We start from the raw sequence: 115,343 nt of genomic DNA on the forward strand, positions 1-115,343 counted from the left end.
CCTCCGGGGGGGGGGGGCCCCCCGGGGGGGGGGGGCGGGGGCGCCCCCCCCCCCCCCCCCGCCCGCGTCGCGCACCCGGAGCTGGAACTCCAGGCGGGCGACGGCCTCGCGGGCCGCGGAGACGGCCTCGTCGGCGTGTGCGCCGAGGGCACGCGCGTACGCAACCCGTGAATCGGACGAGGTGAGACCGCCGACCTCGGTGCCCGCGCGGGCGCTCACCCGGACCTCGGTCACACCGGGCACGGCACGCGCCTCCTCCAGCCCGGCCACCTCCCCCAGCAGCCCGCGCGCGCCGAGCGCCGCGAACCAGATCGCCGAGGCGCGCGGCTCCCGGGGCGCGGCGAGCGCCGCCCGCACGTCCGGCAGCACCCGCTCCCCCAGCACCTGCCGCAGTGCGCACACGTCGAGGTCCACGCCGGTGGCGTCCAGCGTGAGGGCCGGGATCTCGTCGCCGCCCATCCGTACGTGCGTCTCGATCACCCGCGGCCCGGCCGGTCCCAGCACCACCTCGGTGTGGGTGACGCCGAACGTCACGCCGAGGGCGTCCAGAACACCCGCGACACAGGCGTGGAGCTGCTGCCGCCGGTCCTCGGGCAGGTCGGCGGGCGAGACGTGGCCGAGCTCGACGAAGCTCGCCGGGTCGGAGTACTTGGCGGTGATCGCGACCATCTGGTGCTCGCCGCTTTCGGAGACCGCCTCGACGCTGAACTGGGGGCCCTCGATGAACTCCTCCACCAGCACACCCGGGTTGACCAGCCCGAGGTAGCTGCCGCCCGCCCGGTCGAAGACCTCGGCGAGGTCGCTGTCGGCCGTCACCCGGGCCACCCCGGCGCTGCCCGCCCCCGACACCGGCTTGACCACGCAGGTCCCGTGCTCGCGGACGAACGCCCGCAGCGCGTCGGCATCGGCGACCCGGGCATGCGCGGTGGTGTCGAGGCCGGCCTCGGCCAGCCGGTCGCGCATGGCCTCCTTGTCGTGGACCAGGGACACCGTCCGCACACTGTGGCAGGCCAGCCCGAGGGCCTCGCCGATCGCGGCGTAGCGGTCCTGGTCCCGTTCGCCGAAGGTGGCGATCCGGGTGAAGGGGTGCCGGGCGTGCGCGGCGGCGGCCAGGGCGATCCACTCCTCGTCGGGGGCGTCGCCGCGCACCCCGATCACCCGCGCGTTGCCGCCCGGTTCACGGACCTTGTGGAGGTAGTCCAGGTGGACGATCACCGAGGTCGCGGTACCGGGCCGGGCGGCGCGCAGCCGGGCCGGGAAGTCGCGGCCGGTCCCGACGACGAGTACATGCTCAGACATGACAGCTCTTTTCGGTTCTTCTCGGTACTTTCCGGTGGGTCATCGAGACGGTGCCGGGGCGTCCGGGACCCAGTCGGCGGCGGTGCTCCACCACTGGGCGATCTCCTCCTGGTACGCGTGCACCCGCGCCGCGGTGTCCGCCGTGACCAGGGCGTCGGCGGCCGACTGCGTGAGGTGCTCCACCCCGCGCCCCACGGTGCCCGGGGCCAGTCGCACGGTGAGGTCCGCCGCGGCCACCGGGCACGGCTGCGTGGGCGGCACGAAGGCGCCGCGGCCCGGGGGGAGGAGGATCCAGCCGGAGACGGAGGCGGGCGGGGGCGGCTGCTCGGTCAGGGCCATCGCGCTGCCGCACTGGGCCCGCAGCCCCTCCTTGGCCAGGTGCACGCCGAAGACCCGCTCGTACGCCTCCGCGATCAGCGCGCCGCCCGCCCGGCTGGCGATCTCGCACAGCACCGGCTCGCCGTCGTCCCCGATCCACGCCTCCAGGTGGAAGGCGAGCGGGACGGAGGAGCCCGGCAGGGCGGCGAGCACGTCGTGCGTCAGCGCGGTCAGCGCCGTGCGGCGCGGATCGTCGGCGGCGAGCATGACGCTGCTCAGGTGCGAGTGGTCCTGGAGCCGCCCGGCGATCCCCTCCGTGCCGTACCGGGACGGCCAGCAGTGCACGGCCCGCCCGTCCCGCATGATGCCGTCCACGTGGAAGAAGTCGCCGTGGACGAAGCGCTCCGCCATCCACTGCCCGGGCAGATGGGGCACGTCGGGCGTGCTCCGGGCCAGGAAGTCGGTGACGTCCCGCGGACCGCGCAGCACGCAGACCCCCTCCGAGCCCGCGCCGAACCGGGGCTTGACCACGGCCGGGAAGCCCACGGCGTCGAGGAAGTCGAGCAGGTCCGCCGGGGCGTCGACCGCGGCGAACTCCGGGACCCGGATACCGGCCTCGCGGGCGATCCGCTTCATGGCGACCTTGTCGCGGTAGGCGGTGGCCGAGGCGGGGTCCTGGCCCGGCAGCCCGAGCCGGGCGCGCAGCCGGGCGGCCCGCAGGACGTCGCTCTCGCTGGTACTGGCGACCAGGTCCACCCCGTGGGCGCGGGCGGCCTCCTCCGCGATCGCCTCGGTGGCCCACGAGTGGTAGTCGGACACCAGGCGGTGCATCGGGAAATGTTCGGCGAGGACGTCCTCGGCCCCCCGGACGGCCTTGGGCGTGGTGATCAGGACGACCCTGTCGGCGGTGTCGTCGAGCCAGGTGTGCAGCGGTCGGCCGGTGAGCGGCTGACGGGAGAACAGCAGGACTTTCGGCATGGGTTCAGATCCTTGCGATGGAGGAGGTCACGGGGTGCAGCCGTCCGTGGTGGTGCACGAGGCCGTCCCCGGGCTCCCCCTCGCGCACGTGCTCGACGGAGGCCACCACGAGGTGGTGGTCGCCGACCCGCTGCCGGTGCCGGGGTGCGCACACCAGCCAGCCGAGGCAACCGTCGAGCAGCGGCACCCCGTGCGGGCCCCGGTGCCAGCCGGTGGGCGGGGCGAACCGGTCGGCGCCCCGTTTCGCGAACCGCTCGGCCAGCTCCGTCTGGTGCGCACCCAGCAGCTGGATGCCGAACCATTCCGCGTCCCCGACCTGCGCCCAGGTGCTGGAGCTGTCGGCCAGCGCGAAGGAGACCAGGGCGGGACGGGTGCTGAGCGAGGCGAACGACGTGATGGTCACACCGGCCGGTCCGTCGGGCCCCTGGGCGGTCAGCGCCGCGACCCCGGAGGGGTGCGGGCGCAGCACCGCGCGCAGGGCCGTCTCCTCGACGGTCATGTGGCGGCCCTCCCGGCGGAACGGAACTCCGGCCGGTGCAGGCCGAGGTTCTCCCGGAGGGTGGTGCCCTCGTACGCGGTGCGCATCAGTCCGCGGCGCTGGAGTTCGGGCACCAGCAGTTCGACGATGGCGTCGAGGCCGTCGGGCAGGTAGTCGGGCATGATGTTGAAGCCGTCGGCGGCCTCGTTCACGAACCAGTCCTCCAGCTCGTCGGCGATGGTCTCCGGCGTGCCGAGCAGGAAGCGGTGGCCGCGCCCGGCCGCCACGGACAGATACAGCTCGCGGATGGTCAGGCCCTCCCGGCGGGCCTTCTCGTAGATCAGCTGCTGCTTGCTGGTCGAGCCCTCGGTGGGCGGCAGTTCGGGCAGCGGGCCGTCCAGCGGGTGGCCGGAGATGTCGACCATGCCGAGCTGGTACGACAGCATGCCGAGGCCGACGACCGGGTCGACGAGCTCCTGGAGGGTGGCGTACTTGTCCTCGGCCTCCGCCCGGGTCCGGCCCACGACGATGAACGCGCCGGGCAGGATCTTCACCTGGTCGGGGTCGCGGCCGTGGTCGGCGACCTGCTTCTTCAGCCCGCGGTAGTAGTTCTGCGCACCGTCCAGGGTCTGCTGGACGGTGAAGACGACCTCGGCCCAGCGGGCGGCGAAGTCCTGCCCGTCGGGCGACGATCCGGCCTGCACGATCACCGGGTAGCCCTGGGGCGGGCGGGCAACGTTCAGCGGGCCGCGCACCTTGAAGTGCTCCCCCTCGTGCCCCAGGACGTGCAGCTTCTCCGGATCGAAGAACCGCCCCGACTCCTTGTCGTACAGGAACGCGTCGTCCTCCCAGCTGTCCCAGAGCCCGGTCACCACCTCCATGAACTCCCGCGCCCGGTGATAACGCGACGCATGGTCCGCCTGCCGGTCCAGATTGAAGTTCCGCGCCTCCGCGTCGGTGGCCGAGGTGACGACGTTCCACCCCGCGCGCCCCGCACTGAGATGGTCCAGCGACGCGAACTTCCGCGCCAGGTTGAACGGCTCGTTGTACGACGTCGACGCCGTCGCCGCCAACCCGATGTGCGTCGTGTGCACCGCAAGCGCCGACAGCAGCGTCAACGGCTCGAAGTGGACCATGCGGCCCTGCCGGCTCAGCTCGTCGGCGTCCCGGTACTTGGTGCGCACCCCGGCTCCGTCGGAGAGGAACACCATGTCGAACAGGCCGCGTTCGGCGGTCCGCACGAGCGAGCGGTAGTAGTCGAAGTCGAGTCCGCCGTCGGGTCGGGCGTGCGGATGCCGCCAGGCGGCTACGTGGTGGCCCGGCGCGGGCAGGAAGGCGCCGAGCTTCATCGTGCGGCGTTGCGAGCTCACGTGGATCTCCAAGGGACGGTGGACACGGACTTCGAGGGACTGCCGCGGCCGGCCGGGGGCCGGCCGCGGCATCCGGTCAGCCGAGGCGGCGTACCGGTTCGCCCGCCAGGAACGCCTGGATGTCCTCCACGGCGTGGCCGTAGTACGTCGCGTAGTTGGACTGCGAGACGTAGCCGAGGTGCGGGGTGGCGAGCAGGCGGGGGGCGGTGCGCATCGGGTGGTCGGCGGGGAGCGGTTCGATGTCGAAGACGTCGACTCCGGCGCCTGCGATGCGGCCTTCGTGCAGGGCGGCGAGCAGCGCGTCCTGGTCGACGATGGCGGCCCGGGAGGTGTTGATCAGGTAGGCGGTGGGCTTGAGGAGGGCGAGTTCGTCCGCGCCGAGCAGGCCGCGGGAGCGTTCGCCGAGCGCGAGGTGGATCGAGACGAAGTCGCTGCCGCGCAACAACTCCTCCTTGCTCGCGGCGAGTTCGACGCCGACCTCGTCGGCGCGTTCCTTGGTGAGGTGCCGGCTCCAGGCACTGACCTCCATGCCGAAGGCGAGCCCGACCTGCGCGACCCGGCTGCCGATCTTGCCCAGGCCGAGCAGCCCGAGGCGGCGGCCGTGCAGGTCGGCGCCGACGGTGGACTGCCAGGGACCGCCCTCGCGCAGCGCGTTGTGCTCGGTCACCAGGCCGCGGGCGAGTCCGAGCAGCAGCGCCCAGGTCAGCTCCACGGGCGGGGTGGAGGAGCTGGCCGTGCCGCAGACGGTCACTCCGTTGCGCTCCGCGGCGGCGAAGTCGATGACGGAGTTGCGCATGCCGGAGGCGACGAGCAGCTTCAGCCGCGGCAGCCGGTCCAGCAGCGAGGCCGGGAACGGCACCCGTTCGCGCAGGGTGACGACGATGTCGAAGTCCGCAAGGACGGCGGCGAGTTCGCCCTCGTCGACGAGGTGTTCACGGAAGGCGACGACCTCGATCCGGTCCTGGAGCGGCGTCCAGTCGGCGGATCGCAGCGCGGCGTCCTGGAAGTCGTCGAGCACGGCACAGCGCAGTCGCATGTCAGTTCTCTCCGTTTTTCGTGCTGGTCGTGGTGGCGCCGAGGCCGGGGGCCGTCGGCAGACCGATCACACCACGGTCGACCTCGGCTCCGGTATAAGGGTCGCCGACGAGGCCGAGGTGGCCGTCCAGGTCCAGTTCGTCGGCGAGCGGCGCCAGTTGGGCCATGGCGGTGACCCCGAGAGAGCTCTCCAGCTTGCAGCCGAGCATGACGCGCAGCCCGGCGCGCCGGGCGAGTACGACGGTTTCGCGGGCGGCGAGGAGCCCGCCGCAGGTGACCAGCTTGACGTTGATCCCGGCGACCCGGCCGACCAGTCGCGGCACGTCCTCGGGCCCGGCGCAGTCCTCGTCGGCGTAGACCGGCAGGGGCGCGTTCTCGTGGACGTACCGCAGCGCCACCGGATCGCCGGGCGCCACCGGCTGTTCGAGGAGTTCGACGCCGTGGCGGTGCAGGGTGCGGGCGACCCGCAGTGCCCGGTCGGGGTCCCAGGAGCCGTTGCCGTCGACCCGGATGCGCCCGCCGTACACCGAGCGCAGCAGTCCGGCGCGGCTGCCGTCGTCGTCGGGGGTGAACTTCAGCTTCAGCACCGGCCAGCCGGCCAGGGCGCGTCCCCGGGCGAGGAGTTCGTCGTCCGGACAGGTGCCGATGGACAGGGCCGTCGGCGCGACGGGCAGCCCGGCCAGGCCCAGCAGCCGGTGCAGCGGCTGTCCGCATGCCTTGCCGAGCAGGTCGTGCAGCGCCATGTCCGCGGCCGACCGGGCCGCGGGGCCGATCCCGGCGTCGGTGAGCCGCGCGAGCACCCGGCGCAGTTCGAAGGGCGACGGCGCGTCCGTGAGCACGGGCGCGCAGGCGTCGACCTCTTCGGGGTCCGCGCCGCGAGCGGTGCCGTGGCCGGTCAGACCCTGCCAGGTCAGCTCGACGACGCTCTGTTGCACCTCGGTGGTGACGGCCGTGTTGCTGGCGAAGGGCTCCTTGAGCGCGATCCGCGCGGTGCGGTGGACGAACCTCATCCGAGCACCTCCTCGAACGCCGCGACCACCCCGCATGCCTGCCGGAAGGTCAGCTCCCGGAACCCCTCCGGCTCGACGGGAACGGCCGCGCCGCGCGCCTCGCCGTCGGCGGGCACGCCGCTGCCGCCGACGAAGCGGCCGTGCAGATAGGGCGACAGCCGCTCGCCGTGCGTCGCGAGCCAGGTCAGTGCCCGTGCGTGGGAACCGTCGGGCCCGGCCGCCCGCACGTCCGTGAAGAGTTGCGCCAGCAGTTCGGCGTCGGCGGTCTCCGTGCTGGGCGGGCAGAGCATGAAGACCTGGGCCGGCAGCAGCACGAAGGCCACCGGGGCGGCCTCGTCGAAGTGGCGTGTCAGGGGGGTGGCGATCGCCCGCAGCGAGCGGACGGTGGACCTGCGCGCCAGGTAGCCGCCGCGGCGCGGCGGGCAGCCCGCCATGGCCCGCGCGCCCCAGTGCAGGTGGGTGATGAAGGGGCTCTCCGGGGTGCCGGGCGCCCGGTCCGGGCGGTGCGTGCCGAGCAGGGCGAACAGCACATTGGTCAGCTGGAGCGACATCACCGGGAGCACCGGCGGCAGTTCCGGCAGCCGGTCGAAGAACGCGGCGGGTTCGACGAGGGCGCGCACGAGTGCCATGGCCGCCTCGGCGAGCGCGCGGGCCGAGGGGTAGCGGTGTCCGTCCAGGACGTAGCCCTCACCGTCCCGTGCCGCATCGCAGCGGTCCACCTCGCCGGCCGGCCGTGCCGCGTGGCTGATCAGCTCGGACAGCCGGGTGCCCTGTTTCGCGGTGGCGTCCGCCTGTTCGATCAGCAGGGTCAGCATGTCGGTGACCAGGGGCGCGTTGTCGGTGAGGACGCTCGCCCACTGGGTGAAGCGGAAGCCGGGTATCTCCCGCATCCGCCGCCAGTGCAGGTCGACGAGCGGGACGAGTTCGCCGTCCACCTCGGCCCGGGTCAGCGGGCAGAACAGGGGGCGGGAGCGGTCGCGGCGGACGAAGCGCCGACCGTCCCAGGTGTGCAGGGCCAGGGTGTCCCGTTTGCCCTGGTCGATGAGGGAACCCGGCTGGTACGCCTCGTCGCCGCCCTCGCTCTCGGCCTCGGTGCGGGTGAAGCCGTAGATCAGCGGGTAGCCGTGGCCGCCGCCGCAGATCGCGGTGTTGAAGTCCATCGGCCCGGATCTGCCGCGCGCGATGTCCTCCCAGTTGCCCAGGTGTCCGGTGCGCGGCGGCAGCAGCTGCTCGTCGCGGTGGATCAGGTCGAGCACCGTGCCGATGCCCACGTCATGGGTGCCGACGTGCACCGGGGCGAACGCCTTGGTCCCGGCGGCGAGGGCGTCGGCCGACGCGGCGGAACGCAGCCCGAGTTCGCCGAGGAGGTCCGCGTTCACCGCGCCTCCCCGTCCCGCAGCCGGGCCAGCAGGTGGGGCAGGGTGCCGCCGGCGAGCAGCACGTCCCACTCCCCCGCCGACCGGACGTCGGCACGCAGCTCGAACGGGGTGCCGTCGGCCTCGGCCCGTACCGTGCCGTTCTCCCGCGCACCGTCGAGTTCCAGGCGGAACGTCTCCCGGCCGGTCAGACCGAGATCCTCCGGGTCCTGCGGCAGCAGCAGCGGCAGGATGCCCATGGCACACAGGTTGGCGCGGTGGATGCGCTCGAAGCTCCGGGCGAGGACCGCCCTCACCCCCAGCAGCCACGGCCCCTTGGCCGCCCAGTCCCGGGAGGAGCCCATGCCGTAGGAGTGGCCGGCGAGCACGATCAGCGGGGTGTCCTCGGCGGCGTAGCGGCGGGCGGCCTCGTACACCGGCAGCCGCTCGCCGCTCGGCAGGTGCAGGGTGGTGCCGCCGCTGTCGCCGTCGCCGACGAGTCGGTTGCGCAGGCGGGGGTTGCTGAAGGTGCCGCGGGCCATCACCTCGTGGTTGCCGCGGCGCGAGCCGTAGGAGTTGAAGTCGCGCACCCCGAGCGCGTCCAGGTGGCGGCCCGCCGGTGAGTCGGCGGGGATCGCACCGACCGGGGAGATGTGGTCGGTGCTGACGTCGTCGCCGAGCACGAGCAGCGCGCGGGCGCCGGTCAGCGGGCCGCTGCGGGGGCGGGCGTCGACGTAGGCCGGGGGGCGGATGTAGGTGGAGTCCTGGTCCCAGGCGAAGGTCTCGGTGTCCGGGGCGGTGAGGGCGGCCCAGCCCTCCTGCTCCCCGGGCTCCTCCGCGAAGACCTCCGGCGTCACGAACTCCGCCTCCAGCGCGCGCAGTTCGGCGTCCTCGGGCCACAGCTCGCGGAGCATCACCGGGGTGCCGTCGGCGGCGGTGGCGAGGGGTTCGCGGTCCAGGTCGGCACGGACGTGGCCGACCAGGGCGAGGGCGACGACCAGGGCGGGCGAGGCGAGGTATCCGGCCCGGACCTGGGCGTGGACCCGGGCCTCGAAGTTGCGGTTGCCGCTGAGCACGGCGGCGACGGTGAGCCCGGCGCGCTCGACGGCCGCGCCGACGCCGTCGTTCAGCGGGCCGCTGCCGCCGTTGCAGGTCATGCAGCCGTACCCGGCGACGTGGAAGCCGAGCCGCTCCAGGTCGTCGAGGAGCCCGGCCTCCCGCAGGTAGCGGGTGACGGCCCGGGAGCCGGGCGCGAGGCTGGTCCTGACGTGGGCGGGCACGCTCAGGCCGCGCTGCACGGCCCGCCGGGCGAGCAGTCCGGCGGCCAGCATCGATGTCGGGTTCGAGGTGCTGGTGCACGAGGTGATGGAGGCGATGACGAGGTCGCCGTCGGTGACGCCGTCCGCGGTCCGGGGCGCGGCGGGGTGCAGGGCGGCGAAGGAACCGGGCAGTTCGCCGAGCCCGATCCGCTGGTCGGGGCGGCTCGGTCCGGCGAGGTTCGGCCCGACCTCGCCCAGGTCGAACTCGATCACCCTGCCGAACCGGGGCTCGGCGTCCTCGCGCAGCAGGCGCTGCCGCCGGCAGTACTCGGCCACCAGGGCCGTGTCCCGCTCGCTGCGGCCGGTGGTCCGCAGGTAGTCCAGGGTCTCGTCGTCCACCGGGAAGAAGGCGGACATCGCACCGTACTCGGGCGCCATGTTGGCGATGGTGCAGCGGTCGGGGGCCGACAGGGCCGCCACGGACGGGCCGGTGAACTCCAGCATCAGCCCGCGTACGTTCTCCCGCCGCAGCCGCTCGGTGAGCGCGAGCACCACGTCGGTCGACGAGGTGCCCGGCCGCACCGCACCGGTCAGACGCACCCCGGCCACGGGCGGGATACCGATCGGCCGGGCGAGGCCCAGCAGGTGGGCCTCCGCCTCCAGGCCGCCGACGCCCCAGCCGAGGACGCCGAGGCCATTGACCATGGTGGTGTGACTGTCGGTGCCGATCACGGTGTCCGGGTGGAGCAGGTCGCCGGGTCCGTGCGCGACGACGGTCGCCAGCCGTTCCAGGTTGATCTGGTGCACGATGCCGCTGCCCGGCGGGATGACCCGCAGCCCGTCGAAGGCCCCCTCGGCCCACTTCAGGAACGTGTACCGCTCCCGGTTGCGGCGCATCTCCAGCGCCTCGTTGCGGGCGAGCGCGTCCGGCCGCCCCGCCACATCGGTCTGGACGGAGTGGTCGACGACCACGTCGACCGGGAGCGCGGGGTTGACGCGCCCCGGCTCGGCCACCCGGTCGCGCAGCGCCGCGAGGTCCACCAGGAGCGGGATGCCGGTGTAGTCCTGGACGAGGATGCGGGCGGGCCGGAACGGCATCTCCAGGCCGGGGTCCTCCCCGGCCGCCAGCCGTTTGCCGAGCGCGGCGGCCGCCGCGGCGTCGCCCGCCCTGAGCAGGGACTCCATCAGCACACGGCCGGTGTACGGGACGGCCCCGAGGTCGAAGCCGCTCGCCCCGGCGCACTCCGGCAGGCCGTACAGTTCGGCCGGACGCCCGGCGAGCCGGGTCCTGATCGGCGAGGTCATCGGACGTCCGCCTCCCGTGTCGCGGGGAACTCCCGGCCGCACGGGCCGACGTAGTCCAGCAGCGGCCGGATCAGGACGTTGTCCGCCTGCTGCTCCAGTGCCTGCGCCACCCAGCCGGCGGTGCGACCGATGACGAACAGGGGCACCGCGAGGTCGTCGGGCAGGCCCAGCAGCCGGTAGGCGAGGCCCGCGTAGAGGTCCACGTTGGCGGCGAGGCCGTGCCGCCCGTAGGGGCGCATGGCCTCGGCCACGGCGTCGAGGATGTCGAGACCGCGGCGGTCGCCGCGCTCCCGGCTCAACTCGACGACGGTGGCCCGCAGATGGCGTACCCGCGGGTCCTCGGTGCGGTACACCCGGTGGCCGAAGCCCATCACCGGCTCGCCCCGGCCCCGCAGTTCGGCCACGTACGCACCGGCCCGCTCGGGCGAGCCCACCTCGTCCAGCAGCCGCATGACGCGTTCGGCGGCGCCGCCGTGCACCGATCCGGCGAAGGTGGCGACGGCGGCGGTGACCGACGCCGTCATCCCGGCCCGGGAGCCGGTGGCGACGCGGGCGGCGAACGCCGAGGCGTTGGAGCTGTGGTCGGCGTGGACGATGAGGCCCTTGTCGAGGAAGCGCACCGCGGCCGGTGTGGGCCGCTCGCCGAGCAGGACGGTGAGGAACGCCTCCGCGTAGGACGTCTCCTCGTCCGGGACGCACGGTTCGCGGCCGTCCCGGAAGGCGTGGTGGGCGGCGACCAGCATCGGGATCCGGGCGATCAGCGCGATGCCGGTGTCGCGGGCCTGCTCGTACGTCTCGTCGGTGGCCGCGTCGCGCCGGGGGCCGTACGCGCCGAGCGCGGAGACCGCGGTGCGCAGCGCGTCCATGGGGTGGGCGTGGGCCAGCGAGCGGACCAGGTCGAGAACCGGTCCGGGCAGCCACCGCGCCGCGCGCAACTCCTTCTCGAAGGCCGACAGGGCGGTGGCGTCCGGCAGTTCGCCGTGCACGAGCAGGTGGGCCACCTCCTCGAAGGAGGCGCGCTCGGTGAGGTCGTGGATGCTGTAGCCGCGGTACTCCAGGATTCCCTCGGCACCGTCGATGCGGGTGATGGTGGTCCGGTCGAAGCTGACGCCGTCCAGGCCGCGGTGCACGGTGTCGCGTCGCGCGTCGACCGGCGCCGCGGCCGGGGCACGGCCCTCGGCGAACGCGCGGATCGCCGCCACCGAGCGCAGGGCGAGCGTGAGTTCGTCGTCGACCGTCACGCCGTAGGCCCCTTCGAGGGCCACCATCAGCGAGACGTGGCCGAGTGAGTCCCACTCCCGGATCGACTGGTATTCGAGAACGTCGGTGACCCGGTCCTCGGCGATGCCCAGGGTGCGGGCGACGAGGGCGTCGACGCTGCTCATGGTTCCCCTCCTGAGATTGGTCGTGCGCGGTGTCGTGGGTCGGGCGTCGTCATGGGCCGGGCGCGGGGCCGTGGCCGGGGGCGGTGCCGTGAGCCCGGGGCGGTGCCGTGGGGCGGGGGTCAGCGCGGTCCGGGCGCGGCTTCCTGCACCGGTCGCGCACGCGGGCCGGTCCCGGCGTCCCGGGCCCGCTGCTCCGGCGATCCGGAGCCGGTCTCCTCCAGCCATCGGAGCAGAGCCGGGCGGTCCACCTTGCCGTTGGCGTTGACGGGCATCTCGTCGATGACCCGCACCGTCCTCGGCACCATGTAGGCGGGCAGGCCGTCCGCGCAGGCGTCGGCGAGGACGGTGGGATCGGCGGTGCCGGACACCACGGCGGTGACCGTCTGGGCGTCGGGCCACTGGAAGGCGACCGCCTCCGGGGCCCCGGCCCGGCGCAGGGCGCCCTCGATCTCGCCGAGTTCGACGCGGTGTCCGCCGATCTTGACCTGCTGGTCGTTGCGGCCGAGGCTGACGTACTGGCCGTTCAGGTACCGCACGAGGTCCCCGGTCCGGTAGTAGCGCAGGCCGTCGCGCTCGAAGTACCGCCCGGCCGTCAGTCCGGGGTCCCGCCAGTAGCCCGGCGTGGTCTGCGGACCGGCCACGCACAGCTCCCCCGGTTCGCCGTCCGGCACGTCGGCGAGCAACTCGTCGACGACCACGGCGTCGAGCCCCGGATAGGGCCGTCCGATCGGCACGTTGTCGTGGACGCATTCGGCGGGGCCGGTCACCGGGTCCCAGCGGTAGGCGGTGCAGGCGATGGTGAGTTCGGTCGGCCCGTACAGGTTCTCCACGGTGGAGTGCGGCGCCGCCGCCTGCCATGCCTCGGCGGTGGCCCGCGGCAGGGCCTCCCCGCAGAACAGGCTCCAGCGCAGCGTCGGCATCGTGCCCGGTCGCAGCACCCCGCGACGGCGCAGCACGGCGGCGACGGACGGCACCGAGAACCAGACCGTGATGCCGTTGCGCTCCAGGTACCCGAAGGGGGCGAGCAGTTCGATGGGGGCCATGGAGCACACCCGGGCGCCGTTCTCCCAGGCCATGAACAGGTCGAAGACCGACAGATCGAAGGTCTGGTCGAAGGTCTGGGTGAGCCGGTCGTCCGGGGTGAGCCGGTAGCGGTCCCGGTTGGCGTCGAGGAAGGCGCACACGTTGGCGTGGGTGACCGGCACCCCCTTGGGCAGGCCGGTGCTGCCCGAGGTGAACAGGAGGTAGGCCAGGTCGTCGGGGCCGGGTCCGGGAAGCTGTGCCAGCGGCACGAACCGCGCGAGGTCGGCGGCGTCCAGCACCCGGTACCCGTCGAGTCCGGGCACATCGGCCCGTGCCGCGTCGGGCAGCAGCACGACGGGACGTGGGGCGAGCCCCTTCAGGAGTTCCGGGAGCCGGACGGCCGAGGCGGCATCGGCGAGGACGGCGTCGACCTCGGCGCGTGCCAGCATGGAACGGGTCCGCGCGGCCGGGAACTTCCGGTTGAGCGGGACGAAGGCGGCGCCCGCGAACAGCGCGGCGGCCACGCCCAGATAGGAGACCTCGCTGCGGTCGGCGAGCACCCCGATCCGGCGGGGCCGGCCGTCGGTCGCCTCGACGAGGGCGGCGGCCCAGCGCCGCGCGGTGGTCGCTGTCTCCTGGTACGTGTAGTCGCGACGCCCGATGGTCAGGGCGACGTGGTCGGGAAGGACGCTCGCGTGATGGAGCAGGCCGGCGCCCAGGCTTCGGTCGAGTGCTGTGGTCATGTCGGTCCGAACTCCGTTGACGGGAAGCCAGTGTCGTGACCGGTCGTGTCCGCCCGCGTCGGGGCGGGGGCTGCCGGGACGGGCACGGGCCGACGCTAGCCGCAGGCGGGGCGGGCCGTTCCCTTGAGACCGCACTTCTCCTTAAACGAGTAAATCCCCTTCTGCTCATACGTCTCGTACTGTGCGTCCGCGGCTCAACGAGCAGAACGGGATTTTCGCGCTCAATTCCTTTTGTGGGCGCAAGCATCGGCGGTTCCGGCGGTGACCTAGCCTCGCCGGGAGAGAAGAGCGGGGAGAGAAGAGCGAGGAGCGTCATCGGAATGAAATCCCTCCTGCCTCCGCCCGGACCCGCACGCCTCCTCACCGTCATCACCATGGTGATGACGCTCGGCCAGGGGCTGTGGATGGCCCTCAGTTCGATCTACGCCGTGACCGTCCTGCATCTGACGATCGGTCAGCTCGGCATCAGCGTGAGCGTGGCCGCCGCGATCGTGCTGCTGTGCAGCATCCCGCTCGGGCATCTGGCCGACCGGGCCGGGCCGCGCACCGTGCAGATCTGGTCGTTCCTGGTGCTGGCCGTGCTCACCTGCGCGCTGCTGTTCGCCACCGACTTCTGGCCGTACATGGTCATCATCTCCGTGCAGGGCATCGCCTACCGGTCCGGCCGCTCCGCGCGCAAGGCCATGATCGCGGGGCTCATCCCCTCGGCGGACCGGGTGACCGTGCTCGCCCAGGTGCGTGCGGCCTCCAACGCGAGCGTCGCGGTCGGGGCGTGCCTCGCCGGTCTGGTGCTCGCGGCGGGTTCGCGCGTGGCGTTCCAGGGCGCGGTGGGCTTCATCGCCCTCACCTTCCTTGTCACCGGGCTGCTCACGTTCAAGGAACCGCCCGTGCCGCCGGTCCCGGCGTCGGCGGGTCCGGCGCTCGCCGTGCTGCGGGACGGGCCGTACCTCGCCTTCGCCGCCCTGGACGGGCTGCTGACCACCCACGCCATCCTGCTCGACGTGGTGCTGCCGCTGTGGGTGCTCCAGCACACGGGGGCGCCCCGCTGGGCGAGCGCGGCCATCCTGCTGCTGAACACCGTCCTGGTGGTGGCCGTCCAGACCCGGGCCGCCCGCGGCGCGGACCACCCGGCGGCCGCCGCGCGGGCGAGTCTCCAGGGCGCGGGCTGCGTCGCGGCCGCCTGCCTGGTGTTCGCGCTGAGCGACGGGGTCTCCCTCGCCCCGGCCTGCCTGCTCCTGGCGGTGGGCGCCGTCGCCCACGCCCTCGGCGAGGTGCGCCAGGCGGCGGGCAGTTGGGGCATCGCCTTCGACCTGGCCCCCGACCACGCCCAGGGCCAGTACCAGGCCACGCACGCCATGGGCGCCGACATCGGCAAGATGATCGCCCCCGCGGTCTTCACCTGGCTCGTACTCGACCACGGCGCGCTGGGATGGGTGGTCCTGGCCGCGGTATTCGCCCTGCTGGGCTCGGCGATGCCGGCCATAGTCGCCCGCGGGCTGCGCGCCCGGTCGGCGTCCGCCGACGAGCTGCCCACGACCGGCTGACCGGTTCCCTCTCCCCCACCCGCTCACCGGCCACCGTGTCCTCCACCCCCCGCCCCACTCCCATCCCACTCCCGTCCCGAGCATCACCACGCACGGGCTTCGCAAGGGCTACGGCTACGGCTACGACCACGGCCTCCGCCCGCGACCGTTACAGGAGTTCACCATGACCACGTGGAACGTCGCGCCGCGCAGTGTGAACCTCCAGGGCATCTGCCTGGTGGACGAGGCGCACGGCTGGGCCGTCGGGGACGGCGGCATGATCCTCGCGACGCGCGACGGCGGCGTCGGCTGGTCGCCCCAGGGCAGTACGGACAAGGACCTGCGCGCGGTGTCCTTCGTCGACACGCGACGGGGCTGGGCCGCGGGCCGCGACGGGGTCCTGCTGCGCACCGAGGACGGCGGCAGGCACTGGTCCCGACAGGACTCCGGCACCGAACGCAACCTCTACGGCGTCTCGTTCGACCCGTCCGGCCGGACCGGCTGGGCCGTCGGGGACGGCGGCACCGTGCTCGCCTCGCACGACGGCGGCAAGAGCTGGCAGCCCCGGCGAACCGGTTCCGAGGCGCACTTCACCCGATGCTTCGCGCTGGACGAGCGGGTGGCCTGGATCGTGGGCAGGAAGGGCGTGATCCTCGCGACGACGGACGCCGGGGCGACCTGGACGGTCCACGACGGCGGCACCGGGAACGATCTGCGCGGCGTCCTCGCCGTCTCCCCCGGCCGCTGCTGGGTCGTCGGGCGCGGCGGCACCGTGCTGCGCACCGAGGACGGCGGCGCCACCTGGGCCCGGTCCGACAGCGGCACCGAACTGGACGTCTACGGGGTGTGGGCGGCGCCGGACGGGCGCACCGTGTGGATATCGGGCGACGACGGAATGATCCGCGTCTCCGCCGACGGGGGCCGCACCTTCTCACCCCTGCCCAGCGGCACCGGCAAGGACGTGGTCACGCTCGCCTTCGCACCCGACGGACTGCGCGGCCGGGCGGCCGGCGACGACGGCATGATCCTGGCCACCGAGGACGGGGGCCGCACCTGGCATCCCCAACTCAACGGTGTGCACAAGGACTTCGTGAGCGTGCACGGCGACGGGCCGGTCCGCTGGGTCGTGGGGCAGGACGGCGCCGTGGCCGTGACCACCGACGGCGGAGACACCTGGCGTGGCAGCGGCACCCCGGGCACCACCCTGTTGTGGGCGGTGCACTGCCCGGACGACGGGGTGCACGCCTGGGCGGCGGGCGACGACGGCACCGTCCTCGCCACCACCGACGGCGGCACCACCTGGCACCACCGGACCACCCCCACCACCGAGGACCTGCACGCCCTGCACCTGACGGCGTCACGCGGCTGGGCCGTCGGCACCGCCGCGACCGTGCTCGCCACGGCCGACGGCGGCACCACCTGGCACCGGCAGGACGTCCCGGCCGCCGAACACCTGCACGCCGTGCACGGCCCGGGAGACGGGCTGCACGCCTGGGCGGCAGGCGAGGACGGCACCGTCCTCGCCACCACCGACGGCGGCACCACCTGGCACCGTCAGACCACCCCCACCACCGCCTGCCTGACGGCGCTGCACGCCGTCGACACCCGCACGGTGTGGGCGGTCGGCCGCACCGGCACGATCCTGGTCACCCGGGACGGCGGCACCACCTGGTCCCTCCGGGACAGCGGCACGGACGCCGCGCTGTGGGGCGTCGCCCTCACCGCGACGGGCGAACTCGGCTGGGCCGTCGGGGACTTCGGCACGATCCTGAACACCTCGGACGCGGGGACCCGGTGGCGCCGCCAGAACGCCGCCACCACCAGCAACCTCAAGGGCGTATGGGTCTCGCCCGACGGCAAGGGTCTGAGCGCCACCGGCGACGGCGGCCTGATCCTCGGCAGCGAGGACACCGGGGAGACCTGGCGCACGCACGTCTCCGGCACCGGCAAGAACCTCTACGGCGTGCACATCCTCCCGGACGCCGACGGCGGCTGGGTGGTCGGCGACGGCGGCACCGTCCTCGCCTCACGAGCCGGGGGACGGTGGAGCCCGCGTCCCATAGGCACCGCCACGAACCTGTACGGAGTCGCGGCACCGGACGCCGACACCGCCTGGGTGGCGGGCCGGGGCGGGACCGTCATGGCCACCCGCGACGGCGGCGCCACCTGGCAGGCCCAGGAGACCGGCACCGACGCCGACCTGCTCTCGGTGCACCTGCGTCCCGACCGGCGCACCGGCTGGGCCGTGGGCGACCGGGGCACGATCCTCGCCACCGACGACGGCGGGGCGACCTGGTTCCCGCGGTCCGGCGCACCGATCGGGACCGCGCTGTGGACGGTGGCGTTCGCGGACGACCGGACCGGCTGGGCCGTGGGCACCGGCGGCACCGTCCTGAACTCCCGTGACGGCGGCGCCACCTGGCGACCCCAGAACCCCGGCGGCACGGACGACCTGGTCGGCCTGCACGTCGTCGATGCCCGCAGGTGCTGGACCGTGGGCGACGACGGCACGGTCCTCGGCAGCGACGACGGGGGCGCCACCTGGCACCGCGCCGCCGTCGGCACCACCCAGAGCCTCAACGCCGTCCACTTCGCCCCCGACGGCCGCGTCGGCTGCGCCGTCGGCCGCAGCGACACCGTGCTCACCACCCGGGACGGCGGGGTCAACTGGCGTGTGGGCTCGACCGGTTCGGGCATGTCCCTGTGGGCCGTGCACGTCGCCTCGGACCGGTGTTGGTGGATCGTGGGCGATGAGGGAACCGTGGTGTCGACGCAGGACGGTGGCACCACCTGGACGTCGCATTCCTACAGCCCCGAGAAGGACGCGCCGCCGCGCCCCCGCCCCCACGACCACAACCCCGAAGAAACAGGAACCCCATGACAAACACCCCCACCACCCACGCCTCCACCCCCACATCCGCATTCGCGGACATCCCGACCACCACCCTGGCCGACGTCCTGGGCCGCGCGCAGGTGATGGGCACCGGCGTCCGCCCGCTGTGGTCGCCGGTCCCCCGCGTCGCCGGACCGGCGTTCACCGTGCGGTGCCCTCCCGGTGACAACCTCATGCTGCACGCCGCGATCCACCGCGCCGAACCGGGAGCCGTCATCGTCGTCGAGTCGGGCGACCCCGACTACGCGCTGGCCGGCGGAAACGTCTGCGCCGTCGCACAGCGCCGGGGCGTGGCGGCCTTCGTCGCCGACGGACTGATCCGCGACCTCGCCGAGGTCCGCGAGATGGCCTTCCCGGTCTTCGCCCGCGGAGTGATCCCGTTTCCCGGCGGCAAGAAGGTCGTCACGCCGCTCAACACCGAAGTCCACTGCGCCGGCGTCGCGGTGAACGCCGGTGACATCGTCGTCGCCGACGAGGAGGGCATCGTCGTCGTCCCCGCCGCCCGCGCCGAGGAAACCCTGGCCGCCGCCCGGACCAAGCTGGCCAAGGAGGCCGACGAAACCCTCGACGCCTGGGAGGACGCCCACCGCACCCGCATCGACAAGATCCTGCGCGACCAGGGCTTCGAGGACTGACACCCGCACACGGGGCTCGCCCCGGGCCGCCACACCCGACCCCGCCCCGACACGCGGGCGGGGGCCACCACACACAAAGTGGCGCCCCCGCCCGCCGAGCCGGAAACCCCCGCGACCCACGCACCCCGCAGGGGCAACCGAACGCATCATGCGCTCCCGCCCCTGCGCCTGGAGAGGCACGTGATCGTTGAGCTGGGGCTTTACTGAGGGAAGTGGCCATTCTCATTCAGTTGCTTCTGACTCACACCAGCCTCACAAGCCCCCGCACCAGCCCCGACACCATCCTCCCTGAAACGGGCAGGTCCATCACAACCACGCGCGGCATCAGACGAACGGCGAGTGGCCGATACACGCCCCACACCAACCCCCGCCCAAACCTCCAGCGCGCCTCCCCCAGCGACGAACCACCAGAGTCCACACCAGCAAAGAGAGACCACGACAGACGAGCGGGTGGGACCGCCACCCGCCGCTCCCACCGCCGCATCACCACAAAAGCCCAGGTCACAGCCGCCCGAAGGGCCGTCTCGACACACCCGGACCCGCATCCGCCGCACCGCCGCGCAGCATCCGCTGCACACCAAAGACGTCCGAAAAACGCATTTCCCCAGGTCAGAACGATTCTGCCTGGGGACACTCGGTGGGGCGGGTGGGACTCGAACCCACGGCCGACGGATTATGAGTCCGCTGCTCTAACCGGCTGAGCTACCGCCCCTTTTCGGCGTGGCGCGTACATGTGTGCGCGCCGTCTGCCGCAGCATAGCCGGTCATACGATCTCTCGCTCCGGATGGTCGGCTTCGCATGACCATGAAGACCACGCTGCCCCCTGCGCGGTTCCGGATGAGGCGAAGTACACCCGAAGGAGTCACAGGTCCGCCACCCACGGCGTGGCGGCGGACCTCGGCAGCACCCGGTCTGCGGACACACGAAAAAGGACCCCGCAGGGCCCTCTTCCGATCTGCTCCCCCGACTGGACTCGAACCAGTAACCCTCCGGTTAACAGCCGAATGCTCTGCCAATTGAGCTACAGGGGATCGCGCTCCCCCGACTGGACTCGAACCAGTAACCTGCCGGTTAACAGCCGGCTGCTCTGCCAATTGAGCTACAGGGGATTGCTGCGTCTGCACCGAACCCCCGCCCACCTGGCTGCTGCCGGGCGGCGCGCGTTCGCTGCGACACATACATTAGCGCAAGCAGGGGGGTGCTTTGCCAATCGGTATCGCCCGGGGTGATCTCGGGTGCCCGCGGGTAAGCGGGAGCACACGTCGCACCGCGCGGCGCACGGAGCTAGGAAGGGTGGCAACCATGCGGTACCGGCTCACGTTCATCGCCGGACTGGCCCTCGGATACGTGATCGGGACACGGGCCGGGCGCGAGCGTTACGAGCAGCTGAAGAAGTCCGCGCGCCAGTTCGCCCAGAATCCGGCCGTGCGCAACACCGCGGAGTCGGCGGCGCAGAGCGGCCGCGACCTGGCGGGCAGGGCATACCACACGGTGAGCGTCAAGATCGGCGAGAAGGTGCCCGCCCGGGTGCGTTCGCTGCGCGAGCGCGGGCGGAACGGCGAGGACGACTGGGGCACTTCCAACACGTAATCCGCGCCCGGCCCCGGCGCCCCTCACCGCGCCGACACTGCCGCACCACCGGTACGGAAACGCTCCGGTGGTGCGGCAGAATCGTGTGCATGGGGATAGTCGCCGGCTTGGACAGCTCTTCCGCCTTCACGCACATCGTCGTCTGCGACGCGGACACGGGCGCCGTACTGCGCCGCGGCTACGCCGCGCACCCGGTCGAGGCGAAGGCCACCGAGGTCGACCCGCAGGCATGGCTGCTCTCGCTCGGCGAGGCCGCCGACGGCGGGCTGCTCGAAGGCGTGCAGGCCATCGGCGTCTCCGCGCAGCAGCACGGCATGGTGCCGCTGGACCAGCAGGGCAACCTGGTACGCCCGGCGCTGCTCGGCAACGACAAGCGGGCGCAGGTCGCGGCGGCCGATCTGGTCGACGGGCTGGGCGGACGGCAGGCGTGGGTCGAGGCCGTCGGCTCGGTGCCGCAGGCCGCGCAGCCGGTGGCGAAGCTGCGCTGGCTGGCACGGACCGAACCGGAGGCGGCCCGGCGGGTGGCCGCGGTGCTCCAGCCGCACGACTGGCTGGTGTGGCAGCTGCTGGGCCGGCCGGTCCGGCGGACCACCGACCGGGGTGCCGCGTCCGGCAGCGGCTACTGGTCGGCGGGCACCGGTTCCTACCGGCCCGACCTGGTGGAACTCGCGCTCGGGCACCAGGCGGCGCTGCCCGAGGTGCTCGGCCCCTGCGACACGGCCGGCACGACCCCCGAGGGCCTGCTGATCTCCGCGGGCACGGGCGAGACGATGGCGGCGGCGTTCGGGCTCGGGGTCGGGGTGGGCGACGCGGTGGTGTCGCTGGGGGCCTCGGGCTCGGTCATGGCGGTGCACCACGAGGCGCTGTCCGACCCACGCGGAATGATCACCTCGCTCGCGGACGCGACCGGCATGCACCTGCCGGTGGTGTACACGTCGAACGCGGTACGGGCCCTGCGCGGGACCGCCGAGATGCTGGGCGCGGAGGGGCTGGAGGAGTTGTCCGCGCTGGCACTGAAGTCGACGCCGGGCGCTTCCGGACTGGTGCTCCTGCCCTATCTGGAGGGCGAGCGCACCCCGCACCTGCCGCACACGGCGGGGACGCTGTGCGGACTGCGACGCGAATCCATGAAGCCGGAGCACCTGGCGCGGGCGGCGTTCGAGGGGATGCTGTGCTCGCTGGCCGACGCGCTCGACGTGCTGCGCGGCCGCGGGGTCGAGGTGCGGCGGGTGTTCCTGCTGGGGGCGGCGGCCGAGCTGACCGCCGTACGAGCGATCGCACCGGCACTGCTCGGCACGCAGGTGGTCGTGCCGCAGCCGGCCGAGTACGCGGCGCTGGGCGCGGCCCGGCAGGCGGCCTGGGCGCTCGGGGTCTCGCAGGGAACGGCGGACCCGCACACTCCCCCGGCCTGGCAGGGCGCCGGTGCGCAGGTGCTGGAGCCGGGCGAGGAGCTGGCCGTCGGCCAGGCGGTGCGCCAGCAGTACACGGTGACGCGCGACCAGATTCACCCGGGGGCCTTCGACCCGGCGTTCTGACCCACCCCGCAGCACGCGCCGGCCGGTACCGACGCCCCGACCGCACGCCGTCGCGCGTCAACCGGCACCGACGTCCTGATCCGCACCGTCGCGCGTGAACCGGCACCGGCGCGATACCTGCCCCGCACCGTTGCGCGTCGGCCGGTACCGGCGCCCCGCATCGCGGAGTTGCGCGTCAGCCGGCTCCGACGCCCCCGCCCCCGTCCCTACCCCCCCCCCACCACCGAAGGTCAAGCGGCACCGCCACCCTGCCCCGGCCCGCGCCGCGCGCCGACCGGGACCGTCATCGGTACCTGGGCCACCGGCCCCCGCACCGTGCCGCGCGTGGACCGGCCGTGGTGCGTCCAGGGCGCGACCGAGGCACGGTCGGGGTGCGTCCGGGGAGGCACCTCGGCCACACGTGTACTCAGTCCGTTTTTTTACCCGGCCTTGAATAAAAACATTCGCGGCCGCCATACGGGGTACCGGAAAATGGGTCGTCTCCCGACCTCTGACGACTCCGAGAGACACGCGTGCTCATAAAACTCCTGCGGGCCCGTCTCGGTCCGTACAAGAAACCCATCCTGCTCCTCGTCCTCCTCCAGCTCCTGCAGACCTGCGCCACGCTCTATCTGCCCACCCTGAACGCCGACATCATCGACAACGGCGTCGTGAAGGGGGACACGGGCTACATCCTGGAGTTCGGCGGCATCATGCTCGTCGTCAGCGTCGTCCAGGTGGCGTGCAACATCGGGGCCGTCTTCTACGGCTCCCGCACGGCGTCCGCCCTCGGCCGCGACGTCCGGGCGGCGATCTTCGACCGGGTCCAGTCGTTCTCGGCACGCGAGGTGGGGCGGTTCGGCGCGCCCTCGCTGATCACACGTACGACCAACGACGTCCAGCAGATCCAGATGCTGGTGCTGATGACGTTCACGCTGATGGTCTCGGCGCCGATCATGTGTGTCGGCGGCGTGGTCCTGGCGCTCGGCCAGGACGTCCCGCTGTCGTCGGTGCTGCTCGCGGTGGTGCCGGTGCTCGGCATCGCGGTGAGCCTGATCGTCAAGCGGATGCGCCCGTTGTTCCGCACCATGCAGAGTCGGATCGACACCGTGAACCGGGTGCTGCGGGAGCAGATCACCGGCAACCGGGTCATCCGGGCCTTCGTCCGCGACGGCTACGAGAAGAAGCGCTTCGGTGGCGCCAACGACGAGCTGACCGCCGTGGCGCTGTCCACGGGCCGGCTGATGGCGTTGATGTTTCCGACCGTGATGACGGTGGTGAACATCTCGTCGATCGCCGTGGTCTGGTTCGGCGCCCACCGCATCGACAGCGGCGGCATGGAGATCGGCGCGCTGACCGCGTTCCTCGCCTACCTGATGCAGATCGTCATGTCGGTGATGATGGCCACCTTCATGTTCATGATGGTGCCGCGCGCCGAGGTCTGCGCCGAGCGCGTCCAGGAGGTGCTGGAGACCGAGTCGAGCGTGGTCCCGCCGGTCGCGCCGGTCAGCGAGCTGCGCACCCACGGTCATCTGGAGGTCCGCGGCGCGGACTTCCGTTACCCGGGCGCCGAGGAACCGGTGCTGCGGTCGGTGGACCTGGTGGCCCGCCCCGGCGAGACCACCGCGATCATCGGGTCGACGGGCAGCGGGAAGTCGACACTGCTCGGACTCGTACCGCGACTGTTCGACGTGACGGACGGCCAGGTGCTCGTCGGCGGCACGGATGTGCGGATGCTGGATCCGTTGTTGCTGGCGGGGACCGTGGGGCTCGTCCCGCAGAAGCCGTATCTGTTCTCCGGAACGGTCGCGACGAACCTGCGGTACGGGAACCCGGACGCGACGGACGAGGAGCTGTGGCACGCCCTGGAGGTCGCGCAGGCCAAGGAGTTCGTCGAGGCGCTGGAACACGGCCTGGACGCGCCGATCGCACAGGGCGGCACCAATGTCTCGGGCGGACAGCGACAGCGTCTGGCGATCGCCAGGACGCTGGTGCAGCGGCCGGAGATCTACCTCTTCGACGACTCGTTCTCCGCTCTCGACTACGCGACCGATGCCGCGCTGCGCGGGGCGCTGGCCCGGGAGACCGCCGAGGCGACGGTGGTGATCGTGGCGCAGCGGGTGTCCACCATCCGCGACGCCGACCGGATCCTGGTGCTCGACGAGGGCCGGATCGTCGGCTCCGGCACCCATCACGAACTTATGGACGGCAATGAGACGTACCGGGAGATCGTGCTCTCCCAGCTGACGGAAGCGGAGGCCGCGTAATGGCCGGTCCCGGTGGACGCATGATGGCGGGCGGCGCTCCGACCGACCGTTCCATGGACTTCAAGGGCTCGGCGAAGCGGCTGCTGAGGCGCTTCGCCGCGGAGCGGGCCGCGCTGTACGCGATGCTGGCGGCCGGTGTGCTGAGCGTCGGCCTGTCGGTGGTCGGGCCGAAGATTCTCGGCCGGGCCACGGACCTGGTGTTCGCCGGGGTCATCGGCCGGCGGATGCCCGAGGGCACCACCAAGGAACAGGCGGTCGACGGCCTGCGCGCGTCGAAGAGCGGGCTCGCCGACATGCTCTCGGGGGTGGACTTCGTCCCCGGTCAGGGCATCGACTTCGGTGCCGTCGGTGATGTGCTGCTGGTGGCGCTGGTGGTGTACGTCGCGGCCGGGCTGCTGATGCTGGTGTCGTCCCGGCTGTCGATCCGGATCATCAACCGGGTCGTGTTCCGGCTGCGCGAGGACATCCAGGCGAAGCTGTCGCGGCTGCCGCTGTCGTACTTCGACCGGGCCAAGCGCGGCGAGGTGCTCAGCCGGGCGACGAACGACATCGACAACATCTCGCAGACGATGCAGCAGACGATGGGCCAGCTCATCAACTCCCTGCTCACCATCGTCGGCGTGCTGGTGATGATGTTCTGGATCTCGCCGCTGCTGGCCGTGGTCGCCCTGGTGACGGTGCCGCTCTCGGTGATCGTGGCGACGAAGGTCGGCAAGCGCTCGCAGCCGCAGTTCGTGCAGCAGTGGATGGTGACCGGCAAGCTCAACGCGCACATCGAGGAGATGTACACCGGGCACACCCTGGTGAAGGTGTTCGGGCGGCAGCAGGAGTCCGCGCGGGATTTCGCCGAGCAGAACGAGGCACTGTACGAGGCAGGCTTCAAGGCGCAGTTCAACAGCGGGATCATGCAGCCGCTGATGATGTTCGTATCGAACCTGAACTACGTGCTGATCGCCGTGGTCGGTGGTCTGCGGGTCGCCTCGGGCTCGTTGTCGATCGGTGACGTGCAGGCGTTCATCCAGTACTCGCGGCAGTTCTCGACGCCGCTGACCCAGGTCGCCTCGATGGCCAACCTCGTGCAGTCGGGCGTCGCCTCGGCCGAGCGGATCTTCGAGCTGCTGGACGCCGAGGAGCAGAGCGCCGACCCGGCGCCCGGCGAGGCCGAGCGCCCCGCGGAACTGCGGGGCAGCGTCTCGCTGGAGAAGGTGTCGTTCCGTTACGACCCGGAGAAGCCGCTCATCGAGAACCTGTCGCTGAACGTCGAACCGGGGCACACGATCGCGATCGTGGGCCCGACCGGCGCCGGGAAGACCACCCTGGTCAATCTGCTGATGCGGTTCTACGAGGTGACGGGCGGGCGGATCACGCTCGACGGCGTCGATGTGACGAAGATGTCGCGCGACGACCTGCGGGCGGGCATCGGCATGGTCCTCCAGGACACCTGGCTGTTCGGCGGGACGATAGCCGAGAACATCGCGTACGGCGCTTCGCGCGAGGTCGGCCGGGAAGAGATCGAGGAGGCGGCGAGGGCGGCCCACGCCGACCGCTTCATCCGCACCCTGCCGGACGGTTACGACACGGTGATCGACGACGAGGGCTCCGGTGTCAGCGCGGGCGAGAAGCAGCTGATCACCATCGCCCGGGCGTTCCTGTCCGACCCGGTGATCCTGGTGCTCGACGAGGCCACGAGCTCCGTGGACACCCGGACCGAGGTGCTGATCCAGAAGGCGATGGCGCGCCTGGCCCACGGGCGCACCAGCTTCGTGATCGCGCACCGGCTCTCCACCATCCGGGACGCCGACACGATCCTGGTGATGGAGAACGGCTCGATCGTCGAACAGGGCACGCACGAGGAGCTGCTGGCGGCCGGCGGTGCGTACGCCCGGCTGTACTCCGCGCAGTTCGCCCAGGCGATCGCGGAGGTGGACTGACCGCGTCGACGCATGCCGGGGCGGGCCCGTCGGGCCCGCCCCGGTGCGTTCAGTGCACCACGGGGGTCCGAGCCGCCGACCGGTGCACGGGCCCTCCTTCGCCGGGTCTGACCAGGCCGCTCTCGTAGGCGACGGTGACGACCTGGGCCCTGCTGTTCAACCCCAGCTTGACCATGGCCCGGTTGAGATGGGTCTTCACCGTCGCCTCGCTGATGGTCAGGACGTCCGCGATCCCACGGTTGGAGAGCCCCCGGCAGACCCTCCGCATGACCTCGACCTCACGCGGCGTCAGTGCGTCCAGCCCGTTCGCGGTCCCGGCGGGCGGGGCGTGGTCGGTGAGCGTGGCGAAGGCGTCGACCAGACGTCGGGTGATGCCCGGTGAGAAGAACATGTCGCCCTCCGCCACGGCCCGGACCGCCGCGATCAGCCGACTCGGCCCGACGTCCTTGTGCAGGAAGCCGTCGGCTCCGGCCCGTACCGCCGCGCACACGTCCTCGTCGCTGTCCGTCCCGGGGCCGGACAGCACGATCGTCCCGGGCGGCCGTACGGCGGTGTCCGGGGCCTGGCCCCGGTCCTGGTCCGGACCCCGGTCCTGGCCCGGGTCCGTGCTCGGTGCGGGTCGCAGCAGCGCCCGCGTCCTGATGCGTTCCATCGTGACGAGCCCGTCCTCGTCGTACGGCCGCAGTCCGATCAGGACGACGTCCGGCCGGGCGAGGCCCGACCGGGCCACCGCCTCCGCGCCGTCGGCTGCCTCGCCCACGACCACCAGCCCCGGCGCCCGGTCCAGCAGCGACTTGATGCCTTCCCGGATCAACGGCTGGGCGTCGACCACCAGTACGCGCGTCATGGCATGCATGATTCCCCCCTGTCCCCCGTACGTCCCCCGTCGCTCCCGCACCGCCCGTGTCGTGGTCGGCGACGGGCCGTCGTCCTGCCCTGCGCCATCGCCGCGAGGACCGGGCCGGTATCGGCCGAGGTCCGGGATGCCACGAATGTTGTACAGCCCCCCGACGGCTACCGCGAAGGTTTCGTCGGTGGCCGAACCGTCGTGGGACGGCGGCCGGCCGGACCCGCCCGCGGCTCTCCGGTGCCCGGCGGCAGGGCCGGATGAAGGACACCCCGTTCCCCGGCCGAGGCGCTGCGAAGCGGTGCCGAACCGGCCCGTCCACCGGCCGTGCCCGGCCCGCCACGGCCGATCCGGGCCGCCGGACTCTCAGTCGAGGTAGCCGCGGAGCTGGTCGGCGAAGGCGTGGTCCCGCAGCTTGCCGAGCGTCCTGGACTCGATCTGCCGGATGCGCTCGCGCGTCACCCCGAAGATCGCGCCGATCTCCTCAAGCGTGCGGGGCCGTCCGTCGACCAGCCCGTAGCGCAGTTGGACCACTCTCCGTTCGCGCTCGCCGAGCGTGGACAGGACCGCCTCCAGGTGCTCGCGCAGCAGCAGGAACGCTGCCGACTCCGCCGGGGAGGCGGCGTCGCCGTCCTCGATCAGGTCACCGAGGGCGACGTCCTCCTCGCCGACCGGGGCGTGCAGCGAGACGGGCTCCTGGGCGAGCCGCAGGACCTCGCCGACCCGCTCCGGGGTGAGGTCGAGCTGTTCGGCGATCTCCTCGGCCGTCGGCTCGCAGCCGCGTTCCTGGAGCATCCGGCGCTGGACCCGTACGACCCGGTTGATCACCTCGACGACGTGGACCGGCACTCTGATGGTGCGCGCCTGGTCGGCGAGGGCGCGGGACATGGCCTGGCGGATCCACCAGGTCGCGTAGGTGGAGAACTTGTAGCCCCGGGTGTAGTCGAACTTCTCGACCGCCCTGATCAGTCCGAGGTTTCCCTCCTGGACCAGGTCGAGCATGGTCAGCCCGCGGCCGATGTAGCGCTTGGCGACGGAGACGACGAGGCGGAGGTTGGCCTCGATGAGCCGACGCTTCGCCATCCGGCCCATCACGACCAGCCGGTCGAGGTCGACGGCCAGCCGGGTGTCCGGGTCCGGGGCGCTCGCGAGCCGTTCCTCGGCGAAGAGACCCGCCTCGACCCGCCGGGCGAGTTCCACCTCGTCGGCGGCCGTGAGCAGCGGTATCCGGCCGATCTCCCGCAGGTACTGGCGGAAGAGATCGGCGGACGGCCCCCCGGTCTCCGGACGGCCACCCGGCCCCGGGGGCTCGGGCATCCGGGGCGGCTCCGCCGCGAACGGCCCGCGCGACGCGAACGCACCTGTCGGCTCGAACGGTCCGTGCGGGTCGGGTGCCTCGGGCCGGTCGGCCGGCCGGTAGGGATCGGGCGGTGTCCGCTGCGTCTCCGCGGCCTCGGGATGACGTACCACCCGGTTCTGCGCGGGAATGGCCGACACATGCTCGGTTTCGGTCACGGTCCGGGGCTGCACGGGGGGCGACCTCCAGGTGATCGCTGCCGGACCGCGGGGCAGCCCACCGTCAGGTGGACCGGCCGCGCTCCGATGACTCAGGCACCGCCCCCAGTGTGGGGTACGGCACATCGCCGCCACGAGAGGTGTGCGGGGACTTTCTGAGTCCGGTCCGTGACCGGCCGGTTACGGCGCGGGACGGGAACGGCGGCCGGGGCGGGCCCGTCGGGGCCAAAAACGGCGGCCTCGGCAGGTTCGCAGCGGGGCGGGAGCGGTGCCCGGGGCGGGCTCGGAGGGGGCCGGGAGCGGTGCCCGGTCGGCCCGCAGTGGCTCGAAGAAGCCTGCGGAGGGTGCGAAGGGTCCGTCAGAGCGCGTCGGCGCCGCTGTTGCGCAGGGACGCGGCGTACTGCTGGAGGACCCAGACCTCGTTCTGCGCGGCCGCCAGCTGTTCCGGGGCGACGTTGCTGCCGAGGCGGGCCAGGCTGCCCTGGACCTCGCCGATCCGACGGTCGACGGCGCGCAGCCGGACCTGGACGAGCTGCATACCGGCGTAGGTCTCGTCGATGGTCTTGCCGTGGACGACCTCCACCGCCAGCTCCGTGACGAGGTTGCGCACCGTGTCGTCGGGGGCGGCCTCCAGGACCCGGACGAGGTAGTCGCGCGTATCGGTGACGCCCGCCTCGGCACCGCCCGCCTCGGCGATGCACTGCCGGACGGCGGCGTACGGCGGGGCGGTGAACTCGTCGGCCCCGTAGGCGTCGAAGGCGGGCGAGACCAGTTCGGGCCGCTGGAGGGCGAGCTTCAGCAGCTCGCGCTCGGTGCGGTGGGCGGGGCTGCGGAGATGGAGGGCGGGGCCGGCCGGGGCGGCGGGCGCCCGGACCTGTTCGTGCCGGGCGCCGCGGCCGGCCGCGGGGGCGGGACCTCGCCGGTCGCCCCGGTCGCCCCGTTCGCGGGCCCAGCGGGCGAGCTGGGCGACCCGCTTCACCACGAACTGGGTGTCCAGGATGCCGAGCATGCCGGCGAGTTGGACGGCGACCTCGTGCTGCGAGGAGCTGTTCTTGATCCGGGCGACGACGGGGGCCGCCTCGTCGAGCGCGGCGCCACGGCCCGCCGGGGTCTCCAGGTCGTACCTGCCGACGATCTGCCGCAGCGCGAACTCGAAGAGCGGGGTGCGGGGTTCGACGAGGTCGCGGACGGCCTCCTCGCCCTTGGCCAGGCGCAGATCGCACGGGTCCATGTTGTCCGGCGCGATCGCGATGTACGTCTCGGCGGCGAACTTCTGGTCGTCCTCGAAGGCGCGGAGCGCGGCCTTCTGCCCGGCCGCGTCGCCGTCGAAGGTGAAGATCACCCGGGCGCTGCCGTTGTCCATCAGCAGGCGGCGCAGGATCTTGATGTGGTCGCCGCCGAAGGCCGTGCCGCAGGTCGCGATGGCGGTGGTGATCCCGGCGAGATGGCAGGCCATGACGTCGGTGTATCCCTCGACGACGACGGCCCGGCTGGTCTTCGCGATCTCCTTCTTCGCCAGGTCGATGCCGTAGAGCACCTGGGACTTCTTGTAGATCGCGGTCTCGGGGGTGTTGAGGTATTTCGGTCCGTTGTCGTCGTCGCGCAGCTTGCGGGCGCCGAAGCCGACGATGTCGCCGGAGGTGTCGCTGATCGGCCACATGAGCCGGCCGCGGAAGCGGTCGATGGGGCCGCGCCTGCCGTCCTGGGAGAGGCCGGAGGTGATCAGCTCCTTGTCGCTGAAGCCCTTGCCGCGGAGGTAGCGGGTGAGGTGGTCCCAGCCCGCCGGGCTGTAGCCGATGCCGAAGTGGGCGGCCGCCGCCTGGTCGAAGCCGCGCTCGGCGAGGAACTTCCGGCCGATCTCGGCCTCGGCGCCGTTCAGCTGCTCCACGTAGAACTGGGCGGCGGCCTTGTGCGCCTCGACCAGCCGGATGCGTTCGCCGCGCTGGTGGGAGGGGTTGTAGCCGCCCTCCTCGTAGCGCAGGGTGATGCCCGCCTTGGCGGCGAGCCGCTCGACCGTCTCGGAGAACGAGAGGTGGTCGATCTTCATCACGAAGGCGATGGTGTCGCCGCCCTCCTGGCACCCGAAGCAGTGGAAGAGACCCTTGCTCGGGCTGACCTGGAAGGACGGGGACTTCTCGTCGTGGAACGGGCAGAGCCCCTTGAGGTTGCCGCCGCCGGCGTTGCGCAGTTGGAGGTACTCGGAAACGACGGCGTCGATCGGGACCGCGTCCCGTACCGCCTTCACGTCGTCGTCATTGATCCTGCCGGCCACGGGTGAATTCTACGGGCGGGGTACGACAGCCGTGCCCGCGCCACCGGTGTGACCCGGGGAACCCCCGCGGAAGGCCGTCGGGTACGGGACGAGGGGGCTCCCCGGGCCTGCCGGCCCACCTCAGCTCAGGGAGGCCAGCGGCACCGACGGATCGGCGAGGGCCTCCGGGTCGGTCTGGCGGCCGGACCGGATCAGTTCCTGCACGCTCTCGGTGACGTCCCACACGTTGACGTTCATCCCGGCCAGCACCCGCTGGTCCTTCAGCCAGAAGGCGATGAACTCGCGCTTTCCCGCGTCGCCGCGGACGACCACCTGGTCGTAGCTGCCCGGCGGCGCCCAGCCCGAGTATTCGAGACCGAGGTCGTACTGGTCGGAGAAGAAGTACGGCACCCGGTCGTAGCTCACGTCCTGGCCGAGCATGGCGCGGGCCGCGGCCGGGCCGCTGTTCAGCGCGTTCGCCCAGTGCTCCACGCGCAGCCGGGCGCCGAGCAGCGGATGGGCCACGTTGGCGACGTCCCCGGCGGCGAAGATGTGCGGGTCGCTGGTGCGCAGGGAGGCGTCCACGGCGATGCCGCCGCCGTCCCTGCGGGCGGCCATGGCGAGCCCGGCGGTCTCGGCGAGGGCCGTGCGCGGGGCGGCGCCGATCGCGGCGAGCACGTCGTGGGCGGGGTGCTCCTCGCCGTCGTCGGTGCGGACGGCGAGGACGACGCCGTCCTGGCCGATGATCTCGGTGAGGCGGACACCGAAGTGGAAGCGGACGCCGTGGTCCCGGTGCAGATCGGTGAAGAGCTGGCCGAGCTCGGGGCCGACGACCTGGTGCAGCGGGGTCGGCTCCGGTTCGACGACGGTGACCTCCGCACCGTAGCCGCGGGCCGCCGCCGCGACCTCCAGTCCGATCCAGCCGGCCCCGGCGATCACCAGGTGGCCGTTGTCGCGGCCAAGAGCGGTGAGTACGTTGCGGAGCCGGTCGGCGTGGGCGAGGCGGCGCAGGTGGTGGACGCCGGCCAGGTCGGTGCCCGGGATGGGGAGGCGACGCGGCTCGGCCCCGGTGGCGAGCAGCAGCTTGTCGTAGTGGACGACCGTGCCGTCGCCGAGCCGCACCGAGCGGTCCACCCGGTCGAGGGCCGTGACCGGCTGGCCGAGGTGGAGCTCGATGTCGGCACCCGCGTACCAGGCGGTCTCGTGGACGAAGACGCTGTCCCGCTCCTCCTTGCCGGAGAGGTAGCCCTTGGAGAGCGGAGGCCGTTCATACGGATGGTCGCGTTCGTCGCCGAGAAGGATCACCCGGCCGCTGAAACCCTCCGCCCGGAGCGTCTCGGCCGCCTTCGCTCCGGCCAGTCCTCCGCCGACGATGACGAAGGTCCGATGTGCGTCGACCACTGCATGCCTCCCGGTGCTTGCTGCGTGGGGCCCGACTGCGAGCGTCCCGCACGCAGCGTGATGGCGAAAGGGGGTGTACCCCGATCAGGTCACGCCCGGTTCATGACCGGGGCGGCGGATCCGGACGAAACACCGTTGCCCGGGGCGGGCGGGGTCTCCGCGAGCCCCGGCGGCGAGCGGCGCGGTCGCCCGGCCGGGCCGGGGTGCGTGGGCGATCGCGGGACGCTCGGCAGGCTCGGCGCGGCGCTGCGCCGTACGCATGCGGTCGTGGTCCAGCCGTACGCGGGCGCCGGTGGGGCAGCGGGACAGCCGGGTCAGCGGCCGGGGCCGGTGAGCGAGGCGTGCAGGGAGCGTGCCGAGGCGTCGGTCAGGGCGGCGATCTGGTCGACGAGGACCCGCTTGCGGGCCCGGTCGTCGGGGGCCGCGTCGAACAGCGCCCGGAACTGCGGTTCCAGTCCCACGGGGGCGCGCGCGGTGAGCGCGGCGGCGAGTTCGGCGATGACGACGCGCTGGTCGGCGCGGATCGCCTCCTGCTCGGCGCGTTGCATGACGTACCGGTTCGCGACCGCCTTGAGCACGGCACACTCGTTGCGCACCTCGCGCGGGACGACGAGTTCGGCCGCGTACCGGCCGAGCCTGCCCGAGCCGTGGGCGTGCCGGGTGGCACTCTCGGCGGCGAGACAGAACCGCCCGATCAGCTGGCTCGTGGCGTCCTTCAGCCGGGCCTGGGCGACGGCCGATCCGTCGTAGCCGTGCGGCCACCAGTCCTGGCCGACGAGCCGGTCCAGGGCCTCGGCCAGTTCGGCGGGTTCGGTGTCCGCCGGGACGTAGCGGCCGATGGCGACGGCCCAGATCTCGTCGCGCTCGGGCTCCGAGTCGAGGCAGTTGGGGTCGATGTGGCCGGCGTGGAGCCCGTCCTCGAAGTCGTGCACCGAGTACGCGACGTCGTCGGACCAGTCCATGACCTGGGCCTCGAAGCAGGTGCGGTTCGCGGGGGCGCCGCGGCGGGCCCACGCGAAGACGGGCAGATCGTCCTCGTACACCCCGAACTTCGGCGTGTCCGGGTCGTCGGGGCATCCGCCGCGCGGCCACGGGTACTTGGTGGCGGCGTCCAGGGCGGCACGGGTCAGGTTGAGTCCGACGCTGACGAGCTCCCCGGTCCGGGTGTCGGGCACGAAACGCTTCGGTTCGAGCCGGGTGAGCAGGCGCAGCGACTGGGCATTGCCCTCGAAACCGCCGCAGTCCGAGGCGAAGTCGTTGAGCGCCTGCTCGCCGTTGTGCCCGAACGGCGGGTGACCGAGGTCGTGGGCGAGACAGGCCGTCTCGACGAGGTCGGGGTCGCAGCCGAGCGCCGCCCCGAGTTCGCGACCGACCTGGGCGCATTCCAGCGAATGCGTGAGACGGGTCCGGGGGCTGGCGTCCCAGGCCCGGCTGCGGGTGCCCGGGGTGACGACCTGGGTCTTCCCGGCAAGCCGACGCAGCGCGGCGGAGTGCAGCACCCGGGCACGGTCGCGCTGGAACGCGGTACGGCCGGGCCGTTTGTCCGGCTCGGTGTCCCAGCGTTCGGTGTCGACCGCGCGGTAGGGGGGCGTTCCCCGGCCGCGCATGCCGTATCCGCCCTGCGCGTCCGGGAGTTCCCACATGTCGTCGGTGCAGTCCGTGCCGTCGGCGCAGTCCGCGCGGTTCGTACGGTCGGTGTCATCCGTTCGGTGGGTGTCGTCCGTTCGGTCGGTGGCCTCCGTACGGTCCGTGCCGTCGGTGCGGTTCACACCGTTCATATCGCCCATGCCGTTCATGTCGCCCATGCCGTCCATGCCGTCCATGGGTCCGACAGTAGACGGACGTGCCGACAGGAAGGGGGACGGTTCGGGATGTATGCGCGCCGATCGGACGGCCCGGGACTCCGGGAGGGCGGAGAAGGGCCGACGTTTGTCCGGCGGGAACAGGGGCTGTGACGGAATCGGCTGAATCCGCTGCTGGAGAACCCTTTCTCCTCATAGTTCGTCCAACCATGTGGGACGCCGTGGCCACGGGCACGGCCCCGGAACACGGACAGGCCGGAGCAGGAACGAGGGAGACACCGATGCGGGAGAGACAACCGGGACGAGCGGCCCGGTGGCCCGGGCGGCTCCGACGGCCGTGGCCGCGGTCGCGGCGGGGACAACGGCGGCTCGTGCAGGCGGTGATGATCGCCTGCGTGGCGGCACTGGCCCCCGCGACCTGGATGCACACCGTGGCCGATGCCCGGGTGAGGACCACCGCGGACGTGCCCGCGCGGCAGGTCGCCGTGGTGTTCGGGGCCGGGCTCATGAAGGGCAGGCCGTCGCCCTATCTGGCCAACCGGCTGAAGACCGCCGCCGAGCTGTACCGGAACGGGAAGATCGAGGTCGTGCTCGTGACCGGTGACAACGGCCGGGCGGACTACGACGAGCCGGACGCCATGCGCACGTACCTCAGGGAGCACGGCGTGCCGGACGAGCGGATCGTGAGCGACTTCGCCGGTTTCGACACCTGGGACTCGTGCGTCCGGGCCAAGAAGATTTTCGGCGTCGACCGTGCGGTGCTGGTGACCCAGGGGTTCCACATCCACCGGGCGATCGCGCTGTGCCGGACGGCAGGCATCGACGCGTACGGGGTCGGCGTCGACGCCGTACGCGACGCGACCTGGTACTACGGCGGGACGCGGGAGGTGTTCGCGGCCGGGAAGGCGGCGCTGGAGGCCGTGTTCAAACCCGACCCGCACTTCCTCGGCCCGCGGGAGAACGGGATCACGGAGGCCCTGGCGGCGGAGCGGCCTTGACCGGCCCCGGGCGGAGCCGGGCAGGGACCGGGCAGGTACCGGGCAGGGACCGGACGGGTACCGGGTGTCGGGGACGGACCGGCGGGTCCGGCGGTCCGGCAGATCCGCCCGGTCCAGCGGGTCCGGCAGATCTGGCGGGTCCAGCGGGTCCGACCGGGTCCGGCAGGTCCCACCGGTCCGGCAGGTCCGGCAGGTCCGGCAGGTCCGGCAGGTCCGGCAGGTCCGGCAGGTCCGGCAGGGTCCGGTGCCGGGCAGTTCCCGGTGGTGCCGGGCGCGGGCATCGCCCCGGTGGGAGGACGCCCGCGCGGACGGACCTGCCTACGGGGCGGTCTCGGCCGCGACCCAGTCGAGGTATCCGGCGCTGCCCCGTACCACCGGGACCGCGATGATCTCCGGTGTCCCGTAATCGTGCGCCGCCAGGAGATGAGCCTCCAGTTCGTCGTACCGCTCGGCCGTCGTCTTGAGCAGCAGTTGCCATTCCTCGGCCGTCTCGACGGCGCCCTGCCAGCGGTAGACCGAGGTGACGGGCGCGGAAATCTGCGCGCAGGCGGCGAGCCGCGCCTCCACCGCTCCCCGCGCCAGTGCCCGGGCCTTCTCCTCGCTGTCCGTCGTGGTCAGTACGGTCAGCCATGCCGACATCGTCACCCGCGGCCTCCTCGGTCTGTCGGTTGTGGACGGCTCTCGCGCCCCGCGTCGATTCTCGGGCACCGTCCGGCGCCGGCGCCGGACGAGGCAGACGGTCAGGCTCCGTACGGGCGGACGGCCTTGGCGTCGCGCAGGGCGCGGCCCCACCAGACCAGTTGATCGAGCAGGGACTTGGCCGCGGCATCGCAGGCGGAGGGGTCCCGATGCCTGCCCTCGTCGTCGAACAGGGCGCCCGCATAGGGGAAGGCGACCGTCTCACGGATGCCGACGGTGCGCAGTTCGGCGAAGACCTGCCTCAGGTGCTCGACGGCGCGCAGTCCGCCGGAGATACCTCCGTACGCCACGAAGGCGACGGGCTTGGCCTGCCATTCGTCGCGGTACCAGTCGATGAGGTTCTTCAACGGGGCCGGGTACGAGTGGTTGTACTCGGGGGTGACGACAACGAACGCGTCGGCCGCCGCCAACCGGGCGGACACGGCGTCCAGTCGGGATCGCGCCTCGTCGTCGGGCCGGAACGAGAGGGCGGTCGGGAGGTCGAGTTCGGCGACGTCGAGCAGGTCCGTCTCGATGTCGGGGCGTTCGGCGGTGTGCGCGAGGAACCAGCCGGAGACGACGGGCGCGAACCGTCCCTCCCGGTTGCTGGCGAGGATGACCGCGACCTTCAGGGGCGCGGCGGCGGTCGTGGACGCGGAGGGCGAGGCAGCTGTGGTGAGATCCATGCGAAGATGCTCGTAGCTCAACCATGCTTGAGGTCAAGCTTCTTACGCCTGCCGCCCCCTCCACCCTTCGACATGCGCCGGACCGCACCGGCATCCGGAACGCCTCGGCGCGGGTGCACGTCATGCCGCCGGACCACAGGGGCGACTGTCACGAACGTGCGGACGTCAGCCGCATTCGCATCCGGGAACCTCGGCCGGGGTTCCCGCGATCTCGCCATGAGGCCGAAACACCGTCGCAGCAGAACAGCCCGAACATGACGGAAGGCACCGAACGCGAGGTCCGCGTCACCCTCCCCACGGGGAACCGCCCCGCCGGTCCCAGCGGGACGAATCCGGTGGGCGGCGGGGCGGGGGCGGTCGAGTGCACCGTCCCGTGGGGGGTGTCTGACGTGTGCCCCGCCCCCCACAAGGTCATGCATGTGATGTGCATCACTTCACCGGGCGGTGGCGTCACCCGTTTGGCAGCAACTCCCCCGGGCCCCGGGCCCTCCTCGTCGATCAGGGCCACGACCTGCACGGATACGGGTTGGCAAGGGAGCCACGCCGAGCCGTCCGGGTGAGAGCTGACTCGGTGTCAGCAGGCATGGCGGGCGATCGGCCCGTTAGCTCGGAGTCAGGACACAGCCACTCGCGGCACAACTGTTCGCGGCTCGGCTGCTCGCGCACATCGCCGGAGGAACCCATGCGTCCTGCTCGCCCCATGACCGGTGCCGCCGCCTGCGCGGTCACCATGTCCGCGCTCGGCCTGTTCGCCATCGGACAGCCCGCGTACGCGGGTGAGGCGGGATCCGTGCGAAGCGGCCCGGTGGTCGCACCACCGGCCGCCCACGGCTTCCCCGAGGAACAGGGTGGGGACGAGGGCGGAGGAGGCGGGCGGACGTCGTCCGGGAGCGATGTCCCATTCGGATTCAACGTCCCTTCGCTGCTCGATTCCGTCGGCGGGCTCAACGCCTTCTCCGCACTCGACACGCCCTCCGGGGACGAGGGCTCGAACGAACGCGGGGACCGGAACCGGTCCGAGGGCGAGGACTCGTCCCGGCAGAACTCGTCGTCCGGCCGGGACAGTTCGTCCGATCGGGATCAGTCGTCCTCCGGACGTGACCAGTCCTCCGGTCGCGACAGTTCATCGTCCGGCCGGGACTCGTCCTCCGGGCGCGACGGCTCGTCCCGTCCCGACGGCCCCAGCGGGCACGTCAAAACAGGTGTCGGCGGCAGTGTCCGGTCCGACACCACCCAGATCGCGGCGGGTGCCGGCGTACTCGCCGGTGCCGCCGTGGGCGGGGCCTGGCTCCTGCGTCGTCGGGCGAGCGGCACGCAGGAAGCCGGCTGACGGAGACGGATTCACGTCTCCGTGCCGCCTGGCAGCCGTCCCGGTGGTCGCGCGCCACCGGGACGGGGCCGTTCCCCCCGCCCGTTCGTATCCGTCCCCGTCCCCCGTCCCACATCCCCCGTTCCCGTTCCCATTCCCGCCCCACTCCCATCCCCGTTCCCGTCCCCCACGTCCCGCACCGTCTCCGCTCCGTCATCCGAAGGACCGACCGTGTCCCAGAAGGGCAAGGGCTGGCTGCTTGCCATCGCGGCGTTGGCAGGCATCTGGCTGATCCGTCATGGCGCCGACACCCAGTTGGTGCCGCCGCAGCCGACCTCCGCGCAAGCGTTCGCCGCCGGCCCCGTACCGCAGCCTGGATCCCCCCTCGCCGAACCGCTGAAGCCCTCGCCACCGGTACGCATCCGGATTCCGAGCATCCGGGTCGACGCCCCGATGATGCGGCTGGGGCTCGACGCCGACGGCAGCCTCGGCGTCCCGCCGGCCGGGAACGACAACATCGTCGGCTGGTACGGGGACGGCACGACCCCCGGCGCCAAGGGCAGCGCGATCGTCGCCGGACACGTCGACGACGCGCGGGGGCCGTCGGTCTTCTACGCCCTGGGCACCCTGCAGAGGGGGAACGAGGTCGAGGTGGTCCGCCGGGACGGGCGCACCGCCGTCTTCTCGCTCGACGCGATCGAGGTCTACGAGAGCGACGACTTCCCCGACGAGCGCGTGTACGGGGCCTCGTCCTACGCCTCGCTCCGACTGATCACCTGCGGCGGCGGCTTCTCGAAGTCGACGGGCTACCGGGGCAACGTGGTGGCCTACGCACACCTCACCGCGGTGCGCTGAGGGCCGACGCGCCGCCCGCAACCTGGCCACGCCAGAACCTGGGCACGCCTGAAACGAGACACGGCCGAACCGGGGAGCATCCGGAACGGGATGGGCCGGGAGCCGTGGTGCGAACGGCCGCTCACGCCAGCCACTGGTCGTACGCCAGCTTCGCGACCAGCGAGAGCACCACGACGAGCAGCACCACGCGGACGAAGCCGCTGCCCCTGCTGAGCGCCATCCGGGCCCCGACCAGTCCGCCCGCGAGATTGAACACCGCCATCAGCGCGGCCAGCCACCACAGCACGTGCCCCTGGTGGGCGAACATCGCCAGCGCCCCGACATTGGTGCAGACGTTGACGATCTTGGCGTTGGCGGACGCCGTGACCAGATCGAGGTGGAGCACCGCGGTCAGGGCCAGCACCAGAAACGTTCCGGTGCCCGGCCCGAACAGCCCGTCGTAGAAGCCGATACCGCCACCGACCAGCACGATCGCGGTGACGGTCCGGGCGCGGCCGATCTCCTGCCGCGCACCGTCCCCTGCCGTCCTGCCGAACGATGGCCGCAGCACCACGAACGCCGCGACCACCAGCAGCACCACCATGATCACGGGCCGCAGCACCTCGCTGCCGATCCCGGCGGCGAAGAAGGCCCCGGTCATCGATCCGGCCAGCGCGGCGAGCCCGATCCGCAGAGCCGTCCCGACCTTCACCGGCGCCTTGCGCACATACGCCACGGCGGCTCCGGACGTGCCGACGATCGCCACCGCCTTGTTGGTACCGAGTACGTGCGCGGCCGGCACCTGCGGGAGGCCCAGCAACAGGGCGGGCAGCAGAAGCAGCCCGCCGCCGCCGACCACCGCGTCGATCCAGCCCGCCGCGGCCGCGGCGAGGCAGAGGACGACCAGGGTGGTGAGTGCTATGTCGGGCATGATCGCGACTCTATGGACGCGATGCGTGCCTGGTCCAACCACTTCGGCCCGTTCACGGAAAAGCTGAGCCGGATCTGAGCTTCCGGGCCCTCGGAACCGCCCGCCGACGGCTGCCGACCGCTGCCGACCGCTGCCGACCGCTGCCGACCGACCGTCCCCCATCGGCCGGCCGGCACCCGTCGCGCACTGCCCGCTGCCGGTCACCCCCACGCGGCTGCCGACCTCCGTGGCCCGTCACGCGAACCGTCCCCCCACCCGGTCCGCGGCGGCACTCGGTCCGCAGCGCCCCCGGAAGTCACCGTCCCCGGGGCCCGCGTCCCCACCGTCCGGGCCCACCGGCACCCCCGCTCCCGGGGAGGCCGCTCAGCCGCCCTTCCCTGAGCGCCCCTCCCCGGCCCCGCTCCCCCGTCGGTCGGTCCGGCTCAGCACTGGTGCGACTCGACGGCGGCCGGGTCCATCCACATGACCTCCCAGATGTGACCGTCCGGGTCCTGGAAGGAACGGCCGTACATGTGACCGAAGTCCACCGGCTCCTTGACCGGCGATCCGCCGGAGGCGAGCGCCGTGTCCGCCACCTCGTCCACCTTCTCCCGGCTCTCCGCGCTCAGTGCGAGGATCACCTCGCTGGTCTTCGAGGAGTCGGCAACCTCCCTGCCGGTGAACTCCTTGAACCGGGACTCGGTGAGGAGCATGGCGAAAATGGTCTCGCTGATGACGAGGCAGGCGGTGTTCTCGTCACTGAACTGCGGATTGCACTGGTAGCCGAGCTTGCCGAAGAACGCCTTGGTCGTTTCGAGGTCCTTGACCGGCAGGTTCACGAAGATCAGCTGAGACATGGCCGTTCCGTTCTTTCTGGTGTTCGAGCGTCGTACGAGGGGTAGACGGCACAGCCGCACGGAACTCATCGCTCCCACCGAAAGAATTTTCGCGCGCTGTCAGGACATGGCGAGCGGGGCGCCGCCCCGGAGCAGCGATCCGCCCAGCGGGGTCAACGTGTGCAGGACCGAACTGCCGTGCCGCAGCGTGTGGATCAGGCCGGCCTCGCGCAGCACACCGGCGTGCTGGCTCGCCGAGGCGAGCGATATACCGGCCCGGAGGGCGAGTTCGCTGGTCGTGCAGCCGTTGCCGATGGCTCTCAGCACCGTCGAGCGGGTGTTGCCGAGGAGCCGTCCGAGCCAGGGACCCGGTTCGGCGTGGACCGGGGCGCGGGAATGGGTGACGGGGTAGACGAGCACGGGCGGGAGTTCCGGATCCCGGTAGACGACCGGGGTGACGCGGCAGAAGAAGGACGGCTGGAGCAATAAGCCCCTGCCGTTCAGATGGACGTCGCGGTCGAAGGGGTAGTCCGCCTCCAGCACGGGCGGCCGCCAACGGATCGTCGGCGGGAGGGAGGCAAGCAGTTCCTCGGCCCCGCCGTCCAGGAGAGCGCGTCCGCGGACGGCGCGGTCGGCCTCGATGCTGGACCTGATGTGCGACCAGTACGGCTCGATCGCGGCGCGATGGTAACCGCGCAGGGCGTCGACGAGCCGGCCGAGCGGCTCGACCCGCCCGTGGGGGCCGCGGCCCGGGTCGCGGCGTTCGATGCCCAGCAGGGCGAGTTCGGCATGGATCCGCCGGGGCGGGGTGTCGCGCACCGCCGCCATCGCGGCCTCAATACCGTAGGGCTCGCTGCCCTCCTGAGAAGGCGTCAGAAAGTCGGGGAAATAGCCGCGGGGTGGAATCACCGTGGCGAGCAGACGTACTTCACCGTTCAACCGTGGTCGAGTTTCCGTGCGCCATTCCCCGAACACCGCGGACCCGCGCCGGTCGCGCAGCCGATGAAAACTCAGAACGGTTTCCCACAGGGCATCCGGCCGGGTGGCCATCCGCACCTTGGATAGGTCCACTCCGGACATGTGGATACGCAGCACCGGACCCCCACCTGTTGCACCTGCAATTGCCCCCATCCCAGGGTAGGTGATCCGTAACAGCACGTCACCACGGGGTTTCGGCCAGAGGTGAAACGTCTCGCCTCCGCAGGCCGGACCGGAAAGGCTGTACGGCGTCGGGTGCGTATCCGGAGCCACCGGAAGAGCGGGTGAAGGCCGTGGGGGGTTTTGCTCGTTCGGCGGCGGTCGGCAACGGTGCGGCTCCGCACCCGACGGGGGTAAGCCGGGTGCGGTCCATGGGTGGGGATCCATGGACCGCATCCCGGTCCGTCACCGACCATGTCTTTGCGCATTGAACGAATTTTGCTTAATGAACTACGGAAATGGCTCGGCGTCGCACAGCCATTTCACGGGTCCCAAAGCCGGAACGAAGCCGGAACGAAGCCGGAACGAAGCGGGAACGAAGCGGGAACGAAGCGGGAACGGAGCCGGAACGAAGCGGGAACGGAGCCGGAGCCGCGCCGGCCGCACAGCCTGAACGGCGGGGCGGCGAAGACGGAGAAAACGAGGCGGCGGACCCCCGCACGGGTACCGCCGCCTCCAAATTTCCGGAGGCGGCCGCCGAGCCGACGGGAGTCCGACGGGCCGACGGCCGCTCCGGGAGGGGAATGGGGTGCCGCGTCAGCGGCTGTCGCTGCCCGTCGATTCCGCCGCCGCGCGTCCCGCTTCGAGGCGGGCGACGGGGATGCGGAACGGGGAGCAGGACACGTAGTCCAGACCCACCTCGTGGAAGAAGTGCACCGAATCCGGGTCGCCGCCGTGCTCGCCGCAGACGCCCAGCTTCAGGTCCGGGCGGGTGGCCCGGCCGGCCTCGACGGCGCTGCGGACCAGCGAGCCGACGCCGTCCTTGTCGATCGTCTCGAACGGTGACACTCCGAAGATGCCCTTCTCCAGGTACGCGGTGAAGAACGATGCCTCCACGTCGTCCCGGGAGAAGCCCCACACCGTCTGGGTGAGGTCGTTCGTGCCGAACGAGAAGAACTGGGCGGCCTCGGCGATCTGCCCGGCGGTCAGCGCGGCGCGCGGCAGCTCGATCATCGTGCCGATCGTCAGCTTCAGCCGGGTTCCGGTGGCGGCCTCGACCTCGGCGATGACCCGGTCGGCCTCCTCGCGGACGATCTCCAGCTCCTGGACCGTGCCGACGAGCGGGATCATGATCTCGGCGCGCGGGTCGCCCTTGGCGTTCTTGCGCTCGGCCGCGGCCTCGGCGATCGCCCGTACCTGCATGGCGAACAGGCCGGGGATGACGAGCCCGAGCCGGACCCCGCGCAGACCGAGCATCGGGTTCTGCTCGTGCAGCTTGTGCACCGCCTGGAGCAGCCGCAGGTCGTTCTCGTTGGCGTCCTCGCGGGCCTCGGCGAGCGCGACCCGCACCGACAGCTCGGTGATGTCGGGCAGGAACTCGTGCAGCGGCGGATCGAGCAGCCGGACGGTGACGGGCAGACCGTCCATCGCCTCGAACAGCTCGATGAAGTCGGCCTTCTGGAGCGGGAGCAGTTCCTCCAGCGCGGTCTCGCGCTCGGCGTCGGTGTCCGCGAGGATCAGCTTCTCGACCATGCCACGCCGCTCGCCGAGGAACATGTGCTCGGTGCGGCAGAGCCCGATGCCCTGGGCACCGAAGCGGCGGGCGCGCAGCGCGTCCTCGGCGTTGTCGGCGTTGGCCCGCACCCGCAGTCGGCGCACCCGGTCCGCGTAGGCCATGATCCGGTGCACGGCGGCGACCAGCTCGTCGGCGTCGTCGGCGCCCGCGTGCATCCGGCCCTCGAAGTACTCGACCACCGGGGACGGCACGACGGGAACCTCGCCGAGGTACACCTTGCCGGTGGAGCCGTCGATGGAGACGACGTCCCCCTCCTCGACGATCCGGCCGCCCACCGTCATCCGGCGCCGCTTGGTGTCGACCTCCAGCTCCTCGGCGCCGCAGACGCAGGTCTTGCCCATGCCGCGGGCGACGACGGCGGCGTGCGAGGTCTTGCCGCCGCGCGAGGTGAGGATGCCCTCGGCCGCGATCATGCCGTCGAGGTCGTCGGGGTTGGTCTCGCGGCGGATCAGGATGACCTTCTCACCGGACCGGGACCACTTCACCGCGGTGTACGAGTCGAAGACGGCCTTGCCGACGGCGGCACCGGGCGAGGCGGCGATGCCCCGGCCCAGCAGCTCGGTCACGGCCTCGTCGTCGAAGCGCGGGAACATCAGCTGCGCCAGCTGCGCCCCGTTGACCCGCTGGAGTGCCTCGGCCTCGTCGATCAGCCCCTGGTCGACGAGCTGGGTGGCGATCCGGAAGGCGGCACCGGCGGTGCGCTTGCCGACCCGGGTCTGGAGCATCCACAGCCGGCCGCGCTCGATGGTGAACTCGATGTCGCACAGGTCCTTGTAGTGCGTTTCGAGGGTTTCCATGATCGTCATGAGCTGGTCGTACGACTTCTTGTCGATCGACTCCAGCTCGGCGAGCGGCACGGTGTTGCGGATTCCGGCGACGACGTCCTCGCCCTGCGCGTTCTGCAGGTAGTCGCCGTAGACGCCCTGGTGGCCGCTGGCCGGGTCGCGGGTGAACGCGACACCCGTGCCGGAGTCGGGGCCGAGGTTGCCGAAGACCATGGAGCAGACGTTGACGGCCGTGCCGAGGTCGCCGGGGATGCGCTCCTGGCGGCGGTAGAGCTTGGCCCGGTCGGTGTTCCACGAATCGAAGACGGCCCTTATCGCCAGGTCCATCTGCTCGCGCGGGTCCTGCGGGAAGTCGCGTCCGGCGTCCCGCGAGACGATCTTCTTGAACTGCTTGACCAGCTTCTTCAGGTCGGCCGCGTCGAGGTCGACGTCGACCGTGACGCCCTTGGCCTCCTTCGCCGCCTCCAGCGCCTCCTCGAAGAGGTCGCCGTCGACACCGAGCACGGTCTTGCCGAACATCTGGATGAGGCGCCGGTAGGAGTCCCACGCGAACCGCTCGTCGCCCGCCTGCGTGGCGAGACCCGCCACGGAGTCGTCGGAGAGACCGATGTTGAGGACCGTGTCCATCATGCCGGGCATGGAGAACTTCGCGCCGGAGCGGACCGAGACCAGCAGCGGGTCGTCCGACTGACCGAGCTTCTTGCCCATCCGCGTCTCCAGCGCGTCGAGATGCGCGCTGACCTCGTTCCGCAGCTCCGTCGGCTCCTCGCCGCTGTCGAGGTAGACCTTGCACGCCTCGGTGGTAATCGTGAAGCCGGGGGGCACGGGGAGCCCGAGGTTGGTCATCTCGGCGAGGTTGGCACCCTTCCCGCCGAGGAGCTCCTTCAGATCCTTGTTGCCCTCGGTGAAGTCGTAGACGAACTTCTGCTCCCGGGACTCCGAGGATTCCCGGGACTCGTGGGACTCCTGGGTGGATACGTGGGGATCTTTGTTTTCCGACACGGGTCTCGACTCCTCGAAGACGCGGTGGCTGCCCTGACGGCGAGGAACATACCCAGATCGAAGGTTTCTGGGTACGTCCACTTGCGCGTCATGGGGCCTCAACCACCCATCCGCCAGCAGATCGAAAGTGATGCGACCTCGCTCCTGGGGAAGAAAATGCGTTCACCTCTTGAACGAATAACCACCTGCCGTCATCGATGGTGACCCAATCGGACACTCACCGCAACGGAAGCGTCGATCGATCAAAGCAGACACCTGTGGCACGGAGTGCCATCATTTGAGAAATACACCCCTCAAAATTGCGCTCGTTTGAGCGACCAGACTCTCAGGGTGGCGAGAATCACTCTACGGTCCGCGCTCAGATGTCACCATTCGGACAGGCAAGCGGCGCCCCAAGGTCACTCCTTGATCATGGATCTGATGCCGAGCGTGAGGGGAAAGGGCTCGCGCGACCGCGAACACACCCTTCCGGGTCCCCTCATGGCCGGATACTGCCGAATCTGGCCAAATATTTCGCTCAGATGAGCACGTGAACGCGTGCGGCACGCGGTGCCTACGTGCGCCTCGTGGCGCCCCTGCCCCGCGCGGCGCGCGGACCGCGCGGCGGACACGTCCCGCACGGCGGACACGTCCCGCACGGCGGACAGAATCACGCGACGCACACGGCCCGCACGGGCTGGCGCGGACGAGCACGGACGGGCACGGGCGGGCACGGGCGGGCATCCGCCGCAGGACGACGCGGGCCGCGCGGCGGACGCGCAAAGGCCCCGGCCGAAAGAGGCCGGGGCCGTGTCACGACACCACCGGGACGCGCACACATCCCACGTCACCGCACCGCGGGAAGCGCCCGCACCGCGGGAAGCGCCCGCGCCGCCACCACACGCCGGAACCGTCGTCGGGGCCGTCGCCGGAACACCGCCGGGACATCCCGTCCGCGCCGGGCGGCCTCAGCCGCCAGAGGTGTCCAGCTCCGCGTCCGCGCTCACGCCCGCACAGTCGTACGGGTCCTTCAGCCAGCCGTCCGGCAGCACCACGCGGTTGTTGCCCGAGGTGCGCCCGCGCGGCCCGTCGGCACCGTCCGGCCACGGCTGGTCCAGGTCCAGTTCGTGCAACTGCCCGGCCAGCTCGTCCAGCGAGGAAGTGATCGCCAGCTTCTTGCGCATCTCCGAGCCGACCGAGAAACCCTTGAGGTACCAGGCGACGTGCTTGCGGAAATCGATCACGCCGCGGGCCTCGTCGCCGATCCACTCCCCCAGCAGCGTCGCGTGCCGCAGCATCACGTCCGCCACCTCGCGCAGCTGAGGCGCCCGCGTCGTCCCGGTGCCCTCGAAGGTGCTCACCAGGTCGCCGAAGAGCCAGGGGCGGCCCAGGCAGCCGCGCCCCACGACCACGCCGTCGCAGCCGGTCTCGCGCATCATCCGCAACGCGTCGTCCGCACACCAGATGTCGCCGTTGCCGAGGACGGGGATCTCCGGGACGTGGTCCTTGAGCCGGGCGATGGCGTCCCAGTCGGCGGTGCCGCCGTAGTGCTGGGCGGCCGTCCTGCCGTGCAGGGCGACGGCGGTGACGCCCTCCTCGACGGCGATCCGGCCCGCGTCGAGGTACGTGATGTGGTCGTCGTCGATGCCCTTGCGCATCTTGATGGTGACCGGCAGGTCACCCGCGTTCGAGACCGCCTGGTTGAGGATCGCGCGCAGCAGCGGCCGCTTGTACGGGAGCGCGGAGCCACCGCCCTTGCGGGTCACCTTGGGGACCGGGCAGCCGAAGTTCAGGTCGATGTGGTCGGCCAGGTCCTCGTCGACGATCATGCGCACGGCCTTGCCGACGGTGACCGGGTCCACTCCGTACAGCTGGATCGAGCGCGGGGTCTCGCTCGCGTCGAAGTGGATGAGCTGCATGGTCTTCTCGTTGCGCTCGACCAGCGCCCGGGTGGTGATCATCTCGCTCACGAACAGCCCCTTGCCGCCGGAGAACTCCCGGCACAGGGTGCGGAACGGGGCGTTGGTGATGCCGGCCATGGGGGCGAGCACCACCGGCGGCTGCACCATGTGCGGGCCGATCCGGAGCTGAGGGAGGGCGGGGGCGAGCGTGGTCATTGCTCCATTGTCCCGTACGGCGCGCCGGGGTCGTCCCCGCCCGCCGCTCCGTACCCCCACGGGCCGACCGTTCCGCACGACACCGCCCGCACGGCACCGGGACGCACCACACAGCACCGAGCAACACACCGGGAGCACCACACCGGGACGCACCACACGGCACCGGGACGGACGGCTCCTCGGCGGAACCCGGGGCGCCCTCTCGGCGAAATTCATTAGTTAACCGTACTATCGATGTATGCCCGAACCGAGTCCCCGCCGACGGCAGTTGGTGCTGGCCATCTGCTGCATGAGCCTGCTGATCGTCAGCCTCGACAACACCGTCCTCAACGTGGCCCTGCCGTCCATGCAGAAGGAACTGCACGCCACCGTGGCCGGCATGCAGTGGACCATCGACGCCTACACCCTCGTCCTCGCCTCACTGCTGATGCTCGCGGGCTCCACGGCCGACCGGATCGGGCGCCGGAGAGTCTTCCAGACCGGACTTGTCCTCTTCGTCCTCGGCTCGTTGCTCTGCTCGCTGGCGCCGAACCTGGAGTCGCTGGTGGCGTTCCGGATGGTGCAGGCGGTGGGCGGTTCGATGCTCAACCCGGTCGCCATGTCGATCATCACCAACACCTTCACCGACCCGCGCGAGCGGGCCCGCGCCATCGGGGTGTGGGGCGGCGTGGTCGGCATCTCGATGGCGGCCGGCCCGCTGGTCGGCGGCCTGCTGGTGGACTCGGTCGGCTGGCGGTCGATCTTCTGGATCAATCTGCCGGTCGGGCTCGCGGCGCTGCTGCTCACCTGGCGCTACGTGCCCGAGTCCCGCGCTCCGAAGCCGCGCCGACCCGACCCGGTGGGCCAACTGCTGGTGATCGCGCTGCTCGGCTCGCTGACATACGTGATCATCGAGACGCCGTCGGCGGGCTGGACGTCACCGCGCATCCTGACGCTCGCCGTCCTCGCCGTCTGTGCCCTCGCCGGACTGCTCCTCTACGAGCCCCGGCGCGAAGAACCCCTCATCGACCTGCGGTTCTTCCGTAGTGCCCCGTTCAGCGGCGCCACCGCCATCGCGGTCTCGGCCTTCGCCGCGCTGAGCGGGTTCCTCTTCCTCAACACGCTGTACCTCCAGAACGTGCGGGGGCTCAGTGCTCTGCACGCCGGGCTCTACATGCTGCCGATGGCGGCCCTGACCTTCATCTGCGCCCCGCTGTCCGGACGGCTGGTCGGCAACCGGGGGCCGCGGCTGCCGCTGCTGGTGGCCGGGGTGGCCATGACGGCCTGCGGGCTGATGTTCGCCGTGTTCGGTGCCGAGACGAACGACGTCCTGCTGTTCACCGGCTATGTGCTGTTCGGCCTCGGCTTCGGCATGGTGAACGCGCCGATCACCAACACGGCGGTCTCCGGGATGCCGCGCTCCCAGGCCGGAGTGGCGGCGGCGGTCGCCTCGACCAGCCGACAGGTCGGCGGAACGCTCGGGGTCGCCGTGATCGGTGCGGTGCTCGCGGCGGGCGTGGCCGGGACGGGGGCGCCGCGCGGGGCCGCGTACGCCTCCGCCTTCGTGGACGCGGCAAGGCCCGCCTGGTGGATCCTCACCGGCTGCGGGGTGTCCGTCCTGCTGGTGGGCGCGCTGACCAGCGGACGCTGGGCACGGGAGACGGCGTTCCGGACCGCCCGGCGCCTGGAGAAGCAGTCCGGCGCCCCGGCCGACGACCGCCCCGCGGCCGGCTCCCTGACCCCCTGACGACGCGCGGCTGCCGCGCGGGCTCCGCGCACGCGCCTCAGCAGGGCATCCACCGCGTCGGGGCACGTGCGGCGCCTCCTGACAGGCGCTGCCCAGAAGTGCCGGACAGGGCTGTGGGCCCGGATCACGGGGTGATCCGGGCCCACAGTCACGTTCGGGTCTGCGTCAGCTCTGCGCGGGGGCGTCCTGCGCGTCGTCCGCCTGGGACGCGGGGGCCTCCGGGGCCTCCGGCTCGGCGGAGGTCTGGGCGCGCTCGCGCATCCGGCGCAGCAGCTCCTGCTTCTGGTCGGCGGCCGCCTTGCGGTCGGCCTGGCGTACGGGGCCGGTGCCCTGCTGGTCGGCGCGGGACAGCTTCTTGCGCTGTCCGCCCACACCGAGGAGGTTATTGCGGCTCTTGGCCACGGCGTTCTCCCATTCGTGGTGAGAAGTGAGGTCTGGGGCGACCTTTGGTCCTTGATCGGTCCGGTGGGCGGCGGGTGCTCGGACCCGCCGCGCTCTCACTCGTAGATCTGGAAGAACGAAGACATGGCAGAACCGTACCGGGGTGCCGTCGGCGACCGCACCCCGTTTTCCCCGCACCTCGTTTTCCCCGCACGCCGTTTTCCCCGCACGCCGTTTTCCCCGCACGCCGAGGTCGGCCGACGCGCACGGAAACGCCGGAGCCCCCGGTCCCTCCGTACGCGGTACGGGGGATCGGGGGCTCCGGCGGGGCGTGCCGTGCGGGGCGGTGCGTCAGCAGCCGAGCAGTCGGGCGCCGAGGTACGCCTGGATCTGGTCCAGCGAGACGCGCTCCTGCTTCATGGTGTCGCGCTCGCGCACGGTCACCGCGTTGTCGTCAAGGGTGTCGAAGTCGACGGTGACGCAGAACGGGGTGCCGATCTCGTCCTGGCGACGGTAGCGGCGGCCGATGGCGCCCGCGTCGTCGAACTCGATGTTCCAGTTCTGCCGCAGGTCGGCGGCGAGGCCCTTGGCCTTCGGCGACAGCTGCGGGTTGCGGGACAGCGGGAGGACGGCCACCTTGACCGGTGCGAGGCGCGGGTCGAGGCGCATCACGGTGCGCTTCTCCATGACGCCCTTGGCGTTGGGCGCCTCGTCCTCGATGTAGGCGTCGAGGAGGAAGGCGAGCATCGCGCGGCCGACACCGGCTGCCGGCTCGATGACGTACGGGGTCCAGCGCTCGCCGGCCTCCTGGTCGTAGTACGCCAGGTCGGTGCCGGACGCCTTGGAGTGCGCCTTGAGGTCGTAGTCGGTGCGGTTGGCGACGCCCTCCAGCTCGCCCCACTCGCCGCCGCCGAAGCGGAAGCGGTACTCGATGTCAGCGGTGCGCTTGGAGTAGTGCGAGAGCTTCTCCGCGGGGTGCTCGTACCACCGCATGTTCTCCTCGCGCAGGCCCAGGCCGGTGTACCAGTTCCAGCGCTGCTCCATCCAGTACTCGTGCCACTTCTCGTCCTCGCCCGGCTTGACGAAGAACTCCATCTCCATCTGCTCGAACTCGCGGGTACGGAAGATGAAGTTGCCCGGAGTGATCTCGTTCCGGAAGGACTTGCCCATCTGGGCGATGCCGAACGGCGGCTTCTTGCGCGAGGTCTGCTGCACCTGGCCGAAGTTGGTGAAGATGCCCTGGGCGGTCTCGGGGCGCAGGTAGGCGACCGAGCCGGAGTCCTGGGTCGGGCCGAGGTGGGTGGAGAGCAGGCCGGAGAACTGCTTGGGCTCGGTGAACGTGCCCTTGTTGCCGCAGTTGGGGCAGTTGAGGTCGGTCAGGCCGTTCGCGGGCGCGTGGCCGTGCTTCTCCTCGTACGCCTCCTCCAGGTGGTCGGCGCGGAAACGCTTGTGGCAGGAGGTGCACTCGGTCAGCGGGTCGGTGAACGTGGCGATGTGACCGGAGGCGGCCCACACCTCGGAGGCCAGGATGACCGAAGAGTCGAGGCCGACCACGTCCTCGCGCGAGGTGACCATGTAGCGCCACCACTGGCGCTTGAGGTTCTCCTTCAGCTCGACGCCCAGCGGTCCGTAGTCCCAGGCGGCGCGCTGGCCGCCATAGATCTCGCTGCAGGGGTAAACAAAGCCACGGCGCTTGCTCAGGCTGACGATGGAGTCGATCTTGTCGGCGGCCACGGTGCTCTCTTCATTACGACGACGAAAACGGACAGGGGCGGCGCGTAGCGCCTCGGTGGGGCGAGACGGGTGGGCGAATGCTTCAGGTTACCGGCGGGGCCTCCCCCTGGATCAAATCGGTAGGGGCCCGGTCGGCCCCGCGGTCATCTCATCAGCCTTGTTGACAATCGTTTCCAGCTTTGTTGAAAATGACTGTCATGAACGTCAGCCGCCTCATACCCACCGCCGCCGTTGCCGGAGCCGCCGTCCTCGGCCTCACCGCCCTCACGGCCTGCTCCGCCTCGGACACCGCCGACCGCAAGAACGGCGACGGGCTGAACGTGGTGGCCTCGTTCTATCCGATGCAGTTCCTGGCCGAGCGGATCGGCGGGAAGCACGTCTCCGTCACCACACTGACCAAGCCGGGCGTGGAGCCGCACGACCTGGAGCTCAGCCCGCGGCAGATCGGCGGACTCGCGGATGCCGACTTCGTCCTCTACCTCAAGGGCATCCAGCCCGCCGTCGACGACGCCATCAAGCAGTCCGGTGTCAAGAACGTCGTCGACGCCTCGACGCTCACGAAGCTGGAGACCCACAGCACCGAGACCGGCCCCGATGACCACGACCACGACGAGCACGGGCACGGCGAGCACGGGCACGGCGACGAGGCCGGCGCCGACCCCCACATCTGGCTCGATCCGGTGAAGTACGCCGAGGTCGCCAAGGGCGTCGGGAAGTCCCTGGAGAAGTCCGACCCGGACCACGCCGCGGACTACCGCAAGAACACCGAAGCGCTGGTCACCGAGCTGAACAGCCTGAACAGCGCATACGTGAGCGGTCTGCGGAACACCGCCACCAAGACCTTCGTCACCACCCACTCCGCCTTCGGGTACCTCGCCGAGCGCTACGGCCTCACCCAGGAGGGCATCGCCGGCGTCGACCCCGAGGCCGAGCCCAGCCCCGCCCGGATCAAGGAGATCCACACCGTCGCGAAGAAGGACGGGGCCACCACCGTGTTCTTCGAGACGCTCGCCAGCGACAGGACGGCGAAGACCCTCGCCCGGGACACCGGCCTCCGGACCGACGTCCTCGACCCGCTGGAGGGGATCACGGACAAGTCGAAGGGCACCGACTACATCGAGGTCATGCGGTCCAATCTCGCCGCCCTCCAGAAGGCGCTCGGCGCCAAGTGACCCGCGCGACACCCGCCACAGCAGCATCGGAGGCGTTCATGCCCGAAACCGGGAACACCACAGCCGACCCCGTCATAGCCCTGCGCGGCGCCACGGCCACGCTCGGAGCGCGTCCGGTGCTGCGCGGCGTCGATCTCGCCGTCCACCGCGGCGAGGTCGTCGCCCTGCTCGGGGCCAACGGCTCGGGCAAGTCGACCGCCGTCCGCTCGGTCATCGGCCAGGTCCCGCTCACCGGCGGCTCCGTCGAACTGTTCGGCGCCCCGCTGCGCCGCTTCCGCGCCTGGTCCCGCATCGGCTACGTGCCGCAGCGCACCACCGCGTCGGGCGGCGTTCCCGCCACCATCCGCGAGGTCGTCTCCTCCGGGCGGCTCTCCCGCACGAGGCTCGGCCCGCTGCGCAGGGCCGACCGGGCCGCCGTCGACCGGGCCATCGAACTCGTCGGCCTCGCCGACCGGGCCAGGGACTCGGTGAACGCGCTCTCCGGCGGCCAGCACCAGCGGGTGCTGATCGCCCGGGCGCTGGCCGCCGAACCGGAGGTGCTGATCATGGATGAGCCGATGGCCGGGGTCGACCTGGCCAGCCAGGAGATCCTCGCCTCCACCCTCCGCGAACAGGTCGCGGGCGGTGCCACGGTGCTGCTGGTACTGCACGAGCTCGGCCCGCTGGAGCCGCTGATCGACCGCGCGATCGTGCTGCGCGACGGCTGTGTGATGCACGACGGGCCGCCCCCGAAGGCGCTGGGCCAGCACGCTCTGCCCGGACACGACCACGTACACCCCCACGCGGCCCTGGAGCCCGTCCGGACCGGACTGCTGAGCTGACCATGGAAATCCTCGACCTCCCCTTCATGCAGCGGGCCCTGCTCGCCGCCGTGCTCGTCGGCGTCATCGCCCCCTCCGTCGGCATCTACCTCGTCCAGCGCCGCCAGGCGCTGATGGGCGACGGCATCGGCCACATCGCGATGACCGGTGTCGGCCTCGGCTTCCTGCTCTCCACCAGCCCGGTGTGGATGGCCACGGCGGTCGCCGTCGCCGGTGCCGTCGTGATGGAGCTGATCCGCTGGTACGGGCGCACTCGCGGCGACATCGCGCTGGCCATGCTGTTCTACGGCGGCATGGCGGGCGGTGTGCTGCTGATCAGCCTCTCCGACGCCGGTTCCAACGCCAACCTCACCTCGTACCTCTTCGGCTCCCTCGCCACGGTCTCCAGCGAGGACGTCACCGCGATCTGCCTGCTGGCCGCCTTCGTGCTGCTGGTGACGCTGGGGCTGCGGCGGCAGCTGTTCGCGGTCAGCCAGGACGAGGAGTTCGCCCGGGTCACCGGTCTGCCGGTGCGCGCCCTGAACCTGCTGATCGCCGTGACGGCGGCCGTGACGGTCACCGTGGCGATGCGGGTCGTCGGGTTGCTGCTGGTCAGCGCACTGATGGTGGTGCCGGTCGCCGCCGCGCAGCAGATCTCCCGGTCCTTCAGGCTGACGTTCGTCCTGTCCGTCGCCATCGGTACGGCGGTGACTCTGACCGGCACCGTGACCTCGTACTACCAGGACGTTCCGCCCGGCGCGACGATCGTGCTGCTGGCCATCGTCGTCTTCGTCGCCCTGACCGCCCTCGCGACCCCGCTGGCCAGAAGGCGCGCCCGGCTCGGCGGGACCACGCCCGGGGAGTGCACCCTTGAAGTACCGGCGGCTGACGTACCGGCGGCCCGCCCGACCACGGACGATCTCCCGATACGGCCGTGACACCCGGGCGGGCTGGCACAATGGCCCGACACAGTACGGGCGACACGAGGAGGCGGCTGTGGCGACGGCGCCGATCAGTGGAACGAATGCAGCCCCGGTGCGCGGCCGGTCGACCCGGCAGCGGGCGGCGGTGGCGGCGGCGCTCGACGAGGTGGACGAGTTCCGCAGTGCGCAGGAACTGCACGACGTGCTCAGGCACCGCGGCGACTCGGTCGGCCTGACCACCGTCTACCGCACCCTCCAGTCCCTCGCCGACGCCGGCGAGGTCGACGTGCTGCGCACCACGGATGGCGAGTCCGTGTACCGGCGCTGCTCGACCGGGGAACACCACCATCACCTGGTGTGCCGGATGTGCGGCAAGGCCGTGGAGGTCGAGGGGCCCGCGGTGGAGCAGTGGGCGGAGTCGATCGCCTCGCAGCACGGATACGTGAACGTGGCCCACACCGTGGAGATCTTCGGGACCTGCGCGGAGTGCGCGAAGTCCGCGGAATCCACGGGCAAGGCGGACCGGAAGGGCTGACGCCCGGAGAAGGACCGACGCTTCCGGAAACGGGGGCCGGTGGCGATGCCACCGGCCCCCGTTTCCGTTTCCCGGGCCCTGCGTCGGCCCGTTCCCGTTTCCCGGGGCGGGCCGTTCGGCCGTCGTGTCAGCCCTTCGTCTCCGGGGCCGTCTCCATCGCGCCACCGAAACGCCGGTCCCGCTGGGCGTACTCCAGGCACGCCCGCCACAGGTCACGGCGGTCGAAGTCCGGCCACAGCACGTCCTGGAAGACCATCTCGGCGTAGGCGCTCTGCCAGATCAGGTAGTTCGAGGTGCGCTGCTCGCCGCTGGGGCGGACGAAGAGGTCCACATCCGGCATGTCCGGGTAGTAGATGTACTTCGCGAACGTCTTCTCGTTGACCTTGGACGGGTCCAGCTTCCCGGCCGCGACGTCCTGCGCGATGCGCTGCGCGGCGTCGGCGATCTCGGCCCTGCCGCCGTAGTTGACGCAGAAGTACAGCGTCATCCTGTCGTTGCCCTTGGTCTGCTCCTGCGCGACCTGGAGCTCCTGGACGACGGACTTCCACAGCTTCGGCATGCGCCCCACCCAGCGGATGCGGATGCCCAACTCGTCCATCTCGTCCCGGCGGCGGCGGATGACGTCCCGGTTGAAGTTCATCAGGAACTTCACCTCCTCCGGGGAACGCTTCCAGTTCTCGGTGGAGAACGCGTACAGGGAGAGGTTCTTGACGCCCATCTCGATGCAGCCCTTGAGGACGTCCATGACGACGCCCTCGCCGACCTTGTGGCCCTCGGTGCGCGGGAGGCCGCGCTCCTTGGCCCAGCGGCCGTTGCCGTCCATCACGACGGCGATGTGCTTGGGCACCAGTTCGCCGGGGATCTTCGGGGGCGTGGCACCGGAGGGGTGCGGTTCCGGGGTCTTGTAGTCGCGCCGGTTACGGCCGCCGAGCATCCCGCGTACTGCCATGAACTGTCTCGCTCCCTGTACCTGATCCGCCTGTGTCACTTCTCTACGTACCGCAGTGAGCGCAGCCCGCGCTCCAGATGCCAGTGCAGGTAGGCGGACACCAGTCCGCTCCCCTCCCTGACGTGACGCGCCTCGCACGCGTCCGCCGTCGCCCAGTCGCCGGTGAGCAGGGCACTCAGCAGACCGACGGCCTCGGTCGAGGGTACGACGCTGCCGGGCACCCGGCAGTCGCCGCATATGACGCCCCCGGAGGCGACGGAGAAGAACCGGTTCGGCCCGGGCATCCCGCACTTCGCGCAGTCCTCGAAGCTGGGCGCGTAGCCGTTGACGGCGAGCGAACGCAGCAGGAAGGCGTCGAGGACGAGGTGCGGCTCGTGCTCGCCGCGGGCGAGGGTGCGCAGCCCGCCGACGAGCAGCAGGTACTGCTGGACCGCGGGCTCGCCCTCGTGGTCGGTGAACCGCTCGGCCGTCTCCAGCATCGCGGTGCCCGCGGTGTAGCGGGCGTAGTCGGTGACGATCCCACCGCCGTACGGGGCGATCGTCTCGCCCTGGGTGCAGAGCGGCAGACCGCGGCCGACCAGTTCGCTGCCCCGGGCGAAGAACTGCACGTCGACGTGGGAGAAAGGTTCCAGCCGCGCACCGAACTTGGACTTGGTGCGCCGCACCCCGCGCGCCACGGCCCGCACCCGGCCGTGGCCGCGGGTGAGGATCGTGATGATCCGGTCGGCCTCGCCCAGCTTCTGCGTACGCAGCACCACACCGTCGTCCCGGAACAAACTCATGCGTCCATTGTCCGGTACGGGAACGGCTCGCCCGACCCGTGCTCCCGGCGGCGCGGGCCGCGGGGCCGGGCAGGGGATCAGGAGGGGGTGCGGGCCGCCGCGGCCAGCAGCCGGGCGGTGTCCTCGGCGCAGATCCGCAGCGCGCCGCCGACGGTGGTCAGCACCTCGCGCTCGGAGGGGCCGTACGGACCGTCGGCGAGGGCGATCCGGGCGCCCTGGAGCAGGATCGCCTCGCGCCCGGCGGGGGCCAGGTGCGGGGCGAGGGGTTCCAGCGCCTCGTGCAGTTCGATGGCGAGGGCGGCCCCGCACGCCTCGGCGGCGGGGTCGAAGGCGGAACCGTGGCCAATGTCGGCGGCGAGGACCTCGACGACGGTGGAGAGCTGCTCCTCGGTGCAGTCGTCGAAGCCGGCGCCGCGCACGGTGGCCGCCGCGGTCCGCAGCACTGTGCGGGAGCTGGTGCCGCCGGCCGCCAGGACGCCGAGCGTGACGGTGTGGACGGCATCCCGGAGCATTGCGGAGAGCCGAGTGGTGGTGGGGTGGTCGAGCACGTCCGTGCCGAAGTGCTCCCGGCAGGCGGCGCACTCGACGACGGGACCGGTGGTGCCGCGGCGCAGCATCGGCACGCCGAGCACGGTGAAGCGGCGCCGGCCGGTGAGACGGCGGTAATTGCGGTCGCCGCCGCAACCGGGGCAGAAGAACTCCCCGTCACCGACGACGTCCCAGACGGTGCGGATGCCGCAGATGCGCAGCTTCATGGCGCGTTGTCCCAGGGCCGACCGCACGTCGCACACCTCCGTAACTCCCCCGTGGCCCCAAGGGCACGGGAGGTGCCCCCTCCGGCAGCATTGCCGTGTGGGACGTGATGTTAACCACAGTCACGAGGCGGCGTCAGTACCCCGATCGCCACAACTGCGGAGATGGCCGAACCCCGCCCCCGGGCTGGAGCGGGGGCGGGGTCCTCGGCCGTGCGGCTGCGGGCCCCTGCGGGCCCGCCGGGTCAGCGGGTGGCGCGGTTGACGGCGGAGACGACCGCCTTCAGCGAGGCGCGCGTGGTGTTGGCGTCGATGCCGATGCCCCACAGGACCTTTCCGTCGATGGCGCACTCGATGTAGGAGGCGGCCTGGGAGCTGGCGCCCTCGCTCATGGTGTGCTCGGTGTAGTCCAGGAGACGGGCGTCGATGCCGATGGCCTGCAGCGCCTCGAAGAACGCGGAGATCGGGCCGTTTCCGGTGCCGGTCAGCACGGTGTCGGCGCCGTCCACGGTCGCCTCGACGGTGATCGAGTCCCGGCCGTCGGAACCGGTGGTGGACTGGCCGGAGCGGATCTGCACGCGACCCCACTGGGCTGCGGCGTTGCCGGGGTTGGGCAGGTACTCGTCCTGGAACACGGACCAGATCTGCGCCGGGGTGACCTCGCCGCCCTCGGCGTCGGTCTTGGCCTGAATGATCCGGGAGAACTCGATCTGCATCCGGCGCGGCAGGTCCAGCTTGTGGTCGTTCTTCAGGACGTAGGCGATCCCGCCCTTGCCGGACTGCGAGTTGACCCGGATGACGGCCTCGTAGCTGCGGCCGACGTCCTTCGGGTCGATCGGCAGGTACGGGACCGCCCATTCGATGTCGTCGACGGTCACGCCCTCGCCGCGGGCCGCCGCATCGGCCTCCATGGCGTCGAAGCCCTTCTTGATGGCGTCCTGGTGGGACCCGGAGAAGGCGGTGTAGACCAGGTCGCCCGCGTAGGGGTGGCGCGGGTGGACCTCCATCTGGTTGCAGTACTCGCTGGTGCGGCGGATCTCGTCGATCTGCGAGAAGTCGATCTGCGGGTCGACACCCTGCGAGAACAGGTTCATGCCCAGGGTGACCAGGTCGACGTTGCCGGTGCGCTCGCCCTGGCCGAACAGGCAGCCCTCGATCCGGTCCGCGCCGGCCATGATGGCCAGCTCGGCGGCGGCGACGGCGGTGCCGCGGTCGTTGTGCGGGTGGACGGACAGGCAGATGTGCTCGCGGCGGGTCAGGTTCCGCGACATCCACTCGAAGCGGTCCGCGTGTGTGGACGGCGTCGAACGCTCCACGGTGGCGGGCAGGTTGAGGATGATCTCGCGGCCCTCCTCGGGCTGCCAGACGTCGCAGACCGCCTCGCAGACCTCCAGGGCGAAGTCCAGTTCGGTGTCGGTGAAGATCTCCGGGCTGTACTGGTAGCCGAAGGTCGTCTCCGGGCCCAGCAGCTTCTCCGCGTACTCCATGACCAGTCGGGTGCCGTCCACCGCGATCTGCTTGATGTCGTCCTTGGAGCCGCGGAAGACGACCCGGCGGAAGGTGGGCGCCGTGGCGTTGTACAGGTGCACGGTGGCACGGCGGGCGCCGATCAGGGACTCGACGGTCCGCTCGATCAGGTCCTCGCGGGCCTGGGTCAGGACGGAGATCGTCACGTCCTCGGGGATCGCACCGTCCTCGATGATGGAGCGGACGAACGCGAAGTCGGTCTCTCCGGAGGAGGGGAAGCCGACCTCGATCTCCTTGTAGCCCATGCGTACGAGCAGGTCGAACATCTCGCGCTTGCGGGCCGGCGACATCGGGTCGATCAGGGCCTGGTTGCCGTCACGCAGGTCGGTGGACAGCCAGCGGGGCGCGACGGTGATGCGGTTGTCCGGCCAGGTGCGGTCGGGGATGTCGACGGCCTCGTAGCGGCCGTACTTGTGGATCGGCATCCCCGACGGCTTCTGCAGATGGGTGGCGTTGGTGATCGGCGTCGGGCGTCCGACGGCGGTCGTGGCAGGCGTCCGGGCGGAATGTGCGGCGGTCATGGCGTGCGGCTCCTCGGGGTCCAACCTTTGGGACGGCCGACTGTGTCGCTGCAACGCCAGACTCCGCGGGGAGGGGGTCGGCCTACGACTACAGGCCCTCGCCGCGGCAGCTAAGAAGAAGCAGCCCGAAACGCATGATGCGAATGAGACTAGCCGAGGAGCGCCGGATGTGTCCGTCCCGTATCAGTATGCGGGATCGGGCTCCCAAAACACCCGGGAGTGACCGATCACTCCATTTTGTCAATCCTCTTCGCAACCAGTGACATCACGGTCACGTGGTGCCACAGTCGCTTGCATGCAGCCTCAGTCACAGTGCGGGTTCCACCCCGTCTTCTGCACCATCGTGCCGCCCCATGTCCTCGACAAGCTCTCGCAGTCGGACAACCCCGATCTCGCCGGCCCCGCACGCCGCACGCTGGAGGGCGACGCCGCCCGCCGCACCCGCCGTCAGATGGCCACGGTCGTCACGCTGCCCGCCTCTCCCGAGGGCGAGGGCGAGGCGTCCGACAAACCCGACCGGACGCTGTACGACTGCCGTCACAGCACCCAACTTCCCGGCACCGAGGTCCGTGCCGAGGGCCAGGAGCCCTCGCAGGACGCGAGCGTCAACCGCGCGTACGCGGGGCTCGGCGCCACCTTCGAGCTCCTGTTCAGCGCGTACGGCCGCAGTTCGATCGACGGCAAGGGTCTGCCGCTGATCGGTTCCGTGCACTACGACGAGAAGTACAACAACGCCTTCTTCGACGGCGAGCAGATGGTGTTCGGCGACGGCGACGGCGAGGTCTTCCTGGACTTCACCCTCCCCATCGACGTCATCGCCCACGAGCTGACGCACGGCCTGACCCAGTACACCGCCAATCTGAGCTACTACGGCCAGTCCGGCGCGCTCAACGAGTCGGTGTCCGACGTCTTCGGCTCGCTGGTGAAGCAGTACTCGCTGGGCCAGAGCGCGGACCAGGCGGACTGGCTGATCGGCGCAGGTCTGCTGGCCCCCGGGGTCCAGGGCGTCGCGCTGCGCTCGATGAAGGATCCGGGCACCGCGTACGACGACGACGTGCTCGGCAAGGACCCGCAGCCCGGGAAGATGGAGGACTACGTCCACACCAGCCAGGACAACGGCGGGGTGCATCTGAACTCCGGCATCCCGAACCGCGCGTTCTACGTACTGGCGACGGCACTCGGCGGCAACGCCTGGGAACGCGCCGGTCAGATCTGGTTCGATGTGCTCACGGGCGGTCAACTGGCCGTGGACGCGGAGTTCACGGACTTCGCCCGGCTGACGGTGGCCGCGGCCCGCAGCCGCTACGGGGAGGGCGACGAGATCGAGGCCGTCCAGAAGGCGTGGTCGGAGGTGGGCGTGCCGACCGAGTAGGACGATCGGGCCCGTGCCCCGGCCCGCCGGGCGATGGAGGACAACCGCATGCGGATTCAGGTCAGCAGGACCGGCGGCTTCGCCGGTATCGCACGCAACGGCGAGGTCGACACCTCCGGCCGGGCCGATGCCGCGGAGTGGGAGGCCCTCGCCGAATCCGCGCTCGCCGCGGGCCACGGCACCCCGCCCACGGGCGTGCCGGACGGTTTCCGGTACCGGATCACGGTCGACGACCGGACGGTGCACTGCGCGGACCCCCGGCTGACCGACGCACAGCGCTCGCTGGTCTCACGCGTCCTGAAGGAGGGCGCGTGAGACCGGGGTGACCCCGCGGGGCCGGAGGGCGGTCGCCCGGGGTCAGAAGCCCAGCTTCCGCAGCTGCTTGGGGTCGCGCTGCCAGTCCTTGGCGACCTTCACGTGCAGGTCGAGGAAGACCGGCGTGCCGAGCAGGGCCTCGATGTGCTTGCGGGACTTCGTGCCGACGTCCTTCAGCCGCTTGCCCTTCGGGCCGATGATGATGCCCTTCTGGCTCGGGCGCTCGATGTAGACGTTGGCGTGGATGTCGAGCAGCGGCTTGTCCGCCGGGCGGTCCTCGCGCGGCAGCATCTCCTCCACGACGACGGCGATGGAGTGCGGCAGCTCGTCGCGCACGCCTTCGAGCGCGGCCTCACGGATCAGCTCCGCGACCATGACCATCTCGGGCTCGTCGGTGAGGTCGCCCTCCGGGTAGAGCGGCGGGCTCTCGGGGAGCAGCGGGGCGATCAGGTCGGCCAGCAGCCCGACCTGGTTGTCCTTCACTGCCGACACCGGCACGATCTCCGCCCACTCGAAGCCGAGCTCCTCGCCGAGGCGGGAGACGGCGAGCAGTTGCTCGGCGAGCTGCTTGGAGTCGACGAGGTCGGTCTTGGTGACGATGGCGATCTTCGGGGTCTTCCTGATGCCCGCGAGTTCCTTGGCGATGTACTTGTCGCCGGGGCCGAGCTTCTGGTCGGCCGGCAGGCAGAAGCCGATGACGTCGACCTCGGCCCAGGTGGTCCGCACGACGTCGTTGAGGCGCTCTCCCAGCAGGGTGCGCGGCTTGTGGAGCCCGGGGGTGTCGACGAGGACGAGCTGCGCGTCCTCGCGGTGCACGATGCCGCGCACGGTGTGCCGGGTGGTCTGGGGGCGGTTGGAGGTGATCGCCACCTTCCGGCCGACCAGAGCGTTCGTGAGGGTGGACTTCCCCGCGTTGGGGCGGCCCACGAAGCAGGCGAAACCGGCCCGGTGGGGGGCTTTGCCCGCGCCCTGCTGTGCGGCGGCTTCTGTGTCAGGTCGAACGCTCATGGCGCCCATTGTCCCCGATGCGGGCGGGCTCGCCGCACCAAGGGGCGCGGCGGGCCTGTCGGGCGTCGGCTCGACACCCTTCGGGAACCGGTTCAGGCGGTTCGGGCGCGTTTCCGGCGGGACCGCGGCCACAGCCCGGCGCCCCCGCCGACGGCCCCCGGCAGCAAGGAGCCCGACCGGCAGCCGGAGCGGTGCGACATACACGACGGAGGCGGACTCGCGCGTGTCGCGGGCACTCGCGGTCGGACTCGGTCTCGCCCCACTCCGGCTGGGGCGCGCCGGCCCACTGCTCGGTGAGCCGGACCCGTCGGCCGGGCAGCAGCCCGGACGGGATGCGCGTCAGGTCGCGTGCGAGCAGGGTGCGGCCGAAGAGGCCCTCGGCCCTCGGGGCGGCCTTGGCGCTGAGGGTGACGTTGCCCCGGTTGTGGAGCGTGGCTCCGGGGTCGGCGGAGAGGAAGAAGTACGGGCGTCGGCCGGGCTGTGCGACGGTCGACCGGCCCGACCAGCTGCCGTTGTCCGCGGCATGGGCCGCGGGGGCGCCGGACAAGATCGCACCTGCGCCCACCGATGCGCCGGGACCCGTGCCGGTGGGCCCGCGGGTGGGTCCGGGCCCGTCCGCGTCAGCCCGCTGTCACACTGACCCGCAGCGCGCCGTCGGGCCCGGCCAGCAGGACCGGGGTCTCCGGGCCGCCCAGATCACGCACCGCGGCCCGGTCCTCGTCCGACGGGGTCTGCGCCTCGGAGACGACCGCCGCCGCTTCCAGCGAGGTGGCACCGCTGGCCACGGCCATCGCCACGGCGGTCTGCAACGCGCTGAGCTTCAGCGACTCCAGCTGTACGGTGCCCGCGACATAGGTGCGTCCGGTCTCGTCCCGGACCGCCGCGCCCTCCGGCACGCCGTTGCGGGCACGGGCGCTGCGCGCCAGCGTGACGATCTTGCGGTCCTCGGGCCCGAGGTCGGTGCTCTCAGTCATGCGACGAGCATACGAGCCCCGGCGCGAACGCCCTCGCGCCACCGCCCGTACCGGCACCGGCCGACAGGGGGCCGGGCGCGGGGCTACGCCCGGTCCAGTCTCAGCCGCTGCGACTTCGGCAGCCCCGCCACCACCAGGTCGTAGGAGTCCTCGACCAGCTCGCGCAGCACCCGGTCCGGCACGCCGGACACCGTCACCGTGTTCCAGTGACGCTTGTTCATGTGCCAGCCCGGCACCACCGCTTCGTACTCCTCCCTGAGCCGTACCGCGTCGTCCGGATCGCACTTGAGGTTCACCGTCAGCGGGCGGGCGTCCAGTGCGCTGAGCGCGAACATCTTGCCGAGGACCTTGAAGACGGACGCCTCCGGCCCGAACGGGAACTCCTCGACGCTCGCGTTGAACTCCAGGCAGAAGTCCCTCAGCTGCTGCGGAGTCACTCCGCCTCCTCCGGCTCGGGCTCCACGGGCTCCACCAGCACCGTGACGATCTTGTTGCGGCGGCCCGCCGTGGATTCCGCGGTCAACCGGAGCCGACGCCCGTCGGGCAGGTCGACGACGGCCGAGGCACCGGCGATCGGCACCCGCCCCAGCGCCTTCGCCAGCAGCCCGCCGACCGTCTCCACGTCCTCGTCGTCGTACTCGTCGAGGCCGAACAGCTCCCCGAGGTCGCCGATGTCGAGGCGGGCCGTCACCCGGTAGCAGCCGTTCTCCAGTTCCTGGACGGGTGGGAGTTCGCGGTCGTACTCGTCGGTGATCTCGCCGACGATCTCCTCAAGGATGTCCTCGATGGTGACGATGCCCGCGGTGCCGCCGTACTCGTCGATGACGACGGCGACGTGGTTGCGGTCCTGCTGCATCTCGCGCAGCAGGTCGCCCGCGTTCTTCGTGTCGGGCACGAACGCCGCGGGCCGCATCGCCGTGGAGACGAGTTCGGCCTCCGACTCCCGGTTGATGTGCGTCTTGCGGACCAGGTCCTTGAGATACACGATGCCGACGATGTCGTCCTCGTTCTCCCCGGTGACGGGGATGCGGGAGAAGCCGGAGCGCAGGGCCAGGGTCAGCGCCTGCCGGATCGTCTTGTAGCGCTCGATGCAGACCAGATCGGTCCGCGGCACCATGACCTCGCGCACCAGCGTGTCGCCGAGCTCGAAGACGGAGTGCACCATGCGGCGCTCCTCGTCCTCGATCAGCGATTCCGCCTCGGCGAGGTCGACCATCGCGCGCAGTTCCGCCTCGCTGGCGAACGGCCCCTTGCGGAACCCCTTGCCCGGCGTCAGCGCGTTGCCGATGAGGATCAGCAGCTGCGGGATCGGACCCATGACCCTGGCCAGCGGCAGCAGCACGTACGCCGCGGCCGTGGCGGTGTTCAGCGGGTGCTGGCGGCCGATGGTGCGTGGCGAGACCCCGATGGCGACGTAGGAGACGAGGACCATCACGGCCATGGCGACGGCCAGCGCCTCCCAGGTCCTCGGGAGCTCCTGGAGGCAGGCGTACGTCACGAGGACGCCCGCCGACATCTCGCAGGCGACCCGTACCAGCAGGGCGACGTTGAGATAGCGGGTGGGGTCCGCCGCGACCTGTTCCAGCTTCTCGCTGCCGCGCCGTCCGGAGCGGACCGCCTCGGCGGCCCGGAAGCTCGACACGCGGGCGATGCCCGCCTCCGCACAGGCGGCCAGCCAGCCGACGACGACCAGCAGAACGGCGCCGAGGACGAGAGGAACGCTCACGAGACCGTGGGCGCGGGCGACGGGCCGGTGAGGCCCTGTTCGGCGCGCCAGCCATCGACGATCGCTGCCTGGAGGCCGAACATCTCGGCCTTCTCGTCCGGTTCCTCGTGGTCGTAACCGAGGAGGTGCAGCACCCCGTGGACGGTGAGGAGCTGGAGCTCCTCGTCCATGGAGTGCCGGGTCTCCGCCTCCTCGCCCTGCTTCTCGGCGACCTCCGGGCAGAGCACGATGTCGCCGAGAAGCCCCTGCGGGGGCTCCTCGTCGTCCTTGGTCGGCGGCCGGAGCTCGTCCATCGGGAAGGACATGACATCCGTCGGTCCGGGCAGGTCCATCCACTGGATGTGCAGTTGTTCCATGGCGTCGGCGTCCACCACGATCACCGAGAGCTCGGAGAGGGGGTGGATTCGCATGCGCGCGAGCGCGTAGCGGGCGATGTCGAGGATCGCCCGCTCGTCGACCTCGGTTCCGGACTCGTTGTTGACGTCGATCGACATGGTGCGCTGTGGCTACTTCCCGTGCTGGCTGTCTCGGTTGTCGTACTTCTCGTACGCGTCGACGATACGGCCGACGAGCTTGTGCCGGACCACGTCGTGGGAGGTGAGCCGGGAGAAATGGACGTCCTCGACGCCTTCCAGGATGTCCTGGACCTGCCGCAGACCGCTCTTGGTCCCGTTCGGCAGGTCGACCTGGGTGATGTCACCGGTGATGACGATCTTCGAGTCGAAGCCGAGGCGGGTGAGGAACATCTTCATCTGCTCGGGGCTGGTGTTCTGGGCCTCGTCCAGAATGATGAAGGCGTCGTTCAGCGTCCGGCCGCGCATGTAGGCCAGCGGTGCGACCTCGATCGTGCCCGCCGCCATCAGCCGCGGTATCGAGTCGGGGTCGAGCATGTCGTGCAGCGCGTCGTAGAGCGGGCGCAGGTACGGGTCGATCTTCTCGTAGAGCGTGCCCGGCAGGAAGCCGAGGCGTTCGCCCGCCTCGACCGCGGGGCGGGTCAGGATGATCCGGTTGACCTGCTTGGACTGCAGGGCCTGGACCGCCTTCGCCATGGCGAGGTAGGTCTTGCCGGTGCCCGCGGGGCCGATGCCGAACACGACCGTGTGCTTGTCGATGGCGTCGACGTACCGCTTCTGGTTGAGCGTCTTGGGGCGGATGGTGCGACCGCGGCTGGAGAGGATGTTCTGGGTGAGCACCTCGGCCGGCGTCTCCTCGCCGTCCCCCTCGCCGCTCTCGCTCGCCCTGAGCATGGCGATCGAGCGTTCCACTGCGTCCTCCGTCATCGGCTGACCGGTGCGGAGCACCAGCATCATTTCGTTGAACAGGCGCTGAATCAGGGCGACTTCCGTCGCGTCCCCGACGGCGCTGACCTCGTTGCCCCGAACGTGGATGTCGGCTGCCGGAAATGCCTTTTCGATCACGCGCAGCAGGGCGTCGCCGGAGCCGAGTACGGTCACCATCGGATGCTTGGCCGGAACGGTGAACCGGGCTCGCGCCTGCTCGGGCGCGGGGGTCTGAGCTATGGGTGTCTGCGTCATGGGCCGGCCCTGTGGCCTGCACATACCTCCCGTTACAAGGCTGTCGCCGATCGACAGCCCCTCGGTCACCAAGACTACGACTCCGCACCGACAACACCGAGAACTTTTTCGTGCCCGGTCCGAACGGGCGTGGCGGGGGTCACGCCGGGTGACGGAAGCCGATCGTCGGCACGGCCCTGCGCAGGGGCCACGGGCGCGCCGCCGCGGGCAGCAGGTCCTCCAGGAACGCGTACCGCCGGAGCGCGGCCGGGTCCTGGTCGGCGAAGGTCCGCACCCGCTGCCACCAGGCGGCGATCTCGTCCCAGTCCGGTGCCGACAGCGATCCGCCGAACTCCTGCACCGAGAGCGCCGCGGTCAGCCCGGCGAAGGCCAGCCGGTCGGCCAGCGGCCAGTCCGCCAGGGTGCCGGTGACGAATCCTGCGACGAAGACGTCACCGGCCCCGGTCGGATCCAGCGCCTCGACCTCGATCGCGGGGACCTCGGCGCTCGCGCCGGTCGTCGCGTCCACCGCGTACGCGCCCTCCGCGCCCAGGGTGACCACGGCGAGCGGCACCCGCTCGGCCAGGGCGTGGGCGGCGGCGCGCGGGCAGTCGGTACGGGTGTAGCGCATCGCCTCCTCGGCGTTGGGCAGGAACGCCCGGCAGTGCTCCAGGTCGGTGAGGGCGTCCAGGTCCCAGCGGCCGGTCTCGTCCCAGCCGACGTCGGCGAAGATCATCGCACCGTTCCGGGCCGCCGTGGCGACCCAGGGCTCGGCGCGACCGGGGGCGAGCGAGGCGACGGCGGCCCGGGCGCGGGGCGGGCAGCGCGGGAACACGGGCTCCCCGGCGGGGAGCGGGAGCGCCGTTCCGTGGGCGTGCGTCGGACCGGGGGCCTCGTGGCCGTGGGAGACCATCGTGCGCTCGCCCTCGTAGGCCATCGAGACCGTCACCGGCGAGTGCCAGCCGGGGACGGTGTGCGACATGGACAGGTCGATGCCCTCGCCCTGTTCCAGGGCGTCCCAGCAGTACTCCCCGTAGTGGTCGTCGCCGAACGCCGCCGCGAGCGAGGTGTGCAGTCCCAGTCGGGCCAGTGCGGTGGCCATGTTGGCGACGCCGCCGGGGCTGGAGCCCATGCCGCGCGCCCAGGACTCGGTGCCGCGCACCGGGGCGCGGTCCAGGCCGGTGAAGATGATGTCGAGGAAGACCGTCCCGGTGAGGAAGACGTCGCAGTCCGGGTCCTGCGGGGCGCGCAGCCCGTCCAGCGGATCGACACCTGGATTGTCCGTGCTCACCTTGTGCTCCCCGGTCGTGACGGTTCCGGCCAGTCTGCCCGATCCGCCCCCGTATCCGGAGGGTCCGCGCCGCCGCCCGCAGCCGGCTCGCCCCGGCCTCCAGCACAGAGGCACTGACCTGCATAAACGTGAGCTGCTACCCGGCTTCCCACGACACAAACGCATGAGTGACTCAGATCACGCGAACGCGGCTTTCGGCGGGTCGGGAGCGGTTGATACAAATTGGGCCGCGAGCCCGGTTGGCGCCTCTTGCCGACCCGTGCCCCGTATCTCTTTGTACATCCCGTAATGCCCTCCCCTGCCTTCCGCCGCTTCCTTCGGCATGCCCTGATCAGGAACGCCCATGTCCTCGCGCCCTCGCGCCGCGTGGCCGCTGGTCGCCGTGTTCACCGCCGGTTACCTCGCCGCCTACCTGCTCCCCACCGTCGTCGGGCGGCTCTCCGTCCATCTGGGACTGGGATCGGCCCAGGCCGGTCTGGTGGGCAGCGCCCTGCTGCTGAGTTCGGCGACCGCCGGGTTCACGCTGGCGGGCCGGGTCGAGAGGTACGGGCCGCGCAGGCCCGCGCGGATCGGACTGCTGCTCGCCATGGCCGGATACGGCTGCGCCGCGCTGGCGGGCTCCGTGCCGCTGGTCGTCGCCGGTGCGGTGGTCGGCGGCTTCGGCTCCGGCACGGCGACCGCGGTGGCCGCGGCGGGCATCGCCGCACGGCAGGATCCGCACCGGACCTCGTCACTGGGCCTGCTGAGCGTCTCCGCGACGGCGGGCGCCCTCTACCTGACGATCCCCCACCTCGGCGGCGGTCACCGGCTGCCGTTCGCCTCGATCGCCGTGGTCGCCCTGCTCGTCTGGCCCGCCACCGCACGCCTCGGCGGGGCCGCTCGGGCCGGGACGGCCGCTCCCGCCACGAGCCGGCTGCCGCACCGCCGCTCCGGTCTGGTGCTGGCGGGCTGCATGCTCGTCTGGTCCATGGCGCAGAACGCGCTGTGGGGGGTCAGCAGCCGGATCGGCGCGGTCCAGGTGGGGCTCTCCGAGGTCACCGTCGGCGCGGTGTTCGCCGCCGCGCTCGGCACGGGGCTGCTCGGGGTGATGGGTGCCGGGGTGCTGGGCGCGCGGCTCGGGCGGGCGGTACCGATCGGGGTGGGCACCGTCGTCATCGCGGGGAGCATCGTGCTCAGTTCGTCGGCCGGGAACCTCGGTTCATTCGCGACCGGCGAGATCCTCTGGAACACCGTCTACCCGGTGGTCCTCTCGTACCTCATCGGCCTTGCCGCCTCCCTGGACGTGCGCGGACGGTGGGCGGTGCTCGCCGGGTCGGCGTCGTCCGTCGGGGTGGCCTGCGGGCCGGTGCTCGGCAGCGTGCTGTCCGAGCGGGCCGGATACCCGGTCATGGGCCTGCTGCTGGGTGCCGTGACGCTCCTGGTCGCCGCCCCGTTCACGGCCGTCGCGCTGCACACCGGCGGCCGCCCCCTGCTGCCGGGCGCGGTGCGCCGCCGGGGTGGCGCACCGGCCGCGCTGCTCGCCGTCACCAGCGGCGCGGTGCCCGGCCCGGTGCCCGAACTGGGCGCGCCCGAGCAAGCGGTCGCGGAGATCAACCCGCCCGCGCTGCGCCGCAGGCGCCCGAGCCGGAATGCGTTCACCACCTGGGGAGCAAGAGGGGGTGGAGCAGCGAGCGGCATCATGGGGCTTCGCGTCCACGGCGGAGGAGGGAGGGCGGGCGGAGTCCTCGCGACCGACGACAACGCGGGAGGCGGAGTCGCGGTGCGTCGCGAGCCCGCCCCCGCTTGCTCCCCAGGTCGTTAGGACCGCCGGACCGTCCGGAACGCCGGGCGAGGGCGCCCCGAGCCCGTCGGGCGGCCGCTGACCGGGCCGCCCGGCAGCGGGATCAGTCGAACGTGTAGGACTCGACCTCGGCCAGGTAGCGGGCCCTGCGCTCCTCGTCGTGGTCGAGGAATGCGGCCTCGAAGGAGTTGCGGGCCAGGGTGCGCAACTGCTCCCGGTCCAGGTCGAGCGCCTCGTGGACGGCGTGGAAGGTGTCGCCGACGTAACCGCCGAAGTAGGCAGGGTCGTCGGAGTTCACCGTGCAGAGCAGCCCGGCGGCCATCATGTCCCGCAGCGGATGCCGCTCCAGGACGTCGACGGCGCGCAGCCGTACGTTGGACAGCGGGCAGAGGGTGAGCGGCACCCGGTCGGCGACCAGCCGCTTCACCAGGTCCGGGTCCTCCATGCAGCGCAGGCCGTGGTCGATGCGCTCGACCCCGAGGACGTCCAGCGCCTCCCGGATGTACTCCGGCGGGCCCTCCTCGCCGGCGTGGGCGACCTTGCGCAGGCCGAGCGCCCCGGCCGCCTCGTACACCTCGCGGAACTTCACCGGCGGGTGTCCGACCTCCGCGGAGTCGAGGCCGACGGCACTGATCCGGTGCAGGTACGGCTTCGCGGCCTCCAGGGTCCGAAGGGCCGACTCGGCGGACTCGTCGCGAAGGAAACACATGATCAGCTGGGTGGAGATGCCGTGCTTCTCCTCGCTGCGGTCCAGCGCCCGGCCGAGCCCCTCGACGACGGTGCCGAGCGGAACGCCGCGGGCGGTGTGGGCCTGCGGGTCGAAGAAGATCTCCGCGTGCCGGACGCCCTGGGCAGCGGCGCGGGCGAGGTAGGCGTCGGCGAGTTCCTCGAAGTCCTGCTCGGTCCGGAGCACCGCCATCAGGGCGTAGTAGAGGTCGAGAAAGCTCTGCAGGTCGTCGAAGAGGTAGGCGGTGCGGAGCTCCTCGGTGTCCGCGTAGGGCAGGGGCACGCCGTTGCGCGCGGCGAGCGCGAAGGCCAGCTCGGGTTCGAGGGTTCCCTCGATGTGGAGGTGGAGTTCGGCTTTGGGGAGGTGGTGCACGGGTTCACGCTCACAAGGGTGGTGCTGGTGTGTTCACCGGTGCGGGGTGGGCGCACAGATGCTGATGTGGTTCGCCGGTACGGGAGGCTCCGCGCGTGCTGCACGGCTCGCGACCGGAGGGTCAGGGATGGTGCCGGGTGGGCACCGGGATGCGGTCGAGGTCGCGGGCGACGGTGAGCCCGCCCTCGAATCCCGCGGCGCGGGCCTGGGCCTCGAACAGGGACGGGTCGTCGTACCGCTGGGAGAAGTGGGTCAGCACGAGATGCCGCACGCCCGCGTCCCGGGCCACCCGCGCCGCCTGCCCGGCGGTCAGGTGCCCGTGCTCGGTGGCGAGCCGTTCGTCCTCGTCGAGGAAGGTCGACTCGATGACCAGCAGATCGCATCCCTCGGCGAGCACGTGGACGCCGTCGCAGAGCCGGGTGTCCATGATGAACGCGAACCGTTGGCCGCGCCGGTGCTCGGAGACGTCGTCGAGCGTGACCGCGCCGAGGGCGCCCTCCCGCTGGATCCGGCCGACGTCCGGCCCCCTGATGCCGTACTCGGCGAGCTTGGCGGGCAGCATGCGGCGGCCGTCGGGTTCCACCAGCCGGTAGCCGTACGACTCGACGGGGTGCGAGAGGCGGTGCCCGCTGAGCGTGTACGCGTCCGTGACGGCGAGCACGCCGTCGGCGGCGACCGGGGCCTCGGCGAGTTCGACGGTCTCGCGGTAGGCGGTCGCGTACCGCAGCCGTTCGAAGAAGCGCCTGCCGCTCGCCGGGTAGTGCGCGGTGACCGGGTGCGGGACCTGGTCGAGGTTGATCCGCTGGATCACCCCGGCCAGGCCCAGCGAGTGGTCGCCGTGGAAGTGCGTGACGCAGATCCGGTCGATGTCGTGCGCGGCGACACCGGCCCGCAGCATCTGGCGCTGGGTGCCCTCACCGGGATCGAAGAGGATGCCCGCTCCGTCCCAGCGCAGCAGATAGCCGTTGTGGTTGCGGTGTCTGGTCGGGACCTGGCTGGCGGTGCCGAGGACCACGAATTCGCGTACGGACACGGTGTGCGGTCGCCCGTTCCTAGCCCGGGGGCCACTGCATGCCACGGCCGCCGAGGACGTGGGCGTGCGCGTGGAACACGGTCTGGCCCGCGCCGGCACCGGTGTTGAGGACGATCCGGTAACCGGTTTCGGTGATCTTCTCGTCGGCGGCGACGTTCCCGGCCTCGCGCAGCACATCGGCGGCGACGGCGGGCTCGGCGGCGGCGAGCGAGGCGGCGTCCGCGTGGTGGAGCCGCGGGATGACCAGGACGTGCGTGGGCGCCTGGGGATTTATGTCCCGGAAGGCGACGGTGGTCTCGGTCTCCCGGACGATGGTGGCCGGGATCTCACCCGAGACGATCTTGCAGAACAGGCAGTCGGGCTGCGGCTCTCCCGCCATGCGGTCGGCTCCTCGGTCGATGGTGGTGTGCGTAGGGCATGGTATCGGGGCCGGTGCGGGGCCGGTGCGGCACGTAGGCGCACCGCACCGGCCCCGGACGGCCGGACCGGGCGGGCTACTCCCCCGGCCGCTGCGGCGCGCACTTCGCCGGTGTCTCGGCGAGCGACGCCAGCGCGATCCGGATCGCCTCGTCCAGCTGCGGGTCGCGCCCCGCCGCGTGGTCCTGCGGTGCCATCACGACCTCGACGTCGGGGTCGACGCCGTGGTTCTCCACGCCCCAGCCCTGGCCCTCCAGCCAGAAGGCGTACTTGGGCTGGGTGACCGCCGTCCCGTCGACGAGCGTGTAGCGGCTGTCGATGCCGACCACGCCGCCCCAGGTCCGCGTGCCCACGACCGGCCCGATGCGCAGCGCCTTGATCGCGGCGTTCACGATGTCGCCGTCCGAACCGGAGAACTCGTTGGCGACGGCGACCACCGGGCCGCGCGGCGCGTCCTCCGGATAGCTGACGGCCCGTCGGCCACGCGGCAGGTCCCAGCCGATGACGCGCCGGGCCAGCTTCTCCACGACCAGCTGCGAGGTGTGACCGCCCCGGTTTCCCCGGACGTCCACGACCAGCCCCTCATGGGCCACCTCGACGCGCAGGTCGCGGTGGAGCTGCGCCCAGCCGGAGCCGACCATGTCGGGGACGTGGACGTAGCCGAGACGCCCGCCGGAGTGCTCGTGCACGTACGCCCGGCGGTCGGCGACCCACGCGTGGTAGCGCAGCGCCTCCTCGTCGGCGATCGGCACGACGACGACGTGACGCGGGTCGCCGCCGTCCACCGGTGAGACCGTCAGCTCGACGGGCTTGTCAGCCGAGCCGGCGAGCAGCGGTCCGGGCCCGGCCAGCGGGTCGACCGCGCATCCGTCCACGGCCAGGATCGTGTCCCCGACGCGCACCGCCACGCCGGGGGCGGCGAGCGGCGAGCGGGCCTGCGGGTCGGAGGTCTCGGACGGCAGGATCCGGTCGACGCGCCAGCCGCCCTCGTCCGTACGGGAGATGTCGGCCCCGAGGAGGCCCTGCCGGGTGGCCTCGTCCCGCCACCAGGCGGGCGGTGTCACATAGGCGTGGGAGGTTCCGAGCTCGCCCTGCACCTCCCACAGCAGGTCCATCAGGTCGTCGTGGGTGGCGACCCGCGCCAGCACCGGGCGGTAGCGCTCCAGGACCGCGTCCCAGTCGACACCGCCCATGTCGGCGCGCCAGAAGTTGTCCCGCATGATGCGCCCGGCCTCGTCGTACATCTGGCGCCATTCGGCGGCCGGGTCGAGGGTGCGGCGGATCCGGGAGAGGTCGACGGTGACGCCGTCGCCGCCGTCGTGGTCGTCGTCCGCGGGCACCCGGCTGTCGGACGGCACGACGCGCAGCTTGCCGCCGGTGCGCAGGGCGAGGCGCCGCCCGTCGCCGCTGACCGAGAATCCGCTGACGTCGGAGGCGAGTTCCTCGCAGCGCAGCTTGTCCAGGTCGTAGCGCTCCAGGCTGGTTTCGGGCCCGCGGGAGTCCGGGGTGGCGCCGCTCGTGCCGAGCACCCCGGTCACCGGGTGGCACAGCCACAGCAGCCCGTCCTTCGCGGCGCGCAGCGAGGAGTACCGGCCGGCCTCCACCGGCATGGGCACGATCCGGTCGGCGAGGCCGTCGAGGTCGATGCGGGTGACGGGCAGCGCGGTCGGGTTGTCCTCGTCCTCGCCGCTCTTCTCCTTCTCGGTCGGTCGGCCGTGCCGCTGCGGCCCGAACGGGGAGGGTGTGCCGGCGGCGAGCGTCAGCAGGTGCGGGCGGCAGGCGCCGATGAAGGCCAGGTCGAAGACGTGGGCGTCGTAGACCGGGTCGAAGGAGCGCTCGGAGAGGAAGGCGAGGTGCTTTCCGTCGGTGGTGAACGCGGGGGCGAAGTCCCGGAAGCGCAGCGGCGTCGCCTCGGCCACCGACAGGTCGGCGAGGTGGGCGAGCTTCAGCTGCCGGAGGGGTTCGGGCCCGGGGTGCGACCAGGCGAGCCAGGCCGAGTCGGGGGAGAAGACGAGGCCGGAGGCGTCGCCGTGCTCGCTGCTGTCGACCTCGTGGACCTCGCCGCTCTCCCGCTCGACGACCAGGACCCGCCCGTCGTGCGCGGCGACGGCGAACCGGCTGCCGTCGGGGGCCGCGGCGAGGCCGAGTACCCGGCCGAGGCGGCCCGCGGCGAGGCGCCGGGGCACGGCTCCCGGCGCGGTGCCGGTGGCGGGGGCGCACTCCAGGGCGTCGTCGCCCTCGGCGTCGGTGACCCAGACGACGTGCTGGTCGCCGTCGGCCTGGAAGGTGCGGGGCATCCTGGCGCGCACGCCGGGTTCGGCGGCGAGCGCGCGGGCCGGGCCGTCGCGGTGGGTGACCCAGTGGACGGCGCCGCGCGAGGCGACCGCGCTGCCGCGTCCGCTGCGGTCCGGGGACGCCGTTTCGAGGTGCCCGGCGGCGTGCACCGGGTGGGGCTGGAGGTCGGCGCGCTGGCCTCCGAGCCGGAGGTCGAGGCGGCGGGGCCCGGCCCCTTCGAGGTCGTCCAGCAACCAGAGTTCACCGGCCGAGGCGTAGGCGACACGGGTGCCGTCGGTGGTCGCGTGGCGGGCGTAGAAGCCTTCGACGCCGGTGTGCCGACGCAGGTCGGAGCCGTCGGGGAGCGAGGAGTAGACCGCGCCGACGCCCTCGTGGTCGGAGAGGAAGGCGATCCGGTCCCCGACCCACATCGGTGCCTCGATGTTCCCGTCGAGGTCCGCGTGGAGCCGTACGAACTCCGCCTGTCCGTCGGCCGCTTCCTCGGTCTGGATCCACAACCTGCCCGCGGTGCCGCCCCGGTAGCGCTTCCAGGAGGCGGCCTCGCGCCCCATGGTGGCCGAGAGCAGCAGGACCCGTCCCCCGGGCCCGTGCGCGAGGGCACCGACCGGGCCGTACGGCAGGGTGCGGGCGGGGCCGCCGTCGACCGGGACGGCCCTGGCCCAACTGCGCAGCAGCGACGCCTTTCCCCGGGTGCTGATGGCCAGGACGTCGCCCTCGGGCGTCCAGCCGCGCACCGAGGTCCGTGCGTCGCCCCAGTACGTGAGCCGTGCGGAGGGTCCGCCGTCGACCGGTGCGATGTGCACCTCGGGTGCCCCGTCCCGGGTGGACGTCCAGGCGACCCGGGTTCCGTCGGGGGATATCCGCGGATGGTTGACCGGGCGGTTGTCGGCGCTGACACGCCAGGCCCGGCCGCCGTCCAGCGGTGCCAGCCAGACGTCGTCCTCGGCGGTGAAGGCGATCAGATCGCCGTGGACATGGGGATATCGGAGGTAGGCAGGCTGCGTCACACCGATCACCCTAGGCCGCGGCGGTGCTCCGCGGTACCGGGTTGGCCGGAGTCCGTCGGCCGCCCGGACACCGCGTCCGCGGTCACTTGCCCCAGGACACACCCGGCACCGTCACCGTCACGGTGACCGCCGGCCGGGCGCCCTCCTGGCCGTTGTCCCGCAGCGGGTACACCGCCCCGAACGTCGGCCTGGCGTCGCAGTCGCCGAGCACATCCGTCCGGAAGACGGCCCTGCCACCGGCCCGCGCGGTCAAGTCGCCACGCACGCAACGGCCGTCGAGCGCCTGGGTCACCGTGCCGCTGAGCGTGACGTCCGTGCCGCTGCCGGTCCGCCCGGTGCAGTCGACGTGCCCGGTCCGGGGCACGGAGGCGGCGGGCGAGGCGTTCACCGCCACGGTCCCGTCGACACCGGCCGAGCAGCTCAGCCAGCGCACGTCGACGCCATTGCGCTGGAGGGCGCTGGTGCCGGTCCGGTCGGTGGTCACGGCGATGGATGCGGAGTTCAGCCCGCCGACCGGATCACAGGCGACGGCGCCCGCGACCGCCGCCGCCGTGAGCGCGGACGCGGCCAGAAAACGACGGATTGCACGTGGGCTCCATGCCCTTGATGTCCCCATACGGGCAGCTTCCCACCGTTCGCCCGCCAACCGGTAGACACTGCGGACGGCGTGCGGCCACATGGGGGGTGACACCGGCGCGCGGGAGGGCGCTCATGCCCAGCGGCCGGTGCGCCCCATCAGCAGGGCAGTCGCCGCCGTGCCGGCCGTCGAGGTGCGTAGCACGCTCGTACCGAGCCGACAGGTCCGGGCACCCGCCTCGGCGAAGACCGCGAGTTCGTCCGGCGACACCCCGCCCTCCGGGCCGACGACCAGCACGATCTCGCCCTGGGTGGGGAGTTGGACGGTGGCCAGCGGCTCACTGCCGTGCTCCCGCTCCTCGTGCAGGACGGCGGCGAAGTCGGCCGCGGCCACCAGCGCGGCGACCTGCTTGGTGGTCAGTGCGTCCGCGACCTCCGGGAAGCGCACCCGGCGCGACTGCTTTCCCGCCTCCCGGGCGGTGGCACGCCATTTCGCGAGGGACTTGAGGCCGCGGTCGCCCCGCCACTGGGTGATGCAGCGCGACGCCTGCCAGGGCACGATCGCGTCGACGCCGGTCTCCGTCATCGTCTCCACGGCGACCTCGCCGCGGTCCCCCTTGGGCAGGGCCTGGACGACGGTGATCCGGGGCGAGGGCTCCGGCTCCTCGTGGACGGCCGCCAGATCGGCGAGGTGGAGCCGGTCCTTGCCCTCGGCGGCGGCGACCACCCCCTGCGTCCAGCGACCATGACCGTCCGTCAGCACGACGCCCTCGCCGGGGCGCAGCCGCTTCACCGAGACGGCGTGCCGCCCCTCGGACCCCTCCAGCACGAACTCGGGCCCCTCCGGAACCTGTTCGACGACGAAGACCGGTGCGGTCACTGGGTGCTCCCTGTGCTCATGGCCGCCCGCGCGGCTTCCAGTTCCTCGGCGAGCAGGCCGACCAGCCGGCCGGCGGACACCTCGCGCGCCATCCGGTGCCCCTGTCCCGCCCACAGGGCCATGCCCTGGGCGTCCCCGGCCTTGGCCGCGGCCTTGCGCAACCCGGCGGTCAGGTGGTGGACCTGGGGGTAGGCGGCGGGGGCGTACGGGCCGTGCTCACGGACGAAGCGGTTGACCAGGCCGCGGGCGGGGCGCCCGGAGAACGCCCGGGTCAGAGTGGTCCCCGCGAAGAGCGGGTTGGTCAGTGCCTGCTTGTGCAGGGGGCTCGCGCCGGACTCGGGGCAGACCAGGAACGCCGTGCCCAGCTGTGCCGCCGCCGCGCCCGCGCCGAGCACCGCGGCGATCTGGGAGCCGCGCATCAGCCCGCCGGTGGCGACGATCGGGAGCTCCACGGTCTCACGGACCTGCGCCACCAGGGAGAGCAGCCCGATGCCGGTGCCGTCGGTCAGCGGGTCGTCGCGGTGGGTGGACTGGTGGCCGCCCGCCTCCACCCCCTGCGCGCACACCGCGTCGGCGCCCGCCCACTGCGCCGCCTGCGCCTCCTCCGGCGTGGTCACCGTCACGACGGTGTACGAGCCGACACCGGCGAGCGCGTCGAGGGTGTCGCGGGTCGGGCAGCCGAAGGTGAAGGAGACGACCGGGACGGGGTCGTCCAGCAGGATGGCGAGCTTGGCCTCGTAGCCGTCGTCGGCGCCCCCGTCGTCCGGGTCGCCGAGCGAGATCTCGTACCAGGCGGCCTCACCGGCGAGCTGGTGCCGGTACACCTCGACGGCGCTCGGGTCGGCGAGGGCGGGCTGCGGCATGAAGAGGTTGACGCCGAAGGGCCGCCCGGTCAGCGCGCGCGCCTGCTCGATCTCGTGGTACATACCGTCCGCCGTCTTGTAGCCGGCGGCGAGGAAACCCAGCCCGCCCGCCTCGGAGACGGCGGCGGCGAGCTGCGGGCCGGAGGCACCGCCCGCCATCGGCGCCTGCACGATCGGATACCGGCAGAGATCGGTCAACACGGATGACATGACCGCATCGTGTCACGTTCGGCGCGATGCGTCGTGCGCGGCCTGCGGCCCGCTTCGCCCCGACCGTCGGACGGGCCCGGCGAGCGGGCCCGTCCGACGGTCACGGGGAATCGTGCGCGGGGGCGTCAGCGCCCGTTGAAGGCGTCCTTCAACCGCGAGAACAGCCCCTGCTGGCCGGGCTGGAACTGGCCGGTGGGCCGTTCCTCGCCGCGCATCTTGGCCAGGTCCCGCAGGAGGCGCTCCTGCTCCGGGTCGAGCTTCGTCGGGGTCATCACCTCGACGTGCACCACCAGGTCACCGCGTCCGCCGCCCCGCAGATGCGTGATGCCGCGGCCGTGCAGCGGGACCGACTGGCCGGACTGGGTGCCGGGCCGGATGTCGACCTCCTCCAGCCCGTCGAGCGTCTCCAGCGGCACCTTGGTGCCGAGGGCACCCGCCGTCATCGGAATGGTGACGGTGCAGTGCAGGTCGTCGCCGCGGCGCTGGAACACCGGGTGCGCCAGCTCGTGGATCTCCACGTACAGGTCACCGGCCGGGCCACCGCCGGGGCCGACCTCGCCCTCGCCCGCGAGCTGGATGCGGGTGCCGTTGTCGACACCTGCGGGGATCTTCACGGTGAGCGTCCGCCGCGAGCGGATGCGGCCGTCCCCGGCGCACTCCGGGCACGGGGTCGGCACGATCGTGCCGAAGCCCTGGCACTGCGGGCAGGGCCGCGAGGTCATGACCTGGCCGAGGAACGACCGGGTGACCTGCGAGACCTCGCCGCGGCCACGGCACATGTCACAGGTCTGGGCGGAGGTGCCGGGGGCGGCGCCCTCGCCGCTGCACGTGGTGCAGACGACGGCCGTGTCGACCTGGATGTCCTTGGTGGTGCCGAACGCCGCCTCGGCGAGCTCGATCTCCAGCCGGATCATGGCGTCCTGGCCGCGCCGGGTGCGCGAGCGGGGCCCGCGCTGCGACGACGTGCCGAAGAAGGCGTCCATGATGTCGGAGAAGTTGCCGAAGCCGCCCTGTCCGAAGCCGCCCGCGCCACCGCCGCCGCCGGAGGCGGACAGCGGGTCGCCGCCGAGGTCGTAGACCTGCTTCTTCTGCGGGTCCGACAGCACCTCGTAGGCGGCGTTGATCTCCTTGAACCGCTCCTGGGTCTTCGGATCGGGATTCACATCCGGGTGGAGCTCGCGGGCGAGCCTCCGGAATGCCTTCTTGATCTCGTCCTGGGATGCGTCGCGGCGTACGCCGAGTACGGCGTAGTAGTCCGTGGCCACTTACGACTCCGCCAGGATCTGTCCGACGTAACGTGCCACTGCGCGTACCGCTCCCATCGTTCCGGGGTAGTCCATGCGGGTCGGTCCGACCACGCCGAGTTTGGCGACTGCCTCGTCGCCCGAACCGTAGCCGACCGCGACGACGGACGTGGAGTTCAGTCCTTCGTGGGCGTTCTCGTGCCCGATGCGTACGGTCATGCCCGAGTCCTTGGCCTCGCCGAGCAGCTTCAGCAGCACGACCTGTTCCTCCAGCGCCTCCAGCACCGGCCGGATCATCACGGGGAAGTCGTGCCCGAAGCGCGTGAGGTTGGAGGTGCCGCCGATCATCAGCCGCTCCTCCGTCTCCTCGACGAGGGTTTCGAGCAGGGTGGAGAGCACGGTGGACACGGTTCCCCGGTCCTCGCTCTCGAAGGATTCCGGCAGGTCCTGCACCAGTTGCGGGACGTCCGTGAAACGGCGTCCGACGACCCGGCTGTTGAGCCGGGCCCGCAGATCGGCGAGAGAGGTCTCGCCGAACGGCGCGGGACAGTCGATCATGCGCTGCTCGACCCGGCCGGTGTCCGTGATCAGCACGAGCATCAGCCGGGCGGGGGCCAGCGACAGCAGTTCCACATGCCGCACCGTCGACCGGGTCAGCGAGGGGTACTGCACGATGGCGACCTGCCGGGTCAGCTGCGCGAGCAGCCGGACGGTGCGGCCCACCACGTCGTCGAGGTCGACCGCGCCGTCGAGGAAATTGTGGATGGCGCGGCGTTCCGGCGACGAGAGGGGCTTGACGCCCGCGAGCCTGTCGACGAAGAGCCGGTAGCCCTTGTCCGTCGGGATGCGGCCCGCGCTGGTATGGGGCTGGGCGATGAAGCCCTCGTCCTCCAGCACCGCCATGTCGTTGCGGACGGTGGCCGGGGACACCCCCAGCTTGTGCCGCTCGGTCAGGGCCTTGGAACCGACGGGCTCCTCGGTGCCCACGTAGTCCTGGACGATGGCGCGCAGCACTTCGAGTCTGCGTTCGCTGAGCATCGCGCGCACCTCCAGTAGTCGTTCAGCGGTGGTTCTCGGGCCGTGCGTGGGGCCTCGCCCGTTCTTTCCCGGGAATCCCCCTGGCACTCTGTCGACGCGAGTGCCAGCAATCCCCCGGTCAGTGTACGGCGGTCGAGTGGGGACCTAGCAAGAGCAACCGGCCGGACCGTCGTGAGACCGCGCGGGCCACTGCCGATAGCGTCCCGGTATGGACGTGTCTTGGGAAGAGTTCGGCTGGGAGCGACTCGGTCACGGTGTGGGCCGGTGCCGTCTCCCCGGGTGGGACGCGACGGTCGGGCTGGTGGCCGGAGCCGGCGGAGTGCTGCTCTGCGACACCGGATCGACGCTCCGCGAGGGGACGGAGATCCGGGACCGGGTGCGGGCGCTGCTCGGCCGGGACGTGACGCATGTCGCACTCAGCCACCCGCACTTCGACCACGTGCTGGGCACTGCCGTGTTCTCCGGCGCCGAGGTGTACGGGGCGGCGGGCATGGCCGACTTGCTGAGGCGCGAGGCGGACGGGATCCGCGCCTCCGCGGTGCGTCACGGGGTGTCCGGGCAGGACGCGTCGGCGGCCGTCGACGTGCTGGTGGCACCCGACCACGAGGTGGCCGACGCGCTGACGCTCGACCTGGGCGGCGGGCGCCGGGTGCTGCTGGCGAACCTCGGCCCGGCGCACAGCGGGCACGACCTGGTGGCCGTCGTGCCCGGTGCCCCCGCGGTGGTGTTCTGCGGCGACCTGGTCGAGGAGTCCGGCGAACCGCAGGCGGGCCCGGACGCGGTCCCGTCACGCTGGCCGGGCGCCCTGGACCGGCTGCTGGCGCTCGGCGGCGAGGACGCGGTGTACGTGCCGGGGCACGGGGCGGTGGTGAACGCGGCGTTCGTCCGGGAGCAGCGCGACCGGCTGGCCGCCCTGCACGGCAGCGTGTGAGGGCCCGTCGGGTGGCCTGCGGTCGCAGGCCACCCGACGGACTCCGGTGTCCGTGTCCCACGGCGGGCGCGAGGACCGGGAGACCGCCCCTGCGGCGTGTCGTGGCCCCCGCCCGTCCTATCGTCGTGCGATGCGCAGCTACCAGCCGGACCTGACCCCGCCGTGGAAGAGGTCCGCCCCCGTTCCCGAGGTCCCCGCGGAAGCCGATCTGGTCGTGGAGGAGGTCGCCACCGGTTTCTGCGGTGCGGTGATCCGCTGCGAGAAGACGGCCCAGGGCCCGACGGTGACCCTGGAGGACCGCTTCGGCAAGCACCGGGTGTTCCCGATGGAGCCGCGCGGCTTCCTGCTGGAGGGCAGAGTGGTCACGCTGGTGCGCCCGACGGCGTCGGCCCCGGCACGTCCCGCGCGCACGGCCTCCGGATCGGTCGCCGTCCCCGGCGCCCGCGCCCGGGTGGCACGGGCGGGCCGGATCTACGTGGAGGGCCGGCACGACGCGGAGCTGGTCGAACGGGTCTGGGGCGACGACCTGCGGATCGAGGGCGTGGTCGTCGAGTACCTGGAGGGCATCGACGACCTTCCGGCCGTCGTGCGCGCCTTCTCCCCCGGTCCGGACGCCAGACTGGGCGTCCTGGTGGACCATCTGGTCCCCGGCTCCAAGGAGTCCCGGATCGCGGAGCAGGTGTCCGACGCGAACGTGCTGGTGGTCGGCCATCCCTACATCGACGTGTGGGAGGCGGTGAAGCCGTCGTCCGTGGGCATCGGCGGCTGGCCGTCGGTGCCGCGCGGCCAGGACTGGAAGACCGGTGTGTGCCGGGCGCTGGGCTGGGAGGAGAACACGGGTGCGGCCTGGCAGCGCATCCTGTCCTCGGTGCGCTCGTACCGGGACCTGGAGCCGTCCCTGCTGGGTTCCGTGGAACACCTGATCGACTTCGTGACGGCGCCGGAGGAGTAGCCCGCGGCGTTCCGGGGGGGGTGCGGTGCGGGGTGCACCGTGTCCGTCGTCCGTGCCCGCCCCCGGTCCGGCCCGCCGTCCGCGTCCGGTTCCCGTGCGCTCTGCTCCGCCGTCCGCCGCCCGCTCAGTCGACCAGGTCGCGTACCACCGCGTCGGCCAGCAGCCGCCCGCGCAGCGTGAGCACCGCCCGGCCCCGTCCGTACGACTCGGCCTGCAGCAGTCCGTCCTTGACCGCCCGCCCCGCCGCGGCCAGCCCGTCCGCCTTCAGCAGCGACAGCGGACAGCCGTCCACGAGGCGCAGCTCCAGCAGGATCCGCTCGACCCGCCGGTCCTCGGCGGAGAGGATCTCGCGCCCGGCCCCCGGCGACCGCCCCCCGGCCAGCGCCTGTGCGTACGCCCCGGGGTGCTTCACGTTCCACCAGCGCACCCCGCCGACGTGGCTGTGCGCCCCGGGACCGGCGCCCCACCAGTCGGCTCCGCGCCAGTACAGCTCGTTGTGCAGGCAGCGGCCCTCGGGCGTGCGGGCCCAGTTCGACACCTCGTACCAGGAGAAGCCCGCCGCGGTCATCGCCTCCTCCGCGATCAGGTAGCGGTCGGCGTGGGCGTCGTCGTCGGTCATCGGGATCTCACCGCGCCGGATGCGCCGGGCCAGCCCGGTGCCCTCCTCGACGATCAGCGCATACGCCGACACGTGGTCCGGGCCGGCCCCGATCGCCGCGTCCAGCGAGGCCCGCCAGTCGTCGTCGGACTCGCCGGGCGTGCCGTAGATCAGGTCGAGGTTGACATGCGCGAAGCCCGCCTCGCGGGCCTCGGCGACGCATGCCTCGGGGCGGCCGGGCGTATGCGTGCGGTCCAGGATCTTCAGCACGTGCTGCCGGGCGCTCTGCATGCCGAACGAGATCCGGTTGAAGCCGCCCGCCCGCAGCTCGGCGAGGTAGGCCGGGCCGACGGATTCCGGATTGGCCTCGGTGGTGACCTCGGCATCGGGCGCGAGTCCGAACTCGTCGCGGATCGCCCCCAGCATCCGGACCAGGTCGGCGGCGGCCAGCAGGGTCGGCGTGCCGCCGCCGACGAAGACCGTGCGGACCCGGCGGGGATCGTCGCCGAGGACCTTACGGGCCCGGCGGACCTCCTCGATCAGGTGGCCGGCGTAGTTGTCCCGGGAGGCGAGCACGCCGCCGGAACCGCGCAGCTCGGTCGCGGTGTAGGTGTTGAAGTCGCAGTAGCCGCAGCGGGTCGCGCAGTAGGGCACGTGCAGGTAGAAGCCGAGCGGCCGGTCGGCGGCGCCTTCCAGGGCATGGCGGGGCAGCGCCCCGTCGTCGGGTACGGGTTCACCATCGGGCAGTACGGAAGGCATACCGCCCATTGTCACTCGTCGGCAGGGGTTCCCGGCCACGTCCGCCCGGCCGGGAACCGTCGGGCCACGCGCCGGCCCCGACAGCCGTGGAAGGACGAACCCGGCCCGGGGCCGGATCCCCGGCCGCTCCGTCCCCACCGGGCCTCACCGCGGGCGTGCTCGTCGGCGGCACGCCATGCGGCGGCCGTTCCCCGCCCCCGCCGGGCCTCACCCCGCCTGGAGCACCAGCAGCGCCAGGTCGTCGTCCGGCGGGCGCTCGGCGAATTCGTGCACGGCCCGTTTGATCCGGTCCGCTATTCCGTCCGCCGACAGCCCCGCACAGTCGGCCAGGGCTCGGGCCAGGCCGTCCCCGTCGTCGAACATCAGCGTTCCGGAGCGCCGCTCGGTCACCCCGTCGGTGACGCACAGCAGGCTGTCGCCGGGCGCCAGATCGAAGCTCTGGCTCTCGTAGGAGACATCGTCGAAGATGCCGAGCAGCATCTGCGGGTCGGCCGCCGGGCGCACCGCCCCGTCGGGCCGCAGCAGCAGCGGCAGCGGGTGTCCGGCGCTGGCCAGGGTGCAGCGCACCCCACCGTCCGGCAGCGGAACGAGTTCCCCGTACAGCAGGGACAGGAAGCGGGACTGCCCGGTGTCCGCGGTGTGCTGGCCGCCCGCCGCGGCCACCATGAGCGCGGCGGCCTCGGCGGCCTCCATCGCATCGTCCAGGAGCAGCCGGTTGAGCCGGTCCAGCACTTCGCCGACGCCGAAGCCCTCCCGGGCCAGCAGCCGCAGCCAGGGCCGGGCGAGGCCGGTGACGACGGCGGCCTCGGGGCCGCTGCCCTGGACGTCGCCGAGGACGAAGCACCAGCGGTCACCGGGGCACGGGAAGATGTCGTAGAAGTCGCCGCCGACGACCCCGTCGTCGCTGGGCTCGTACACCAGTGAACTGCTCACCCCGGGTATGTCGGCGACCTTGCCGGGCAGCAGCGCCCGTTGCAGGATGCGGCTGATGGTGGCCTGGCGGGTGTAGGCGCGGGCGGCGCCGACGGCGAGGCCGACCCTGCGGACGAAGTCCTCTATCAGCGCGGTCACCTCGTCGGGCACGCGCCCGGCGCCCTCCCGGCCGAGGAGCACGGCTCCGAGGGTCCGGCCGCCCGAAGTGATCCGGTAGGCGAGGGCGGACCCGGCGTGCGGCTCGTCCGTCGTCGGCGCCTCGCCCTCCTCCTCGCCCCAGGGCCAGGCCAGCGAGACCGGGCCGGTGCCGACCCGTTCGGGCAGCCGGATCGGGGCCTGCTCCAGCGCCGTGCGCAGGCCGGGGGTCTCGGTCTCGTCCCGGTGCCAGACGCTGGCCAGCCGGGGGACGGCCACCGGTCCACCGTTCTCGGGCTCCAGCCAGATCGCGCACCAGTCGGCGAGCCGGGGAACGAGTAACTGTCCGGCGAGCGCCGCCACGATGTCCTCGTCGAGCTGTCCGGCGAGCAGGTCCGACGCCTCGGCGAGGAAGGACAGCGCGCCGCGGCCCGCCCAGTCCGCGTCGTCGCGCAGGGCCCGCCGGGCGGTGGGGGCGAGCAGTTCGGCGGCGCGCAGTCCCTGCTGGAATCCGGGTTCGCCGGACGCCTCGGGGAACGGGTTCCAGTCGTCGACGGGGAGGCGGGCCCAGACGGTCTTCAGACCGGTGCGGTAGGTGATGCCCCAGCGCTCGGCGAGGGTGCCGACGAGCTGGAGACCGCGGCCGTACTCGACCGGATCGGTGGGAACGGCGTACCCGGCGGCGCCGTCCGCCGGGCCGCCCTCGGCCGGGCGGTCGCTGCGCACGGCCCGCGCGGGATGGTGGTCGGAGACCTCCAGCACCAGGGCGGCGGACTCGACATCGGTGGCCTCCTCCAGCCGGCACAGCAGCTCGACGTTGGTTCCGGCGTGCACGACCGCGTTCGTGATCAGCTCGCTGACGACGACCGAGGCGTCGTCGGCGAGGCGTTCGCTGCATCCCACGGCCGTCGGCAGTCCGAGCCCGCTCCACCCGGCGAGCGCGGCCCGGACGAACCGGCGTCCCGCGGAGGGCGCGAGAAGGTTTCCGGGCAGGGTCGTACGGGCGACCGGCCGCTCCTCCGGGTGGCCGACGGTGATACCGGGACGCTGAACGATGTCCCGCTGCAAGGGAACGGACCCCACGGTGCAGCTCCTGACCTGTTCTCGCTCTGGCTGTTCTCGTTGCTGTCTTTCTCGCTGGACGTCACTGACGACACCGACAGACTGACAGATTGACCATGCCCATAAGAGGCGAGTTGCCGAAGTGAGCGGAGAACATCAGGACCTGACGCACCGTGCGGTCGGCACGGAAGCACCCGGAGCGCGCCCCGTGAGGCCCATCGGCACGGGGGCCTCACGGGGCCCGTCACGCCTCCCAGGTGCATCCGTGCGGGTCAGTTGGGCCCCGGCGGTCCGGCCCCGGCGGTTCGGCCCCGGCGGCCGAACCGGCCCCAGGGCCCTTCGTCCGGACCGGGCGAGCCCGGCACGGCCCGGACGAGGGGGTCCGGTGCCGCCGCCGGACACGGCCCAGGGCGTGTGCCGAAAATAGCGTCGTCCGCCCGGAGGGCGGGACTTTCGACACACGCCCCCTATGCCTCGCGGGCCCCCGCGTACATGTCCTCGATGAGGTCCTTGTACTCGCGCTCGACGACGGGGCGCTTCAGCTTCAGACTGGGCGTCAGTTCACCGTGCTCGATGTCCAGATCACGCGGCAGCAGCCGGAACTTCTTGATGGTCTGCCAGCGCTGGAGCCCCTCGTTGAGCCGTCGTACGTAGCCGTCGACGAGCTCGACGGTCCGCGGCGAGGCCACCACGTCGGCGTACGACTTCCCGCCCATGCCGTTCTCGGCGGCCCAGCCGAGGATGGCGGGCTCGTCGAGCGCGATCAGGGCGGTGCAGTAGTTGCGGTCCGCGCCGTGCACCAGGATGTTCGAGACGAACGGGCAGACCGCCTTGAACTGTCCCTCGACCTCCGCGGGGGCGATGTACTTGCCGCCGGACGTCTTGATCAGGTCCTTCTTGCGGTCGGTGATCCGCAGGTAGCCGTCCACGGACAGCTCGCCGATGTCCCCGGTGTGGAACCAGCCGTCCGCCTCCAGCACCTCGGCGGTCTTCTCCGGCTGCCCGTGGTAGCCCTCCATCAGACCGGGGCCGCGCAGCAGGATCTCGCCGTCGTCGGCGATCCGCACCTCGGTGCCGGGCAGCGGCTTGCCGACGGTGCCGGTGCGGTACGCCTCGCCCGGGTTGACGAAGGAGGCGGCGCTGGACTCGGTGAGGCCGTAACCCTCCAGGATGTGGATGCCTGCGCCCGCGAAGAAGTAGCCGATGTCGGGGGCGAGCGCGGCGGAGCCGGAGACGCAGGCGCGCAGCCGGCCGCCGAACGCCTCCCTGATCTTGGCGAAGACGAGGGCGTCGGCGAGCTTGTGCTTGGCCCCGAGCCCGAACGGAACGGACCCCGTGCCGGTGCGCCGGAAGTTGTCCTGCGAGACCTTCGCGTATTCGCGGGCCACTCCGGCCGCCCACTGGAAGATCTTGTACTTGGCCCCGCCGCCGGCCCGTGCCTTGGCTGCGACCCCGTTGTAGACCTTCTCGAAGATCCGGGGAACGGCGGCCATGTAGGTCGGCTGGACCACCGGAAGGTTCTCGATGATCTTGTCCACCCGGCCGTCCACGGCGGTGACGTGACCGACCTCGATCTGACCGGAGGTGAGGACCTTGCCGAAGACGTGCGCGAGCGGCAGCCAGAGGTACTGGACGTCGTGCTCGGTGATCAGCCCGGTCGAGACGGTGGCCTTGGCCATGTACGACCAGTTGTCGTGCGGCAGACGCACCCCCTTGGGGCGGCCGGTGGTGCCCGAGGTGTAGATGAGGGTGGCCAACTGGTCCGAGGTGATGGCGGCGACCCGCTCCTTCACCGCCTCGGGGTGCTTCGCCAGGTACTCGGCACCGCGGGCCTCCAGGTCGGCCAGGGTGAGCAGCCAGCCCTCGGGATCGTCCTCGGCGGCCTCGGCGTCCTCGGCATCGATGACGACGACGTGGGCGAGCTCGGGCAGGTCGGCCCGGCACTCGCGCGCCTTCGCCAGTTGCTGCGCGTCCTCGGCGATCAGTACCCGGCTCCCGGAGTCGGCGAGGATGAACGCCGACTCCTCGGTGTTGGTCGACGGGTAGACCGTGGTGGTCGCGGCGCCCGCGCACATCACGCCGAGGTCGGCGAGGATCCATTCCACGCGGGTGGAGGAGGCGAGCGCGACGCGCTGCTCCGGCAGCACGCCCAGCCCGATGAGTCCCGCCGCGATCGCGTACACGCGCTCGGCGGCCTGTGCCCAGCTCAGCGACTTCCAGTCATCGGGTCCCTCGCCGGTGGCCGAGGGGACCGGGTAGCGGTACGCCTCCCCGTCGGGGGTGGCCGCCACGCGGTCGGCGAAGAGGTTCGCCACGGAGGGCGGTCGGTTCTCGATCTGGGTCAGTGTGTCGCTCACGACATCCTCCGGGCCTGCGGCAGTGCTTCACGACCGGCTGCTGGTCGCTGCTGGTGGCTATGTGTGGCTGCTTGTTTCCTGCGGGTTCTTGCCGGGTTCCTGCTGGGCCTGCTCTTGGTTGTTGCCGGTGTGCTGCTCGTTTCCTGCGCGTCGTGCGCCACGCGTCGCCCTCCGCGCGGCTTCCCGTGCCTTCTCTGCTTGCCGGTTTCCGCGTACGTCCGCGTGGTTCTCCGCTTCGGTCCGCGAGCCTCGTCGTCCGTGCGTGCGGTGCGCGTCCCGCACGCTCTGCGGCGTACGTCCGACGGCACTCGACCCCACTTGTTTAACTGGCGAGTAACCACGAGGCCGTGATCAGGGTAGAGCGCCCGCGTCCGCCGCGTAAGAGGCAACGGGCCGCCGCTTCATAACAAACGGGCCCCTGTGTCGCGGCGTGCGGCGACACAGGGGCCCGTCGGGGCCGACACCGGGCGGAGCGGTGCGGATGGGGGGCCGCGGCGGGCGGGCGCGGCATTCGCACCCGCCCGCCACATGGCGACCGCCTACTTCTTGGCCTTGCCGTCCCCGCCCGACTCGTCCGTGGACAGCACGGCGATGAATGCCTCCTGCGGCACCTCCACGCTGCCGACCATCTTCATCCGCTTCTTGCCCTCCTTCTGCTTCTCCAGCAGCTTCCGCTTGCGGGAGATGTCACCGCCGTAGCACTTGGCGAGAACGTCCTTGCGGATGGCGCGGACGGTCTCGCGGGCGATGACCCGGGAGCCGATGGCCGCCTGGATCGGCACCTCGAAGTTCTGCCGCGGGATCAGCTCGCGCAGCTTGGCGACCAGCCGCACACCGTAGGCGTACGCCTTGTCCTTGTGCGTGACCGCGGAGAACGCGTCGACCTTGTCGCCGTGCAGCAGGATGTCGACCTTGACGAGCTGCGCGGTCTGCTCGCCGGTGGGCTCGTAGTCGAGGGAGGCGTACCCGCGCGTCTTGGACTTCAGCTGGTCGAAGAAGTCGAAGACGATCTCGGCGAGCGGCAGGGTGTAGCGGATCTCGACGCGGTCCTCGGAGAGGTAGTCCATGCCGAGCAGGGTGCCGCGACGACTCTGGCAGAGCTCCATGATCGCGCCGATGAACTCGCTGGGCGCGAGGATCGTGGCGCGCACGACGGGCTCGTGCACCTGGTCGATCTTGCCCTCGGGGAATTCGCTCGGGTTGGTGACGGTGTGCTCGGTGCCGTCCTCCATGTCGACGCGGTAGACCACGTTGGGCGCGGTGGCGATGAGGTCGAGGCCGAACTCGCGCTCCAGCCGCTCGCGGATCACGTCGAGGTGGAGCAGGCCGAGGAAACCGACGCGGAAGCCGAAGCCGAGCGCGGCGGAGGTCTCCGGCTCGTACACCAGGGCGGCGTCGTTGAGCTGGAGCTTGTCGAGCGCCTCGCGCAGGTCCGGGTAGTCCGAGCCGTCCAGCGGGTACAGGCCCGAGAACACCATCGGCTTGGGGTCCTTGTAGCCGCCCAGCGCCTCGGTCGCACCCTTGTTCAGGGAGGTGATGGTGTCACCGACCTTGGACTGCCGGACGTCCTTCACACCGGTGATGATGTAGCCCACCTCGCCCACGCCGAGGCCGTCGGCCGGGGTCATCTCCGGGGAGGACACCCCGATCTCCAGCAGTTCGTGGGTGGCGCCGGTGGACATCATCCGGATGCGCTCGCGCTTATTGAGCTGCCCGTCGACGACACGGACGTACGTGACGACGCCGCGGTACGAGTCGTAGACCGAGTCGAAGATCATCGCGCGGGCCGGGGCGTCCGCCACCCCGACCGGGGCCGGGACGTCCTTGACCACCCGGTCGAGCAGGGCGTCCACGCCGACACCGGTCTTCGCGGAGACCTTGAGCACGTCCTCCGGCCGGCAGCCGATGAGGTTGGCCAGCTCCTCGGAGAACTTCTCCGGCTGCGCGGCCGGCAGGTCGATCTTGTTGAGCACCGGGACGATGGTGAGGTCGTTCTCCATCGCCAGGTAGAGGTTGGCCAGTGTCTGGGCCTCGATCCCCTGCGCGGCGTCCACCAGCAGGATCGTGCCCTCGCATGCGGCGAGCGAGCGCGAGACCTCGTAGGTGAAGTCCACGTGGCCCGGGGTGTCGATCATGTTGAGGACGTGGGTGCGGCCCTGGTCCTCACCCGTCGTAGGGGCCCAGGGCAGACGCACTGCCTGGGACTTGATGGTGATGCCGCGCTCGCGCTCGATGTCCATCCGGTCGAGGTACTGAGCACGCATCTGCCGCTGGTCGACCACGCCCGTCAGCTGGAGCATGCGGTCGGCAAGGGTCGACTTGCCGTGGTCGATGTGCGCGATGATGCAGAAGTTGCGGATCAGCGCCGGGTCGGTACGGCTCGGCTCGGGCACGTTGGTAGGAGTCGCGGGCACGCAGGGTCCTGATTCTTGAGACGCCGAACGCCGTGTCTCGGGTCGATGTCGGTTCGGTCGGATCGATACGTAGCCTCCATCGTCCCATGGTTGCGGGGCGGGGACCGGTTTGGGCCGGTCCGAGCGGGGCTGGTACCGTTGACAGCTGTGTCTCGCGACTCTCCCGGGCCGCGGGACACACATCGAAGATCCAACGAACCTGAAAAGGCTCTTTCGTGGCGAACATCAAGTCCCAGATCAAGCGGAACAAGACGAACGAGAAGGCGCGCCTGCGCAACAAGGCCGTCAAGTCCTCGCTCAAGACCGCTATCCGCAAGGCCCGTGAGGCCGTCGCCGCCGGTGACGTCGAGAAGGCCACCACGGCCACTCGCGACGCCTCCCGTGCGCTCGACAAGGCCGTCTCGAAGGGTGTCATCCACAAGAACGCCGCCGCCAACAAGAAGTCGGCGCTGGCCTCCAAGGTTGCCTCCCTCCAGGGCTGAGCTGTCTGAGATCCACCTGCCGGAACGGATCAGCGGGCCCTCTCTCCCGCCCCTGCCCGGCCCCCGCGCCGCACACCGAACCTGCGTTCGCCACGCGGGTGCGGCGCACCAAGCGTGAACCGGAGGCCCCGGCCCCGCTCTCCCCGGAGCGCGGTCGGGGCCTTCGGCGTGCCCTGGGCCCTTGACACATGAGCGCCCTCGGCGCACCCGGTCCGGCCCGGCCCGCGCGGCCCCCGCCGGATGACGGGCGAGAGCCGACGGCCGGGTCACGGGGCCGGAAAACAGCGGGCAGCACAAAGCGGGAACCGACAGACGGCCCATCGGACGAGAAGCGGGGGCGGATACGACCGGCAGGCCGTCCGAGCGGCGGGCAGTACGAGGGCGGAAGCCGACAGACAGATCACCGGACGAGAACCGACGGGCAGCACGAGCGGACGAACCGGCCACCGGTCGAGACCCGACGGGCAGGCCACCCGAGTGACAGGCAGCACGGGGCGGGAACCGACAGACGGGCGGAGGGGCGAGAACCGGCGAGCAGCCGCCCGAGTGACGAACGGGCACCGGACGAGAACCGACGGGCAGCACGAGCGGACGAACCGGCCACCGGGGCAGCCCGAAGCCGATCGCTCGGTGAACGCCCCCGCCGCAGCGCCGTCCCCATACCGCGCCGACCGTCGGGCTTCCCGGGTTCCGGGCAACTCGGGAAGCCCGGAGAACCCCGCGCCGCCTCGGCCGCTGCGCAGCGCCGCGGCTCCCTGCGCTCCCCGACTCCCCTCCGTCCCTTCCCTTCCCCGCCCCGCCTTCCCCGATCAGCGCCTCGACCGCGCCGCACGCGCGATCGCGACGACGGCCTTCTCCAGCGCGTACTCCGGGTCGTCGCCGCCCCCCTTGACCCCGGCGTCCGCATCCGCGACCGCCCTCAACGCCATCGCCACGCCGTCCGGTGTCCACCCGCGCATCTGTTGACGCACCCGGTCGATCTTCCACGGCGGCATGCCCAGTTCACGGGCGAGGTCCGCCGGCCGTCCGCCACGCGCCGAGGAGAGCTTGCCGATCGCCCGTACCCCCTGCGCCAGCGCGCTGGTGATCAGCACCGGCGCCACACCGGTCGACAACGACCAGCGCAGGGCTTCGAGTGCCTCCGCCGCCCGCCCCTCGACCGCGCGGTCCGCGACGGTGAAACTCGAAGCCTCCGCACGCCCCGTGTAGTAGCGGGCGACGACCGACTCGTCGATCGTGCCCTCGACGTCCGCGACGAGCTGCGAGACCGCGCTCGCCAGCTCCCGCAGATCGCTGCCGATCGAGTCGACGAGCGCCTGGCACGCCTCGGGCGTCGCGGATCGCCCCAGCGTCCGGAACTCCGCCCGCACGAAGGAGAGCCGCTCGGCAGGCTTGGTCGTCTTCGGGCAGGCGACCTCCCGCGCCCCGGTCTTGCGCGCGGCGTCCAGCAGCCCCTTGCCCTTGGCCCCGCCCGCGTGCAGCAGGACGAGAGTGATCTCCTCGACCGGATCGCCCAGGTACGCCTTGACGTCCTTGACCGTGTCGGCGGAGAGGTCCTGCGCGTTCCGTACGATCACAACCTTGCGCTCGGCGAAGAGCGACGGGCTGGTCAGCTCGGCGAGGGTGCCGGGCTGGAGTTGGTCGGGGGTGAGGTCGCGGACGTCCGTGTCGGGGTCCGCGGCGCGGGCCGCCGCCACCACCTGTGCCACGGCGCGGTCCAGGAGCAGGTCCTCCTGACCCACGGCGAGCGTGAGGGGGGCGAGCGGATCGTCGGTCGAATTCCTTCTGGTGGCCATCGTCGTCCAGCATCCCACGCACCGCTGACAAACCCCCGGGCTCCCTCCCCGGATCCCCCGCCAAAGCGGGCTCCCCGGTGCACGTCGTACGGGAGAATGGGCAGGTGAGCGATGTGAGACATGTGCTGGTGCTGCCCGACCGCGACGCCGCGGAGGAAGTGGCCGAGGAGCTCGGCGACCGTTTCGGAGTGGTCGAAGAGCCCCAGCTCGTACGTGATGCGCTGGCGGGCGAGGACGACGCCGAGGACGCCCAGTGGCTGGTCGTCGTGGAGGACCCGTCGGAGCGACTCGACGCTGCGGCACTCGACGCATTCGCGGCCGAGTACGAGGGCTGGCTCGAAGCGCCCTGAGGGTTGCCTCGTAATCCCTGGCGAGCACGACGGAACGTGTCGGGTGCGACGGAACGTGTCAGGTGGGGCTCGACGGACTCCGGCGCCACTCGACACCGGCCGGTATCCCGGTCGTTCAGGCCTTGGGGACGATCTGCATGTCCAGGTCGATGGAGATGCTGGAGCCGACTGCCGCGATACCTCGGGCCAGCATGGTCTGCCAGGTCAGCGTGAAGTCCTCGCGGTGCAGTTCCGTGGTGGCCCGGCAGGCCGCGCGCGTCTCGCCCTCCAACCCGCTGCCCAGGCCGAGGTACTGGGTGTCCAGGGTGACCGTGCGACTGACGCCGTGCAGAGTGAGCGCACCGGTCACACCCCAGCGGGTACCGCCGCGATGGACGAAGCGGTCGCTGAAGAACTCCATCGTCGGATAGCGGCCGACGTCAAGGAAGTCGCTGGACCGCAGGTGGTCGTCACGCATCTGGACGTTCGTGTCGATCGAAGCGGCGTCGATGACGACGTGCATGGCCGAGTCCTCCATGCGGTCGCCTATCCGCACCGCACCGGCGAAGTTGTTGAACCTGCCGTGGATACGTGCCATGCCGATGTGCCGGGCCGTGAAGCCGATCTGCGAATGCATCGGCTCCACTTCCCATTCCCCCGGGTCGGGCAGCTGCGGCGGCGCGGATATCTGCATGGTCACGTCGCCCAGGCTCGCGTGACCGCCCTCGACGACGGTCGCCGCGCCGTGGAACGGGATGAAGCCCTCGGCCGTGACGGCCAGCCGGTACTCACCGGCCGGAACGGTGGCGAGGACATTGCCGTAGGGGTCCGTCTCACCGCCGAGGACCTTGCGGCCCGCGCTGTCGGTGACCACGAACTCGGCCTGCTGGACGATCTCGTTGACCGGATCGAATACGCGACAGCTGAGCACTCCGGCAGTGCGTGGCACGTCCAGCCCGGCAAGGGCACCGCCCCGCACGGCGCCCGTCGTTTCCCTGTTTCGCAACCAGCGGCCGAACATCTCTTCACTACCCCCTGGGGTGAGTCACCTTGGGGCCTGACGACTGGACGTACGCGTCGGAGCACCGGCCCACCGACGAGCATGCATTCGACCACTCTTGTGGCGTTCGAGGCAAACAGGGCAGCTCGCAGCTGCTTGCGTAGAGGTGTTACCGAAGATCCGAATTGGCCGTTCCTCCGGTGTCGCATCCGCTCCCGCGCCATACCGGTGCGTCGGCCGCGTGCGCCCGAGGCCACCGCTCCCACTGCGGCCAGCGTCAGATCACCCGGCGAATGCGGGAGCGGACTCCCCCGACCGCACGGGCCCCGGCCTCTCGGTGCCTGACCGCTTGAGCCCCGACGACTCGGACCTCGACAGCCTGGGTCCCGCCCACTGGCACCCCAACCACTCGGCCCCCGGCCTCTCGCCCCCGACCGCTCGGGGTCCAACCGTGTGGCCCCCGACCGCGTGGCCGCCGACCGTTTGCGAGCGTCGGATCGGGCCGCGCCACCTGTCCGGCGCAGCACATGTTCACGAGCGGCCCACCGCCCGTAGTCGCGGTCCGGTCCCCGCCACGGCGATCGCACCATCCTTGTCGGTACGCAGCACCCTCGCACCGCCGGCCCCGAGCGCGTCGAGCGTGCGTGGGGCCGGGTGCCCGTACGGGTTGTCCTTGCCCGCACTCACCAGGGCGAGTCCGGGACGCACGCTGCGCAGCAGTGCCGGGTCCTGATGGGCGGAACCGTGATGGGCGACCTTGAGCACGTCCACCGGCGGCAGGGCGGGATATCTGCGCAACAGCCCTTGTTGGGCCGGGGGTTCGAGATCTCCGAGCAGCAACAGGGTCAACCCGCCGGCCCGGACGTACAGGGTGATGCTGGCGTCGTTCGGATCCTGCGGTACGGGCGCGGCCCCCGACATCGGCGAAGTGGCACCGGTCGCCGCGTCGGCCGCCCCCGTTCCGCCCACCGGCCACAGGACCTGCCACTGGAGCGGCCCGATCCGGCGGCGTTCCCCGGGGACGGTCCGGATCAGGGGGACCCCCGACGCGGCGGCCGTTCTCCGGACGAACGCGACCTGTTCCGGCGGCTCGTCCAGGCTCGTCGTCTGAATCGCCCCCACCGCTCTGCCCCGCAATACTCCCGGCAACCCCCGTACGTGGTCCGCGTGAAAGTGCGTGAGGACCAGCAATGGCACCTCGGAGATGCCCAAATCGCTCAGGCACCGGTCGACGAGCCCCGGGTCGGGGCCGGTGTCGACGACCACACCTGCGGCATCCCCCGCGGCCAGCACCAGGGCGTCGCCCTGACCCACGTCGCACATGGCGAACGCCCAGTCCGGGGGCGGCCACCCCGTCAGCACCCGGGTGAGCGGCACCGGGCGCAGCACCGCGAGGACCAGCAGCAGCGCGGCAGCCGTGCAGATCCAGGGGTGGCGCGCCGCGCGACGGGCGAACAACAGCACCAGCGCCGTCAGCCCGGCGAGCAGCACGGCGCCCTTCCCGCCGTCGGGCCAGTCGATCGCCGCACCGGGCAGTCCCGCCCCGGTGCGGGCCACCGAGGCGATCCACCCGGCGGGCCACCCCGCGATCCCGGCGAGCAGTTCTGCCGCGGGCATGGCCACCGGCGCCACGGCGAGCGCGGCGAACCCGAGAACCGTGGCGGGCGCCACCGCGAACTCGGCCAGCAGATTGCACGGGATCGCCACCAGGCTGACCTGCGAGGCGAGCAGCACGACCACCGGCGCGCACACGGCCTGCGCCGCCGCGGCCGCCGCCAGCGCCTCGGAGATCCGGGGCGGCACCCGACGCCGTCGCAACGCGTCGGCCCACGGCGGGGCGATGGTGAGCAGGGCACCGGTGGCCAGCACGGAGAGGACGAAACCATAGCTGCGCGCCATCCACGGGTCGTACAGAACCAGCAGCAGGACCGCCGCGGCCAGTGCGGGGATCAGTGATCTGCGGCGCCCCGTACCGATGGCGAGCAGGGTGATCAGCCCACAGGCCGCAGCGCGCAGCACGCTCGGCTCGGGACGGCAGACGATGACGAAGGCGAGCGTGAGCCCGCCGCCGAGCAACGCGGTCAGCCTCAACGGGATGCCCAGGCGGGGTGCCAGGCCGCGGCGTTCGGCACGCAGCGCGATGCCGGGTGGCCCGATCAGAAGGGCGAGCAGGATCGCCAGATTGGCACCGGAGACCGCCATCAGGTGGGTGAGGTCGGTCGCCCGGAAGGCTTCGTGGAGTTCTGGCGTGAGCCTCGACGTGTCGCCGACGACCAGGCCGGGCAGGAGTGCGCGGGCATCGGGGTCGAGCCGGTCGGTCGCCCGCCGCAGCCCGGCGCGCAGCGCACCTGCCGTGCGGTGGACGGACGAGGGCGGTCCGATGATGCGGGGCGGTCCCTTGCCCTCCGGCCGCAGTACGGCGGCATTGCGCTCCCCTTCGTGCAGGGGCGGTGCCAGCCGACCGCCGATGTGCAGTCGCGTGGAGGGAAGCAGTTGCTGCCACCGGGCCGTCGCCCCGTCGGGCCGGACGATCAGCAGCACGGGCGTCCTCAGCCGCGTGATCGCACCGTCGGGGCCGATCAGCCGGGTGATCTCGGCGTCCATGAGGAGTGAGGCGGGTGTGCTGTGGTCGCCGCGCACCCTGGGCACGGTCTGCCGTGCGTCGGAGGTCACTGTCACCTCCGCCTCGATCCTCGCGAATTGCCGTGCCAGTCCGTGCACCGGCCCCTGTCGGACGTCCGCGCCGTGCAGACCTGCCGACGCGGCCCCGGCCGCCGCACAGAGCAGTGCCGTGGCGGTGGCGGTCACGGTGGTCCGCGCCCGCCACCGACGGCCTGCCGCGCTCCCGTCATCCGCCGGCCCACCCCCGGGGCCGGACCGGTTTCCCCGAAACGCGCGGGGCAACGGCGCTCCCGACCACGCGAGCAGCACCAGCGCCGTACCGACGCAGACCATCACACCCGTCGTCGTCCACCGTCCCGGCGTGCCCAGTGCGAGGGCGGCTCCGGCCCACGCCGCCATGGCCGGTGGGACCAGTCGCAGGTCGGCGGGGCCCTCCTGCCGCGGATCGAGCGCGCCGTGCCGGTGCCTCGAAGCCGGCCGGGTCTCCGGCGGGTTCACGGTCCCACCAGCGGTTGGAGGTCGCTGAACCGCCGGTCGCCGATTCCGTTGACCTCGCGGAGTTCGTCGACGGACCGGAACCCGCCGTGTTGCGTGCGGTAGTCGACGATGTGCTGGGCGAGCACCGGTCCGACACCGGGCAAGGTGTCCAGCTGGTCGACGGTCGCGTTGTTGAGGCTGATCGGTCCGGTCACGGGCCCGGAGCCACCGCCCGTGCCACCGCCCTGCGTGCCGCTGCCGGTGGTGGGTGTGCCGGGCGGGACACCCACCACGATCTGCTCCCCGTCCATGAGCACCCGTGCCCGGTTCAGCCCGGTGAGGTCGACACCGGGCCGCGCCCCGCCTGCCGCCAGCAGCGCGTCCGCGACCCTTGCCCCGGACGGCAGTTGGTGAATGCCCGGATTCCGTACCTTTCCGCTCACATCGACGACGATGTGGGCACCCTGTCCCGTCACCGTCGTCGGTCCGGGCGACGGCTCGGGCACTGCGGAGCCGCCGGGCGCGGAAGTCGATGTCTCTGTGGTCCGGGTGTGTGCGGCCTCGTCGACAAGATCGGGAGCCCGCACGGGGTGGGGTCGGGCCGACCAGAAGTGCATCGTCGCGAACGCCGCGGCCGCGATCAGGACAACGGCCAGCGCGGCAAGGGTCCTTGGCTCCATTCCGCACCTGAGCTGGAGCCAGACCGGAATCCGTTCCCGCACCGCCGGGATCAGTCGTTCCCGCCACCCCGGCTCCCCGGAACCGCTGGCCGGGGCCGTGGCCCGGTGCGAGGCAGGCGCTGATGCGGCGGGCGGAAGCGAGGCCGGCCCCGGGCCGGAGGGCCGCGCCCGGCCCCTGGCCGACGGCGCCCGGCGCCGGACCGGGGTCGCGACGGAGGATGCCGCCTCCGCAACGCCGGGGCTCGCAGCCGAACCCGAACCCGGGCCCGGTGCCGCGGCCGCAGCCGGAGGCGGGGTCGATGCAGCCGATTCGGTGGCGGGGGCCTCGGCCGTCAACACACTTGGCCCTGGCCCCGGCCCGGTGGTCACTGTCGGTCCCGTCGCCGGACGACGGGGCGACGAAGCGGCAGGGTCCGGGCCCTCGAACACCTGAGCAGCGGGGTTCGGTACCGGGAGCGGAACCCGAGAGCCGGAGAGGTCCGACGCCGGTGACGACGCCCCGAGCATGGCCGGGTCCGGGTAGGCGGCGGAGCCCGGAACGGCGCCCCTCCCCGCCGCGGACGGTGCGCCCCGCTCCCCGGCCGCCCCCTCCACGCGCGCGCTCGCCCCTGCCATGAGCGCGTCCGCCCGGCGGCGCGAAGCCGCCGCGACGATGTCCGCACGTCCGCGCGAGGGTCGTTGCCGTCCGGGACCGAGACCGGGACCGCTACGGGCACGCCCCGGTCCGCTGCCGCTTTTGCCGGTTGCACGATGTGTTCGCAGAGCCATGCCTCACGACGGTAGGCACATTCACCCGAACCCGCCGAGCCACCTCGATTCCGGTGGACAACCGACTGATTGTGGACAACTCGGCCACCCCGAGGAGTGATGTGGTGCCCCTCCCGGCACCGCAGCCGACACACGGCCGGGACGCCCGGGACGGAGCCGGCCTCAGCGCGGCGAGACCACCGCTCCGAGCAGGCCGGGACCGGTGTGCGCGCCGATCACCGCGCCCACCTCGCTGACATGCAGGTCGACCAGCCCGGGCACACGCTCGCGCAGCCGCTCGGCGAGCCGCTCCGCCCGCTCCGGCGCCGCCAGGTGATGCACGGCGACATCCACCTGCCCGCCGCCCGCCCTCTCCGTGACGATCTCCTCCAGGCGGGCGATCGCCTTCGACGCCGTCCGTACCTTCTCCAGCAGTTCGATACGGCCGGCGTCGAGTTGGAGGAGGGGCTTCACAGCGAGTGCCGATCCCAGCAGCGCCTGCGCGGCACCGATGCGGCCGCCGCGCCGCAGGTAGTCCAACGTGTCGACATAGAAGTACGCGGACGTGTCCGCGGCACGCTTCTCCGCGGCTGCGACGGCCTCGTCCAGGCTTCCGCCCGCCTGCACCGTCTCGGCCGCCGTCAGGGCGCAGAATCCGAGGGCCATGGCGACCATCCCGGTGTCCACCACCCGCACCGGAATCGGCGCGTCCGCCGCGGCGAGCAATGCGGCGTCGTACGTGCCCGACATCTCCGCCGAGAGGTGCAACGAGACGAGGCCGTCGGCACCGGCGTCGGCTGCCGCCCGGTACGCGGCCGCGAAGACCTCGGGACCGGGACGGGATGTCGTCACGGGGCGGCGCTTCTGGAGCGCGACCGCGAGCGAACGAGCGGAGAGCTCTGTGCCGTCCTCCAGGGCCTGATCGCCGAGGACGACGGTCAACGGCACCGCGGTGATGCCGTGCCGCTCCAGCGCCTCGGGGGGCAGGTAGGCCGTGGAATCGGTAACGATCGCGACATGGCGGGACATGAGCGGGAGGTTACCTGGCAAGCCCTCCGAGTGGCAGTCCGACCCCGGCCGACCCGACGCCCGGGGCCGTTCCGGCTTGTGCCCGCCCGTTCACGGACGGCCATGCCCGTCGGCCGCGGGACGGGACACGTCAGTTCGTCGTCTCGGGCCTTGTCGCCTTCTGCCACGAGTACGCGGTCCGGTGGCGTGGGTCCGGGGCCGCTATCGCCCGGCTCACCCGGTCCCCCTGTCCATGCCCCTCCCGACTGCCGCGCCGCTCGGGCCCCTGCGCCCGGCTTTCGTCCTGCGGACTGTTCTGCCCACGGGCGGACTCGTCCGATCCGTCCGTCCAATGCCTGAGGGCCCCGGCCTCCATGTCGATCTGCGCGTTCAACGCGTCGAGGTCGTCGTCGACGAAATGCTGTGCCCGGTCCCGCGCCGCCCACCGCAAGGAATCCGCCGAGTGCGTGATCCGCTCCGTGCGCTCCCTCAGCCCGGGGAGCAACGAGGCGACCGTGGCCCGGTCCGGCTCGCGCTCCAGTCTCCTCAGCTCGTCGTCGAGCACGTGTCCGTGCGCGCTCAGGCGCCGGAAGAGGTCCAGCGACTCGGAGAGCGAGGCGTCCTCGGCGACCCCCGTCCGCAACGCCTCCTGTGTGGCCCGCATGGAGGTACGCAACGAGAGCCGCAACTGCGCCAGCTCTCCGCCCACTCCCGTGGCGCCGTAGCTCTTCGCCCGCAGCGAGGCGTCCTCGACCGTGCGGCGTGCCTGAGTGATCGTGCGGTCCACACCCCGCTTCGCCACACCGATGGCTTTGACGCTCACGTACACGCTCAGCGCGATGAAAGCGAAAAAGAGCAACCCCAGAATCAGGATCACGGCTTCCATGAGCGCCCCTCGGATGTCGTATCGGCTGCCGGCCCCTCCACCGTAAACGGAAAAGGCAGGCCGAGGGTTCCTTCGGAACCCCCAACCTGCCCGTAGGGGAAGGCCCCCACTCGCACAGACGCAGCGGTCGAGCCGACGGACGCGGCGGCCGTCCCGCGCCGCCGGAGCCGGATGCCACGGCACCGGCGCGGGCCGGCGCGGCCTCGCCGGGACGTCACCGTCCCGGCATCGGCGCCGTCACCGCACTCACGCGGTCACGACCACCACCCCGCCGACCCGATCGACGCCGTCACGCCGGAACGATGTTGACCAGCTTCGGAGCACGCACGATCACCTTGCGGATTCCCGCGCCGTCCAGCGCCGCGACCACGGCCGGGTCGGCCAGGGCCAGCGCCTCCAGTTCCTCGTCCGTGATCGACGGAGAGATCTCCAGGCGCGCCTTGACCTTGCCCTTGACCTGTACGACACAGGTCACGGTCTCGTCCACCACGTACGAGGGATCGGCGACCGGGAAGTCCTGGTGCACGACGGACTCGGTGTGACCCAGTCGACGCCACAGCTCCTCCGCGATGTGCGGCGCCAGCGGCGCCACCAGCAGCACCAGCGGCTCGGCGACGGACCGGGGCAGCGGGCCGCCCGCCTTGGTCAGGTGATTGTTCAGCTCGGTCACCTTGGCGATGGCCGTGTTGAAGCGCATCCCTGCCATGTCCTTGGCAACCCCGTCGATCGCCTTGTGCAGCGCACGCAGCGTCTCCTCGCCCGGCTCCGTGTCGACGACCGTGACCTCACCGGTCTCCTCGTCGACGACGTTGCGCCACAGGCGCTGCAGCAGTCGGTACTGGCCGACGACGGCACGTGTGTCCCACGGCCGCGACACGTCCAGCGGGCCCATCGCCATCTCGTACAGGCGCAGTGTGTCCGCCCCGTACTCGGCGCAGATCTCGTCCGGCGTCACGGCGTTCTTCAGCGACTTGCCCATCTTGCCCAGGACGCGGCTGACCTTCTCGCCCTGGTAGAAGAACTTTCCGTCGCGCTCCTCGACCTCGGCCGCCGGAACCGCGATGCCCCGGCCGTCCCGGTAGACGTATGCCTGGATCATGCCCTGGTTGTACAGCTTGTGGAACGGCTCGGCGGACGAGATGTGCCCCAGGTCGTGCAGCACCTTGGACCAGAAGCGCGCGTACAGCAGGTGCAGAACGGCATGCTCGGCACCACCCACGTACAGGTCGACGCCGCCGGTCGGCTGCCCCTCGCGCGGGCCCATCCAGTACTGCTCGATCGCCGGGTCGACCAGCTTCTGTTCGTTGTTCGGGTCCAGGTAGCGCAGCTCGTACCAACAGGATCCCGCCCAGTTGGGCATGGTGTTGGTCTCGCGGCGGTACTTCCTGGGGCCGTTGCCGTCACCCAGGTCCAGAGTGACGTTGACCCAGTCGGAGTTCCGGGACAGCGGGGTCTCGGGCTGGGTGTCCGCGTCGTCCGGGTCGAAGGTGCGCGGCGAGTAGTCGTCGACCTCCGGCAGCTCCAGGGGCAGCATCGAATCGGGCAGCGGGTGGGCGACGCCGTCCTCGTCGTAGACGATCGGGAACGGCTCGCCCCAGTAGCGCTGGCGGCTGAACAGCCAGTCGCGCAGCCGGAAGTTGACGGTGCCCTCGCCGGCGCCGTGCCCCTTCAGCCACTCGGTGATCTTCGCCTTGGCCTCGACGACGCCCAGACCGTCCAGCGAGATCTCGTCGTTGGCGGAGTTGACCAGCTTCGCGTCGTACGAACCGAAGGCGTCGTCCCAGGTCGAGGGATCGGTCCCGCGGTCGTCCGACGGCTCGACGACGCAGCGCATCGGCAGCTCGAAGGCGCGCGCGAAGGCGAAGTCACGCGCGTCGTGCGCCGGCACGGCCATGATCGCGCCGGTGCCGTAGCCCATCAGCACATAGTCGGCGATGAAGACGGGGACCTTCTCGCCGCTGACCGGGTTGGTGGCGTACGCGCCGGTGAAGACACCGGTCTTGTCCTTGGCCTCGGCCTGCCGCTCCACGTCGGACTTGGCCGCGGCCTGCTTGCGGTAGGCGGCGACGGCGTCGGCCGGGGTGGCGTGCCCGCCGGTCCACACCGGGTGGGTGCCCTCGGGCCAGGCGGCCGGAACGATCTGCTCGACCAGCTCGTGCTCGGGTGCCAGCACCATGTACGTGGCGCCGAACAGGGTGTCCTGGCGGGTGGTGAAGACGGTGACGGCATCGGCTCCGTCGACCGGGAAGTCGACACGCGCGCCCTCGGAACGCCCGATCCAGTTGCGCTGCTGCAGCTTGATGGCCTCGGGCCAGTCCAGCCCGTCCAGGTCGTTCAGCAGCCGGTCGGCGTAGGCCGTGATGCGCATGTTCCACTGGCGCAGCTTGGCCTTGAAGACCGGGAAGTTCCCGCGCTCGGAGCGACCGTCCGCGGTCACCTCCTCGTTGGCCAGCACGGTACCCAGGCCGGGCGACCAGTTGACCGGCGCGTCGGAGGCGTACGCCAGGCGGTACCCGCTCAGGACGTCCGCGCGCTCGACGGCGCTCAGCGCGCTCCAGTCACGGCCGTCCGGGGTGGGACGGGCTCCGCTCTCGAACTGTGCGACCAGTTCGTCGATCGGGCGGGCCCGGTCGGCCTCGGTGTCGTACCAGGAGTTGAAGATCTGCAGGAAGATCCACTGGGTCCACTTGTAGTACTCCGACTCGATCGTGGCGAACGAGCGGCGCTTGTCGTGGCCCAGTCCCAGCCGGCGCAGCTGGGCGGTCATGTTCTTGATGTTGGCCTCGGTGGAGACCCGCGGGTGCGTGCCGGTCTGCACGGCGTACTGCTCCGCGGGCAGCCCGAAGGCGTCGAAGCCCAGGGTGTGCAGGACGTTGTGCCCGGTCATCCGCTGGTGGCGCGCGAAGACGTCGGTGGCGATGTAGCCCAGGGGGTGACCGACGTGCAGGCCCGCACCGGAGGGGTACGGGAACATGTCCATGATGAACTTCTTCGGCCTGGCGGCCAGTTCCGGATCACCCGCCAGGTCACCGCTCGGGTTCGGCGCCGCGTACGTTCCCTCGGCGTCCCAGAAGTCCTGCCAGCGTGCCTCGATGTCGGCGGCCATCGCCGCCGTGTAGCGGTGCGGCGCAGCCGTCTCGGCTGCGGAATTCGTCTCGCTCATGATCCTCAAAGCTCCATCGATCGTCATCTGCCGGCGCCCACGTCTACGGACACACGTCTACGGAAACGAAAAATCCCCTCGCACAGGAGGGGACGCCGCGCCGATTCCGACCAGGCATTCTCACCGGTCGGGACTGATCAGCGCGGCTCGCTAAGCAGAAGGCGTACGGCACGCATGGCGCCAGGGTACCGCACGGTCCCGGATCGGGGCCGGGCCCGACCGAACCGTGGACGGGTGCCGAACCGCGAAGAGGCGCCGGGATGCCCTTCGCGGCGGCCGTCGGCCACCGATCCCGGCCGCATCCGCCCGCGCCGTTTCTCCGTGGCGGCACCTCTGACATGCCTGCGGAACGGCTCATCACGGATGAGTCGCACAACGGAACAGCCGCACATGCGGAAAGCGGGCCACCCTGTGAGGATGACCCGCTTCTCGTTCTCCGATGTGGAGCTAAGGAGAATTGAACTCCTGACCTCCTGCATGCCATGCAGGCGCTCTACCAACTGAGCTATAGCCCCGTGTTGTGCACCGCCCGGTTCCCCGTGGCGACATCGAGAACATTACCGGTGACCCCGCCGGTCCACCAAATCGATTCCGGTCCGACCGGTCGCGGCCCGATGCGCACGGCCGCAGAGAGCCGCGGAGCGAGGGTTCACGCGGTGGCGAAGGAGTAGAAGCGCTTGAGCGTGCAGTGCTCCTCCAGGAGCCGCCCGTAGATCGGCTCCCCCTCCAGCTCCCGGTAGGTCTCGATGGGGTCGCCCTTTATGATCAGCGCCCGCGCGCATTCCTCGCACCAGTACTGGTACTCGGGGTTGATCGGATCCATGTCCCTGACGATGGGCGTGCCGCTGCCGCACCAGTCGCACTTCCGCCTGTGTGCACCCATGAATCAGCTCCGGCCTCGATCGCCGACCGTACGCGGTAGGGAGACCGGGCCGTGGCCACCGGGAGACCCGGCCGCACCGGGTGGGCCGCCGACAGGACGGTGGACGCGGGCACGGTTTTCGGGGACGAGGGGCCGGTCCGGGACCTCGTGGCGACTCGCAGGCATCGCGCGGTCCCTCCCGTTCGGTCCGTAGCCCCCTCCGGCGTTCCGATTCTGCCATGACCTCGCAAGAGCGCGGCTCGCTCGCGTGTCCGTGCGGTCACCGACGGCCGCCGAGGCCCGTCGGCACGACCGTGCGACGTCTCCGGAGCCCCGTCGCGTACCGGTGCCGCAAGCCCCGGCACACGCGCCCCGGCGCGAATGCGGCCCGGGGCAGGGGCTCTTGGCGCCGCTCGGCCACTGTCGGCACCGATGCCTCCGGCGTCCGGCCGTCGGTGGATCCGGCCATCGGCGTCGCAGGCGCGCACCGGGCGGCGACGCCCGTCGGTTCCCGCACGGGGTGTCGACTCCCGTACGGGGCGCCTGCGTCGAGGACGGTCGACGATGACCACGTGTCAACTGACCGCAGGCCGCGACGCCCGGGCACCGTTCCCGGGGCCGCCCCCTGGAAGGCGGAACACGGAGAGGAGCAGGGGGAGCAGGGGGAAGCACGGAGGGAAGCACAGAACGAAAGGATCCCGCCCCCTGACAGGGGCGGGATCCTTGATTGTGGAGCTAAGGAGAATTGAACTCCTGACCTCCTGCATGCCATGCAGGCGCTCTACCAACTGAGCTATAGCCCCGCTGTTCGCCGTGTTTCTCTGCGCTCCCGCGCTGCGAACAAGAAGAACTTTAGCCTGTGACCTGCCAGAAAGTGAAATCCGGCGGTCCATCGCCACGAGCGGGCCCCGACGCTCCCGAACCCGGCCGCCCGGAGGCCGCCGAGAACCGGATGCCGAGAGCCGGAGCCGGGCATCCCGGCGTCCCGGGACCGGGCGGGCGAACAGCCCTCAGGTGTCGTCGCCGAGCACCGGCTCGGGCAGCGTGCCGGCATTGTGCTCCAGCAGACGCCAGCCGCGGGCGCCCTCACCCAGCACCGACCAGCAGCAGTTGGAGAGCCCGCCCAGCCCTTCCCAGTGGTGCGACTCCAGGCCCAGCAGTCGGCCGATGGTGGTGCGGATGGTGCCACCGTGACTGACTACGACGAGCGTGCCGCTGTCGGGCAGCTTGTCGGCATGTTTGAGGACGACCGGGGCCGCCCGGTCGGCGACCTCGGTCTCCAGCTCCCCGCCACCGCGGCGCACCGGCTCACCGCGTTTCCACGCGGCGTACTGCTCGCCGTACTGCCCGATGATCTCCTCATGGGTGAGGCCCTGCCAGGCTCCGGCGTAGGTCTCCCGCAGTCCCGCGTCGTGCGCGACCTCCAGGCTGGTGATCGCGGCGAGCTCGGCCGCCGTGGCGGCCGCCCGTCGCAGATCCGAGGCGACGATCGCGTGCGGCTTCAGCGAGGCGAGCAGCCGGGCGGCCCGTCGGGCCTGCCCCACGCCCGTCTCGGTGAGGGCGATGTCCAAGGAGCCCTGGAACCGGCGCTCCAGGTTCCATGCCGTCTGACCGTGCCGCCAGAGAACGATCTTGCGACCCCTGCCGGTTCCGCCGGCGCTCAGCTCTGCTCACCTTCCGTACCGCCGGTGAGCCGCGCGTGCTCCTCGGCCTTGCCCCGGGTCTTGACGGCGTCCTCGGGGAGCGCGATCTCGGGGCAGTCCTTCCAGAGCCGCTCCAGCGCGTAGAAGACGCGTTCCTCGCTGTGCTGGACGTGGATGACGATGTCGACGTAGTCGAGCAGGATCCAGCGGGCGTCGCGGTCGCCCTCGCGGCGTACCGGCTTGGCGCCGAGTTCCTTCTGGATCCGCTCCTCGATCTCGTCGACGATGGACTTGACCTGGCGGTCGTTGGGTGCCGAGGCCAGCAGGAAGGCATCCGTGATCGACAGCACATCGCTGACGTCGTACGCGATGATGTCGTGCGCGAGCCGGTCGGCGGCGGCCTGGGCGGCGGTGTTGATGAGCTCGATGGAGCGGTCCGTAGCGGTCACAAGCAGGCTTTCGTCGACGGGCGGATCAACCTCGGGGAGGTTGCTGGGGGCCTCTGGGAGGCTGCTGAACGTTCCCGGCCGGATCGGCCTGCGGCACCGGTGCGTACGACCGGGGCCGCCGGGACGGTCCCCCGGTCAAACCGCCGGGCCGTTCGGACAACGCCGCAGACGTACACGCCGGGCGTCGGAGGTCCGGCCGGAATCTTCAGCACCCCCTAGGGTCTCACGGACCGCCGACAGCCCACACAAACACGCGTTCTCCCTCGAGGTCGGCATCGGCCGGGGCTGCCGGGGTGGTCGAGGGCCGGACGGAACCGTCCCCGGCCACCGCCCGCCCCAGCCCCACCGGAACCGGTCCGACCCGGAACCGGACCGGCTCGGTCCGGCCCCGGTCACTTGACCTTGTAGTCCTGACCGAGCACGACGGACACGTCCACGTTCGCGGCGGGCTTGCCCTGCTTCACCGCGCTCACCGGCAGTCCGAGGGTCTCGGCCACCTGCGTCGCCGCCTCCTTCTGCGCCGGAGCCTCGTAGACCACCTCGGACAGTGCCGCGGCCCCGGCCGTCCCTCCTCCGACGAAGGCGTAGCCGCCGTTGACCAACTGGACCCGGGCCGAATTCGCGCCGTCCTTGTCGCCGGTGGCGTTCTTGACCCCGACGCGCACCGTGGCACCGGCCTCCGGGGCCTTCACCTTGCCGCCCAGGACGTCCTTGACGACACTCTCGGTGGCCGCGTCGGTGAGCGTGCCGTCGTCCTGCACCGGCATCAGCTCCGTCTTGTAATCGCCGACCTTCGCGTGCTGCGCGAGCTTCGCCAGGGAGACACCGAGGTCCTTCTCGGGAAGCGACGGGTCGAGGATCTGCGCCAGTGCCTGCACGGTGACGGTGGCCGTCTTCGGATCGCCCGAGATCTTCCGCAGCACCCCCCGCAGCACCTCGCCGAACCGTATGAGCTGCTTGGTCTCGGCCTCGTCGGGCGCCCGGTAGGTGGCGTACGCGACAGCCATCCGGCCGCTCAGGGTCTGTGCCTCACCCTTCTTCACCAGCGGCGAGGCGCCGGCCTTCGCGTCCGGCACGTCGACATCGGTGTCGACGTCGATGTTGCCGACGAGGTCGACGAGAGTTTCCAGGTAGGGGGTGTCGAGCCGCCAGGTGCCGCTGATCGTCGTACCGAACAGCGTGCCGATCGCCTCACGTGTTCCCGTGGTGCCGTCGGCATCGACGGACTTGCCGAGGGTGGTCGTGGCGCCGTCGTCGTCGGCGACCGCGAGCGAGTTGGGAAGCAGGACCGTGGTCCCCCGTTTGGTCGTCACGTTGTCGACGAGCAGCGCCGTGGAGGTGCCGCCCTTCTTCGTGTCGTGCAGGTGGAGCACGATGACGTCCCGCTTCTGCGGACCCGTCGACGCCGTGGTGTCCTTCTCCGAACCGGAGAGCCCGGGAAGCTTTCCGGCGGACCAGAGGTAGCCGACGCCGCCGACGACCACCAGGGCCACCACGACTATCAGCGCGACCAGACGATTGCGCCCGCGGCGTCGTGCCTCTTCGCGCCGCTCACTGCGGCTCTCGGTGAACTTGAGCCAGTCGATGACGTCTTCGGAGTCCTCGTCGGGCTCCTCGATGAAGGAGAACTGCTCGGTGCGGTAGTCGGAGCGGCGCTGTCCCGGAACAGCTGATTCCGGCTCGGCCTCGTCCGCGGGCGCCGGTCGTGGTTCCGGAACGGTCGGGGCCGGTGCGGACGGGGCCGGTGCGGACGGGGCCGGTGCGGACGGTGACACCTGGGCGACGGTCCGCTGCGACTGGTACGAACCGTCCTGCTGCGGGGGCGCCGTCGCCTGCTGGGGAACGTTCCACTGCTCGGCGGTGTCGACCGCGGCGGGCTGCGGACCTGTGTCGTGGCCGTAGCCGTAGCCGTCGTAACCGCCGTACATCTGCTGCCCGGACCCGGGCTGCGCCTGCTGCTGGGGGGCGTACGGGTCGTATGCCGACGGCTGCGAGGGCTGCGGCTGTCCGGACTGCGCGTAGGGGTCGTACCCGTAGTCCTGCCCGGACTGCTGCGGGTCCTGGGGCTCCTGTCCGTACTGCGTCTGCTGCGCCTGCTGCGGCTGTGCGTACGGGTCGTACGTGCTGTAGGTCTGCTGTCCGGCCTGCTGATACACCGGCTGCCCGTATGCGTCGTAGCCGATGATCTGCGGCTGCTGGTAATACGGGTCGTACGGGTTCTGTCGGTCGTTCACCGGTGCCCCTCTGACTCATTCGCCGCGGTACAGCTGGCGCTTGTCGATGTAGCGAACCACACCGTCCGGCACCAGATACCAGACCGGTTCCCCCTTGGCGACCCTCTCGCGGCAGTCCGTGGAGGAGATCGCCAGCGCGGGCACCTCCACCAGCGAGACCCCGCCCTCCGGCAGCCCGGGGTCCGTCAGCGTGTGTCCCGGCCGGGTGACTCCGATGAAGTGCGCGAGCGAGAAGAGCTCGTCGGCGTCCCGCCAGGTGAGGATCTGGGCGAGCGCGTCCGCGCCGGTGATGAAGAAGAGGTCGGCGTCGCCTTGCATCGCCCGCAGGTCCCGCAGCGTGTCGATGGTGTACGTCGGTCCGCTGCGGTCGATGTCGCTGCGGCTGACCGAGAACTGCGGGTTGGACGCCGTCGCGATGACCGTCATCAGATAGCGGTCCTCGGCCGGTGAGACATGCTTGTGGCTCTTCTGCCAGGGCTGCCCGGTCGGGACGAAGATCACCTCGTCGAGGTGGAACTGGGCGGCCACTTCACTGGCCGCCACCAGGTGTCCATGATGAATCGGGTCGAATGTCCCGCCCATCACGCCGATACGGCGTGTTCCGCTGCCGGTAGGCACTTCCTGCTCTCCCATGCGTGCAGAGCCTACTGGCACAGGTGTTCGCGCCCGCTTCAGCGGTCGCGATTGAAGCGGGTGGTGACCCACAGCAGGAGCATCAGCACGAGGAACGCACCGCCACCGGTGACGATCGGCTGAAGGGACGGGTGGTTGCCACCGTGCTCGCCGCCCTCGGCGGCGAGGGTGACCAGCTGGTGCGCGGTGCTCGTGAGGCTCATCTTCGGCAGGACCTATCGATCGGGGGTCTGAAGGTGGACGTCGCGCACATCGTATGCGGGCACCTCGGGCACGCTCACGCCGACTCAGTCGTTGACGTCGTTGTTGTCGTCGCCGCGGTATCCGCGGAGCAGGAACCAGGCGAGCAGCCCGGCCCCGACGATCGAGGCGAGCAGCACGATGCGGAGCGTGGCGCCGGGCCCCTGGTCCTTGGCTGCGGCGGCGAGCAGAGCAACGGTATGCGGCATGTCGGGCGTCTCCTCAGTTATCCACAGCCCCCCGCACACCGTAGCCCCACCGCCTACGCTGGGGTCCGTCAGGGGGCGAGCGACGTCTCGTACGAACAGGGGGCCCATTCATGACCGAACGCAATCACGAGAGCGGCGGGAACGTACCGAGCAGGCAGCGGCGGCGTTTCGCGAGGATCTCGTCCCGGGCCTACGAACACCCGGCAGACCGCTCGGCCCTGGTGGCCCTGCGCAAGCTGAGCGGTTTCGACACCGTCTTCAAGACACTGAGCGGTCTGCTGCCCGAGCGCAGCCTGCGGCTGCTCTTCCTCTCCGACTCCGTCCGGGTGAGCGACGCGCAGTTCGCCCATCTCAACGACATGCTGCGCGACGCGTGCTACGTCCTGGACCTGGAGAAGGTCCCGCCGATGTACGTCAACCAGGACCCGCAGCCCAATGCCATGTGCATCGGTCTCGACGAGCCGATCATCGTGGTGACGACGGGGCTGGTGGAGCTGCTGGACGAGGAGGAGATGCGGGCCGTCGTCGGCCACGAGGTGGGCCACGCGCTCTCCGGCCACGCCGTGTACCGCACGATCCTGCTGTTCCTCACCGGTATCGCGATGAAGGTCGCCTGGATCCCGCTGGGGAACGTGGCGATCATGGCGATCGTCACGGCGCTGCGCGAGTGGTTCCGCAAGTCGGAGTTGTCGGCCGACCGGGCGGGCCTGCTGGTCGGCCAGGACCTGCAGGCGTCCATGCGCGGCCTGATGAAGATCGCGGGCGGCAATCATCTCCATGAAATGAACGTGGACGCCTTCCTGGCCCAGGCCGACGAGTACGAGAAGGGCGGCGACCTGCGCGACTCCGTGCTCAAGATCCTCAATCTGCTGCCCCGTTCGCACCCGTTCACCACGGTGCGCGCGGCCGAGCTCAAGAAGTGGTCCGAGTCCCGCGACTACCAGCGGATCATGGACGGGCACTACCCGCGTCGCGACGAGGACAAGGACACCTCGGTGACGGACTCCTTCAGGCAGTCCGCGGCGCACTACGCCGACGCGGTGCGGACCAGCAAGGATCCGCTGATGAAGCTCGTCGGCGACATAGCGGGCGGCGCCGGGGACCTGGGCGGCAAGCTCCGCGACAAGTTCACCGGCCAGGGCGGCGGGGGCGCGGCCGGCAAGAAGAACGCCGACGCTACGGACGGTTCCCCGGGCGCGACGAGGCCGGAGGAGCCTCAGAACCCTGATGCGCCGGAGTCCGGGGGGAGCTGACCACCAGCGTCCCGCAGAGTGCTGCCGTGGGCTGGCCCGTGTCGTACGGGTCGGTGCCCGCGGGGCCGCGGGGGGCGGCGCGTTCACCGGCGAGCAGGGGCCGCAGCGTGCCCGCGGTGTCCGTCGGACACGCCTCCGGTCCGGCCTGGACGTAGCTGGAGCGCAGTTCCAGCCGGTGCAGTCGCAGGTCTTCCGGGTCGAATCGGAAGTGCAGCTCGCGCCGCACGGTGAAGAGCGACGCGTCTCCCGCGCGTTGGGCGCCCGGGGCGGCGGGGCGGAGCACGTACGTGAAGGTGTGGTCCGACACCACCTCCAGGCTGTCGGCCCCCGTCTCGCTGTAACTCAGGGTGCCGCGGACGCGAATGTCGGGATCGGCGAGGGCCACCTTCGTCGGGTCGAAGTGGACCACCCAGCCCGCGGGTGCGTGCTGCCCGTCGTCGTCCGGCCGGTTCATGCTGCGTTCGAACTGGGCCGTCTGGTCGGGGTCCAGCAGCTTCTCCACCGGTCGCAGCGCGTGACCGGTGAGGACGTCGGGGTCGAGCGACGACGCCACCAGGTAGGACTCGACGGTGGCGAGGGCCGCCGCCACCTGGTTGTTCGAGAAGTTGTCCGTGGCCCTGGCCGGTGGAGGATTGATGCCCGCGGCACCCGTCGCGAAGTGCGCGGCGGGGCTCTTCGCGAGCAGGGCGGCGGCCGTTCCGCCGGGTACGGTCCCGGTCGGTGCCAGCGGGATGACGGTCGACCTCAGGGGTTCGACCTTGCGGCCGACCGGTGCCTGGTAGGGATTGCGGAAACCCATGTACACGGCCGTTCCGAAGGCCAGGGCGATCAGCAGGACCAGCACGATGGCGGCTCTGGATCCGCCCCTGAATCTTCGGGGCGGGAGACTGCGCACGGCAGGGGTGTGGTCCGCGATGCGCTCCTGGGCGGAGAACTCCTTCAGCCGGGCGGCCCGCACGAACGACTCGTCGAAGACGAGCGACCGGTACTCGTCCTCACCGCCGCCCGGAGCGTTCTCGGGCGGGCCTTCTGGGGGTTCTCCGCGGTCTGCCATGACTTCTCCCGACTCCACGTCACCGACCGGGGCCGAGACGCTTCGCTCTGCTCGGCCCAAGGCTTCGGACAGGGCCCGCCGGTCAGGGCGCTCACGACACCCATGACGACCCATGAACGGACGGGTGAGAAGCCCCCTCGGAGAGAGGGGTCACACCTTCAGGGTAGGTCGTTTGCGGCCGCGGTAAACGCCCGGCCGTGAGAGAACCGTCCGGCGGCCGCACGCTTTCGTGGAACGCGCCGCGGCGATTGCGGCGGGCCGCTGCGGAACCGACCGTCCGCGCCCGCACCGGAAGGTGCCTCCGGCGCGGGCAAAGACGGTGCGGACAGAAACGGCGCGGGCGGAAACAGAGAGGCAGAAGCGGCGCGGGCGGAGACAGCGCCACGACGGAAACGGTCGTGCTCGGTCATCGGGCGTGCTCGGTCACCGGGCGTGCACGGCCCGGTCCCCGCCGGGCGCGGCCGACACCGTCGGTCGGAGACGACCGGCCGACATCGACGGAGCGGCATCCCTTACCGGCCCCGGGACCGTGTCCACGCCCGTGGTGGCGGGCGGCGGGGCGGGCTCCTGCCGGTTGCCGGAGCTGTTGCGGTAGACGGCCCCGAAGGCGAGCGCGACCATTCCGATACCCATCAGCACGGCGAGCACCCAGGCCACCGGCCGGTGCCAGCGGGCCGACCCCCGGTAGGGGCGCAGGGCCCCACCGTGCCTCCCGTAGGGACTGCCGTGGGTGCCGCCGTCAGGATTCAGCGGGTCGTCGTGGAAGTCGTCCCCGAACCCGCCGCCCCGGTCGTACCCGTCGTCGAGGTAGTCGTCGTCCGACGGGCCGCCGCCCGCACGGGACCGGGAAGCCTCGGCCTCGGCCCGCGCCTGCGCCGCGGCGAGCAGCCGCTCCACCGCGGTGGGTTCGTGGATCTCGGCAGCCCGTACGAAGTCCTCGTCGAACACCACGGAGGCGAAGTCCTCGTCCGCGCCCCCGCGGTCGTCGTCGGGCTCCCAGCCGTCCGGGAACGGCCTGCCCCCCACGTCGTCCGGCACAGCTCCAGACTAGACCCGGCCGGTCGTTCTGGGCAGGGAGCGGGCGACATTCACCGACCCCGGGCATTCACCCGGTCACCGCACGTGGCCGTCGCCCGTGACGATGTACTTCGTCGAGGTCAGCTCCGGCAGCCCCATCGGGCCCCTGGCATGCAGCTTCTGCGTGGAGATGCCGATCTCGGCACCGAAGCCGAACTGACCGCCGTCGGTGAAGCGGGTGGACGCGTTCACGGCCACCGTCGTGGAATCGACCAATTGGGTGAAGCGGCGGGCCGCCGCCTGCGAGGTGGTCACGATCGCCTCGGTGTGGCCGGAGGACCAGAGCCGGATGTGCGCGACGGCCGCGTCCAGGGAATCCACCACGGCCGCGGCGATGTCGTAGGAGAGGTACTCGGTCTCCCAGTCCTCCGGCGTCGCCGGCACCACGGTGGCCCTGGACCCGGCGGCGTGTTCGAGGACCCGCTCGTCGCCGTGCACGGTGACCCCCGCGTCGGCCAGCGCGTCCAGGGCACGCGGCAGGAAGTCCGCGGCGACGTCCTTGTGGACCAGCAGCGTCTCGGCCGCGTTGCAGACGCTCGGGCGCTGCGCCTTGGAGTTGATCAGGATGTCGACGGCCATGTCGAGGTCGGTCCGCGCGTCCACATAGACATGGCAGTTGCCGGTGCCCGTCTCGATCACCGGCACGGTGGACTCCTCGACCACGGTACGGATCAGTGAGGCACCGCCGCGAGGGATGAGGACGTCGACGAGACCGCGGGCCCGCATGAGTTCGTGTACCGATTCACGGCTCTCCCCCGGCACCAGCTGCACCGCGTCGGCGGGGAGACCCGACCCCCCGACCGCGTCGCGCAGCACGCGTACGAGTGCCGCGTTGGAGGAACGGGCGGAGGACGAACCGCGCAGCAGCACGGCGTTGCCGGACTTCAGGCAGAGCGCCGCCGCGTCGACCGTCACGTTGGGCCGGGCCTCGTAGATGATCCCGACCACGCCGAGCGGCACCCGGACCTGCCGCAGGTCGATGCCGTTGGGCAGGGTCGAGCCGCGGACGACCTCGCCGACCGGATCGGGCAGGGCCGTCACGTCCCGCACGTCGGCCGCGATGGCGCGGATCCGCTCCGGTGTGAGGGTGAGCCGGTCGATGATCGACTCGCTGGTACCGGCCTCGCGGGCGCGGGCGACGTCCTCGGCGTTGGCCGCGACGATCTCGCTCGACCGTACTTCCAGCGCGTCCGCGATGGCCAGCAGCGCATCGTCCTTCGCCGCGCGGGGCAGTGGCGCGATGTCGGCGGCGGCGGAGCGGGCCCGGTAGGCGGCCTGGGCGACCGGGGACATGTTGTCGTACGGCGAGAGCGTGGTCATGCCCGCAGCGTAGTGCGCACGCTACGGGCATCCGTCACGTATCCCGTGATGCGAGACAACTGCCGCGGAGACCGGACGTGCCGGACGACCGCCCCCGGCCGTCGTGCCCGGCGGACCACTACTGAGCGGCGCCGCACGGCTCGGCGCCGCTCAGTACGGATGCACGCCGACCGGGGCCGCCGGGGGCGGCCCGTATCCCTCGGCGACGCGCTGGTGGTACGTCTCGCGGTCGATGACTTCCAGGCCGACGATCTCCCAGGGCGGGAGCCCGGCCGTGGAACGGTGCTCTCCCCAGAGCCGCAACGCGACCGCCGCCGCGTCGTGCAGGTCGCGGGCCTCCTCCCAGTAGCGGATTTCCGCGTGGTCGTTGGCGTACCTGCTGGTCAGCAGGAAGGGATGGTCGTGCGCGAGCTGTTCGAGACCGCGCCTGACCTCGCCGAGCGGGATCTCTACGCCCGAGACGCTCAGCGTGACGTGCCAGAGTCTGGACGGGGCGCGCTCGGGGGCGCGCTCCGCCCGCACCGCCGCCGGACCGGTTTCCGTCACCGGCCCCGGCTCGTCGGTCCGGTCGTCCGTACGGTCCGCGGATGGGCTCCCGTCGAAGCCGGAGCCCGCTCCGACACTGGTCAGGGCCCGGCCACCCGTTCCTCGGGGCGGTGCCCCCGGGCGCACTCGTCTCACCGGCCGCCTCCTGTGCATGCGATTGCTGTGCTGTACCCCGCTGTGTCCCTGCTACAAAGTTGACCAGCCCGCGCCCCCGGATGGGGTGGTTTTCGTGAAGGTCTTCGTCCTGAGGCTGGACTTTCAACCGTTTCAGGGGGTCTCGTCAGCGATGCAGGACGACAAGATCGTCCCTGTGTACGACCTCGCGTTCGTAGGCCGGACCGAGTTCGCGGGCCAGATCGCGCGTGGATCGGCCGAGCAGTTGCGGGATCTCCTTGGCATCGAAGTTGACGAGTCCGCGGGCCACGGGGCGGCCGTCGAGGTCGCGCAATTCCACCGGATCGCCCGCGGTGAACTCCCCCTCGACCGAGGAGATCCCGGCGGGCAGCAGCGAGCCGTGCCGCTCGACCACCGCCCGCACGGCCCCGTCGTCGAGGGTGAGCGAGCCCTGCGGAGTGGAGGCGTGGGCGAGCCAGAGCAGCCGGTCGGCCGACCGTCGGCCGGTGCGGTGGAAGTACGTACCGGTGTCGCGTCCGGCGAGGGCGTCGGCCGCGCGGCTCGCCGACGTGAGGACGACCGGCACACCGGCCGCGGTGGCGATCCGGGCGGCCTCGACCTTGGTGACCATGCCGCCGGTGCCGACACCCGCCTTTCCCGCGCTGCCGATGACGACCCCCGCCAGATCCCCGGGCCCGGCCACCTCGGCGACCCGTGACGTGCCCGGGATGCTGGGGTCTCCGTCGTAGAGGCCGTCCACGTCCGAGAGGAGCACCAGCAGATCGGCGCGGACCAGGTGGGCGACGAGCGCCGCGAGCCGGTCGTTGTCGCCGAACCGGATCTCGTCCGTGGCGACGGTGTCGTTCTCGTTGACGATCGGGAACGCGCCCATGTCCAGGAGCTGGTCGAGGGTGCGGCAGGCGTTCCGGTAATGCGCGCGGCGGCTGGTGTCGTTGCTGGTGAGCAGGACCTGGCCGACGCGTACGCCGTAGCGGGCGAAGGAGGCGGTGTACCGGGCGACGAGCAGTCCCTGGCCGACGCTGGCCGCGGCCTGCTGCCTGGCCAGGTCCTTGGGACGGCGATGCAGGCCGAGCGGGGCCAGTCCGGCCGCGATGGCGCCGCTGGAGACGAGCACGATCTCCCGCTCCCCACCGCTGCGCACCTTGGCGAGCACGTCGACGAGCGCGTCGACGCGGTCCGCGTCGAGGCCGCCCGCCGCGGTGGTGAGGGAGGAGGAACCGACCTTGACCACGATCCTGCGGGCCTCTGTGACGCCCTGCCTTGCCCCTGACACGTACATCCCCAATGATTCGGCCTCGCCCGGCCCCCGCAATCTACGCGAACGGGAGGACGGGCGCC

At 71.7% G+C, this 115,343-nt stretch carries 90 protein-coding genes and 5 tRNA genes; 23 read left to right on the plus strand and 72 right to left on the minus strand.

The genetic code is table 11. The annotated features are described in order from the left end of the window. From ACFC79_RS04870 to ACFC79_RS04915, 10 genes are all read right to left on the minus strand, one after another. Window positions 1-1,299, minus strand: a 1,299-nt coding sequence (locus ACFC79_RS04870) for an ATP-grasp domain-containing protein (protein ID WP_376235263.1), incomplete at its 3' end; no start/stop codon positions are given. Window positions 1,300-1,338: 39 nt separating this feature from the next. Next, window positions 1,339-2,595 (minus strand): acetyl-CoA carboxylase biotin carboxylase subunit family protein, encoded by a 1,257-nt coding sequence (locus tag ACFC79_RS04875; protein WP_376235266.1) that lies wholly within the window; start codon window positions 2,593-2,595, stop codon window positions 1,339-1,341. Between the two features lie 4 nt (window positions 2,596-2,599). Next, the gene (locus tag ACFC79_RS04880) at window positions 2,600-3,094 is read right to left on the minus strand and encodes a flavin reductase family protein (RefSeq protein ID WP_376235269.1); all 495 of its coding nucleotides are present in this window, start codon (window positions 3,092-3,094) and stop codon (window positions 2,600-2,602) included. Next, window positions 3,091-4,443: an LLM class flavin-dependent oxidoreductase gene (locus tag ACFC79_RS04885; RefSeq protein WP_376235271.1), complete on the minus strand. Its 1,353-nt coding sequence runs from the start codon at window positions 4,441-4,443 to the stop codon at window positions 3,091-3,093. Before ACFC79_RS04885 ends, ACFC79_RS04880 begins: the two co-directional genes overlap by 4 nt. A 76-nt stretch (window positions 4,444-4,519) precedes the next feature. After that, window positions 4,520-5,479, minus strand: coding sequence for a D-2-hydroxyacid dehydrogenase family protein (locus tag ACFC79_RS04890; RefSeq protein ID WP_376235274.1), 960 nt, complete (start codon window positions 5,477-5,479; stop codon window positions 4,520-4,522). A gap of 1 nt (window position 5,480) precedes the next feature. Continuing rightward, a complete protein-coding gene (locus ACFC79_RS04895) occupies window positions 5,481-6,488 on the minus strand; it encodes a mandelate racemase/muconate lactonizing enzyme family protein (RefSeq protein WP_376235277.1) in 1,008 nt (335 codons plus the stop codon). Then, window positions 6,485-7,867 carry a DUF6025 family protein gene (locus tag ACFC79_RS04900; protein WP_376235280.1) on the minus strand — a complete coding sequence of 461 codons (1,383 nt, stop codon included), beginning with the start codon at window positions 7,865-7,867 and terminating at the stop codon, window positions 6,485-6,487. Before ACFC79_RS04900 ends, ACFC79_RS04895 begins: the two co-directional genes overlap by 4 nt. Beyond that, window positions 7,864-10,407, minus strand: a complete 2,544-nt coding sequence (gene acnA / locus ACFC79_RS04905) for an aconitate hydratase AcnA (RefSeq protein ID WP_376235282.1) — start codon at window positions 10,405-10,407, stop codon at window positions 7,864-7,866. Before acnA ends, ACFC79_RS04900 begins: the two co-directional genes overlap by 4 nt. Continuing rightward, the gene (locus ACFC79_RS04910; RefSeq protein WP_376235285.1) at window positions 10,404-11,792 is read right to left on the minus strand and encodes a citrate/2-methylcitrate synthase; all 1,389 of its coding nucleotides are present in this window, start codon (window positions 11,790-11,792) and stop codon (window positions 10,404-10,406) included. The genes acnA and ACFC79_RS04910 overlap by 4 nt, the downstream gene beginning before the upstream one ends. Window positions 11,793-11,911: 119 nt before the next feature. Beyond that, window positions 11,912-13,558 (minus strand): amino acid adenylation domain-containing protein, encoded by a 1,647-nt coding sequence (locus tag ACFC79_RS04915; RefSeq protein WP_376235287.1) that lies wholly within the window; start codon window positions 13,556-13,558, stop codon window positions 11,912-11,914. Between the two features lie 320 nt (window positions 13,559-13,878). Between ACFC79_RS04915 and ACFC79_RS04920 the strand changes: the two genes are divergently transcribed. From ACFC79_RS04920 to ACFC79_RS04930, 3 genes are all read left to right on the plus strand, one after another. Continuing rightward, window positions 13,879-15,102, plus strand: coding sequence for an MFS transporter (locus tag ACFC79_RS04920; protein ID WP_376235290.1), 1,224 nt, complete (start codon window positions 13,879-13,881; stop codon window positions 15,100-15,102). A 163-nt stretch (window positions 15,103-15,265) separates the two neighbouring features. Beyond that, window positions 15,266-17,962: a WD40/YVTN/BNR-like repeat-containing protein gene (locus ACFC79_RS04925; protein WP_376235292.1), complete on the plus strand. Its 2,697-nt coding sequence runs from the start codon at window positions 15,266-15,268 to the stop codon at window positions 17,960-17,962. Further along, the gene (locus tag ACFC79_RS04930; RefSeq protein WP_376235294.1) at window positions 17,959-18,609 is read left to right on the plus strand and encodes an RraA family protein; all 651 of its coding nucleotides are present in this window, start codon (window positions 17,959-17,961) and stop codon (window positions 18,607-18,609) included. Before ACFC79_RS04925 ends, ACFC79_RS04930 begins: the two co-directional genes overlap by 4 nt. A gap of 638 nt (window positions 18,610-19,247) precedes the next feature. Here the strand turns inward: ACFC79_RS04930 and ACFC79_RS04935 are convergent. From ACFC79_RS04935 to ACFC79_RS04945, 3 genes are all read right to left on the minus strand, one after another. After that, window positions 19,248-19,321 (minus strand) — tRNA-Ile (locus tag ACFC79_RS04935). Window positions 19,322-19,568: 247 nt separating this feature from the next. Beyond that, window positions 19,569-19,641, minus strand: a tRNA-Asn gene (locus ACFC79_RS04940). 5 nt (window positions 19,642-19,646) lie between these two features. Next, window positions 19,647-19,719 (minus strand) — tRNA-Asn (locus ACFC79_RS04945). A gap of 193 nt (window positions 19,720-19,912) precedes the next feature. Between ACFC79_RS04945 and ACFC79_RS04950 the strand changes: the two genes are divergently transcribed. From ACFC79_RS04950 to ACFC79_RS04965, 4 genes are all read left to right on the plus strand, one after another. Beyond that, a complete protein-coding gene (locus tag ACFC79_RS04950; RefSeq protein ID WP_376235808.1) occupies window positions 19,913-20,200 on the plus strand; it encodes a YtxH domain-containing protein in 288 nt (95 codons plus the stop codon). Window positions 20,201-20,289: 89 nt separating this feature from the next. After that, window positions 20,290-21,735, plus strand: coding sequence for an FGGY family carbohydrate kinase (locus ACFC79_RS04955; protein ID WP_376235296.1), 1,446 nt, complete (start codon window positions 20,290-20,292; stop codon window positions 21,733-21,735). A gap of 512 nt (window positions 21,736-22,247) precedes the next feature. Next, window positions 22,248-23,981 (plus strand): ABC transporter ATP-binding protein, encoded by a 1,734-nt coding sequence (locus tag ACFC79_RS04960; RefSeq protein WP_376235298.1) that lies wholly within the window; start codon window positions 22,248-22,250, stop codon window positions 23,979-23,981. Then, window positions 23,981-25,912 carry an ABC transporter ATP-binding protein gene (locus tag ACFC79_RS04965; protein WP_376235301.1) on the plus strand — a complete coding sequence of 644 codons (1,932 nt, stop codon included), beginning with the start codon at window positions 23,981-23,983 and terminating at the stop codon, window positions 25,910-25,912. The genes ACFC79_RS04960 and ACFC79_RS04965 overlap by 1 nt, the downstream gene beginning before the upstream one ends. 49 nt (window positions 25,913-25,961) lie before the next feature. Here ACFC79_RS04965 and ACFC79_RS04970 read toward each other — a convergent pair whose 3' ends face one another. The 5 genes from ACFC79_RS04970 to ACFC79_RS04990 all read right to left on the minus strand — a co-directional run bounded on the left by ACFC79_RS04970 (window position 25,962) and on the right by ACFC79_RS04990 (window position 33,569). Beyond that, window positions 25,962-26,759, minus strand: a complete 798-nt coding sequence (locus tag ACFC79_RS04970; RefSeq protein WP_376235304.1) for a LuxR C-terminal-related transcriptional regulator — start codon at window positions 26,757-26,759, stop codon at window positions 25,962-25,964. A 366-nt stretch (window positions 26,760-27,125) separates the two neighbouring features. Then, complete coding sequence (locus tag ACFC79_RS04975; RefSeq protein WP_376235307.1) at window positions 27,126-28,289, minus strand: RNA polymerase sigma factor; 1,164 nt, start codon at window positions 28,287-28,289, stop codon at window positions 27,126-27,128. 343 nt (window positions 28,290-28,632) lie between these two features. Then, window positions 28,633-30,546 (minus strand): DNA primase, encoded by a 1,914-nt coding sequence (gene dnaG, locus ACFC79_RS04980; RefSeq protein WP_376235310.1) that lies wholly within the window; start codon window positions 30,544-30,546, stop codon window positions 28,633-28,635. A gap of 120 nt (window positions 30,547-30,666) precedes the next feature. After that, window positions 30,667-31,926 carry an NAD(P)/FAD-dependent oxidoreductase gene (locus ACFC79_RS04985; RefSeq protein WP_376235312.1) on the minus strand — a complete coding sequence of 420 codons (1,260 nt, stop codon included), beginning with the start codon at window positions 31,924-31,926 and terminating at the stop codon, window positions 30,667-30,669. A gap of 314 nt (window positions 31,927-32,240) precedes the next feature. After that, on the minus strand, window positions 32,241-33,569 hold the full coding sequence (locus tag ACFC79_RS04990) for a deoxyguanosinetriphosphate triphosphohydrolase (RefSeq protein WP_376235810.1): 1,329 nt from the start codon (window positions 33,567-33,569) through the stop codon (window positions 32,241-32,243). Between the two features lie 440 nt (window positions 33,570-34,009). On the opposite strand from ACFC79_RS04990, the gene ACFC79_RS04995 reads away from it, so the two are divergent. Further along, entirely contained in the window at window positions 34,010-34,726 is a 717-nt protein-coding gene (locus ACFC79_RS04995; protein ID WP_376235314.1) for a vancomycin high temperature exclusion protein, read from the plus strand. A 318-nt stretch (window positions 34,727-35,044) separates the two neighbouring features. Here the strand turns inward: ACFC79_RS04995 and cutA are convergent, their stop codons facing one another. Further along, a complete protein-coding gene (gene cutA, locus ACFC79_RS05000) occupies window positions 35,045-35,365 on the minus strand; it encodes a divalent-cation tolerance protein CutA (RefSeq protein ID WP_376235813.1) in 321 nt (106 codons plus the stop codon). A gap of 101 nt (window positions 35,366-35,466) precedes the next feature. Continuing rightward, window positions 35,467-36,090, minus strand: a complete 624-nt coding sequence (locus tag ACFC79_RS05005) for an NADPH-dependent FMN reductase (protein WP_376235315.1) — start codon at window positions 36,088-36,090, stop codon at window positions 35,467-35,469. A gap of 682 nt (window positions 36,091-36,772) precedes the next feature. Between ACFC79_RS05005 and ACFC79_RS05010 the strand changes: the two genes are divergently transcribed. Then, window positions 36,773-37,420, plus strand: a complete 648-nt coding sequence (locus ACFC79_RS05010) for a hypothetical protein (protein ID WP_376235318.1) — start codon at window positions 36,773-36,775, stop codon at window positions 37,418-37,420. A 210-nt stretch (window positions 37,421-37,630) separates the two neighbouring features. Beyond that, entirely contained in the window at window positions 37,631-38,254 is a 624-nt protein-coding gene (locus tag ACFC79_RS05015; RefSeq protein ID WP_376235321.1) for a class F sortase, read from the plus strand. 121 nt (window positions 38,255-38,375) lie between these two features. Here ACFC79_RS05015 and ACFC79_RS05020 read toward each other — a convergent pair whose 3' ends face one another. The 5 genes from ACFC79_RS05020 to dusB all read right to left on the minus strand — a co-directional run bounded on the left by ACFC79_RS05020 (window position 38,376) and on the right by dusB (window position 46,575). Further along, complete coding sequence (locus ACFC79_RS05020) at window positions 38,376-39,164, minus strand: sulfite exporter TauE/SafE family protein (protein WP_376235323.1); 789 nt, start codon at window positions 39,162-39,164, stop codon at window positions 38,376-38,378. Between the two features lie 422 nt (window positions 39,165-39,586). After that, entirely contained in the window at window positions 39,587-40,000 is a 414-nt protein-coding gene (locus ACFC79_RS05025; protein WP_376235326.1) for a VOC family protein, read from the minus strand. 99 nt (window positions 40,001-40,099) lie between these two features. After that, entirely contained in the window at window positions 40,100-41,074 is a 975-nt protein-coding gene (locus ACFC79_RS05030) for an ArsR/SmtB family transcription factor (protein WP_376235329.1), read from the minus strand. Between the two features lie 639 nt (window positions 41,075-41,713). Beyond that, entirely contained in the window at window positions 41,714-44,479 is a 2,766-nt protein-coding gene (gene ppdK, locus ACFC79_RS05035) for a pyruvate, phosphate dikinase (RefSeq protein WP_376235331.1), read from the minus strand. 947 nt (window positions 44,480-45,426) lie between these two features. Beyond that, window positions 45,427-46,575, minus strand: coding sequence for a tRNA dihydrouridine synthase DusB (dusB, locus tag ACFC79_RS05040; protein WP_376235334.1), 1,149 nt, complete (start codon window positions 46,573-46,575; stop codon window positions 45,427-45,429). A 238-nt stretch (window positions 46,576-46,813) separates the two neighbouring features. On the opposite strand from dusB, the gene ACFC79_RS05045 reads away from it, so the two are divergent. Further along, a complete protein-coding gene (locus ACFC79_RS05045) occupies window positions 46,814-48,301 on the plus strand; it encodes an MFS transporter (protein ID WP_376235336.1) in 1,488 nt (495 codons plus the stop codon). A gap of 165 nt (window positions 48,302-48,466) precedes the next feature. Here ACFC79_RS05045 and ACFC79_RS05050 read toward each other — a convergent pair whose 3' ends face one another. Further along, entirely contained in the window at window positions 48,467-48,703 is a 237-nt protein-coding gene (locus ACFC79_RS05050) for a DUF6243 family protein (protein WP_376235339.1), read from the minus strand. A 330-nt stretch (window positions 48,704-49,033) separates the two neighbouring features. After that, window positions 49,034-50,416 (minus strand): glycine--tRNA ligase, encoded by a 1,383-nt coding sequence (locus tag ACFC79_RS05055; RefSeq protein ID WP_376235341.1) that lies wholly within the window; start codon window positions 50,414-50,416, stop codon window positions 49,034-49,036. Between the two features lie 197 nt (window positions 50,417-50,613). Between ACFC79_RS05055 and ACFC79_RS05060 the strand changes: the two genes are divergently transcribed. Genes ACFC79_RS05060 through ACFC79_RS05075 form a run of 4 tightly spaced genes read left to right on the plus strand, consistent with a single transcriptional unit; the run spans window position 50,614 to window position 53,846 of the window. Then, window positions 50,614-51,588, plus strand: a complete 975-nt coding sequence (locus ACFC79_RS05060; protein ID WP_376235344.1) for a metal ABC transporter substrate-binding protein — start codon at window positions 50,614-50,616, stop codon at window positions 51,586-51,588. A 38-nt stretch (window positions 51,589-51,626) separates the two neighbouring features. Beyond that, the gene (locus ACFC79_RS05065) at window positions 51,627-52,409 is read left to right on the plus strand and encodes a metal ABC transporter ATP-binding protein (RefSeq protein WP_376235347.1); all 783 of its coding nucleotides are present in this window, start codon (window positions 51,627-51,629) and stop codon (window positions 52,407-52,409) included. A gap of 2 nt (window positions 52,410-52,411) precedes the next feature. Further along, window positions 52,412-53,326 carry a metal ABC transporter permease gene (locus ACFC79_RS05070; protein ID WP_376235349.1) on the plus strand — a complete coding sequence of 305 codons (915 nt, stop codon included), beginning with the start codon at window positions 52,412-52,414 and terminating at the stop codon, window positions 53,324-53,326. Between the two features lie 58 nt (window positions 53,327-53,384). Then, a complete protein-coding gene (locus tag ACFC79_RS05075) occupies window positions 53,385-53,846 on the plus strand; it encodes a Fur family transcriptional regulator (RefSeq protein ID WP_376235351.1) in 462 nt (153 codons plus the stop codon). Between the two features lie 127 nt (window positions 53,847-53,973). On the opposite strand, the gene ACFC79_RS05080 is transcribed toward ACFC79_RS05075, so the two are convergent. The 4 genes from ACFC79_RS05080 to leuA form a co-directional block, all read right to left on the minus strand. Then, window positions 53,974-54,795 (minus strand): isoprenyl transferase, encoded by an 822-nt coding sequence (locus tag ACFC79_RS05080; protein ID WP_376235354.1) that lies wholly within the window; start codon window positions 54,793-54,795, stop codon window positions 53,974-53,976. A 35-nt stretch (window positions 54,796-54,830) separates the two neighbouring features. Further along, window positions 54,831-55,577 carry a DNA repair protein RecO gene (gene recO, locus ACFC79_RS05085; protein ID WP_376235356.1) on the minus strand — a complete coding sequence of 249 codons (747 nt, stop codon included), beginning with the start codon at window positions 55,575-55,577 and terminating at the stop codon, window positions 54,831-54,833. Window positions 55,578-55,654: 77 nt separating this feature from the next. Then, window positions 55,655-56,332: a TerB family tellurite resistance protein gene (locus ACFC79_RS05090; RefSeq protein ID WP_376235815.1), complete on the minus strand. Its 678-nt coding sequence runs from the start codon at window positions 56,330-56,332 to the stop codon at window positions 55,655-55,657. A 242-nt stretch (window positions 56,333-56,574) separates the two neighbouring features. Further along, complete coding sequence (gene leuA, locus ACFC79_RS05095; RefSeq protein WP_376235358.1) at window positions 56,575-58,377, minus strand: 2-isopropylmalate synthase; 1,803 nt, start codon at window positions 58,375-58,377, stop codon at window positions 56,575-56,577. Window positions 58,378-58,672: 295 nt separating this feature from the next. Between leuA and ACFC79_RS05100 the strand changes: the two genes are divergently transcribed. Together ACFC79_RS05100 and ACFC79_RS05105 are read left to right on the plus strand one after the other, a co-directional pair. Continuing rightward, entirely contained in the window at window positions 58,673-59,749 is a 1,077-nt protein-coding gene (locus tag ACFC79_RS05100; protein WP_376235360.1) for a M4 family metallopeptidase, read from the plus strand. Window positions 59,750-59,797: 48 nt separating this feature from the next. Next, the gene (locus tag ACFC79_RS05105; protein ID WP_376235362.1) at window positions 59,798-60,064 is read left to right on the plus strand and encodes a protealysin inhibitor emfourin; all 267 of its coding nucleotides are present in this window, start codon (window positions 59,798-59,800) and stop codon (window positions 60,062-60,064) included. A gap of 42 nt (window positions 60,065-60,106) precedes the next feature. Here the strand turns inward: ACFC79_RS05105 and era are convergent, their stop codons facing one another. The 7 genes from era to ACFC79_RS05140 form a co-directional block, all read right to left on the minus strand. Then, on the minus strand, window positions 60,107-61,081 hold the full coding sequence (gene era, locus ACFC79_RS05110) for a GTPase Era (RefSeq protein WP_376235365.1): 975 nt from the start codon (window positions 61,079-61,081) through the stop codon (window positions 60,107-60,109). 611 nt (window positions 61,082-61,692) lie between these two features. After that, on the minus strand, window positions 61,693-62,046 hold the full coding sequence (locus ACFC79_RS05115) for a cytidine deaminase (RefSeq protein WP_376235367.1): 354 nt from the start codon (window positions 62,044-62,046) through the stop codon (window positions 61,693-61,695). A gap of 83 nt (window positions 62,047-62,129) precedes the next feature. Then, window positions 62,130-62,483 (minus strand): MmcQ/YjbR family DNA-binding protein, encoded by a 354-nt coding sequence (locus tag ACFC79_RS05120; protein ID WP_376235369.1) that lies wholly within the window; start codon window positions 62,481-62,483, stop codon window positions 62,130-62,132. Next, complete coding sequence (locus ACFC79_RS05125) at window positions 62,480-63,772, minus strand: hemolysin family protein (RefSeq protein WP_376235371.1); 1,293 nt, start codon at window positions 63,770-63,772, stop codon at window positions 62,480-62,482. The genes ACFC79_RS05120 and ACFC79_RS05125 overlap by 4 nt, the downstream gene beginning before the upstream one ends. Continuing rightward, a complete protein-coding gene (gene ybeY, locus ACFC79_RS05130; RefSeq protein WP_376235374.1) occupies window positions 63,769-64,266 on the minus strand; it encodes an rRNA maturation RNase YbeY in 498 nt (165 codons plus the stop codon). The genes ACFC79_RS05125 and ybeY overlap by 4 nt, the downstream gene beginning before the upstream one ends. Before the next feature lie 12 nt (window positions 64,267-64,278). Continuing rightward, on the minus strand, window positions 64,279-65,307 hold the full coding sequence (locus ACFC79_RS05135) for a PhoH family protein (RefSeq protein WP_376235375.1): 1,029 nt from the start codon (window positions 65,305-65,307) through the stop codon (window positions 64,279-64,281). A 139-nt stretch (window positions 65,308-65,446) separates the two neighbouring features. Then, on the minus strand, window positions 65,447-66,577 hold the full coding sequence (locus ACFC79_RS05140; protein ID WP_376235377.1) for a carbohydrate kinase family protein: 1,131 nt from the start codon (window positions 66,575-66,577) through the stop codon (window positions 65,447-65,449). Between the two features lie 343 nt (window positions 66,578-66,920). Here ACFC79_RS05140 and ACFC79_RS05145 point away from each other — a divergent pair, with 343 nt between their 5' ends. Continuing rightward, on the plus strand, window positions 66,921-68,378 hold the full coding sequence (locus ACFC79_RS05145) for an MFS transporter (protein ID WP_376235379.1): 1,458 nt from the start codon (window positions 66,921-66,923) through the stop codon (window positions 68,376-68,378). A gap of 82 nt (window positions 68,379-68,460) precedes the next feature. Here ACFC79_RS05145 and ACFC79_RS05150 read toward each other — a convergent pair whose 3' ends face one another. The 9 genes from ACFC79_RS05150 to hrcA all read right to left on the minus strand — a co-directional run bounded on the left by ACFC79_RS05150 (window position 68,461) and on the right by hrcA (window position 79,019). Then, window positions 68,461-69,456, minus strand: a complete 996-nt coding sequence (locus tag ACFC79_RS05150; protein WP_376235381.1) for an adenosine deaminase — start codon at window positions 69,454-69,456, stop codon at window positions 68,461-68,463. Between the two features lie 121 nt (window positions 69,457-69,577). Beyond that, window positions 69,578-70,489, minus strand: coding sequence for a ribonuclease Z (locus ACFC79_RS05155; RefSeq protein WP_376235383.1), 912 nt, complete (start codon window positions 70,487-70,489; stop codon window positions 69,578-69,580). A gap of 19 nt (window positions 70,490-70,508) precedes the next feature. After that, on the minus strand, window positions 70,509-70,868 hold the full coding sequence (locus ACFC79_RS05160) for a histidine triad nucleotide-binding protein (protein WP_376235385.1): 360 nt from the start codon (window positions 70,866-70,868) through the stop codon (window positions 70,509-70,511). Between the two features lie 115 nt (window positions 70,869-70,983). After that, the gene (locus ACFC79_RS05165; protein ID WP_376235388.1) at window positions 70,984-74,208 is read right to left on the minus strand and encodes a S41 family peptidase; all 3,225 of its coding nucleotides are present in this window, start codon (window positions 74,206-74,208) and stop codon (window positions 70,984-70,986) included. Between the two features lie 82 nt (window positions 74,209-74,290). After that, the gene (locus ACFC79_RS05170) at window positions 74,291-74,824 is read right to left on the minus strand and encodes a hypothetical protein (protein WP_376235390.1); all 534 of its coding nucleotides are present in this window, start codon (window positions 74,822-74,824) and stop codon (window positions 74,291-74,293) included. Window positions 74,825-74,917: 93 nt separating this feature from the next. After that, on the minus strand, window positions 74,918-75,664 hold the full coding sequence (locus ACFC79_RS05175) for a 16S rRNA (uracil(1498)-N(3))-methyltransferase (protein WP_376235392.1): 747 nt from the start codon (window positions 75,662-75,664) through the stop codon (window positions 74,918-74,920). Then, window positions 75,661-76,737: a nitronate monooxygenase gene (locus ACFC79_RS05180; protein ID WP_376235394.1), complete on the minus strand. Its 1,077-nt coding sequence runs from the start codon at window positions 76,735-76,737 to the stop codon at window positions 75,661-75,663. The genes ACFC79_RS05175 and ACFC79_RS05180 overlap by 4 nt, the downstream gene beginning before the upstream one ends. 125 nt (window positions 76,738-76,862) lie before the next feature. After that, window positions 76,863-78,002, minus strand: a complete 1,140-nt coding sequence (dnaJ, locus tag ACFC79_RS05185; RefSeq protein WP_376235396.1) for a molecular chaperone DnaJ — start codon at window positions 78,000-78,002, stop codon at window positions 76,863-76,865. Next, window positions 78,003-79,019, minus strand: coding sequence for a heat-inducible transcriptional repressor HrcA (gene hrcA, locus ACFC79_RS05190; protein WP_366291102.1), 1,017 nt, complete (start codon window positions 79,017-79,019; stop codon window positions 78,003-78,005). It abuts the gene before it with no gap. A gap of 208 nt (window positions 79,020-79,227) precedes the next feature. On the opposite strand from hrcA, the gene ACFC79_RS05195 reads away from it, so the two are divergent. Both ACFC79_RS05195 and ACFC79_RS05200 read left to right on the plus strand, forming a co-directional pair. Beyond that, the gene (locus ACFC79_RS05195; protein ID WP_376235398.1) at window positions 79,228-79,950 is read left to right on the plus strand and encodes an MBL fold metallo-hydrolase; all 723 of its coding nucleotides are present in this window, start codon (window positions 79,228-79,230) and stop codon (window positions 79,948-79,950) included. 130 nt (window positions 79,951-80,080) lie between these two features. Beyond that, entirely contained in the window at window positions 80,081-80,902 is an 822-nt protein-coding gene (locus ACFC79_RS05200; protein WP_376235400.1) for a DUF3097 domain-containing protein, read from the plus strand. A 124-nt stretch (window positions 80,903-81,026) separates the two neighbouring features. Here the strand turns inward: ACFC79_RS05200 and hemW are convergent, their stop codons facing one another. The 4 genes from hemW to lepA form a co-directional block, all read right to left on the minus strand. After that, window positions 81,027-82,259, minus strand: a complete 1,233-nt coding sequence (hemW, locus tag ACFC79_RS05205) for a radical SAM family heme chaperone HemW (protein WP_376235402.1) — start codon at window positions 82,257-82,259, stop codon at window positions 81,027-81,029. A 207-nt stretch (window positions 82,260-82,466) separates the two neighbouring features. Next, window positions 82,467-84,395 carry a SpoIIE family protein phosphatase gene (locus ACFC79_RS05210; RefSeq protein ID WP_376235818.1) on the minus strand — a complete coding sequence of 643 codons (1,929 nt, stop codon included), beginning with the start codon at window positions 84,393-84,395 and terminating at the stop codon, window positions 82,467-82,469. Window positions 84,396-84,856: 461 nt separating this feature from the next. Further along, the gene (locus tag ACFC79_RS05215) at window positions 84,857-86,746 is read right to left on the minus strand and encodes an AMP-dependent synthetase/ligase (RefSeq protein WP_376235405.1); all 1,890 of its coding nucleotides are present in this window, start codon (window positions 86,744-86,746) and stop codon (window positions 84,857-84,859) included. Window positions 86,747-87,285: 539 nt separating this feature from the next. Then, window positions 87,286-89,160, minus strand: a complete 1,875-nt coding sequence (gene lepA, locus ACFC79_RS05220) for a translation elongation factor 4 (protein ID WP_376235407.1) — start codon at window positions 89,158-89,160, stop codon at window positions 87,286-87,288. Window positions 89,161-89,375: 215 nt separating this feature from the next. On the opposite strand from lepA, the gene rpsT reads away from it, so the two are divergent. Then, on the plus strand, window positions 89,376-89,642 hold the full coding sequence (rpsT, locus tag ACFC79_RS05225; protein ID WP_376235409.1) for a 30S ribosomal protein S20: 267 nt from the start codon (window positions 89,376-89,378) through the stop codon (window positions 89,640-89,642). A gap of 809 nt (window positions 89,643-90,451) precedes the next feature. On the opposite strand, the gene holA is transcribed toward rpsT, so the two are convergent. Next, complete coding sequence (gene holA / locus ACFC79_RS05230; RefSeq protein WP_376235412.1) at window positions 90,452-91,438, minus strand: DNA polymerase III subunit delta; 987 nt, start codon at window positions 91,436-91,438, stop codon at window positions 90,452-90,454. A 104-nt stretch (window positions 91,439-91,542) separates the two neighbouring features. Here holA and ACFC79_RS05235 point away from each other — a divergent pair, with 104 nt between their 5' ends. Beyond that, window positions 91,543-91,788, plus strand: coding sequence for a hypothetical protein (locus ACFC79_RS05235; RefSeq protein ID WP_376235415.1), 246 nt, complete (start codon window positions 91,543-91,545; stop codon window positions 91,786-91,788). Window positions 91,789-91,903: 115 nt separating this feature from the next. On the opposite strand, the gene ACFC79_RS05240 is transcribed toward ACFC79_RS05235, so the two are convergent. The 15 genes from ACFC79_RS05240 to ACFC79_RS05310 all read right to left on the minus strand — a co-directional run bounded on the left by ACFC79_RS05240 (window position 91,904) and on the right by ACFC79_RS05310 (window position 108,620). Then, complete coding sequence (locus ACFC79_RS05240; protein WP_376235417.1) at window positions 91,904-92,788, minus strand: YceI family protein; 885 nt, start codon at window positions 92,786-92,788, stop codon at window positions 91,904-91,906. 510 nt (window positions 92,789-93,298) lie between these two features. Continuing rightward, on the minus strand, window positions 93,299-95,788 hold the full coding sequence (locus ACFC79_RS05245) for a ComEC/Rec2 family competence protein (RefSeq protein WP_376235820.1): 2,490 nt from the start codon (window positions 95,786-95,788) through the stop codon (window positions 93,299-93,301). A 95-nt stretch (window positions 95,789-95,883) separates the two neighbouring features. Further along, a complete protein-coding gene (locus tag ACFC79_RS05250; protein WP_376235420.1) occupies window positions 95,884-96,546 on the minus strand; it encodes a ComEA family DNA-binding protein in 663 nt (220 codons plus the stop codon). Window positions 96,547-97,476: 930 nt separating this feature from the next. Continuing rightward, on the minus strand, window positions 97,477-98,322 hold the full coding sequence (locus ACFC79_RS05255) for a DegV family protein (RefSeq protein ID WP_376235422.1): 846 nt from the start codon (window positions 98,320-98,322) through the stop codon (window positions 97,477-97,479). 130 nt (window positions 98,323-98,452) lie between these two features. Further along, window positions 98,453-99,187, minus strand: coding sequence for a hypothetical protein (locus tag ACFC79_RS05260; protein ID WP_376235423.1), 735 nt, complete (start codon window positions 99,185-99,187; stop codon window positions 98,453-98,455). A 289-nt stretch (window positions 99,188-99,476) separates the two neighbouring features. Next, a complete protein-coding gene (gene leuS / locus ACFC79_RS05265) occupies window positions 99,477-102,350 on the minus strand; it encodes a leucine--tRNA ligase (protein WP_376235426.1) in 2,874 nt (957 codons plus the stop codon). Window positions 102,351-102,792: 442 nt separating this feature from the next. Further along, a tRNA-Ala gene (locus tag ACFC79_RS05270) sits at window positions 102,793-102,865 on the minus strand. A 134-nt stretch (window positions 102,866-102,999) separates the two neighbouring features. After that, window positions 103,000-103,233 (minus strand): hypothetical protein, encoded by a 234-nt coding sequence (locus tag ACFC79_RS05275; RefSeq protein ID WP_015608461.1) that lies wholly within the window; start codon window positions 103,231-103,233, stop codon window positions 103,000-103,002. A gap of 709 nt (window positions 103,234-103,942) precedes the next feature. Further along, window positions 103,943-104,015 (minus strand) — tRNA-Ala (locus tag ACFC79_RS05280). 207 nt (window positions 104,016-104,222) lie between these two features. Further along, window positions 104,223-104,876 carry a histidine phosphatase family protein gene (locus ACFC79_RS05285; RefSeq protein ID WP_376235822.1) on the minus strand — a complete coding sequence of 218 codons (654 nt, stop codon included), beginning with the start codon at window positions 104,874-104,876 and terminating at the stop codon, window positions 104,223-104,225. Further along, window positions 104,873-105,304, minus strand: coding sequence for a ribosome silencing factor (gene rsfS, locus ACFC79_RS05290; protein ID WP_376235429.1), 432 nt, complete (start codon window positions 105,302-105,304; stop codon window positions 104,873-104,875). The genes ACFC79_RS05285 and rsfS overlap by 4 nt, the downstream gene beginning before the upstream one ends. Before the next feature lie 392 nt (window positions 105,305-105,696). Beyond that, window positions 105,697-107,538, minus strand: a complete 1,842-nt coding sequence (locus ACFC79_RS05295; RefSeq protein WP_376235432.1) for an LCP family protein — start codon at window positions 107,536-107,538, stop codon at window positions 105,697-105,699. 15 nt (window positions 107,539-107,553) lie between these two features. Further along, window positions 107,554-108,171, minus strand: a complete 618-nt coding sequence (gene nadD / locus ACFC79_RS05300) for a nicotinate-nucleotide adenylyltransferase (protein ID WP_376235434.1) — start codon at window positions 108,169-108,171, stop codon at window positions 107,554-107,556. 38 nt (window positions 108,172-108,209) lie between these two features. After that, the gene (locus ACFC79_RS05305) at window positions 108,210-108,374 is read right to left on the minus strand and encodes a hypothetical protein (protein ID WP_376235438.1); all 165 of its coding nucleotides are present in this window, start codon (window positions 108,372-108,374) and stop codon (window positions 108,210-108,212) included. 84 nt (window positions 108,375-108,458) lie between these two features. Further along, complete coding sequence (locus ACFC79_RS05310; RefSeq protein ID WP_376235441.1) at window positions 108,459-108,620, minus strand: hypothetical protein; 162 nt, start codon at window positions 108,618-108,620, stop codon at window positions 108,459-108,461. Between the two features lie 110 nt (window positions 108,621-108,730). On the opposite strand from ACFC79_RS05310, the gene ACFC79_RS05315 reads away from it, so the two are divergent. Then, on the plus strand, window positions 108,731-109,873 hold the full coding sequence (locus ACFC79_RS05315; protein WP_376235443.1) for a M48 family metallopeptidase: 1,143 nt from the start codon (window positions 108,731-108,733) through the stop codon (window positions 109,871-109,873). On the opposite strand, the gene ACFC79_RS05320 is transcribed toward ACFC79_RS05315, so the two are convergent. The 5 genes from ACFC79_RS05320 to proB form a co-directional block, all read right to left on the minus strand. After that, complete coding sequence (locus ACFC79_RS05320) at window positions 109,797-110,927, minus strand: hypothetical protein (protein ID WP_376235446.1); 1,131 nt, start codon at window positions 110,925-110,927, stop codon at window positions 109,797-109,799. The two genes, ACFC79_RS05315 and ACFC79_RS05320, sit on opposite strands and share 77 nt — an antisense overlap. Before the next feature lie 423 nt (window positions 110,928-111,350). Beyond that, a complete protein-coding gene (locus ACFC79_RS05325; protein WP_376235449.1) occupies window positions 111,351-111,965 on the minus strand; it encodes a hypothetical protein in 615 nt (204 codons plus the stop codon). A 75-nt stretch (window positions 111,966-112,040) separates the two neighbouring features. Beyond that, window positions 112,041-113,324: a glutamate-5-semialdehyde dehydrogenase gene (locus tag ACFC79_RS05330; protein WP_376235451.1), complete on the minus strand. Its 1,284-nt coding sequence runs from the start codon at window positions 113,322-113,324 to the stop codon at window positions 112,041-112,043. 150 nt (window positions 113,325-113,474) lie between these two features. After that, window positions 113,475-114,005, minus strand: a complete 531-nt coding sequence (locus tag ACFC79_RS05335) for a hypothetical protein (RefSeq protein WP_376235454.1) — start codon at window positions 114,003-114,005, stop codon at window positions 113,475-113,477. A gap of 145 nt (window positions 114,006-114,150) precedes the next feature. Further along, on the minus strand, window positions 114,151-115,236 hold the full coding sequence (gene proB, locus ACFC79_RS05340; RefSeq protein WP_376235824.1) for a glutamate 5-kinase: 1,086 nt from the start codon (window positions 115,234-115,236) through the stop codon (window positions 114,151-114,153). Window positions 115,237-115,343 lie beyond the last annotated feature (107 nt).

The organism is Streptomyces sp. NPDC056061, from assembly GCF_042266885.1.
GTDB lineage: Bacteria > Actinomycetota > Actinomycetes > Streptomycetales > Streptomycetaceae > Streptomyces.

Coding starts and splice junctions, on each gene's coding strand:
- ACFC79_RS05275 (WP_015608461.1), bottom strand. CDS start 103,233: ATGGGTGCACACAGGCGGAAGTGCGACTGGTGCGGCAGCGGCACGCCC.
- ACFC79_RS04965 (WP_376235301.1), top strand. CDS start 23,981: ATGGCCGGTCCCGGTGGACGCATGATGGCGGGCGGCGCTCCGACCGAC.
- ACFC79_RS04995 (WP_376235314.1), top strand. CDS start 34,010: ATGCGGGAGAGACAACCGGGACGAGCGGCCCGGTGGCCCGGGCGGCTC.
- ACFC79_RS04875 (WP_376235266.1), bottom strand. CDS start 2,595: ATGCCGAAAGTCCTGCTGTTCTCCCGTCAGCCGCTCACCGGCCGACCG.
- ACFC79_RS05070 (WP_376235349.1), top strand. CDS start 52,412: ATGGAAATCCTCGACCTCCCCTTCATGCAGCGGGCCCTGCTCGCCGCC.
- ybeY (WP_376235374.1), bottom strand. CDS start 64,266: ATGTCGATCGACGTCAACAACGAGTCCGGAACCGAGGTCGACGAGCGG.
- ACFC79_RS04880 (WP_376235269.1), bottom strand. CDS start 3,094: ATGACCGTCGAGGAGACGGCCCTGCGCGCGGTGCTGCGCCCGCACCCC.
- ACFC79_RS05080 (WP_376235354.1), bottom strand. CDS start 54,795: ATGGCAGTACGCGGGATGCTCGGCGGCCGTAACCGGCGCGACTACAAG.
- ACFC79_RS05200 (WP_376235400.1), top strand. CDS start 80,081: ATGCGCAGCTACCAGCCGGACCTGACCCCGCCGTGGAAGAGGTCCGCC.
- ACFC79_RS04915 (WP_376235287.1), bottom strand. CDS start 13,558: ATGACCACAGCACTCGACCGAAGCCTGGGCGCCGGCCTGCTCCATCAC.
- acnA (WP_376235282.1), bottom strand. CDS start 10,407: ATGACCTCGCCGATCAGGACCCGGCTCGCCGGGCGTCCGGCCGAACTG.
- ACFC79_RS04895 (WP_376235277.1), bottom strand. CDS start 6,488: ATGAGGTTCGTCCACCGCACCGCGCGGATCGCGCTCAAGGAGCCCTTC.
- ACFC79_RS04930 (WP_376235294.1), top strand. CDS start 17,959: ATGACAAACACCCCCACCACCCACGCCTCCACCCCCACATCCGCATTC.
- ACFC79_RS05310 (WP_376235441.1), bottom strand. CDS start 108,620: ATGCCGCATACCGTTGCTCTGCTCGCCGCCGCAGCCAAGGACCAGGGG.
- ACFC79_RS05330 (WP_376235451.1), bottom strand. CDS start 113,324: ATGACCACGCTCTCGCCGTACGACAACATGTCCCCGGTCGCCCAGGCC.
- leuS (WP_376235426.1), bottom strand. CDS start 102,350: ATGAGCGAGACGAATTCCGCAGCCGAGACGGCTGCGCCGCACCGCTAC.
- holA (WP_376235412.1), bottom strand. CDS start 91,438: ATGGCCACCAGAAGGAATTCGACCGACGATCCGCTCGCCCCCCTCACG.
- ACFC79_RS05315 (WP_376235443.1), top strand. CDS start 108,731: ATGACCGAACGCAATCACGAGAGCGGCGGGAACGTACCGAGCAGGCAG.
- ACFC79_RS04950 (WP_376235808.1), top strand. CDS start 19,913: ATGCGGTACCGGCTCACGTTCATCGCCGGACTGGCCCTCGGATACGTG.
- ACFC79_RS05240 (WP_376235417.1), bottom strand. CDS start 92,788: ATGTTCGGCCGCTGGTTGCGAAACAGGGAAACGACGGGCGCCGTGCGG.
- ACFC79_RS05250 (WP_376235420.1), bottom strand. CDS start 96,546: ATGGAGCCAAGGACCCTTGCCGCGCTGGCCGTTGTCCTGATCGCGGCC.
- ACFC79_RS05145 (WP_376235379.1), top strand. CDS start 66,921: ATGTCCTCGCGCCCTCGCGCCGCGTGGCCGCTGGTCGCCGTGTTCACC.
- ACFC79_RS04970 (WP_376235304.1), bottom strand. CDS start 26,759: ATGACGCGCGTACTGGTGGTCGACGCCCAGCCGTTGATCCGGGAAGGC.
- cutA (WP_376235813.1), bottom strand. CDS start 35,365: ATGTCGGCATGGCTGACCGTACTGACCACGACGGACAGCGAGGAGAAG.
- ACFC79_RS05135 (WP_376235375.1), bottom strand. CDS start 65,307: ATGACGCAGACACCCATAGCTCAGACCCCCGCGCCCGAGCAGGCGCGA.
- ACFC79_RS04955 (WP_376235296.1), top strand. CDS start 20,290: ATGGGGATAGTCGCCGGCTTGGACAGCTCTTCCGCCTTCACGCACATC.
- ACFC79_RS04910 (WP_376235285.1), bottom strand. CDS start 11,792: ATGAGCAGCGTCGACGCCCTCGTCGCCCGCACCCTGGGCATCGCCGAG.
- ACFC79_RS05065 (WP_376235347.1), top strand. CDS start 51,627: ATGCCCGAAACCGGGAACACCACAGCCGACCCCGTCATAGCCCTGCGC.
- ACFC79_RS05160 (WP_376235385.1), bottom strand. CDS start 70,868: ATGGCGGGAGAGCCGCAGCCCGACTGCCTGTTCTGCAAGATCGTCTCG.
- ACFC79_RS05115 (WP_376235367.1), bottom strand. CDS start 62,046: ATGACTGAGAGCACCGACCTCGGGCCCGAGGACCGCAAGATCGTCACG.
- ACFC79_RS05305 (WP_376235438.1), bottom strand. CDS start 108,374: ATGAGCCTCACGAGCACCGCGCACCAGCTGGTCACCCTCGCCGCCGAG.
- nadD (WP_376235434.1), bottom strand. CDS start 108,171: ATGGGAGAGCAGGAAGTGCCTACCGGCAGCGGAACACGCCGTATCGGC.
- ACFC79_RS04890 (WP_376235274.1), bottom strand. CDS start 5,479: ATGCGACTGCGCTGTGCCGTGCTCGACGACTTCCAGGACGCCGCGCTG.
- ACFC79_RS05100 (WP_376235360.1), top strand. CDS start 58,673: ATGCAGCCTCAGTCACAGTGCGGGTTCCACCCCGTCTTCTGCACCATC.
- ACFC79_RS05180 (WP_376235394.1), bottom strand. CDS start 76,737: ATGTCATCCGTGTTGACCGATCTCTGCCGGTATCCGATCGTGCAGGCG.
- leuA (WP_376235358.1), bottom strand. CDS start 58,377: ATGACCGCCGCACATTCCGCCCGGACGCCTGCCACGACCGCCGTCGGA.
- ACFC79_RS05170 (WP_376235390.1), bottom strand. CDS start 74,824: ATGGGGACATCAAGGGCATGGAGCCCACGTGCAATCCGTCGTTTTCTG.
- ACFC79_RS04925 (WP_376235292.1), top strand. CDS start 15,266: ATGACCACGTGGAACGTCGCGCCGCGCAGTGTGAACCTCCAGGGCATC.
- ACFC79_RS05105 (WP_376235362.1), top strand. CDS start 59,798: ATGCGGATTCAGGTCAGCAGGACCGGCGGCTTCGCCGGTATCGCACGC.
- ACFC79_RS05320 (WP_376235446.1), bottom strand. CDS start 110,927: ATGGCAGACCGCGGAGAACCCCCAGAAGGCCCGCCCGAGAACGCTCCG.
- ACFC79_RS05010 (WP_376235318.1), top strand. CDS start 36,773: ATGCGTCCTGCTCGCCCCATGACCGGTGCCGCCGCCTGCGCGGTCACC.
- hrcA (WP_366291102.1), bottom strand. CDS start 79,019: ATGCTCAGCGAACGCAGACTCGAAGTGCTGCGCGCCATCGTCCAGGAC.
- ACFC79_RS04920 (WP_376235290.1), top strand. CDS start 13,879: ATGAAATCCCTCCTGCCTCCGCCCGGACCCGCACGCCTCCTCACCGTC.
- recO (WP_376235356.1), bottom strand. CDS start 55,577: ATGAGTTTGTTCCGGGACGACGGTGTGGTGCTGCGTACGCAGAAGCTG.
- ACFC79_RS05005 (WP_376235315.1), bottom strand. CDS start 36,090: ATGGATCTCACCACAGCTGCCTCGCCCTCCGCGTCCACGACCGCCGCC.
- ACFC79_RS05060 (WP_376235344.1), top strand. CDS start 50,614: ATGAACGTCAGCCGCCTCATACCCACCGCCGCCGTTGCCGGAGCCGCC.
- ACFC79_RS05245 (WP_376235820.1), bottom strand. CDS start 95,788: ATGGCGGCGTGGGCCGGAGCCGCCCTCGCACTGGGCACGCCGGGACGG.
- ACFC79_RS05090 (WP_376235815.1), bottom strand. CDS start 56,332: ATGAAGCTGCGCATCTGCGGCATCCGCACCGTCTGGGACGTCGTCGGT.
- ACFC79_RS05020 (WP_376235323.1), bottom strand. CDS start 39,164: ATGCCCGACATAGCACTCACCACCCTGGTCGTCCTCTGCCTCGCCGCG.
- ACFC79_RS05260 (WP_376235423.1), bottom strand. CDS start 99,187: ATGGAAGCCGTGATCCTGATTCTGGGGTTGCTCTTTTTCGCTTTCATC.
- dusB (WP_376235334.1), bottom strand. CDS start 46,575: ATGACCACGCTCGCCCCCGCCCTCCCTCAGCTCCGGATCGGCCCGCAC.
- ACFC79_RS05195 (WP_376235398.1), top strand. CDS start 79,228: ATGGACGTGTCTTGGGAAGAGTTCGGCTGGGAGCGACTCGGTCACGGT.
- ACFC79_RS05045 (WP_376235336.1), top strand. CDS start 46,814: ATGCCCGAACCGAGTCCCCGCCGACGGCAGTTGGTGCTGGCCATCTGC.
- era (WP_376235365.1), bottom strand. CDS start 61,081: ATGGGCGCCATGAGCGTTCGACCTGACACAGAAGCCGCCGCACAGCAG.
- hemW (WP_376235402.1), bottom strand. CDS start 82,259: ATGCCTTCCGTACTGCCCGATGGTGAACCCGTACCCGACGACGGGGCG.
- ACFC79_RS05025 (WP_376235326.1), bottom strand. CDS start 40,000: ATGTCTCAGCTGATCTTCGTGAACCTGCCGGTCAAGGACCTCGAAACG.
- ACFC79_RS05255 (WP_376235422.1), bottom strand. CDS start 98,322: ATGTCCCGCCATGTCGCGATCGTTACCGATTCCACGGCCTACCTGCCC.
- ACFC79_RS04990 (WP_376235810.1), bottom strand. CDS start 33,569: ATGTGGGAACTCCCGGACGCGCAGGGCGGATACGGCATGCGCGGCCGG.